At 45.6% G+C, this 115,343-nt stretch carries 110 protein-coding genes and 1 tRNA gene (1 of these 111 running past the window's edge); 70 read left to right on the plus strand and 41 right to left on the minus strand.

The window, feature by feature from the left end; all coding sequences use genetic code 11:
• Positions 1–957, plus strand: a 957-nt coding sequence (locus VX941_01655) for an MFS transporter (protein MEE2932110.1), incomplete at its 5' end; no start/stop codon positions are given.
• Positions 958–977: 20 nt separating this feature from the next.
• Here VX941_01655 and fetB read toward each other — a convergent pair.
• Positions 978–1,787: an iron export ABC transporter permease subunit FetB gene (gene fetB, locus VX941_01660; protein ID MEE2932111.1), complete on the minus strand. Its 810-nt coding sequence runs from the start codon at positions 1,785–1,787 to the stop codon at positions 978–980.
• The gene (locus VX941_01665) at positions 1,784–2,389 is read right to left on the minus strand and encodes an ABC transporter ATP-binding protein (GenBank protein ID MEE2932112.1); all 606 of its coding nucleotides are present in this window, start codon (positions 2,387–2,389) and stop codon (positions 1,784–1,786) included. Before VX941_01665 ends, fetB begins: the two co-directional genes overlap by 4 nt.
• Before the next feature lie 49 nt (positions 2,390–2,438).
• Here VX941_01665 and VX941_01670 point away from each other — a divergent pair, with 49 nt between their 5' ends.
• Entirely contained in the window at positions 2,439–2,930 is a 492-nt protein-coding gene (locus VX941_01670; protein MEE2932113.1) for a DUF2937 family protein, read from the plus strand.
• A gap of 37 nt (positions 2,931–2,967) precedes the next feature.
• Here VX941_01670 and cobT read toward each other — a convergent pair whose 3' ends face one another.
• Genes cobT through VX941_01685 form a run of 3 tightly spaced genes read right to left on the minus strand, consistent with a single transcriptional unit; the run spans position 2,968 to position 6,485 of the window.
• Positions 2,968–4,842, minus strand: a complete 1,875-nt coding sequence (gene cobT, locus VX941_01675; GenBank protein MEE2932114.1) for a cobaltochelatase subunit CobT — start codon at positions 4,840–4,842, stop codon at positions 2,968–2,970.
• A gap of 19 nt (positions 4,843–4,861) precedes the next feature.
• On the minus strand, positions 4,862–5,866 hold the full coding sequence (gene cobS / locus VX941_01680; GenBank protein MEE2932115.1) for a cobaltochelatase subunit CobS: 1,005 nt from the start codon (positions 5,864–5,866) through the stop codon (positions 4,862–4,864).
• Positions 5,867–5,918: 52 nt separating this feature from the next.
• Positions 5,919–6,485, minus strand: coding sequence for a J domain-containing protein (locus tag VX941_01685; protein ID MEE2932116.1), 567 nt, complete (start codon positions 6,483–6,485; stop codon positions 5,919–5,921).
• Between the two features lie 79 nt (positions 6,486–6,564).
• On the opposite strand from VX941_01685, the gene VX941_01690 reads away from it, so the two are divergent.
• Positions 6,565–6,846: a BolA family protein gene (locus tag VX941_01690; GenBank protein ID MEE2932117.1), complete on the plus strand. Its 282-nt coding sequence runs from the start codon at positions 6,565–6,567 to the stop codon at positions 6,844–6,846.
• A 76-nt stretch (positions 6,847–6,922) separates the two neighbouring features.
• Here the strand turns inward: VX941_01690 and VX941_01695 are convergent, their stop codons facing one another.
• Genes VX941_01695 through VX941_01705 form a run of 3 tightly spaced genes read right to left on the minus strand, consistent with a single transcriptional unit; the run spans position 6,923 to position 9,911 of the window.
• Complete coding sequence (locus VX941_01695; protein ID MEE2932118.1) at positions 6,923–8,233, minus strand: HlyC/CorC family transporter; 1,311 nt, start codon at positions 8,231–8,233, stop codon at positions 6,923–6,925.
• Positions 8,230–9,342: a 3-dehydroquinate synthase gene (gene aroB, locus VX941_01700; protein MEE2932119.1), complete on the minus strand. Its 1,113-nt coding sequence runs from the start codon at positions 9,340–9,342 to the stop codon at positions 8,230–8,232. The genes VX941_01695 and aroB overlap by 4 nt, the downstream gene beginning before the upstream one ends.
• Positions 9,339–9,911 (minus strand): shikimate kinase, encoded by a 573-nt coding sequence (locus VX941_01705; protein ID MEE2932120.1) that lies wholly within the window; start codon positions 9,909–9,911, stop codon positions 9,339–9,341. Before VX941_01705 ends, aroB begins: the two co-directional genes overlap by 4 nt.
• Before the next feature lie 322 nt (positions 9,912–10,233).
• On the opposite strand from VX941_01705, the gene xerD reads away from it, so the two are divergent.
• From xerD to mutL, 5 genes are all read left to right on the plus strand, one after another.
• Positions 10,234–11,154 (plus strand): site-specific tyrosine recombinase XerD, encoded by a 921-nt coding sequence (gene xerD / locus VX941_01710; protein MEE2932121.1) that lies wholly within the window; start codon positions 10,234–10,236, stop codon positions 11,152–11,154.
• Positions 11,155–11,241: 87 nt separating this feature from the next.
• Entirely contained in the window at positions 11,242–12,198 is a 957-nt protein-coding gene (locus tag VX941_01715; protein MEE2932122.1) for an acetyl-CoA carboxylase carboxyltransferase subunit alpha, read from the plus strand.
• Positions 12,195–12,836, plus strand: coding sequence for a hypothetical protein (locus tag VX941_01720; GenBank protein MEE2932123.1), 642 nt, complete (start codon positions 12,195–12,197; stop codon positions 12,834–12,836). The genes VX941_01715 and VX941_01720 overlap by 4 nt, the downstream gene beginning before the upstream one ends.
• Before the next feature lie 136 nt (positions 12,837–12,972).
• Positions 12,973–14,247 carry a glucose-6-phosphate isomerase gene (locus VX941_01725; protein ID MEE2932124.1) on the plus strand — a complete coding sequence of 425 codons (1,275 nt, stop codon included), beginning with the start codon at positions 12,973–12,975 and terminating at the stop codon, positions 14,245–14,247.
• The gene (gene mutL / locus VX941_01730; protein MEE2932125.1) at positions 14,241–16,028 is read left to right on the plus strand and encodes a DNA mismatch repair endonuclease MutL; all 1,788 of its coding nucleotides are present in this window, start codon (positions 14,241–14,243) and stop codon (positions 16,026–16,028) included. The genes VX941_01725 and mutL overlap by 7 nt, the downstream gene beginning before the upstream one ends.
• On the opposite strand, the gene rsmD is transcribed toward mutL, so the two are convergent.
• Together rsmD and VX941_01740 are read right to left on the minus strand one after the other, a co-directional pair.
• The gene (gene rsmD, locus VX941_01735) at positions 16,025–16,591 is read right to left on the minus strand and encodes a 16S rRNA (guanine(966)-N(2))-methyltransferase RsmD (GenBank protein ID MEE2932126.1); all 567 of its coding nucleotides are present in this window, start codon (positions 16,589–16,591) and stop codon (positions 16,025–16,027) included. The two genes, mutL and rsmD, sit on opposite strands and share 4 nt — an antisense overlap.
• Positions 16,591–17,385: a pseudouridine synthase gene (locus tag VX941_01740; GenBank protein ID MEE2932127.1), complete on the minus strand. Its 795-nt coding sequence runs from the start codon at positions 17,383–17,385 to the stop codon at positions 16,591–16,593. Before VX941_01740 ends, rsmD begins: the two co-directional genes overlap by 1 nt.
• Before the next feature lie 99 nt (positions 17,386–17,484).
• On the opposite strand from VX941_01740, the gene VX941_01745 reads away from it, so the two are divergent.
• The gene (locus tag VX941_01745; GenBank protein MEE2932128.1) at positions 17,485–17,943 is read left to right on the plus strand and encodes a nucleoside deaminase; all 459 of its coding nucleotides are present in this window, start codon (positions 17,485–17,487) and stop codon (positions 17,941–17,943) included.
• Between the two features lies 1 nt (position 17,944).
• On the opposite strand, the gene purD is transcribed toward VX941_01745, so the two are convergent.
• A complete protein-coding gene (gene purD / locus VX941_01750; protein ID MEE2932129.1) occupies positions 17,945–19,234 on the minus strand; it encodes a phosphoribosylamine--glycine ligase in 1,290 nt (429 codons plus the stop codon).
• A gap of 83 nt (positions 19,235–19,317) precedes the next feature.
• Between purD and xseA the strand changes: the two genes are divergently transcribed.
• Positions 19,318–20,730, plus strand: coding sequence for an exodeoxyribonuclease VII large subunit (gene xseA, locus VX941_01755; GenBank protein ID MEE2932130.1), 1,413 nt, complete (start codon positions 19,318–19,320; stop codon positions 20,728–20,730).
• Positions 20,727–21,545, plus strand: coding sequence for a M23 family metallopeptidase (locus VX941_01760; protein ID MEE2932131.1), 819 nt, complete (start codon positions 20,727–20,729; stop codon positions 21,543–21,545). The genes xseA and VX941_01760 overlap by 4 nt, the downstream gene beginning before the upstream one ends.
• On the opposite strand, the gene lpxK is transcribed toward VX941_01760, so the two are convergent.
• The 4 genes from lpxK to VX941_01780 are packed head-to-tail and all read right to left on the minus strand — an operon-like array spanning position 21,542 to position 26,360.
• The gene (gene lpxK, locus VX941_01765; GenBank protein ID MEE2932132.1) at positions 21,542–22,492 is read right to left on the minus strand and encodes a tetraacyldisaccharide 4'-kinase; all 951 of its coding nucleotides are present in this window, start codon (positions 22,490–22,492) and stop codon (positions 21,542–21,544) included. The two genes, VX941_01760 and lpxK, sit on opposite strands and share 4 nt — an antisense overlap.
• Positions 22,479–23,774 carry a 3-deoxy-D-manno-octulosonic acid transferase gene (locus VX941_01770; protein MEE2932133.1) on the minus strand — a complete coding sequence of 432 codons (1,296 nt, stop codon included), beginning with the start codon at positions 23,772–23,774 and terminating at the stop codon, positions 22,479–22,481. Before VX941_01770 ends, lpxK begins: the two co-directional genes overlap by 14 nt.
• Positions 23,771–24,574 (minus strand): lysophospholipid acyltransferase family protein, encoded by an 804-nt coding sequence (locus VX941_01775; protein ID MEE2932134.1) that lies wholly within the window; start codon positions 24,572–24,574, stop codon positions 23,771–23,773. The genes VX941_01770 and VX941_01775 overlap by 4 nt, the downstream gene beginning before the upstream one ends.
• On the minus strand, positions 24,510–26,360 hold the full coding sequence (locus VX941_01780) for an ABC transporter ATP-binding protein (GenBank protein MEE2932135.1): 1,851 nt from the start codon (positions 26,358–26,360) through the stop codon (positions 24,510–24,512). The genes VX941_01775 and VX941_01780 overlap by 65 nt, the downstream gene beginning before the upstream one ends.
• 290 nt (positions 26,361–26,650) lie before the next feature.
• Between VX941_01780 and VX941_01785 the strand changes: the two genes are divergently transcribed.
• Entirely contained in the window at positions 26,651–27,133 is a 483-nt protein-coding gene (locus tag VX941_01785; GenBank protein MEE2932136.1) for a hypothetical protein, read from the plus strand.
• A gap of 303 nt (positions 27,134–27,436) precedes the next feature.
• Here VX941_01785 and VX941_01790 read toward each other — a convergent pair whose 3' ends face one another.
• Positions 27,437–28,447, minus strand: a complete 1,011-nt coding sequence (locus VX941_01790; GenBank protein ID MEE2932137.1) for a COX15/CtaA family protein — start codon at positions 28,445–28,447, stop codon at positions 27,437–27,439.
• 374 nt (positions 28,448–28,821) lie between these two features.
• Here VX941_01790 and VX941_01795 point away from each other — a divergent pair, with 374 nt between their 5' ends.
• Positions 28,822–29,268, plus strand: coding sequence for a MarR family transcriptional regulator (locus VX941_01795; protein ID MEE2932138.1), 447 nt, complete (start codon positions 28,822–28,824; stop codon positions 29,266–29,268).
• 8 nt (positions 29,269–29,276) lie between these two features.
• Here the strand turns inward: VX941_01795 and VX941_01800 are convergent, their stop codons facing one another.
• Positions 29,277–32,033 carry an ATP-dependent DNA helicase gene (locus VX941_01800; GenBank protein MEE2932139.1) on the minus strand — a complete coding sequence of 919 codons (2,757 nt, stop codon included), beginning with the start codon at positions 32,031–32,033 and terminating at the stop codon, positions 29,277–29,279.
• A 100-nt stretch (positions 32,034–32,133) separates the two neighbouring features.
• Between VX941_01800 and VX941_01805 the strand changes: the two genes are divergently transcribed.
• The gene (locus VX941_01805) at positions 32,134–33,714 is read left to right on the plus strand and encodes a lysine--tRNA ligase (protein MEE2932140.1); all 1,581 of its coding nucleotides are present in this window, start codon (positions 32,134–32,136) and stop codon (positions 33,712–33,714) included.
• A gap of 8 nt (positions 33,715–33,722) precedes the next feature.
• Here the strand turns inward: VX941_01805 and VX941_01810 are convergent, their stop codons facing one another.
• On the minus strand, positions 33,723–35,090 hold the full coding sequence (locus VX941_01810; GenBank protein MEE2932141.1) for an amidase: 1,368 nt from the start codon (positions 35,088–35,090) through the stop codon (positions 33,723–33,725).
• A 111-nt stretch (positions 35,091–35,201) separates the two neighbouring features.
• Between VX941_01810 and VX941_01815 the strand changes: the two genes are divergently transcribed.
• The 5 genes from VX941_01815 to scpA all read left to right on the plus strand — a co-directional run bounded on the left by VX941_01815 (position 35,202) and on the right by scpA (position 41,163).
• Complete coding sequence (locus VX941_01815) at positions 35,202–35,543, plus strand: DUF952 domain-containing protein (GenBank protein MEE2932142.1); 342 nt, start codon at positions 35,202–35,204, stop codon at positions 35,541–35,543.
• Between the two features lie 5 nt (positions 35,544–35,548).
• Positions 35,549–36,595, plus strand: a complete 1,047-nt coding sequence (locus VX941_01820; GenBank protein ID MEE2932143.1) for a quinone-dependent dihydroorotate dehydrogenase — start codon at positions 35,549–35,551, stop codon at positions 36,593–36,595.
• A gap of 85 nt (positions 36,596–36,680) precedes the next feature.
• Positions 36,681–37,958, plus strand: coding sequence for an EAL domain-containing protein (locus VX941_01825; GenBank protein MEE2932144.1), 1,278 nt, complete (start codon positions 36,681–36,683; stop codon positions 37,956–37,958).
• A 36-nt stretch (positions 37,959–37,994) separates the two neighbouring features.
• A complete protein-coding gene (locus VX941_01830; protein ID MEE2932145.1) occupies positions 37,995–38,858 on the plus strand; it encodes a TIGR01459 family HAD-type hydrolase in 864 nt (287 codons plus the stop codon).
• A 148-nt stretch (positions 38,859–39,006) separates the two neighbouring features.
• Entirely contained in the window at positions 39,007–41,163 is a 2,157-nt protein-coding gene (gene scpA / locus VX941_01835) for a methylmalonyl-CoA mutase (protein MEE2932146.1), read from the plus strand.
• Between the two features lie 10 nt (positions 41,164–41,173).
• Here scpA and tgt read toward each other — a convergent pair whose 3' ends face one another.
• From tgt to VX941_01860, 5 genes are all read right to left on the minus strand, one after another.
• Positions 41,174–42,388, minus strand: a complete 1,215-nt coding sequence (tgt, locus tag VX941_01840; protein ID MEE2932147.1) for a tRNA guanosine(34) transglycosylase Tgt — start codon at positions 42,386–42,388, stop codon at positions 41,174–41,176.
• 73 nt (positions 42,389–42,461) lie between these two features.
• Positions 42,462–42,758: a 50S ribosomal protein L28 gene (rpmB, locus tag VX941_01845; GenBank protein MEE2932148.1), complete on the minus strand. Its 297-nt coding sequence runs from the start codon at positions 42,756–42,758 to the stop codon at positions 42,462–42,464.
• 83 nt (positions 42,759–42,841) lie between these two features.
• Positions 42,842–43,813: a methylmalonyl Co-A mutase-associated GTPase MeaB gene (gene meaB / locus VX941_01850; protein MEE2932149.1), complete on the minus strand. Its 972-nt coding sequence runs from the start codon at positions 43,811–43,813 to the stop codon at positions 42,842–42,844.
• Positions 43,814–44,049: 236 nt separating this feature from the next.
• Complete coding sequence (locus VX941_01855) at positions 44,050–44,616, minus strand: GNAT family N-acetyltransferase (protein MEE2932150.1); 567 nt, start codon at positions 44,614–44,616, stop codon at positions 44,050–44,052.
• A gap of 6 nt (positions 44,617–44,622) precedes the next feature.
• Entirely contained in the window at positions 44,623–45,075 is a 453-nt protein-coding gene (locus tag VX941_01860) for an Lrp/AsnC family transcriptional regulator (GenBank protein ID MEE2932151.1), read from the minus strand.
• A 134-nt stretch (positions 45,076–45,209) separates the two neighbouring features.
• On the opposite strand from VX941_01860, the gene VX941_01865 reads away from it, so the two are divergent.
• On the plus strand, positions 45,210–45,839 hold the full coding sequence (locus tag VX941_01865; protein ID MEE2932152.1) for a LysE family transporter: 630 nt from the start codon (positions 45,210–45,212) through the stop codon (positions 45,837–45,839).
• Positions 45,840–45,893: 54 nt separating this feature from the next.
• Here VX941_01865 and VX941_01870 read toward each other — a convergent pair whose 3' ends face one another.
• On the minus strand, positions 45,894–49,103 hold the full coding sequence (locus VX941_01870; GenBank protein ID MEE2932153.1) for a hypothetical protein: 3,210 nt from the start codon (positions 49,101–49,103) through the stop codon (positions 45,894–45,896).
• Positions 49,104–49,310: 207 nt separating this feature from the next.
• Here VX941_01870 and VX941_01875 point away from each other — a divergent pair, with 207 nt between their 5' ends.
• Genes VX941_01875 through VX941_01910 form a run of 8 tightly spaced genes read left to right on the plus strand, consistent with a single transcriptional unit; the run spans position 49,311 to position 55,813 of the window.
• Positions 49,311–49,784, plus strand: coding sequence for an SUF system Fe-S cluster assembly regulator (locus tag VX941_01875; GenBank protein ID MEE2932154.1), 474 nt, complete (start codon positions 49,311–49,313; stop codon positions 49,782–49,784).
• A complete protein-coding gene (gene sufB, locus VX941_01880) occupies positions 49,775–51,229 on the plus strand; it encodes a Fe-S cluster assembly protein SufB (protein ID MEE2932155.1) in 1,455 nt (484 codons plus the stop codon). The genes VX941_01875 and sufB overlap by 10 nt, the downstream gene beginning before the upstream one ends.
• Before the next feature lie 32 nt (positions 51,230–51,261).
• A complete protein-coding gene (gene sufC, locus VX941_01885; GenBank protein MEE2932156.1) occupies positions 51,262–52,014 on the plus strand; it encodes a Fe-S cluster assembly ATPase SufC in 753 nt (250 codons plus the stop codon).
• 18 nt (positions 52,015–52,032) lie between these two features.
• Positions 52,033–53,343, plus strand: a complete 1,311-nt coding sequence (gene sufD, locus VX941_01890; GenBank protein ID MEE2932157.1) for a Fe-S cluster assembly protein SufD — start codon at positions 52,033–52,035, stop codon at positions 53,341–53,343.
• Positions 53,336–54,583, plus strand: coding sequence for a cysteine desulfurase (locus VX941_01895; GenBank protein MEE2932158.1), 1,248 nt, complete (start codon positions 53,336–53,338; stop codon positions 54,581–54,583). The genes sufD and VX941_01895 overlap by 8 nt, the downstream gene beginning before the upstream one ends.
• Positions 54,583–55,047 (plus strand): SUF system NifU family Fe-S cluster assembly protein, encoded by a 465-nt coding sequence (locus VX941_01900; protein ID MEE2932159.1) that lies wholly within the window; start codon positions 54,583–54,585, stop codon positions 55,045–55,047. Before VX941_01895 ends, VX941_01900 begins: the two co-directional genes overlap by 1 nt.
• 60 nt (positions 55,048–55,107) lie before the next feature.
• Positions 55,108–55,443, plus strand: a complete 336-nt coding sequence (locus VX941_01905; protein ID MEE2932160.1) for a DUF59 domain-containing protein — start codon at positions 55,108–55,110, stop codon at positions 55,441–55,443.
• 10 nt (positions 55,444–55,453) lie between these two features.
• Positions 55,454–55,813, plus strand: a complete 360-nt coding sequence (locus VX941_01910) for an iron-sulfur cluster assembly accessory protein (GenBank protein ID MEE2932161.1) — start codon at positions 55,454–55,456, stop codon at positions 55,811–55,813.
• A gap of 321 nt (positions 55,814–56,134) precedes the next feature.
• Here VX941_01910 and VX941_01915 read toward each other — a convergent pair.
• Positions 56,135–56,208: transfer RNA gene (locus tag VX941_01915), tRNA-Gly, on the minus strand.
• Positions 56,209–56,321: 113 nt separating this feature from the next.
• Between VX941_01915 and VX941_01920 the strand changes: the two genes are divergently transcribed.
• From VX941_01920 to VX941_01935, 4 genes are all read left to right on the plus strand, one after another.
• On the plus strand, positions 56,322–57,284 hold the full coding sequence (locus tag VX941_01920) for a radical SAM protein (GenBank protein MEE2932162.1): 963 nt from the start codon (positions 56,322–56,324) through the stop codon (positions 57,282–57,284).
• A 91-nt stretch (positions 57,285–57,375) separates the two neighbouring features.
• Positions 57,376–57,768, plus strand: a complete 393-nt coding sequence (gene apaG, locus VX941_01925; GenBank protein MEE2932163.1) for a Co2+/Mg2+ efflux protein ApaG — start codon at positions 57,376–57,378, stop codon at positions 57,766–57,768.
• 120 nt (positions 57,769–57,888) lie between these two features.
• Positions 57,889–58,512, plus strand: a complete 624-nt coding sequence (gene folE, locus VX941_01930) for a GTP cyclohydrolase I FolE (GenBank protein MEE2932164.1) — start codon at positions 57,889–57,891, stop codon at positions 58,510–58,512.
• Between the two features lie 98 nt (positions 58,513–58,610).
• Positions 58,611–60,062, plus strand: a complete 1,452-nt coding sequence (locus VX941_01935; GenBank protein MEE2932165.1) for a TrkH family potassium uptake protein — start codon at positions 58,611–58,613, stop codon at positions 60,060–60,062.
• Positions 60,063–60,066: 4 nt separating this feature from the next.
• On the opposite strand, the gene VX941_01940 is transcribed toward VX941_01935, so the two are convergent.
• The 5 genes from VX941_01940 to VX941_01960 form a co-directional block, all read right to left on the minus strand.
• Positions 60,067–60,666: a hypothetical protein gene (locus VX941_01940; protein ID MEE2932166.1), complete on the minus strand. Its 600-nt coding sequence runs from the start codon at positions 60,664–60,666 to the stop codon at positions 60,067–60,069.
• Positions 60,663–61,595, minus strand: coding sequence for an Hsp33 family molecular chaperone HslO (locus tag VX941_01945; GenBank protein ID MEE2932167.1), 933 nt, complete (start codon positions 61,593–61,595; stop codon positions 60,663–60,665). Before VX941_01945 ends, VX941_01940 begins: the two co-directional genes overlap by 4 nt.
• Positions 61,583–62,482 (minus strand): ornithine carbamoyltransferase, encoded by a 900-nt coding sequence (argF, locus tag VX941_01950; GenBank protein ID MEE2932168.1) that lies wholly within the window; start codon positions 62,480–62,482, stop codon positions 61,583–61,585. The genes VX941_01945 and argF overlap by 13 nt, the downstream gene beginning before the upstream one ends.
• A gap of 3 nt (positions 62,483–62,485) precedes the next feature.
• The gene (locus VX941_01955) at positions 62,486–63,700 is read right to left on the minus strand and encodes an aspartate aminotransferase family protein (GenBank protein ID MEE2932169.1); all 1,215 of its coding nucleotides are present in this window, start codon (positions 63,698–63,700) and stop codon (positions 62,486–62,488) included.
• Positions 63,701–63,816: 116 nt separating this feature from the next.
• Complete coding sequence (locus VX941_01960; GenBank protein ID MEE2932170.1) at positions 63,817–64,623, minus strand: ABC transporter permease; 807 nt, start codon at positions 64,621–64,623, stop codon at positions 63,817–63,819.
• A 424-nt stretch (positions 64,624–65,047) separates the two neighbouring features.
• Here VX941_01960 and VX941_01965 point away from each other — a divergent pair, with 424 nt between their 5' ends.
• A complete protein-coding gene (locus tag VX941_01965; protein ID MEE2932171.1) occupies positions 65,048–65,626 on the plus strand; it encodes a RecX family transcriptional regulator in 579 nt (192 codons plus the stop codon).
• A gap of 7 nt (positions 65,627–65,633) precedes the next feature.
• On the opposite strand, the gene VX941_01970 is transcribed toward VX941_01965, so the two are convergent.
• Positions 65,634–66,263 (minus strand): methyltransferase domain-containing protein, encoded by a 630-nt coding sequence (locus VX941_01970; protein MEE2932172.1) that lies wholly within the window; start codon positions 66,261–66,263, stop codon positions 65,634–65,636.
• A 195-nt stretch (positions 66,264–66,458) separates the two neighbouring features.
• Here VX941_01970 and VX941_01975 point away from each other — a divergent pair, with 195 nt between their 5' ends.
• Together VX941_01975 and VX941_01980 are read left to right on the plus strand one after the other, a co-directional pair.
• The gene (locus VX941_01975; protein MEE2932173.1) at positions 66,459–67,094 is read left to right on the plus strand and encodes a glutathione S-transferase N-terminal domain-containing protein; all 636 of its coding nucleotides are present in this window, start codon (positions 66,459–66,461) and stop codon (positions 67,092–67,094) included.
• Positions 67,091–67,693, plus strand: a complete 603-nt coding sequence (locus VX941_01980) for a glutathione S-transferase N-terminal domain-containing protein (GenBank protein ID MEE2932174.1) — start codon at positions 67,091–67,093, stop codon at positions 67,691–67,693. The genes VX941_01975 and VX941_01980 overlap by 4 nt, the downstream gene beginning before the upstream one ends.
• 1 nt (position 67,694) lies before the next feature.
• Here VX941_01980 and VX941_01985 read toward each other — a convergent pair whose 3' ends face one another.
• Positions 67,695–68,126, minus strand: coding sequence for an NUDIX hydrolase (locus VX941_01985; GenBank protein ID MEE2932175.1), 432 nt, complete (start codon positions 68,124–68,126; stop codon positions 67,695–67,697).
• 100 nt (positions 68,127–68,226) lie between these two features.
• Here VX941_01985 and VX941_01990 point away from each other — a divergent pair, with 100 nt between their 5' ends.
• On the plus strand, positions 68,227–69,249 hold the full coding sequence (locus VX941_01990; GenBank protein MEE2932176.1) for an aldo/keto reductase: 1,023 nt from the start codon (positions 68,227–68,229) through the stop codon (positions 69,247–69,249).
• Here the strand turns inward: VX941_01990 and phbB are convergent.
• The 3 genes from phbB to VX941_02005 form a co-directional block, all read right to left on the minus strand.
• Entirely contained in the window at positions 69,241–69,966 is a 726-nt protein-coding gene (gene phbB / locus VX941_01995) for an acetoacetyl-CoA reductase (protein ID MEE2932177.1), read from the minus strand. The two genes, VX941_01990 and phbB, sit on opposite strands and share 9 nt — an antisense overlap.
• Positions 69,967–70,084: 118 nt before the next feature.
• Positions 70,085–71,260 (minus strand): acetyl-CoA C-acetyltransferase, encoded by a 1,176-nt coding sequence (locus VX941_02000; GenBank protein MEE2932178.1) that lies wholly within the window; start codon positions 71,258–71,260, stop codon positions 70,085–70,087.
• A 189-nt stretch (positions 71,261–71,449) separates the two neighbouring features.
• Positions 71,450–71,680: a DUF1289 domain-containing protein gene (locus tag VX941_02005; protein MEE2932179.1), complete on the minus strand. Its 231-nt coding sequence runs from the start codon at positions 71,678–71,680 to the stop codon at positions 71,450–71,452.
• A gap of 354 nt (positions 71,681–72,034) precedes the next feature.
• Between VX941_02005 and VX941_02010 the strand changes: the two genes are divergently transcribed.
• Genes VX941_02010 through VX941_02020 form a run of 3 tightly spaced genes read left to right on the plus strand, consistent with a single transcriptional unit; the run spans position 72,035 to position 74,954 of the window.
• Positions 72,035–73,231 carry a CoA transferase gene (locus tag VX941_02010; GenBank protein ID MEE2932180.1) on the plus strand — a complete coding sequence of 399 codons (1,197 nt, stop codon included), beginning with the start codon at positions 72,035–72,037 and terminating at the stop codon, positions 73,229–73,231.
• Between the two features lie 20 nt (positions 73,232–73,251).
• Complete coding sequence (locus VX941_02015; GenBank protein MEE2932181.1) at positions 73,252–74,004, plus strand: enoyl-CoA hydratase-related protein; 753 nt, start codon at positions 73,252–73,254, stop codon at positions 74,002–74,004.
• 5 nt (positions 74,005–74,009) lie between these two features.
• The gene (locus VX941_02020) at positions 74,010–74,954 is read left to right on the plus strand and encodes an acetamidase/formamidase family protein (protein ID MEE2932182.1); all 945 of its coding nucleotides are present in this window, start codon (positions 74,010–74,012) and stop codon (positions 74,952–74,954) included.
• Positions 74,955–74,960: 6 nt separating this feature from the next.
• On the opposite strand, the gene VX941_02025 is transcribed toward VX941_02020, so the two are convergent.
• Both VX941_02025 and VX941_02030 read right to left on the minus strand, forming a co-directional pair.
• Entirely contained in the window at positions 74,961–76,064 is a 1,104-nt protein-coding gene (locus VX941_02025) for an alpha/beta fold hydrolase (GenBank protein ID MEE2932183.1), read from the minus strand.
• Entirely contained in the window at positions 75,991–76,431 is a 441-nt protein-coding gene (locus VX941_02030; GenBank protein ID MEE2932184.1) for a hypothetical protein, read from the minus strand. Before VX941_02030 ends, VX941_02025 begins: the two co-directional genes overlap by 74 nt.
• A gap of 155 nt (positions 76,432–76,586) precedes the next feature.
• On the opposite strand from VX941_02030, the gene phaR reads away from it, so the two are divergent.
• The 5 genes from phaR (at position 76,587) to cysC (ending at position 81,458) form a co-directional block, all read left to right on the plus strand.
• The gene (gene phaR / locus VX941_02035) at positions 76,587–77,168 is read left to right on the plus strand and encodes a polyhydroxyalkanoate synthesis repressor PhaR (protein MEE2932185.1); all 582 of its coding nucleotides are present in this window, start codon (positions 76,587–76,589) and stop codon (positions 77,166–77,168) included.
• Positions 77,169–77,320: 152 nt separating this feature from the next.
• Positions 77,321–78,838: an acyl--CoA ligase gene (locus VX941_02040; GenBank protein ID MEE2932186.1), complete on the plus strand. Its 1,518-nt coding sequence runs from the start codon at positions 77,321–77,323 to the stop codon at positions 78,836–78,838.
• Positions 78,835–79,809 (plus strand): 2-dehydropantoate 2-reductase, encoded by a 975-nt coding sequence (locus tag VX941_02045; protein MEE2932187.1) that lies wholly within the window; start codon positions 78,835–78,837, stop codon positions 79,807–79,809. The genes VX941_02040 and VX941_02045 overlap by 4 nt, the downstream gene beginning before the upstream one ends.
• A 19-nt stretch (positions 79,810–79,828) precedes the next feature.
• Positions 79,829–80,776, plus strand: coding sequence for a methyltransferase domain-containing protein (locus VX941_02050; protein MEE2932188.1), 948 nt, complete (start codon positions 79,829–79,831; stop codon positions 80,774–80,776).
• Positions 80,777–80,828: 52 nt separating this feature from the next.
• Complete coding sequence (cysC, locus tag VX941_02055; GenBank protein MEE2932189.1) at positions 80,829–81,458, plus strand: adenylyl-sulfate kinase; 630 nt, start codon at positions 80,829–80,831, stop codon at positions 81,456–81,458.
• Here the strand turns inward: cysC and VX941_02060 are convergent.
• The 3 genes from VX941_02060 to VX941_02070 are packed head-to-tail and all read right to left on the minus strand — an operon-like array spanning position 81,455 to position 84,894.
• Positions 81,455–82,651 (minus strand): alpha/beta hydrolase family protein, encoded by a 1,197-nt coding sequence (locus tag VX941_02060; GenBank protein ID MEE2932190.1) that lies wholly within the window; start codon positions 82,649–82,651, stop codon positions 81,455–81,457. The genes cysC and VX941_02060 overlap by 4 nt on opposite strands.
• Positions 82,652–82,669: 18 nt before the next feature.
• Positions 82,670–83,194, minus strand: a complete 525-nt coding sequence (locus tag VX941_02065; protein ID MEE2932191.1) for an adenylyl-sulfate kinase — start codon at positions 83,192–83,194, stop codon at positions 82,670–82,672.
• Between the two features lie 38 nt (positions 83,195–83,232).
• A complete protein-coding gene (locus VX941_02070) occupies positions 83,233–84,894 on the minus strand; it encodes a sulfatase-like hydrolase/transferase (GenBank protein ID MEE2932192.1) in 1,662 nt (553 codons plus the stop codon).
• Positions 84,895–85,253: 359 nt separating this feature from the next.
• Here VX941_02070 and VX941_02075 point away from each other — a divergent pair, with 359 nt between their 5' ends.
• From VX941_02075 to VX941_02090, 4 genes are read left to right on the plus strand one after another with little or no spacing between them, the layout of a single operon-like run.
• A complete protein-coding gene (locus tag VX941_02075; protein ID MEE2932193.1) occupies positions 85,254–86,009 on the plus strand; it encodes an SDR family oxidoreductase in 756 nt (251 codons plus the stop codon).
• A 35-nt stretch (positions 86,010–86,044) separates the two neighbouring features.
• The gene (locus VX941_02080; protein ID MEE2932194.1) at positions 86,045–87,244 is read left to right on the plus strand and encodes a DegT/DnrJ/EryC1/StrS family aminotransferase; all 1,200 of its coding nucleotides are present in this window, start codon (positions 86,045–86,047) and stop codon (positions 87,242–87,244) included.
• A gap of 36 nt (positions 87,245–87,280) precedes the next feature.
• A complete protein-coding gene (locus VX941_02085; protein ID MEE2932195.1) occupies positions 87,281–88,255 on the plus strand; it encodes a hypothetical protein in 975 nt (324 codons plus the stop codon).
• Between the two features lie 2 nt (positions 88,256–88,257).
• The gene (locus VX941_02090) at positions 88,258–89,211 is read left to right on the plus strand and encodes a hypothetical protein (protein MEE2932196.1); all 954 of its coding nucleotides are present in this window, start codon (positions 88,258–88,260) and stop codon (positions 89,209–89,211) included.
• An 8-nt stretch (positions 89,212–89,219) separates the two neighbouring features.
• On the opposite strand, the gene VX941_02095 is transcribed toward VX941_02090, so the two are convergent.
• Positions 89,220–90,233: an SDR family NAD(P)-dependent oxidoreductase gene (locus VX941_02095; GenBank protein ID MEE2932197.1), complete on the minus strand. Its 1,014-nt coding sequence runs from the start codon at positions 90,231–90,233 to the stop codon at positions 89,220–89,222.
• Positions 90,234–90,352: 119 nt separating this feature from the next.
• Between VX941_02095 and VX941_02100 the strand changes: the two genes are divergently transcribed.
• The 22 genes in view from VX941_02100 to VX941_02205 are tightly spaced (at most 39 nt apart) and all read left to right on the plus strand, a layout consistent with a single transcriptional unit that may run on beyond the window.
• A complete protein-coding gene (locus VX941_02100; GenBank protein ID MEE2932198.1) occupies positions 90,353–92,842 on the plus strand; it encodes an HAD-IIIC family phosphatase in 2,490 nt (829 codons plus the stop codon).
• Positions 92,839–93,276 (plus strand): MaoC/PaaZ C-terminal domain-containing protein, encoded by a 438-nt coding sequence (locus VX941_02105; protein MEE2932199.1) that lies wholly within the window; start codon positions 92,839–92,841, stop codon positions 93,274–93,276. The genes VX941_02100 and VX941_02105 overlap by 4 nt, the downstream gene beginning before the upstream one ends.
• Before the next feature lie 29 nt (positions 93,277–93,305).
• A complete protein-coding gene (locus tag VX941_02110; GenBank protein MEE2932200.1) occupies positions 93,306–95,450 on the plus strand; it encodes a B12-binding domain-containing radical SAM protein in 2,145 nt (714 codons plus the stop codon).
• Positions 95,451–95,489: 39 nt separating this feature from the next.
• Entirely contained in the window at positions 95,490–96,542 is a 1,053-nt protein-coding gene (locus VX941_02115) for an SDR family NAD(P)-dependent oxidoreductase (GenBank protein MEE2932201.1), read from the plus strand.
• Positions 96,543–96,548: 6 nt separating this feature from the next.
• Entirely contained in the window at positions 96,549–97,922 is a 1,374-nt protein-coding gene (locus VX941_02120; protein ID MEE2932202.1) for a DUF4910 domain-containing protein, read from the plus strand.
• Positions 97,915–98,919, plus strand: a complete 1,005-nt coding sequence (locus VX941_02125) for a (2Fe-2S)-binding protein (GenBank protein MEE2932203.1) — start codon at positions 97,915–97,917, stop codon at positions 98,917–98,919. The genes VX941_02120 and VX941_02125 overlap by 8 nt, the downstream gene beginning before the upstream one ends.
• Positions 98,920–98,935: 16 nt before the next feature.
• A complete protein-coding gene (locus VX941_02130) occupies positions 98,936–99,781 on the plus strand; it encodes a hypothetical protein (GenBank protein MEE2932204.1) in 846 nt (281 codons plus the stop codon).
• Between the two features lie 21 nt (positions 99,782–99,802).
• Positions 99,803–101,350, plus strand: a complete 1,548-nt coding sequence (locus VX941_02135) for a hypothetical protein (protein MEE2932205.1) — start codon at positions 99,803–99,805, stop codon at positions 101,348–101,350.
• A gap of 8 nt (positions 101,351–101,358) precedes the next feature.
• A complete protein-coding gene (locus tag VX941_02140) occupies positions 101,359–101,946 on the plus strand; it encodes a GNAT family protein (protein ID MEE2932206.1) in 588 nt (195 codons plus the stop codon).
• Entirely contained in the window at positions 101,943–102,773 is an 831-nt protein-coding gene (locus VX941_02145) for a hypothetical protein (protein ID MEE2932207.1), read from the plus strand. The genes VX941_02140 and VX941_02145 overlap by 4 nt, the downstream gene beginning before the upstream one ends.
• A 12-nt stretch (positions 102,774–102,785) precedes the next feature.
• On the plus strand, positions 102,786–104,009 hold the full coding sequence (locus VX941_02150; protein ID MEE2932208.1) for an N-acetyl sugar amidotransferase: 1,224 nt from the start codon (positions 102,786–102,788) through the stop codon (positions 104,007–104,009).
• A 4-nt stretch (positions 104,010–104,013) separates the two neighbouring features.
• Positions 104,014–104,673, plus strand: coding sequence for an imidazole glycerol phosphate synthase subunit HisH (gene hisH, locus VX941_02155; protein ID MEE2932209.1), 660 nt, complete (start codon positions 104,014–104,016; stop codon positions 104,671–104,673).
• Positions 104,674–104,678: 5 nt separating this feature from the next.
• On the plus strand, positions 104,679–105,434 hold the full coding sequence (locus tag VX941_02160) for an imidazole glycerol phosphate synthase cyclase subunit (GenBank protein MEE2932210.1): 756 nt from the start codon (positions 104,679–104,681) through the stop codon (positions 105,432–105,434).
• Positions 105,431–106,558 (plus strand): aminotransferase class I/II-fold pyridoxal phosphate-dependent enzyme, encoded by a 1,128-nt coding sequence (locus VX941_02165; GenBank protein ID MEE2932211.1) that lies wholly within the window; start codon positions 105,431–105,433, stop codon positions 106,556–106,558. Before VX941_02160 ends, VX941_02165 begins: the two co-directional genes overlap by 4 nt.
• The gene (locus VX941_02170; GenBank protein MEE2932212.1) at positions 106,555–107,121 is read left to right on the plus strand and encodes a hypothetical protein; all 567 of its coding nucleotides are present in this window, start codon (positions 106,555–106,557) and stop codon (positions 107,119–107,121) included. Before VX941_02165 ends, VX941_02170 begins: the two co-directional genes overlap by 4 nt.
• Before the next feature lie 26 nt (positions 107,122–107,147).
• The gene (locus VX941_02175) at positions 107,148–108,185 is read left to right on the plus strand and encodes an N-acetylneuraminate synthase family protein (GenBank protein MEE2932213.1); all 1,038 of its coding nucleotides are present in this window, start codon (positions 107,148–107,150) and stop codon (positions 108,183–108,185) included.
• A gap of 2 nt (positions 108,186–108,187) precedes the next feature.
• Positions 108,188–109,882 (plus strand): AAC(3) family N-acetyltransferase, encoded by a 1,695-nt coding sequence (locus tag VX941_02180; GenBank protein MEE2932214.1) that lies wholly within the window; start codon positions 108,188–108,190, stop codon positions 109,880–109,882.
• A 10-nt stretch (positions 109,883–109,892) separates the two neighbouring features.
• A complete protein-coding gene (locus VX941_02185) occupies positions 109,893–110,951 on the plus strand; it encodes a sugar phosphate nucleotidyltransferase (GenBank protein MEE2932215.1) in 1,059 nt (352 codons plus the stop codon).
• Positions 110,948–112,765, plus strand: a complete 1,818-nt coding sequence (locus VX941_02190; GenBank protein ID MEE2932216.1) for an ABC transporter ATP-binding protein — start codon at positions 110,948–110,950, stop codon at positions 112,763–112,765. Before VX941_02185 ends, VX941_02190 begins: the two co-directional genes overlap by 4 nt.
• A 31-nt stretch (positions 112,766–112,796) precedes the next feature.
• Entirely contained in the window at positions 112,797–113,840 is a 1,044-nt protein-coding gene (gene pseB, locus VX941_02195; protein ID MEE2932217.1) for a UDP-N-acetylglucosamine 4,6-dehydratase (inverting), read from the plus strand.
• Positions 113,837–115,030 (plus strand): UDP-4-amino-4,6-dideoxy-N-acetyl-beta-L-altrosamine transaminase, encoded by a 1,194-nt coding sequence (gene pseC, locus VX941_02200; protein ID MEE2932218.1) that lies wholly within the window; start codon positions 113,837–113,839, stop codon positions 115,028–115,030. The genes pseB and pseC overlap by 4 nt, the downstream gene beginning before the upstream one ends.
• A 5-nt stretch (positions 115,031–115,035) precedes the next feature.
• Positions 115,036–115,343, plus strand: partial view of a glycosyltransferase family protein gene (locus VX941_02205; GenBank protein MEE2932219.1) — the 5' portion only. Its footprint extends 445 nt past the window's final position; the window shows 308 of its 753 coding nt (coding positions 1–308); it begins with the start codon at positions 115,036–115,038; its stop codon lies beyond the right edge, outside the window.

Here is a 115,343-nt window from a genome sequence, read left to right on the forward strand (position 1 = left end):
GGCATGGGTCTGGCTTCAATGCTAGCTGCTCTTGCACAAACGCCCATTCAACTTGGTGGTGCGGTATTTCTTATCGGCGTTATGGGGGCTATATATCACCCCGTTGGGTTGGCGCTCGTGGTAGAAGGGAAGGTCAATACAGGTGTTCCTTTGGCGGTTAATGGCATATTTGGCAATCTTGGTGTTGCAGCTGCCCCTTTGGTAACCCTCTTTTTGATTGAATATTCCGGTTGGCGTGCCGCCTTCTTCATCCCGGGCGCTGCTTGTTTTACCGTTGGCATTGCGTATACCATATTTTTGCGCGCTGGGCCTGATCCGGGAGTAATTTCCGCAGAGAAAAAAGCTTCGGTAGACGCCTCTATTCTTAATTTGGATCGGAATCTTCTTTGCCGTGTCTTTGCAATAATTTTCTTCACAGCCGCAATAGGGAGTTTCATATTTCAAAGTACAACTTTCGCCCTTCCCAAAATATTTGATGAGCGCCTCACGGGTTTTGCTGCAAGTGGCCGAGAAATAGGCTGGTGGTCTTTTGCAGTATTTGCAATTGCCTCTTTTGCCCAACTGATCGTGGGATTTACTGTAGACCGTTACTCCGCACGTCTAGTTTTTGCGATAGTGGCTGCATTACAGGCAGTTTTTTTCGGATTAATGTTGAATCTTGAGGGTGTGCAAGCACTCATTGTAGCTGTATGTTTTATGCTTGTTGTCTTCGGTCAAATTCCGATAAATGATGTTTTAGTTGGCCGTGTTGCGAAAAGTGAATGGAGGTCGAGAGCATTCTCGGCGCGCTACATAGTAACCTTTGCGGTGATGGCGACAACCATACCAGCTTTATCCTATATCCACGCTAATTGGGGCTTCACCCGATTATTTGTTTTAATGGGGATCGGAGCATCAGCAATCTTTTGCGCTGTGCTTTTCCTTCCCAATACCAAGGCGGCTATTCAATCAAATTAACGAACTTTTTCATATTATGATCAGTCACTCTTGAATAACCGTAATCGGTCAAGCCGAAGTCGATGCCGGGAGTCACTCAAAAGTCTTGCGCCGCCTAATATCGCAAATAGAGAACCGAAAGCGGTGCCCCCCGCAACCATAAACATAATTAGCAGTTGGTATTTCACAGCCTCCTCCGGATCAACACCGGCGAGTATCTGTCCAGTCATCATGCCTGGCAAAAACACAATCCCCGCAGCCGCCATCGAATTTATAATTGGCAACATGGCGGTACGAAGTGCCTCCCGCACTATTGGACGAAGTGCCTCATCTCGTGATTGACCAAGACTGAGCCTCGTTTCGATTGCTAACTTTTCTCGGGCAGCACCATTTGTGAGATTATTAAGCCCAAGGCTAACTCCATTCATAGCATTACCTAAGATCAGTCCGAGTAGAGGAATAGCGTACTGAGGATGGTACCAAGGGTCTGGTCGTATCTGGGCTAAGGCGAAGATTGTCACTAACATTCCAGCTAAAGCCATTGAACTAATACCAATACCAAGGCTCCACCATCCAACAAAGCGCCTATCTTGTCGGGCAACAGACTCTCTGCCTGCGAATATTATCATTATTAAAGCCGCTAAACCGGTGAATAAAAGAGATACATTATCAAAAAGCCAAACAAGCACCAGACCAATTAAAGCAAACTGGGTAATCATACGGGCAGTGGCAATTAACAATCGTTTTTCAAGACCAAGGCCAAAACAGAGAGATAAAATGGCATTTACAAGCAGTAGCGATGCGGCGACAGCAAGCTCTGTATACGTTAGAAATATTGTTTCAGTATTCACAATTGCTCCGTCTTTGTCTTACCACTACAAAAGGTCAAGGCAACTGATGCCATCCGATGCATTTGGGCCCTATCGTGGGTCGCCATGAGAATGATCGAGCCACTATCCATTTGTTTTTGTAATTCCAGTTCAACTGCATTTGCATTTTTAGAGTCCAGAGCAGAAGTGGGCTCATCTAATAAAAGTAAGGGCGGTTTAGATGCCAACACCATTGCCAGTGAAAGGCGTTGTCGCTCACCAGTTGAAAGGCGACTGGTTGGCCAATTAAAAATTTCCTCTTGGAGCCCAAATGTTTCTGCTAGTGTCTTTGCTGCTGTTAATTGCATAAAATGCGCTTCAACTTTGTCATGCCACCATGCTGATTCTGGTTGCAAGTAGGCCGCTTTTTTTCGCCACTCGGGTGCTGACATCATCGCCCGCGATTCCCCATTAAGAGAAATTTTCCCATTATTAGGATCTAAGTCTGCTACGGCCCTCAAAAAAAGGCTCTTTCCGGAGCCAGATGGTCCGTGTATTGCAACACATTTTCCCTTGTCTACCTGAAGAGATGTCGGATGCAGACCGGGGCGGGTTAAATTTTCGATTACTAGGCCGTCTGACATTTAATAACTCTTTCGAGACGTGGAACGAAAGTCACGCTATACATTTAGCATGAAATTAATATTTACCATTACCACAACATTGCTGTTGGGCGCGCTTTTTTCGCAATTCCCTGAATTCTATCAGCAATACCTTCAACGGGTGGGCGGCCAGCTGGACGGTATTCGACTCGAAATAAGTGATTTGGATCAACGTGCAGCGTCAGTCCAGAACAATCGTTTTCAATACATTCGTCGCCTCTTAGAAAATGGGGATCCTATCGTACAGAATGAGGGTCATAGTCTTGCTCGCTTGTTAGGAAGACAAATCAAATTGCAACGGACCTTTGAAGACTTGAACACCTCTGACACATTATGGAGGTCGGTGCGGTTTGCTCAGCATGTCAGCAATGATATAGCTATCCCCACTTTATACTCCTTCAGGCCAGCTGTGCCAATTACAGTCGAGGGTGCATATTATTTTTCATTAGGGGCTTTTTTGGGATGGTTTGCCAGTTGGCTTTTGGGCAGGAGTTTTCGACGTCGGACAACACGGAACAATTAAATATCGAATGTTCTGCGCTGCACCATAGCTCCTGATTTCATCCACTGATTTTTCTTCGCGGACGTTTATTTTGTAATTCACGAGTGTCATCGTCAAACAAATCTGCTAACTGTTCCATCATGGTGCCTCCCAATTGATCAACATCTACGATTGTCACTGCACGTTTGTAATATCGGGTAACATCATGACCAATACCTATAGCAACAAGTTCAACGGGCGAACGCTGCTCTATAAACTCAATCATGTCACGTAAATGGCGTTCGAGGTAATTGCCAGGATTCACCGATAACGTAGAGTCATCGACTGGAGCCCCATCCGATATTACCATCAATATCCGCCGCTGCTCCGATCTTCCAAGAAGCCGTTCATGCGCCCACAGGAGTGCCTCTCCATCTATATTTTCTTTCAGCAAGCCTTCACGAAGCATCAATCCCAGATTTTTACGGGCCCGCCGCCACGGAGCATCAGCAGCTTTGTAAATGATGTGCCGAAGGTCATTAAGCCTGCCAGGGTTTGCCGTCTTACCATCGTGGATCCACTTCTCACGGCTTTGACCACCCTTCCAAGCACGAGTAGTGAAGCCTAAGATTTCAACCTTGACGCCGCAGCGCTCTAAGGTGCGGGCTAAAATATCAGCGCTCATCGCGGCAATTGTGATTGGACGACCACGCATCGAGCCAGAATTGTCTATCAACAACGTAACAACAGTGTCACGAAACTCCGTATCGTGCTCCATCTTGAATGACAACGGATATAGCGGGTTGGTTACCACACGATCAAGGCGGGCCGTGTCGAGAAGCCCCTCTTCGAGATCAAAATCCCATGACCTCATTTGTTTTGCCATTAATCTCCTTTGCAATCTGTTCGCAAGTTTACCAATGACACCTTGCAGATTTAACAATTGCTGATCAAGCATTTGCCTCAAACGGACTAGTTCATCGGGGTCACAGAGTTCATCTGCTGCTATAAGCTCATCATAACTTTCAGTGAAAGCCTTATAAAACGGTTCGCGAGGTACGTTTGAAAGATCATGCTGCGGTCTCCATGGGGTGCCGGGCTCGCCATCCTCATCCCCTCCATCCGCTGGCTGTGAGTCATCCTCAAAGTCGTCAGGCATCATGTCTGAGAAATCTTCTTCACCTCCCGTCTGCTCTGTAGCATCGGCCATAGCTTCTGCATTTTCATCAGCCTCACCCTCTGAATCTTGCCCCGGGTCAGAATCCTTGTCACTCTCTTGCTCGTCTTCTGCAGGGTCAGGCTCCCCATCATCGGGGGCCTCCGCTTCAATATCAATTTCAAGGTCCTTTATTAACTGGCACACCGTTTTACCATAGCTCGTTTGATCGTTTATACGATCTTCAAGCTCATTCATGATTTTGCCAATACGCTCACGAAGCCACGGTTCCCATAGTTCGCAGACCTTTTGGGCTGCCCTCGGTGGTGGTGCACCCGTAAGATGCTCCCGCACCATCATTCTAAGCGCTTCAGGCATGGTTGCTTCGGTGCGGTCATTTATTCGATGAAGACCCAAACGTCGGTAACGCTCTTCTAACATTGCCGACAGATTATCTCCAAGCCCCGGCATTTTGCGGGCACCAAGAGCTTCACATCGCGCTTCCTCTAACGCTTCGTAAAGCATGGGAGCAACATCCCCCCGAGGCATATTTTTCGCATGTGTCTCAGGATTATGATGGCGTAACTTAAGCGCCATTGAATCTGCTTCCCCACGCACATGGGCAACCTCATCAGGCGGCAGGTCACGGCTTGGAAAAGGCAATCTCGCTCGTTCACCAATTAAGCCCGATGGTTCATTTGAATAGGTGACCTCTATATCCTCTTTTTCGGCAATTGCCCGCAAGGCTGCACCGGTCGCATACTTAAACTGCTCTACTGGAGAATCACTATCAGCCATAGCGCGTCCTACGCCAAATTTACGATATAGTTGCCGATACAGTGCTTTCTGGTAATTCTGTACCAAAACAGCGCTGATAATACTCAGCCACCATAGGCCGTTCAGTCTCATCACACTTGTTAAGAAATGTCATCCGGAAACCAAGTGCAATATCAGAAAATATTTCTGCGTTCTCAGCCCAGGTAATCACAGTCCGCGGTGACATCACAGTTGAAATATCGCCATTCATAAAACCCGAGCGGGTCAGCTCAGCGCAAGCGACCATTGCCCCAATCTTTTCCTTGCCAACTTTATTATTGTAGCTGGGCGACTTCGCCAAAACAATATCAACCTCCTGTTCATGCGGCAGGTAGTTTAACGTTGTTACAATATTCCAACGATCCATTTGCCCTTGGTTTATTTGTTGGGTGCCGTGATAAAGCCCAGTTGTATCACCTAGCCCAACGGTATTCGCTGTTGCAAAAAGTCGAAAATATTTGTTAGGTCTCACAACTTTACTTTGATCAAGAAGGGTTAGCTTTCCATCAACCTCGAGCACTCTTTGAATCACAAACATAACATCGGGTCGGCCAGCATCGTATTCGTCAAAGCAAATTGCACATGGGTTCTGGAGACACCATGGCAGTATACCTTCGCGAAATTCTGTTACTTGCTTACCGCTCCTTACTACAATCGCGTCTTTCCCTATTAGATCAATTCTGCTGATATGGCTGTCCAAATTTACCCGAATACAGGGCCAATTGAGCCGTGCAGCTACCTGCTCTATATGTGTTGATTTACCTGTGCCATGGTAACCTTGTATCATGACCCGCCTATTGTGCGAGAAACCTGCGAGAATTGCCATTGTAGTCTCGTAATCAAAAACATATGCTTCATCAATGTCGGGAACATATTCAGACCCAACAGAAAAAGCGGGTACTTTCATTGGAGTGTCGAGGCCAAAGGTTTTTTTTACCGAGATCTCTTTATCCGGTACATCCAATTCATGCGCTCGTGCGCGGTCTTCTAAATTTGAAACAGCCATTTTGATATTCGCTTTCTGATTATCAAGCCACAGATTTTTCTGAAAAACAATCCTAAGAGAGGACCACTTTTTTCAATTTTGCGTATGCTTGGTTAATATCCTTCAGCCTCTCCTCGGCAGCAGGATCACCGCCATTAACATCCGGATGTAACTTCTTCACGAGTTCCTTATAGCGGGATTTCAATTGGGTCAAGGTTGTCGGTGGCCTAATTTCCATTACGCTGAAGCTACGACGTGATTCGGCATCATATTTCGTATATTCAGGCGAAGAGCCGGCCCCAGTCCGGTATTCCCGAAAAATACCGAATGAGTCGTCAAATTTAGGCTGCTGTGAACGGTTGCGAGCAGCTCTAACGTTAGTACCCATGGGCCATGTTGGCCTCCGCCAAACAGTATCGTTGCGAATTTCAGCCTCAATTTCGGGCTCCCGCATATCCTTGTAATAATTCCATTTTAAATTGTAAGCCCGCACGTGCTCAAGGCAGAACCAATAAAAATCACCGAGCCTGTTAGGTGACTTAGGTGCTCGATACTCACCTAACCTAATGCAATCTGGATGATCACAGATCCGCCCAGAGACTTCGTCGTCAATTTCTATCCTTTTATTTTTCCACTTCATAAGACTAATATGTACAGTCAAACTAAATGTGACAAGCGACAAACCTGTAGTTTTCGAAATACAGAGTAGGATAAGGAAAATGTCAGTAGCAGCGTTAATTGAAAAGAAACTAGAGGCCGCACTTGAACCAGTCAGGCTTGAAATAGTCGACGAATCGCACCTTCACGCAGGCCACACAAATGCACCAGAGGGTGGAGAAAGCCATTTTCACGTTACTGTTGCAGCGGCTGCCTTTGAAGGCCAAAACCTGGTATCTCGTCAACGGAAAGTCTACGAGATCCTTGCAGATGAACTAGCTGGTCCGGTCCATGCGTTATCACTCTCAACATTGACCCCAGACGAAGTAGAGCAACATACATAGCTCGCTTTACATGGATTAACTAACAAACACTTGGTTTTAATCAAATCGCTGGACGAAATACATCTGTTATAACATTCTAATCCCTGTTAGGGGCAGCGTTTGGTTGCGATTGCGGCGGAGTTACCCGCAATAATGTTATTTGATGTCGTTGACGTCTCAAAACCTCAAAGCGGAAACCATGGAATTGAAATACCTGCCCGGCTTTTGGGATAGACCGTGCTTCATAAAGCACCAACCCGGCGATAGTTGCAGCTTGTTCATCTGGCAATCTCCAATCAAAATCACGTGACAAATCACGAAGTGTTACCGATCCACTCACAATGAAAGTTCCGTCTGATTGAGGCTTAACTCCATGGAAAGCGCGATCATGCTCGTCCTCAATCTCACCAACAATCTCCTCTAGGATATCTTCGAGAGTTACTATCCCAAGAAAAGCACCGTATTCGTCAACAACAAGCGCAAAGTGCTCGCGTCGTTCCCGAAATGCCTGGAGCTGTTCAAGCAACGTCGTAGTATTCGGAATAAACCACGGATCACCAGCTATTTCTGTAATCTTGAGTTCAGAAAACCCCGAACCGCTAGAGTGCTTGGCGCGAAGAAGTGCTTTTTCATGCACAACACCGACTATATTCTCCGGCTCGCCTTTAAACAACGGAAGTCTCGTATAGTGGCTTTCAAGAACAGCCTCAATCAAGCTTTCATTAGAGAGTTCTGAGTCAAGCATTTCCACGTTGCGTCTATGTGTGATTACTTCATCTACTTCCACTTCATCGAGATCGAGAATACCCCGCAGCATCTGCTGCTCCTGTCGCAAATCTGGTTCCCCAGTATGAAGGGCAATCGCCCCTCGCAGTTCTTCCTCGCGCTCTTGCTCAACCTGGGCATTTGAGAGTTGTACCCCGAGAATTTTAAGCGAGTGTCTAACCAGAAAATTAATGCTTGCAGCAAAAGGTCTCAATAAATTCACTATTAATTGCATCGTTGGCGCAACGGCTAGAGCCATCCGGTCAGCATGGCTCAAGGCGTAAGTTTTCGGTAAAACTTCGGCGAATATAACGACAACTAAAGTCATGGCACCAGTGGCATATAGAATTCCTGCCTCTCCAAACGCGTCCAGAAACAAGCTAGTTGCCAACGCCGAAGCAAATATATTCACAAGATTATTGCCTAATAAAATTGATCCGATAAGGCGTTCTTTTCGCTGTAAAAGGGCAAGCACAACCTCGGCACGCCGACTCTGGTTCCGAACGAGTTCATGCATTCGTGGGTTGGAAGCCGCTGTAAGTGCGGTCTCTGATCCTGAGAAAAAGCCGGAGACTACAATCAACAGTGTTATGAACCCAATAATCACCATGTGCTCAGTGACCAGAAAATACCCCGCACTCATAGTTCACCTCCGCTCTTCAAAACTTCAATTAAAACCTCGCGCTCTACATCACGGCTCAGAAAAGCCTGCCCGATGCCACGGGCCAATACAAATGTCATCATGCCATCCGTGACCTTTTTATCTTTCGCCATGTGATTGAGAAGAGCTTCTGTATCCCAATTCACGGACGGCCTGTCAGCCGTAGAGACGGGCAGCCCAACGTTGCGAAGATGGTTACGGGCAGCAACTTGTGTGTTTGATTTGCAATGACCGAGCTTGGTCGAAAGCGTGAGCGCCATTACCATACCTATTGAAACAGCTTCACCGTGCAATAACAAATCACTAAAACCTGCTTCCGCTTCCAATGCATGCCCAAATGTGTGACCAAAGTTAAGCAATGCTCTACGGCCTGCTTCTTGCTCATCTTCCACCACGATTTTAGCCTTGGCTTTGCAGCTCATAACTACGGCGCGTTGTCGCTTTATTTTGTCACCCGCACAGACCTTCGACCCGTTGTGCTCAAGCCAGTTGAAAAACTTTTCATCTCCTATCAGCCCATATTTTACAACTTCCGCATATCCCGCCTTCAGCTCGCGTTCCGGGAGCGTATCTAAAACACCAACATCACAGAGGACCAACCGTGGCTGATGGAAAGCACCCACAAGATTCTTCCCATGAACGGTATTGATTCCGGTTTTTCCTCCGACCGAACTATCAACTTGAGCCAGCAATGACGTTGGTATCTGGACAAAATCTATACCGCGAAGTATTGACGCCGCTACGTATCCAACTAAATCCCCAATTACGCCTCCACCGAGCGCCACAAGGCATGTGCCACGCTCAATACCTAATGCTAAAATGCAGTCCACGAGTTCCACAAAATATTTAAAACTTTTTGTGCTTTCTCCGGCTGGGAGCACAAGACTTTCGTGGCTTATACCCTCTGATTCGAGAGATTCGGCCAATATGTCATTATAGATTGGTGCCACATTTGAATCGCTTACAACTACGACTCTCGGTTGGCGCAGTAGAGGCGCAATAATATTTCCACTATTTTGTATTAGGTTTTCGCCGACCACAATGTCGTAACTTCGTTCACCGAGCTCAACCGAAACAGTTTCATTATTCATTGTCCATATCTTCTTTCATCCAAAATTGCTGCAACACTTGCAATGACGTCATCAACCGTCGATTCTAAAGAGCCATCTTTGCTAATAACTGTAATATCTGCTTCCGCATACACTGGATATCGTTTGACTAGCAGCTGAGACAGAGTTTGCCGTGGGCATGAAGTTTTCAACAATGGTCTTGTCTCCCTCCGGCAGACTCGTTTCCACAAAGTCTCAAAGTCAGCTTTAAGCCAAATCGAAATACCCTGTCCCAGTATTTCAGTCCGAGCACCTGCGTCCATAAATGCACCTCCGCCAGTCGCTAGAATACCCGCTCCTTCACCTAACAACCGAGAGAGCACCCGGCGTTCACCATGACGAAACTCTGCTTCTCCATATTTTTCAAAAAAATCAGCCACCGAACATCCTGCAGCCATCTCTATTTCCTGATCTACATCCGTAAAAGGTAAGTTTAGACGCAACGCCAAACGCTTCCCAATCGCTGTTTTCCCAGCCCCCATCAAGCCAACAAGAACCAATGGTTTTGAAAGCTCAAGCAAGACAGATCGGATCAATTCAATCTTTTCCATTTCTCTTAGTTTATAGACAGAAGTACACGCATGCTGAACAATATTTCTTTAGATTGATTGCATTGATTAAAATAATTAGTGTACGTAGCGGGCCAAGTTTGTTAAGGCCATTAGGTTTTGACGTTAAAACAACTGCAAGATATTAGACAAGATGGTTCGTTTAACAAAATTTATAGTAATTCTGCTTATTTTATCCGTTGTTGGAGGGGCAGTCTTTCTTGCAACAGGAGAGTTCCCACCACCCTCTAAATCTGTAGAACAAGTAATCGATAATAACCGCTTCAAGAAGTAAAAAGGGTTCATCTCTTTTCAAAATGACCCAATGACAAAAGCTTTTAAGTCCTGCCACGTTGAAACGTTCCTCGAGATGCTAGTTGCCGAACGGGGGCTCGCTCCAAACACTATTGAAGCATACGAACGCGATTTGACTGAGTTTGCTACATTCTGTGAATGTCGGGGAACAGAGCCAGTGAGTGCTTCAGCCCAGGATTTGAGTCTCTACATGGGTAAGTTGTGTGCCGACGATATATCTGCCTCTACGCAAGCCCGACGGCTGTCGGCACTAAAACAGTATTACAAGTTCTTACAAGCAGAATCTATACGAAGAGATAATCCAAGCACCATTGTGCAAGGTCCAAAAAAAAGGCAGCACTTGCCAAAGATACTGTCCGAAGCACAGGTTACACTTTTACTTGAAACTGCTGCTGTGGATGAAAGCCCAAAAGGGTTGCGGCTGACTGCTTTACTTGAAGTGCTGTATGCTACTGGTCTCAGGGTGAGTGAATTGATCTCACTTCCTTTGAGCTCCGTCATGGACGATAGAGACGTTCTAATAGTTCAAGGAAAAGGGAATAAAGAGCGTATGGTGCCAATTGGACAACCAGCAAAGCAGGCAGTTAAAGCCTACAAAAAAGTACGCAGCAGATTCCTAAGAGGATTGAATAAATCCTCATGGTTGTTTCCCTCAAATTCAAAAGCCGGGCATCTAACCCGGCAGCGTTTGGGGCAACAGTTGAAAGAATTGGCACTCAAAGCTAAAATTGATCCTACAAAAGTAAGTCCGCACGTGCTGCGCCATGCATTTGCCAGCCACTTGCTCGCAAACGGTGCTGATCTAAGAGCTGTTCAGCAAATGCTCGGACACTCAGATCTAACGACTACACAAATATATACCCATGTATTAGACGAACGCCTCAGAAAAGTTGTTGGAGACTTTCACCCTCTGGCGCACACAAATTTCTAAAACTATCTTTGGGAATGAAGCGGCTCGCTAGTTGTTTTAGTGAGCCTGTGCTAGGACATTAATAACAGCAAAAACGAAATTACTAATATGAAGACATTCTTGGATTTTGAACAGCCGATAGCCGACTTAGAGGGCAAGATTGAAGAATTACGCCATTTGTCCAACAATGATGACATCAACATCACGGAGGAGGTGGGACGATTAAAAGAAAAATCACAGAGGCTTTTATTTCACACGTACGACAATCTCTCACCGTGGCAGAAGGTTCAAGTTGCAAGGCACCCAGAACGCCCACACTGTGTCGACTACATAACCGAACTGATAAAGGATTTTACACCGCTTGCTGGCGACCGACAGTTTGGTGATGACAAAGCAATAACAGGCGGTTTAGGGAAGTTCCGGGACCAGAGTTGTATGGTAATCGGCCAAGAGAAGGGTGCAAATACAAGTGAAAGGGTGGAGTACAACTTTGGCATGCCCCTGCCGGAAGGATACCGAAAAGCAAATAGACTTATGCGTATGGCAGATCGATTCAGACTGCCAATCATAAGTTTTGTGGACACTCCAGGCGCATACCCCGGTGTCGGCGCTGAAGAGCGGGGGCAGGCGGAGGCTATTGCAAAGTGTATCGAAACCTGTCTGTCCGTAAAGGTCCCATTGATTAGCATAATAATAGGGGAAGGAGGTTCTGGAGGTGCAATAGCAATCGCAGCTGGAGATCAAGTTCTGATGTTAGAACACAGCGTCTACTCCGTTATTTCACCCGAAGGCTGCGCTTCGATATTATGGCGAGACACAGGCGCCACGCAAACAGCAGCTGAGGCGCTGCGCCTGACAGCCGCAGACTTAAAAAAACATGGGCTAATAGATCTAGTCGTAAATGAGCCTTTAGGAGGGGCACACCGAGACAAGCTCGGCACCATCAATGCCGTGGGAAATGCAATCGAAACAGCCCTAGAAAATTTAAAATCACAAAATAGCAACGAGATCTGTGCCCAACGCCGTAATAGGTATCTCAAACTTGGGGAGGAGATTACCGCATGAAATTAGTACCCCTAGCATTCTTTATTTTATGTTTGCTATCTGGTTGCCTTACCAATCCCAAGTCGATATTCCGACCCGACTTCGCTAACAAGTCCAAAAGTGGATACCCTATTCCGCCGGCCGATAAGCGGCAATCAGCGATGCAAAATACCACGCAATCAATCTCAAATCCAACAACCACAGATTCAAGCCATCAAAACGAATTTAACTCAGTTAACCACGAACGTCCTGCAAGAATATCTAGCGAATTGAATTCAAGAATTCCTGGAAAAACTCCAATGCTGGTTGACCAATATTACCGCCAACAGCTCAGTTTGCAAAAAGGAGACACCAACCCGGGCAGTGCCCCCCCTCCCGTTACAAAAAAGGATGACTCGTGGTGGTATCGATTATTTGGCGCGAGCAAAACACTTCCACCATCGACATCAAATGACTGCTATGAAGGAATACTGACAAAAGAGGGCGTCACCTGCCAAGCCATGCGCACAGATGACGGGCGCTTACTAACGCTGGGGGGAGCATTGCGAGGTTTCGGCCCGGGTGACCGCGTATGCGTTTGCGGCCCACCCTCTGTTACCTCATTTTGTCAACAGGGAACGACGATTTACATAGCTCTTATTGATAAAAGTTGCCTTTAGCAGCGAACAAGATAAGTGCGATTCGCCAACTTTCCTGCAATAATATCGTTTCTCATGGCCGCTTAATCGCTGCCAGTCCAGATTCAAAGACCTTGTTGCACACAATCTCCGGCTCAGGGCACTATAGGTGATGATAATGTTATATGATCAAGATGTCTCAAATTGCTACACATTTAAGGGGTTAAAGAACCCCCTAACCGAGAAATATAATATGCTTCTTGAGGAGAGCATTGCTCGGATATGTGGAGACGGAGGGTTAGAAATCCCGTCCGCTTTGAGAATTGTCGAGTGTAAAGATGACCTTCCGAAATTAAGGGAAATAGCTCATTTGTTCCAAAATGAGTTCGCCGACGTTGTCATTCTCGGCACAGGTGGATCAAGTTTAGGGGGGAAATGTATATGTGCGCTTGCAAAGAGCAATAAGCCTAAACTCCATTTCGTAGATAATATTGACCCTGCTACATTTGCCGAGCTATTTGCTGTTATAAATCCCGCCTCCACAGGTGTTCTTGTAATATCAAAGTCAGGTGATACTTCAGAAACCCTTGCCCAATTCAACGTGTTTGTACAATGGTTTGAGACGCGCTTGACCCCAAGCGAAGTTTCTGGCCGGGTGAAAATCATCACGCAACAACGTAGCAGTGCTTTGAGGGAAATAGGAAACAAAAAAAACTTCGATATTCTAAATCATGATCCGAATATCGGTGGCCGCTTTTCAGCATTTTCGTTGGTTGGAATTCTGCCAGCGTTAATTGCGGGTGTAGACATTAGTTCGTTCCGTAAAGGCGCCGCCACCACACTTATTCATGCACGAAAAAAACGTCACAAAAGCGCACCAGCCCAAGGCGCCGCACTTAAGTTAGCCGCTTCGAGGCACGCAACATTGGGTACAGACATTCTGATGTTGTACAGCGATAAATTGTTTTGGTTTGGTCAATGGTATAGGCAACTGTGGGCTGAGAGTATCGGCAAGGACGGATACGGCGCGACCCCAGTACCTTTTTTAGGCACAGTTGACCAGCATAGCCAACTACAACTGTATCTCGATGGTCCATCAGACAAATTATTCACTGCAATAATGCATGGTTATGAGGATATAGGAATTTTTGTTAACCCTTCTGCAACTGGTAACGTTAGCCTCGGCGCGCTGGAACAAAGGACACTGGGGGATTTAATTAATGCCAGCCAGCATGGAACTATAGACGCACTGGTGGCTGCACACCGTCCGGTTCGAACGATAGCCACAGGTGAACTAAATGCGGCTGCATTAGGTGCCTTAATGATGCATTTTATGCTGGAAACGATAATTACTGCCGACTTGCTGGGGATTGATCCGTTCAACCAGCCTGCAGTCGAGGAAGGTAAAACGCGAACAAAACAATACCTAAAAAATTTCACAGACAAATGTTAATCAAGCGCCTACCCGAACAAACTATCAATCGCATCGCTGCCGGTGAAGTGATTGAGAGACCCGCCTCCGCGGCAAAGGAATTAGTCGAAAACAGTATTGATGCAGGTGCGAGTGATATCGAAATAACCGTTCGAGACGGGGGAAAGTCAATGTTGTCAGTCGTTGACAATGGTGTCGGAATGACCCGTGATGACCTCGAACTTGCGATAGAACGTCATGCAACTTCGAAACTTCCAAATAATAATTTACAAGCAATCACAACGCTTGGGTTCCGGGGAGAAGCACTGCCGTCTATTGGTGCTGTAAGCCGTTTTTCTTTGCAATCCCGCACTGGCAAAGCAGATACGGCTTGGATGATCAATGTAGAGGGCGGTGTTGCAAAAAGCCCAGCTCCTACATCTCATCCATGCGGCACAACAGCGATGGTACGTGACTTATTTTATGCGACCCCTGCGCGTCTAAAATTTCTTCGCACTGAAAGAACCGAGTCTCAGCGAATTGTCGAAGCTGTAAAACGCATTGCTATGTCGCACCCGGAAGTGGGTTTCCGTCTCACGGTCGATGGTCGGCCTAGATTACGATATGTAGCTGAGAAAGGTAATCCAGTAATTATACGCTTAGCACGGCTGAAAGCAGTTATGGGCGCTGAATTTGCTGAAAATGCCCTATCAATTGATGCCCAAAGGAATGGACTGCAAGTAACTGGCTTCGCTGGGGTACCAACCTTAAATCGTGCCAATGCAGCAATGCAGTATCTCTTTGTTAATAATCGGCCTGTCACTGACCGACTTTTAGTTGGAGCAGTGCGCGGATCCTACGCAGATTTCCTGGCCCGAAACCGTCACCCACTGGTCGCCTTATATCTTCAAATTGACCCACACCTTGTAGACATAAACGTACACCCCGCAAAATCCGAGGTTCGTTTTCAGGATCCAAAATCAGTGCGCAGTTTGGTTGTTGGAGCGTTGAAGCGCGCACTTTTAGAAGCTGGACATCAGGCATCTACCTCCAATAGCTATGCGGCAGTCGATACTTTTCTCTCTCCAAAATCTTCTAACCGCAGCCAACCCAACTATCTCACATTATCAGCCCAATCTTTTAATAGGGATACTTTTCATCCTCAAACCGATCTCGGAGAGAGAAGAGATTTACACCCTGCCGCAAGAACACCAGAACCAGACACATCATCCATGGCTTTACCCTTCCCATTGGGAGCGGCGCGCGCTCAGTTCCATCGAACCTATGTTTTTGCTGAAACACATGACGGAATTGTGATAGTCGATCAGCATGCTGCACACGAGAGATTAGTTTATGAGAGGTTAAAAAAAGACTTGGCGGTTAGTGGCGTGGCGCGGCAGGGCCTTTTAATTCCCGAGGTTGTCGAACTCACTTCAACAGAAGTTGTTCTTCTTACAAATCGTTCATCAGAGTTGGCAGAGTTTGGTCTGACACTGGAAGCATTTGGCGAGGGCGCAGTTCTCGTTCGTGAAGTTCCAGAGCTATTGGGGCATATGAACATAAAAGAATTAGTCAAGGACCTCGCCGATGAACTTAGTGAATTTGGCGAATCATTCACCCTTAAGGAAAAACTCGAACAGGTATGCAGTACAATGGCTTGCCATGGCAGCGTTCGTGCGGGTCGTATTCTAAATGCTTCAGAGATGAATGCGCTTTTGCGGGAGATGGAAGTTACACCTCACTCGGCTCAGTGTAATCATGGTCGCCCAACTCATATAAAACTCCAATTATCAGATATTGAGAAGTTATTCGGGAGACGCTAGCTCGCAACCTTTAAAATTAATATGCGAGTTCCGCCATATTGACGCTCCAGAAGTAACTCCATGTTGGATGGGATGCTATATTCATCATATGCGTCAAGTTCTGCGCAACAAACTGTGTCCACTCCAACCCAATTTGCCGCCAAGAGACCTGTAAGTGCCGACAATAATAACATCTCTTTATATGGAGGATCGAGAAATAGCAAATCTACCGGTTCCGTGTTAGTAGGTGGATTTGTCGCGTCAGTTTGCAGCACACGAACACGAGAGGATTCGCCCAATTCGAAAGAATTTTTTTTTATCGCTTCTAAAGCGATCTCAGCTTTTTCCATGAAGATACATTTGGAAGCTCCCCTACTTAGAGCCTCAAAACCCAAAGCCCCACTGCCGGCGAAGGCATCTAGTACGCTTGCGTTTTCTAACACTGACTGCTTTCCGGCACGGTACCCGCCATGAGCTAGTATATTAAAAAGAGATTCCCGCACTTTATCGCTAGTGGGGCGCACTCCAAGGCCCGCAGGTGCGACTAAAGCTCTTCCTTTATGTTTCCCTGCCACGAGGCGCATTAAATTCGCCTACCTTTTTTATCGTTTGGACTAGCTCTGTTCTCGACTTTCTGCATGCGCGAAATAATTTTTGGTCCAACGTACTCTGCTAACTTCCCAAAATGCACTTCATCTACTTCGCCACGTTTCAGGTTACCTAACTCAAACGGTCCGTAACCTATCCTGATTAAGCGATTAACCCGCCACCCAAAAGACTCACAAACCTTTCGGATTTCGCGATTTTTGCCCTCCCTTAAAGTCATTCTAAGCCATCCATTTGCGCCAGACTGTTTCTCTAATTTTACATCTATGGGAGCATAACGGACACCTGCCACGGACATACCATTCGCTAACGCTCTCAATGAATCCCTTTGTGGTCGACCAAATACTCGCACTCGGTAGTGCCTTTCCCAACCCATAGAAGGCAACTCAAATTGACGCGATAATTCTCCATCATTCGTAAGCAATAGCAAACCTTCAGAATTCAAATCGAGCCGGCCAACTGATATGACCCTAGGCAAGCTAGATGGCAAAGAACCAAATATTGTTTTCCGTTTTTCCGGGTCTCTTTCCGTTGTCAGCAGACCAACTGGCTTATGGTAACGCCAAACGCGCACGGGCTCTTTAACGGGCAATGCAAGCCCATCAACTTTCACCCCAACGACAGTGTCAATATTGGTTGCTGGATCTTTGCATATTCTGCCGTTAATCGCGACACGCCCAGCCTTAATCCAGCGCTCAGCTTCCCGACGCGAACACAACCCAGACCTAGCGATAACTTTTGCGATGCGCGCAGGCTGGCCGTTCCACTTCATCATTTTTCCCATGTATCAACAAGACTATGGCGTTATTTGCGTAGATGCAATGAATAAGCTTGCTTGACCACATACTCGTAATGAAGTCAAATTCTAGCAATGAATAGACTTTATTCTTTGAATATGAAGATTGCACTTTGCGAGGCTGAGAACGCATTGTCTCGCGATGAGGTGCCGGTTGGGGCAGTCATTGTCGAAGGAACTACAGGTAAAATCATCGCGAGGGCCGGCAATGGTGTCGAACGGCTGCATGATCCAACGGCACACGCTGAAATTCTAGCGATTCGCGAGGCTTGTGCAGCATTAGGTCAAAAACGGTTAGACGGTTACGATATATACGTGACACTTGAACCGTGCACGATGTGCGCCGGCGCAATTTCACATGCACGCCTTCGACGACTTTATTTTGGTGCTATGGATGTAAAGGGTGGCGCAGTAGAAAATGGGATTAAATTTTTTGAACGTTCCACCTGCCACCATGTGCCCGAAATCTACGGGGGAATACAAGAAATCGAATCACAAAAATTACTAACAACATTTTTTCAAAATAAACGGTAATCTAAATTTTTTTTGTTTCACGTTCCACTGCGCGCCACCCAATATCATGCCTATAAAACCCATTAGGCCAATTAATAGCATTGACTCCTTTATATGCTTTTTGTTGTGCTTCAGTGACTGTTTTGCCTACAGCAGTGACATTCAAGACTCTACCACCGACTGCCTGCAGTTTTCCTCTTGAGTCGAGGGCTGTGCCGGCATGGAATAACTTAACGTCCTTCATCATTGAAATACTTTTGAGATTGCCAATCTCTGTTGGCTGCTTAAACATATTTGGATAACCCTTAGAAGCTAGTACAACCGTCAGCGCTACTTGTTGATGCCAGCGAAGATCAAAATCCTTAAGTTCGCCATCAGCTGCCGCAATAAGCGCTGGTAGCAAGTCTGACTTCAAACGCATCATGAGCACTTGGCACTCTGGGTCTCCAAAGCGAACATTAAATTCAATAAGTTTTGGTCCTTTCTCAGTGATCATTATTCCAGCAAACAGAACACCTGTGTAAGGTATTCCCTCTGATCTCATTGCAGAGACCGTACGGGAAATAATTTTATCCTCTATTTCTGCCTGAAGTGCATCTGTCATGATAGGTGCCGGACTATATGCCCCCATCCCACCAGTGTTGGGGCCAGTGTCTCCATCTCCAACAGCCTTATGATCTTGCGCAGAAGCGAGCATCAAGGCGTTATCCCCGTCGCACAGGGCGAAAATACTGACTTCTTCTCCGGAAAGATATTCTTCAACTACAATGGATGCGCCAGCATTTCCGAAACGATCCCCAACAAGAGCATCCTCTGCTGCAGCCAGTGCTTCTCGAACATTCATAGCCACGGTCACACCCTTGCCGGCAGCTAAGCCATCAGCCTTGACAACTATAGGTGCGCCCTTCTCCTTGATGTACGAACGAGCATCTGCGATTTTGCTAAAGTGACGGTAAGACCCTGTTGGAATGTTGTACTTCGCGCAAAGCGATTTTGTAAAACTCTTCGAGCCTTCTAACTGAGCTGCAGACCCAGTTGGTCCAAAACATTTTACTCCAATATTTTTCAGGCGGTCTACCAATCCATTCACCAACGGCGCTTCCGGGCCAACTATCACAAAGTCAATATGATTTGTCTTCGTGAAATTAACCAATGAGTCAACGTCATCTTGATCTATGTCAACACATTCAGCCACTTCTGCTATCCCAGCGTTACCGGGAGCACAATATATCACTTCGCTTAACGGCGAGCCCGACAACGCCCAACACAGTGAATGTTCACGCCCTCCTGAACCTACAACTAAAAGCTTCATTTTAATGTTCTGCCTTTGCAAAAAACCTACATTCTACATATCATATAGGCTTTAACTATGGATTACTTTTCCCGATATTGAATATGAACGGTAACATTGTTTCAAACAAAGCGGAATATTCGGTCTCGGAACTTTCTGCCGCGCTCAAACGCACTGTCGAAAGTTCGTACGGATATGTGCGTGTGCGAGGAGAAATATCAGGTTTAAAACGTGCAGCCTCTGGCCACATGTACATGACTTTGAAAGATGACAACGCCGTAATAAGTGGCGTCTGTTGGCGCGGTGTGGTTAGTCGCCTAAATGCTAAACCTGAAGACGGGCTCGAAGTGATAGCGACAGGAAAAATTACCACCTACGCTCAGCAGTCAAAATATCAGATAGTCCTAGAGCAAATAGAGATTGCAGGCGAGGGTGCCCTCCTCAAGCTGCTAGAGAACCGTCGAAAAAAGCTTGCTTACGAAGGTCTGTTTGATGAAGAAAAAAAACAACCCTTACCTTTTTTACCTACGCGGATTGGCGTAGTTACTTCTCCAACAGGAGCAGTTATCCGAGATATATTGCATAGAATAGATGATCGCTTCCCGCGCGACATTCTGCTTTGGCCAGTACTCGTGCAGGGAGAAAAGGCCGCGCAGCAAATAGCCGATGCTATCAATGGTTTCAATGCTTTTAATCGCGACAATCAGTTTCCGCCTCTAGATCTATTGATTGTAGCACGGGGAGGAGGCAGCCTAGAAGACATGTGGCCCTTCAACGAAGAAATCGTAGTTCGAGCAGTTTCAGATTCTAGGATACCGCTGATTTCTGCTGTAGGTCACGAAACTGATACGACGCTTATAGATTATGCCGCAGATCAACGAGCGCCGACGCCAACTGCAGCAGCGGAGATAGCCGTACCTGTGCGGAACGAGCTTAAAGTAGCGGTCATAAGTTTGGGCCGTCGCCATCTCTCAGCTATAGTTCGAAGGACTGAAGAAAATCGTATCCGGCTTGAAGGAATCTGCCGCGGTCTTCCAGACCTAAAAATGTTACTAGCAGGCCATAATCAAAGGCTAGATATCGCCATTGAGCGCCTTGACCAAGGGGGTATCCGACTTCTAAAAGCACTCGAGGCGTCTTTATCGGCATTAGGTCGACATAATAAGCCGCCGCATCAAATCATTAATAATAACGCCAAAATATTATCGCGAGAAACTGAAACACTGCGCCGGGCAGGACAACACTTAATACAACGACGGGTGCAACAGCTTAAAGCATTCAGCGAACTTCTTGAGAGTGTCTCCTTCAGGCGAATCATTGATCGCGGCTATACAGTGATATGGGACAAAAATGGCAGCCCAATAACCTCAGCCGCTGCAGCCACTGCTGGGACTCAGGTCGTTGTGGAGTTCACCGACGGGAAAAAAAATGCAGTTATTAATGATGACCTCCAGAAAAAAGGAAAAAAATCCCGTGTCGCATCTAATCCCAACGGGCACCAAGGAGAGCTGCTTTGAAACATATTATCTGTTGGATATGTTCCATCTTATTTTTTTCTTGTGCGGCAGAGGCTCTCACACTCAATGGCAACTTTACCCAAGGTGGTCTTGTAATCGGTCGTACCACAGCAGAGACGATAGTTATCTTCAACGAAAGAAAAATACGTGTCTCACCAGAAGGGATTTTCGTTATAGGATTCAACCGGGATGCAAAACCAATCGCACACCTCAAACTTATATATAAAAATGGTCAAGTCCATCATAGGATTTTATCAATCATCGAGCGGAAATACAAAATAGAAAAGATAGTAGGTTTACCCTCTGCTAAAGTGTCGCCTCCCGGGAAGGTGCTAGCTAGGATAGAATTTGAGGCCAAGCTAGTATCCAAGGCGCGCGAGATAGATACGCCAGCTATCCATTTCCTTCAAAATTGGATGTGGCCCGCCGAAGGAAGAATAAGTGGTGTATATGGTAGTCAACGTGTTCTCAACGGTTTACCTAAAAGACCTCATTACGGTATTGACATAGCTGCACCGACAGGCACAAAGGTTGTAAGCCCCAACTCGGGCATAATACGAATGGTACACAAGGATATGTATTTGTCCGGCGGCACTGTGATAATAGACCATGGCCACGGTGTTTCGTCCACATTGTTACACCTAAAGTCTATAGCCGTGAAAGAGGGCCAACCTATCACACGGGGCGACGTAATCGGTACAATAGGATCCAGCGGCAGGGCTACGGGGCCACATTTAGATTGGCGCATTAACCTATTCAAACGACGGTTGGACCCTGAACTTTTGATGCATCCTGGCTCAAGGACTAGAAACTAAGCGACTTTACTAAGCAGTGCCTCAATTAATTCTTCATTCTCCCATTTTATTTCTACAGGGAGTGTGATGATCGATTTCAACGTAGTCAGTGGTAACCGAACCATGTCTTTCTCTGTTGTAATAATGAGGTCTTCATCGCATTCCTTTTTGGCTAAAATTGTTTCTATTTCGTGAATGCTGTAGGGGTGGTGATCAGGGAAAGAATGAGTCGATATTACCTCGGCTCCCAGTTTACGGAGGCTTTCGAAAAATTTTTCTGGTCTACCTATTCCGGCAAAAGCAATGACCTTTTTACCTACAATTTCGTCTCCAAAAACAGGCTGCATTTTGGCCCGTAGAATAGGTTTGTCTGTGTCTATTTCTAAAAACGGTGGCCCGATCGATATGATAGCATCTGCTCTCATAAGCCCATCTTTGATCGGTTCGCGCAAAGGGCCCGCCGGTATTACTCTGCAATTTCCAAATCCGTATCCTCCATCAACAACCACGAGTGAAAGCGCTTTCTGTATGTTTGGATTTTGGAAACCATCATCCATAACAACTACCTGCGCTCCGTTAGCAGCAGCGGCCCGAGCGCCAGCCGGTCGATCAGTGGATACAAAACAAGGCGAACGCCTGGCAAGAAGCAATGATTCATCACCAACATCCTTATAGGTGTGCAACTTCATATCTACCATTACAGGGCCCTTTAATTGGCCCTTATAACCGCGGGTCAGAAAATGACTGCGCACACCCCTCGCCTGTAGACGAGAACCTATATCAATTGAAACTGGGGTCTTTCCTGCCCCACCAACTGTAAGATTTCCGACACATATTAGAGGTACCGGGACAGGTTCCGGCAGCCCCATCTGCTGACGATACCTGCCTATCGAAGCAACAATCCAACTCGCCGGAATCAGACAGCTTGATACGATACCTTTTTCATTCCAAAAATTAGGCATCTGCATCAATTTCATTCCCAAGGGCTGATATGACTATTGGTTTGATTACATCGCAAACTCGATCAATCACGTCACTGTTGATCTTTGCAACCATCTCTGCTGCCCTAGTCCTTTCTGACCAAAGTTCGCGATCCTCAAACATTTGTCCTACAACTGAGGCCAAATGCTTCGCGTCGTGAACTGTCACTGCACCTCCGTCAGCCAGTAATGCGTCAGCTACGCCTTGAAAATTTACCATATCGGGCCCTTGTACAATGGCGCAGCCGAGCTGAGCTGCTTCAAGTGGATTGTGGCCGCCATGACGCCCCATACTTCCCCCAATAAAAGCTATTCTAGCGAGCCGATAAAAGAGACCGAGTTCGCCGAGGGTATCAGCAATATAAATCGTTGTATCAATTGTAATCTTTTCCCCCGTGGACCGCCGAACACACTGATGACCACGACGTGCTAATTCAGTCTCAATTTTGAGTGCCCTTCCCGGATGGCGTGGGACTATTATGGTCAACAAGTCCGGGACCTTAGAAAGCAATGCCGTGTGCGCATTTGATACCATCACCTCTTCACCAGCGTGAGTACTTGCAGCCACCCATACAGAACGCCCACCAATATCATTCTGTAAAGATTCTAATCGAGCGGCATCGAACCTCAGAGGTTCAGCCGAATACTTGAGGTTCCCAAGAGAAAGGACATTATTTGCGCCCAGCTTGCGAAGCCGCCCAGCTTGTTGCTCATTTTGGGCCAAACAAACTTCAAATCCTGAAACTAAGCGAAAAGCAACACCCCCTAACCGCTGCCAAGCACGAAATGCGCTTGCAGACATCCGCCCATTTACTAAGACCGCGGGTATATTACGCTGCACAGTTTCAGTGATTAAGTTAGGCCAAAACTCGGACTCTATCCAAAATGCAATGTCGGGGGTCCAGTGAGCAAGGAAACGGCTTACCCAATGCGGACAGTCGAGGGGTAAATATTGATGGAAAGCTCCTGAAGGTAATCGTTCCTCAAGGTATCCTGCAGATGTAACTGTTCCGGTAGTCACGAGAACCTGCAGGCCAGAATATCCTTCCAGTAAACGGTTAATTAGCACCAAAGCAGACTGGGCTTCTCCAACACTGGCAGCATGCAACCAGGCAAGAGGGCCGGGAGGCCTCGAAAACGCAGCAATCCCTTTGCGCTCTTTAAGACGGAGGAGGTCTTCTTTACCTTTTGCACAACGAAGCTTAAGCAACATACAAGCAAGCGGCGTTGCCAACAATGTGATGACACGATAAATAGCAAGAGTTCTCATATTGCCCTATCAGTTCTCCGTGACAATTCAATTTCATTTGCGTCATCTGGCGATGTTCTCGGATTGCCCAACATTCCATCTGCCAAGTCTGTAATTTCTTGGAGTTTATTCTCAAGTTCGAGGCGCAAACATTCTTTTAATCCAGCGTCGGCATCGCCGGGTATTTCCATTGGTGCACCCCACATCAAAACACCACGACAAAATGGAAGAGGTAAGTTGAATCTGTCCCAACTTTCAAAAACTTTACGCGGCCTGCAAGCATAGGTGAGAGGGATAATAGGCACACCACACATATGAGCTAGCGTTATAACCCCCTCTTTTACGCGCATCCGCGGTCCACTTGGTCCATCCGGAGTTACACCTACAACCTTCCCTTTCTTCAGTAGCCGCGCAATCCCTAATGCAGCGCTCGTCCCACCGTGCCTACGCGAACCTACTACGGTTCTGGTGCCAAAGTGACCAATTGTTCGACTAATAAGGCGACCATCACGATGTCCTGATATCAGAATATGAATCCTATCGGGATATCGCCATGCTAGGAACATCATCAATAATCGACCATGCCAAAAGGCCACGATGAAAGGCTTACCCTTCTCCACCCAATACTCAGGAACTTCTTGACCAATAATCTGCCACCGCCCGGTCCATGCCAGCAGTCTCATGTATGCAAACATTAACCAGCATATAATGCCCTGTACCAAAGACGACCGCGTGACTGATTTAATTAAACCCATCTTAAGCCTTGTTGGCACTAGTTGAGGTGGTTTGCTGGCGTGTAGCTCTATCACCTCCCAAAGCATTATTATCTTCAAACTGAATGCGGCACAATTGAGCATAAAGACCGTCTTCCGCAAGTAAGGACGAATGCGTTCCTTGTTCGACAATCCTGCCTTCATTGAGGACGTAGATTAAATCTGCATTGGTCACTGTGGACAAACGATGCGCTATGACAAGCGTGGTTCGGCCATCAATTAACCGCCCAAGAGCCTGTTGCACTTTTCGTTCGGAGGCTGAGTCAAGGGCTGAAGTAGCTTCATCCAGCAGCAGTATTGGTGTATTCCGTAGCATTGCGCGGGCAATTGAGATGCGTTGGCGTTGCCCACCTGAGAGCTTCACTCCCCGCTCACCGACCTCTGTATCGTACCCGTCAGCAAGCTCCGATATAAACTCATGCGCAGCAGCCGCTTTTGCCGCTTCAATTATTTCAGATTCTTTTGCACCTGGACAGCCATAGGCAATATTAGCGCGTACCGTATCATTGAAAAGAATTACCTCCTGACTGACAAGAGATATTTGTGCCCTCAACGAGTCGAGAGTTGCGTCGCACACATTGACACCATCAATGTTAATTTGCCCATGGTCTGCATCATAAAATCGCGGAATCAAATTGAGAATGGTTGACTTGCCCGCTCCAGAAGGGCCAACCAAAGCTACAGTTTGCCCCGCGGGTGCCAATAAATTGATAGAAGACAGAGCTTGTTTACCTTCCTCGTATGCAAAGCTGATGTTCTCGAAACACACCTCACCTTTTTTTACTTCGAGAGCAATGGCGTCAGGCCCGCTGACTATTTTCGGTTTGTAGTCAATCATAGAAAAAACCCGCTCAGCCGCCGCCATTCCTTGCTGAAGACTTGCATTCAGGTTTGCAAGCCCCCTTACCGGCTGATAGGCAACCACCATAGCAAGAAAAAAAGTTACAAACTGGCCAGCATTTATATCCATAACAATGTCATTATCCCCGGTAATGACTCTGTAACCAGCGTATCCAAGAATGCCTGAGCCGGCTATACCGATCATAATCTCCATAATCGGGTAGGTTCGTGATCTCGTTTTGCCGGCCTTGTAATGAAGATCAAAAACCGTCTCAAATTCTTCTGCCGCCCTACGACGCTCAAAACCCTCCATTCCATCCGCTTTGACCTGACGCATGCCCTTAAAAACCTCGTCAAGAAAACTGGTGATACCTCCAAGTCGTTGCTGGGTCCGATCAGCAATACTCCGCATTCTCTTGCCAATATAAACAATCGGCCAGATACTGGCTGGAAATACAAATATCACCATCAGTGCGAGTTGCCAGTTGGTATGTATCATCACTGCTACTAAAACCAATACTTTTATCAGATCGCGCCCTATACCAGTAAAAGCTTTAGTCACAGCATCTCGAAGGAAAAGTAAATCAATAGTAAAGCGCGAGATTAATTTACCAGTAGCCCCTTTGTTAATAAAAGCTAGATCAGCATCAACAATCCGATGAAACATCTGGTTTTGCATGGCCACGACCACCCTAAGGCCGGTCTTTTGCATCAAAATAGTCTGCCCATAACTAGCAAACCCTTTAACCACTGATATAACGAAGAATAAGACTGGAAGAGCCATTGCGAGGTCTCTATTTCCTTTTCCCAAAACCTCGTTGATGGCGGGTTCAAGCATTTTAACTTGCACACCTGTTGCAATAGCCACAATTAACATAAGAGATACTGCTAATGTAATCTTCCCTATGTGGGCACTTAAATAATTTTTGATCAATCTTTCTGCAAGTTCACGGGTAGATTTATCAAATTGAAATTTGTGGGATTTTTCTGGCACTAAATCACCCATTAAAGGACCGGAGGTTCTCTGAGTTGCGAGCCTCGAAAATTATTAATGAAGTCTGCAGCCTACAACTCCTCGTGCGCTTCCACAACTCATGGAAATTCTTGCAATCGAATACCAATATTTCTGCACATTTACCATTACTATTGATGGCAAAATACTATTCCAAACCGCAAAATTTTCGCCTGAATGATCAAAAATACTCTAAAATATGGGTTTCAAAGACGGGTGGCACAACTTCTGCATTCTAAAATCTCGAATTCTTTCTACTTTGGAGCTTCGATGTGAAAATAATAAAGTCCATCATTGTGGCCGGCACGATTACACTATACATTTCTGGCTGCCAAGTTCTCACCGATCGCGATAACAAAATTGCCGGGGCAACGATTGTTGGCTCAGGTGCAGGAGCATTACTCGCGGCCGAGCTCTACGGGGTGGGCACTGGCGGGGCACTTGCTATGTTTTTACTCGGTTCAGCGGGAGCAGCAGCAGGCTACTACCTGGCTCAGGAATTACTGCCAGAGGAAAAACAAGCTTTGAATGATGCAGCTTATCGAAGCTTAGAGAATGCAGACATAGGAGAGACAATAATCTGGCGTGACAACAAGACGGGCAATCACGGCAGTTTCGTGCCGACTCAAGAATTCGTAGATAAGCAAGGCCGAACCTGTCGTCATCTCCGAACACAGATCACGGTTCGAAACGAGACAATGACATCGACGGCATCAGCCTGCCGATTGCACGATAGCGCTTGGCAATCGGTCTAAAAAATCAGACATTTGATGCTAATAAACAAACGGCTTGAACAAGTGCAAACCTAACCTTTCTTGAGTAAAATATTTGGGCCAAATACAAAAATCACAGGTTGCTTCCACACGAATAACTTTTTTTAATTGTAATGCTGAACCATTCGCACCAACCCAGATCGATTTTAATACTGCCTACTTTGCAAAAAAATTAAGAGTGAAAAAGTTTCCCAAATTTTTTATGTTTTTGGCACACTAGCGCTGTCCTCAAACACAACAGTTATTAATATTTTTTGGTTGGACAATAATTTAAGTTGTTAGCGATTACAGATAAGCTAACCGCAGGCTCAGAACGGCAAGGCAAAATAGTGTGATGGCGCCCAACTGATGAATAACACCTAATCCGGTTGGCACTACAGACAACAAGGTCGCAATCCCAAGAATTAGTTGGAGAACAGCGACGGCTGCTACAACTTTTGATAATCTCAACCATTTTGGATCAATTTCTTGTCGATGGATAATCCAACAAAACCACAATGCAGCTGCGACACTGCAATACGCCAATAAACGATGGTGAAATTGGGCGGCGGCCGGGTTTTCAAATGCGTTTAGCCACCAAATACTTGATGTGTTGTAATCTGACGGCATAAACGTACCGCCCATGGATGGCCAATCGGAATATATCACCCCTGCATTAAGTCCGGCAACAAAACCGCCGGATATTATGGTTAAGAGAAAAATTGTGAAAATCACCCATACCGGCCATTTTCTACTGAGCTCCTCTTTTTGTTTACTATTAAGGTTAAGCCCCACAGCTAGCCAAATAAGGTAGGCCAAGATTAATAAGGCCACAGACAAGTGAGCTACAAGACGATACTGACTTACATCTTCCCGGTCGACGAAACCACTTTTTACCATCCACCAACCAACGAATCCCTGCATACCGCCGAGAAAAAGAAGCAAGATTAGGTGCGGGGTGAGGTGCCGTGGTAGCCGCCGTTTCGCTGCGAACCACAAAAGGGGCAAGACGAATACTAAGCCAATCAGTCGGCCCCAAACTCTATGTATATATTCCCACCAAAAGATGGTTTTAAAGGCTGGCAGCTCCATCCCATAGTGCTGGATACGATACTCAGAGGTTTGCCGATAAAGCTCAAAGATGCGATTCCACTCTGCCTCAGTCATTGGGGGCAACCATCCAAAAAGCGGGCGCCATTCTACCATTGAAAGTCCAGATTCTGTTAACCGTGTAGCCGCACCTATCAACATCATGGCAACCACCATTGCTGCGCAAACGTACAGCCAAGAAGCTATTGGTTTTACGCCTGTATCCATTAACTCCTCTCCATAAATGAATGCCCTGAAAATATCCAAGTCATTTTACAAGAAAACACGCTGTTGACATTACGTGCACACTTCTTTGACTCAAAAACTTATTCGATATGTCGACACATAGTTTTTATGCCGGAGCACGATTAATACTCAAGATATGGCATTCAAAAATACTCTTGCCAACTGCCTCTAATAATTTTTTTAAAATGCCAAGTTGCAAAATAACTCTGAAAAATTTTTGGTGCGGGACAAGAGAAGGACCTTGTGCGATTTTAATCAGCAATGGAATAAAAAAACCACATTTGGTGCTAGCCAAAAGCCATGCGCACTTATAAACTAGTAAAATGGAATATTTGCCTGCATCAAGTCATAAAAGTATGACAGCCGAAAATATCGGATTTCTAATCTGGCGAGTAGTAAACAAGTGGCAAAAAGAACAAAAATCTGTTCTAACAGCCCACAACATAACTCCGGTTCAGCTTCTACTTTTAGCGGGATTGGAGGAGATGTCGTCGGCTTCTGAATCAATTAAGCAATCCGAATTAGCCCATCATTGTGGAGCTGATTCTATGATGACGTCACAAGTTGTTCGGTCGTTAGAAAAACGCAAGCTTCTGAAACGCGACAAACATGAGAGAGATGGACGCGCGATCCAGTTAACCCTCACAAAACGGGGAAAAATTTTGGTACATGAGGTCATTCCCAAAATGCTTGCAACAGACCTTGGGTTCTTCACTGGACTCGGCGAAAGGACTGGTGAATTTGCTGACGCTCTCAAGATGCTCTTGGGAGAACGTCCACGTCGGAGAGTTCCGGCCGCCTAATTTGCGCGTCAAGCCTGTGCAGAAAGTTTTTTATTATTATTAAAAAACTTTCGTGTTTCAGCCACTGCTTCCGCTAATCCAACTGGCTGCACTTCAACGCCGGCTGGAAAAGCTCCTAACAATCGAGACGGCGTCATCGGATCAAGCATGACAAATACGCCACGATCGTCGGCCCTACGCACCAAACGGCCGTAGGCTTGCTTCAAACGGAATCGTGTAATCATATCGTCATATTGTTTCTTCCCGAAAAAGCTTCGCCGAGCGCGATGAAGTATTGTGGGGCGTGGCCAAGGCACCCGATCAAAAACAATCATCCGCAGGCTCTCTCCCGGCACGTCCACACCGTCACGCACCGCATCAGTACCAAGCAAACATGAATTTTTTTCTGCACGGAAAATATCCACTAATGTGGGAAGGTTCCACCGATCTATATGCTGAGAATACAAAGCTAGACCTTCAGCGTCGAGTGTTCCTATGATGCGTTTATAAACTGCTCGCAGCCGGCTAATAGCTGTGAATAAGCCAAGCCCTCCCCCCCCTGCGGCAATGAATAGTTCTCGATAAGCTGCCGCCACCTGATCAAGCTTATCCTTCCGAACATCTTTAATAATAAAAACTCGAGTCAATGCACCATAATCAAATGGGGAGGGAACCTCTGCTCTGATGGCCGCTTTGAGATTATGGCACGCACCGGTTCGCATCTCCGCAGTTTGCCAGTCGAAGTCCGCGTCGCCTGTGCCATCGCGAAGAGTTGCAGAGGTTACCAAGACTCCGTGTGCTGGCCCCACAACTTGTTCGGCGAAAGGTATTGTTGGGTCAATCCAATGGCGGTGCATACCAACATCAAAATCACGCCCATCTAATCGTTCAACACTTAGCCACTCGGCAAACCGCTCGCTAACATTTTCCAGCTCAGAGTTGAGGGATGCCAGCATGTCGCGCCACACGGATACAGGCTGTTCACCGCGGTAAAGGATCGATTGCACCAATCCTTCTATTCGATTGCGACTTTTTGTGTCCAGCTCACTTGCTTGATCATCGAGCTTTGACTCGAGACTTCGTCGAAGTTCTCTTAGTGGCCTCTCTAATAGGTAAAGATCGCCCTCGAGTTTTGACGCCGCTTCAAGGAAATCATCTGACAATTCTATTGTATCGCATTCGAGATTATACGGACTTTTAGAGTCCTGGCTACGACTGTAAACATAAGATCGTATTTGACATAAAAATGCTTCGGCAGGGCCAACCGGGCGCGCATCGACACAGCGTTGATGCCAACCCTCTCCCGGCAAAGACCGCGCAGCCTTCAATACCTTTTCAAGACACGACATTAAATTATCATCATCCGATATCAACCCCTCGATGCGTAGCTTTAGACCCCGCGCACGGCTCCGTGTCCCCAGCTCAGCACCCCGAAGCCATCGACGGAGCTCGGCTGTTTCGCGACCGCTTAAATATGCGGAAAACGCACTGTCAGCTGCATCAAAAATATGATGCCCTTCATCAAAGACCATCCGCGTTGGAGATCTAGCACCAGAGAAACGACCCCGGGTGGCATTGGCCATCACAAGCGCATGGTTGGCGATTACCAAAGTTGCCCGACGAGCTTCCCGAATATTTTTCTCAATGAAACATTTTCCATAATGGGCGCAACTTCCGTATACACACTCACCTCGCCGGTCGGCAAGGTCGAGAGTATGCTGGCGTCCTACAAGGTCTATAAGCCAAGCTGGGAAGTCTCCACCGGTCATACTCCCATCTCGGCTCACCAAAGCCCAGCGCGCTAATAATCCGAGGCCGATTGCATCTCTTTTACGAATGGTTACTTGTTTTACTGAATCCTCAAAGTTTAATAGGCAAAGATAGTTTTCTCGCCCCTTACGAACGACAACTTGCCGCGCCCTCTCCGAACTAATGGGAAAGAGCTTGCACAACTCTTGATCAATTTGGTGTTGGAGATTACGGCTATAAGTCGAGATCCAAACAGGGAATTCATTTTTTTCAGCCCAGAGGCTGGCCGGTGCCAAATAACCTAGGGTTTTTCCAACACCAGTTCCAGCCTCTGCCAATATCATAGTCGGAGCACCTCCGTTTACGCTGGGTTGAAACGCAGCAGATGTAGCGGAGGCATAGTCAGCTTGACTCGGTCGGTCTTCTGACTCAACCCCTACCAATTGCCTTAACCGCTCGCGCGCCTCAACAGGATCAACGCCTTTGTCACTAGGAGGAACCGTTGGCGCATATTCCGACCACTCGGGAAGCTGTGTCCAGATTTTTAGTCCGGCACCTGATTTTGTTGGGTTGTTATTAACTTTTAACGTTGCAAGTAGTGACTCCCCCCAAGACCAACCACCCATAGCCATTGTGTCAATTAGTTCGGCCAAATTGGAACTAGGCAACTCCGCAAATTGCCTAAACAAATTCAAAGTAACACTTCGCAAGATAGAGGCCTCTTCCGGTAGCGATTTAGGCAAAGGTAGTTTTAGTGTTCTGGCCAGGCCGGTTGGGGTCGGTATCGTAAATGTAGCCGGCAAAACGAATGCGAATAATTCGAGAACATCGAATGCTTCAAATAGATTGAGGCCTAACCGACCTGCCACAACAGGCATATGACACAAGATTGGTCTTTTACCTCGAATGATTCGTGATCTTGCATCCTTCAAAGACAGTTCCCGAATTTCGCCGTCTTTTGTCAGCCAAACTGCGGAAGCAACTCCAGCAACAAGAATTGGTGCTTCTTCTAGTCGGAAAGGTTTATTCGTAACCATTACTCTTATTATAACGACACTCCATGAAAAATTGAAAAACGAATCCACATTGACGCCAGCGCGTCTCCTTCATACTGTCCAGTAATTAGTGGAGTAAAACATGATTATTAATAGAGAAATTTCAGAAAAGGCCAAAGCATGGCCTTTCGACGAGGCACGCCGTCTCCTCAAGCGTATCAAGAAAAAAACGCCTGAAAAGGGCTACGTCCTTTTCGAAACTGGCTACGGGCCATCTGGCTTACCACACATTGGTACATTTGGAGAGGTGCAGCGCACGGCAATGGTACGGCAAGCTTTTCAACAAATTTCAGACATTCCAACGAAGCTGATTGCTTTCTCAGATGATATGGATGGATTTCGTAAGGTGCCGGAAAATCTTCCAAAAAAGGAAATGCTACAAGCACACCTACATAAATCGCTAACAAAAGTTCCAGATCCATTCGGCACGCATGAGAGTTTTGCCCACCATAATAACAATAAGCTAAGGGAATTTCTTGATCACTTTGGATTTGACTACGAATTCAAGAGTGCAACCGAGAGTTACTGCACGGGGGAGTTTGATGCCGCCCTATGCCGCATGCTGGAAGTCTATGACAAAGTAATGAGTATAATGCTGCCAACGCTTGGAGAGGAACGTAGAAAGACTTACAGCCCATTTCTGCCAATTTGCCCTGAAACCGATCACGTACTGCAAGTCCCTGTCCTCGAGACAGACCCCAGTGCAAACACAATCGTATATCTTCGAGCTGATGGAAAAAAGATCGAAACTGAGGTCACGGGTGGCAAATGCAAGCTGCAATGGAAACCAGACTGGGCAATGAGGTGGTATACATTTGAAGTTGACTATGAAATGTCAGGCAAAGACTTATTAAGCTCGGTTCAGCAATCGGGCCATATCACTAGGGAGTTAGGCGGCAAACCTCCCCAAAATCTTACCTATGAACTATTTCTTGATGAGCATGGAGAAAAAATCTCAAAATCACGTGGCAACGGCCTAACGATTGACGAATGGCTGAATTATGCTCCCCAGGAGTCTCTCTCTTTATTCATGTATCAGAAACCCAAATCCGCAAAGCGACTTCATTTCGATATCATCCCCCGCAACGTAGACGAATATTTAAATTGTCTGAATAAATTCTTCTCAGAAACACCAAGCCAACAATTTGAAAACCCTGCATGGCATATCCACGGAGGAGCTCCTCCAGAAAATGACTCCCCCTTAACCTTCACGATTTTATTAAACTTGGCGAGTGTGTGTAATACAGAAGACAAGGCTGTTTTGTGGGGTTTCATCACTCGTTATGCACCAAACGCTAACCCAGAGATGAATCCCACATTAGATGCGTTAGTGGAATATTCAATCCGCTACTACAAAGACTTTGTCAAACCTACCAAGAAATTCCGGAGTCCTACAGAACAAGAACGTAAGGCCTTACATAACCTTGCAAAGATGCTAGAGAGCGTGGGCCCTGATACATCCGCAAAAGACTTGCAGAATAAAGTGTTCCAAGCAGGTAAAGAAAGCGGTTTCGAAAATCTGCGGTATTGGTTTAAGGCTTGCTACGAGGTGCTTTTCGGACAAGAGGAGGGACCACGCATGGGTTCTTTCATAGAGCTGTACGGAGTTTCGGAGACAGTCAAATTAATTCGCGAAATACTAGCTGAGACAGATGAAACCTAAGGAATAAACTAATCTTTGACCAACGGCGCTTTCCCCATCAGTTCATCAGCTAGTCCAAGTATACGTTCAGCTGCTAATGCTACCGAAAGGAGCTTTTTGTCTTCTCCTTTACGGCCGATAAATTGAAGTCCTACGGGGAATCCTTTCGCGTCTAACCCTACAGGAATTGTAATCGCACATAAATCTAACAAGTTCACGATAGAAGTATTGCGAAGCGCCCTCATGTTCAATTTTCGATATAATTGTGGCTCCGTAACCTCACGAATTGTTGGCGGGCTTATTGGAACTGTGGGCCCGACCAAAACATCAACATCCACTAGGGTCTGATCAATTTCTTTTGCAAGTAGCATCAATCGTTGTAACCGTTTGTCGTAATCAGAGGCGGAGATATTCGCCATCTTCTCAAACCGGGACTTTACGTTTGGGTCTAACGTATCTTTCCAGTCAGGGAATTCCGTGTTGATTAGCGCCGCAAACTCTGATGCCGCAAGTCCGCCCCGAGAGAAGATCTCTCCCGCCTCAGAAATCGCACGAGGACTTATTTCTGATAAACTTGCTCCCCGCTTTTCAATAGCGCACGTCGCTCTAAGCGCCACTTCTCCTATGTTCGTGTCACAACTATCAAAGAACCAACTGCATATTCCCATCTTCAATCCCAATACGTCGTGTGAGCGCAGGTTCATCAAAAATTGATCAAATGGGATATTAGTCTCCGGGTCAATGACCGAAAACATCACTACTGCGTCAGAAACTGATCGAGTAATTACGCCAGGGGTATCTAAAGAATGACTGAGCGGAACGAGACCTTTAGTCGACCAACGGTTTTTTGTGGTCTTTAATCCCACGGTTCCGGTGAAACTAGCTGGTACTCGCACAGACCCAGCAGTGTCGCTTCCTAACGCGGCTAACGCAGAGCCCTCTTGTATGCTGACACCCGAGCCAGAGCTCGAACCACCTGATACATGAGGTTCATCAATACTCCATGGATTCACTGGTGTTGGCCAATGGGGGTTTGTACCCAAACCACCGAAGGCAAATTCGACCATATGTGTTTTGCCCATAAACACGGCGCCAGCATTTCTCAAACTAAGAATCACTTCCCCTTCAAAACACCATTTCTTAGGCAGCGGATGGGGCGTGCCGGCATATGTTTCAAAGCCATTCAAACCAAACAGGTCTTTGATTGAAATCGGAATCCCGCTTAAGATCCCTGGTTTTTGGTTGCTCGCTGGCGACCAATGACGGTAGGCACACAAAGTTTCTTCATGTTCTCGATACCGTGAGACTGCAGTTTCAATCACCCTATCTCTCATAGAGGGATCATTTGTTATTTTAGGGATAAGCATTTCTAAAGGTAAATCAAACAAACTAACCATCTATTTCTCTGTATTATTTTCGGTAAATAATTGTAATTTGCTCGTGCAATGTTACATCGAAGAAGAGATACGACCTAGGCTTTTGGGAAGAATTATTTTACTCGTATTCCTATGACAATAATTTATCACATCGCTCATGAGCCTGATTGGCGGGCTGCACAAGATTTAGGCTTTTACAAAGGAGGAGACACCTTCGACAAAGAAGGATTCATTCACTTTTCTATTGCCGAAGAGATAAAAATAAGTGCAAAATTACATTACCAGGGCATTGCAGATCTTCTGTTGATTGCGGTTTTTGACTACAAACTGGGCACAGCGTTGAAGTGGGAGACCACTCGTGGAGGGAAATTATTTCCCCATCTCTATGCGCATTTAGATCCATCGTATGTTGAATGGGTTGCACCACTGTGTTTGGGAAAAGACGGCTTGCACATATTCCCTAATTTGGAGTGATTAAAATGGATATGCCATCCACAATTATGCCATTTCTGCGCCAAATAAATCCGGAACGTGCTCACCACCTTACCCTTCTCGCCTTAAAACTGGGTTTTGGACCCTCCGATCCTTATTCAGATCAAAAGTCCCTCGCAATTAAAGTTGCCGGCCTCTCCTTTGAAAACCCAGTAGGCTTAGCAGCAGGCTTTGACAAGAACGCAGAAGTTATCAGTCCAATGCTAAAAGCAGGGTTTGGATTTGTCGAAACAGGTACAGTTACGCCAAAACCGCAGGAGGGTAACACTAAACCACGTGTTTTTCGGCTACCGGAAGACGAAGCAATCATCAATCGGCTTGGCTTCAATAATCAGGGACTTCCGGCTTTTACAAAACGTCTCCAAGCGCACAAAATAAATACCGGCGTTGTGGGTGCAAATATAGGACACAACAAGGCTTCCACGGACCCGATCTCCGATTATATAACCGGTGCCGAAGGGGTGTCTCAATTCTGTGATTATCTTACCATCAATGTTTCCTCCCCGAACACACCGGGCCTCAGATCATTGCAAAGTAAAGATACGTTACATTGCCTAATCGAGTCAGTGTTGAAGGCTATGAACAAAAAAAGGAAACCGGTCTTTGTGAAAATAGCACCTGATCTCACGGAAGAAGAACGAGCCGACATCGCAGATGTTGCTATTAACTCTGGCATTGCGGGATTAATTGTCTCCAACACGACCATAGAACGCAATGCCGGCTTAAAAAATCCTCTTAAAACAGAAACTGGAGGACTCAGTGGGAGACCATTATTGGCCCCCTCGACAGAGTTGCTCTCAGAGATGTATTTTCGTACGGAAGGTAAAATTGCCTTGATCGGCGTAGGCGGCATAGCGTCAGGCAGGGACGCGTATGAAAAGATTTGTGCTGGCGCATCACTTGTCCAGCTCTACACCGGGCTTATTTACCACGGTCCCAAATTAGTGCGCAGAATTAAAGATGAACTTGCGTCTATGCTGAAGCAGGATGACTTTAGTTGCGTAGCTGATGCAGTCGGTAGCCAAGCAAAATAAACTACAGCACTTGCCCCCGACCTAAACGCTGCGTAACCTCTAATTGATTCTGCAGTAATAACAACCAACCATGAAGCATCTACGCATGTCGATCCAAGTTCACGCTATTATCTTTAGTTGCTATTCCGCAGCGTCAGTTGCTGCAATGTTCGTTCTACCTAAATTTGTTACCGGGCTAAGTTATTCCACCACAATACTTTTCGGGTTGCTATTTATCTTAGCCGGAGGTCTTATTCAGGAAATATCATCTCGGACTGCTAATGAAAGGCAGGCTGTGAGACGCCTTATCGTGCTGCGAAAAGCGTACAACCAAAATCAAAAAGATTTAGAACGCAACAGAGACGAGCTAAGGCGTGTTTACGAAGCACTGGAAAATTTCAAATCAAGAGGTAAGACCACACAGACGCCGGGCGACATTGACGAAGTTGCATCCGAGGTTAAGGTTCTGCATGGACTCGTCGAGCAGCTCTATTCCTCTGGCAATACTGAAATCCGACCAATTACGGCGGCATCACTCGATGTTGACCCCACTACCGAGGAGGGATTTGGATCACCTAGCGTCGGGGCCCGAGATGTGAAAGATATAAGCCGCGATCTTTTAGTGGAAATTATGCGCGATGCCCTGCGGCATAATCGAGTAGACCTACATCTTCAGCCCATTGTTACTCTACCACAACGTAAGCGACGATTTTTCGAAAGTTTCATATATATCCGATCAGCCGACGGCGAAGTCATTTCTCCGCTACAGTATGAAGGAGCGGCCAAAGAGAAAAATCTTAGCCTTGCGATTGATAACATGCTTCTTTTTCGAAGCGTGCAGTTACTGCAGAACGCGCACAAACAAAATTACTCAACTGCATTTTTTTGTAATATTTCGGCTGACACGTTTAGTGATCAAAAATTTTTATCAGGGTTCATAGAGTATCTTGAGATTAATCGAAACATGGCACCGTGTGTGGTGTTTCAGCTTTCCCAAGCCGAGCTAGCCGCCCGAGCAGATGACACGGGCCAAGACCTTCAGCGATTGGTAAACGTTGGTTACAGACTGTGCATGAATGAGGTTACTGATTTAACTTTTGATCCTAATGGTTTGGCACGGCTTGGATTTCGATTTGTAAAGATCCATGTAAAAAATCTTTTGAAAAAAAATATAATGGCTACATCTGAGTCTATTCAAAATATGAAAACATCCCTTGATGAAGCAGGTATTGATCTAATCGTAGATGGCATAGAGACAGAACAAGAGCTTATTGATTTGCTCGATTTTAATATCGATTTAGGACAAGGTTATCTTTTCGGCGAACCCCGCATGAGTAAAAATCCAAGCGATAATTCCAAACCTCCGGAACTGCGCGTAGTTTAGAATGAACGAATTAAAACAATTGCATTTCACAATAAAATGACCCAACCCCGTTATATAAAAGTCGTGTCAGATCTGAGATGGAAATATGACCTATTTATTCTTGATCAGTGGGGTGTTTTGCATAATGGTGCTAATGCGCACCAAGGTGCAGTCAATGCAATGACCAGAATAAAATCGGCCGGAAAAAAAATCATTTTGGTATCTAATTCCTCAAGACGAGTTTCGGCTAGTGCAGATGGTTTAAAAAAATTTGGAATCACACCTGACCTATATGACCACATACTCACCTCGGGCGAACTAGCGTGGGAGGCCATTAAAAATCAGACCGATCCTTTTTATCAGCGACTGGGCACAAAGTGTTTTATAATCGGCGATGATCAGCGGGAGGACTTCCTTGATGGCCTTAGCCTCAATCCAGTTAATTGCGTAAAGTCGGCGGATTTTTTATTGGTTGGTGATTTACCAGTCGGACCTATCGAACAATTAACGCCAGTTCTTGTTGAGGCTAAAGCATGTAATTTAACAATGGTAATACTCAATCCGGATATGCTCAGCATAGACCCCAATGGAGAGCTAAGCCCGTGCCCTGGGCAGGTTGGAGATGCATACAGCAAATTAGGGGGAGCCGTTAAAATTCATGGAAAACCAAATCTAAGCGTTTATCAAAAATGCTTTGAACTTGAACCAAACGCCCAAAAAATAGTAGCGATCGGAGACTCACTTCATCACGATATAGCGGGAGCAAGCAATGCAGGTATAGACTCAGTTCTAATTACGAGTGGTATTCATGCTTTTGAGCTCAAAACAGTGCCCGGTTCGAAAGCTAAAGAGAGAGAAGTTCATAGTCTTTGCTCAAGAACTGGAATAACTCCCACGTTCTGGGGAACGCGATTTATATAATCACGAGTTTGTGGGAGGATAGAGGAATAGATAAGTAAATAAAGCTATGCAATCTTCAAATGTTTTGTGCAAAACTTCGCTTCAAATACCTCATTCCAAATTTTGCCTAATTTTGTTTACTCAGTAGTGCACTACTAAACAGCTAGATATGACCAAACCTAACGATATATTTAAGACTTGCACAAAAGACGATTGGGAAAGGCGCGCTCAAAAAGAATTGGGCGACGGTGCAACAGAATCATTGAACTGGTCGACCCCAGAGGGTGTGCCAATTAAATCTCTTTACACAGCTGCAGACCTAGATTCACTCGATCATCTAAATTCTATGCCTGGATTTCCACCATTCATACGGGGCCCTCGGGCGACCATGTATACAGGAAAACCTTGGACAATTCGACAGTATGCGGGCTTTTCCACGGCTGAGGAGTCAAATCAGTTTTATCGTAAGTGTCTTGCTGCAGGACAAATGGGTTTATCCATAGCATTTGATCTCGCTACCCACCGTGGCTATGACTCCGATCATCCGCGGGTGATTGGCGATGTAGGAAAAGCAGGTGTCGCAATTGACTCAGTCGAGGACATGAAGATTTTATTTGATGGTATACCATTAGAAAAAATGAGCGTTTCAATGACAATGAATGGCGCAGTGCTTCCCGTACTTGCTAATTTTATAGTTGCCGGAGAAGAGCAAGGTGTTGCGCCAGCACAGCTATCTGGAACCATTCAAAATGATATTTTGAAAGAGTTTATGGTCCGAAATACATACATCTATCCGCCAGCCCCATCGATGCAGATTGTTGCCGATATAATTGAATATACCTCAAGCAATATGCCGCGTTTCAATTCCGTTTCCATTTCTGGCTATCATATGCAAGAAGCGGGAGCAACGTGTGTGCAAGAATTAGCTTTTACAATCGCAGATGGGATAGAGTACGTGCGCGCGGCTGTCAAAAAAGGGCTGGACGTAGATAAATTTGCACCACGGCTTTCTTTCTTCTTTTGTCTTGGAATGAACTTTTTTATGGAAATTGCTAAACTCCGTGCAGCTCGATTACTCTGGGCAGAGCAAATGCAGAAACATTTCCAACCTAAAACCGAACAATCGTTGATGCTCCGTACTCATTGCCAAACATCCGGCGTAACCCTTACTGAACAGGATCCTTACAATAATATTATCCGCACAACTATTGAGGCCATGGCAGGCGCACTTGGCGGAACGCAATCTCTTCACACTAATAGCTTTGATGAAGCGATGGCATTGCCGAGTGAATTTTCATCGAGAATTGCGCGCAATACTCAACTAGTTTTGCAGGAGGAAACGGGAATAACTAAAGTAGTAGATCCATTGGCAGGGAGTTATTATGTCGAAGCATTAACTGCCAGTGTAGCCTCCCACGCACGGAAATTGATCGAAGAAGTTGAGGATTTGGGTGGAATGACAAGTGCGATTGAGGCTGGCATGCCCAAACTACGAATTGAAGAAGCAGCTGCAGCGCGACAAGCTCGGATTGATCGAGGTGAGGAGGTAATTGTTGGAGTCAACAAATACAAACCCGACCGAAAGGATCCCGTCGAGTTATTAGATATCGATGATACTTCAGTTCGAGACTCGCAAATAAAACGCTTGGAGCGTGTTCGTATCGATCGCGATAACAATCTCTGCCAGACCGCGCTCGAAAAACTTACACAAGTCGCAAAAAGCAAAAACGGTAATCTTCTGGCCTCAGCAATTGAAGCTGCACGTGCACGAGCTACGGTTGGTGAAATTTCTCAGGCCTGTGAAAAAGTGTTTTCTCGTCATCGTGCCGCCGTGCGCTCTATCTCCGGCGTTTACGGTTCTGCTTATGCTGGCGATGAGAACTTTGCAAAAATACAGTCTGAGATTGAATATTTTCAAACTAGTGAAGGACGTCGTCCTCGAATATTGATGATAAAAATGGGACAAGATGGGCATGACCGAGGAGCTAAAGTGATTGCTACGGCTTTCGCAGATATTGGTTTTGATGTAGATGTAGGTCCGCTTTTTCAAACTCCTGAGGAAGCTGCCCGTCAGGCAATCGAAAGTGATGTTCACATAATTGGTGTGTCTTCACAAGCTGCTGGCCACAAAACACTCGTACCTCAGCTGATAAAAATTCTTCGAGAAACGGGGGGAGACGACATTTTAGTGATTTGCGGTGGTGTCATCCCACCTCAAGATTATGAATTCTTATACAAGGCCGGAACCGCAGCGATTTTCGGGCCAGGCACGAATATTCCCGCCGCCGCAGCGGAAATTTTAAGACTAATTAAAAGCAGGAATTAAATATCGGGCGTCAATTCCGAAGCCATTCCTTTTTAACCTCTAAAAACATTCCCTGCGATATTGAAGTTCGAATTACCTCCATCAAACGGTTCATGAAAGCAATATTGTGCTGAGTGAGCAATTGTAGCCCAAGTATCTCATTGGCCTTAATGAGGTGGTGTATATATGAACGGGAAAAATTCATACAAGTGTAGCAGCTACAATCACTCTCCAGTGGTCGTTGGTCCTCACGAAACCTCGCATTACGGATATTAATCCGAAATCTCTCAGCCGTCTTCTTCAATGCCCACCCGTGCCGAGCTATTCTGGTAGGAGTCACACAGTCAAAAGTATCAATCCCCATGCCGACACCCTCCCAGATGTCTCGTACTCCGCCTATGCCCAGTAAATGTGTGGGACGTCCCCGAGCTGCAGCTGAGAGTGGCCCCATCGAATATTCAATGATTTCATACATAGATTCTTTGTGTTCCCCCAAACACCCTCCAACCGCTTGCCCAAAAAATGGTAGTGAAGCTATAAACTCTGCACCCTCACACCTTAAGTCTTTGTAGACTCCACCCTGCACAACACCGTAAAGGGCTTGCGTTCCATCATGACAACGATCAAATTCAACAAGGCTTCGCTTGGCCCATCTGTGTGTAAGATTTAACGATTTTTCAGTGTATTTGCGCTCAACATTGACAGGGGTGCATTCATCTAAAACGACAGCAATATCAGGACCTAATTTACGCTGGATGTTGATTACGGATTCTGGTGTTAATGTGTGTTGTGCTCCATCTTTAGGCGAACGGAATACGGCGCCCTCCTCATCGAGCTTTAAAAGAAGTTTATTCGTTCGGACATTCCCCGACCCACTTCTGTTATTTTTGATTTCTGAGCCACCGACACCGCTGCCAAGACTAAAAATCTGAAAACCACCGCTATCGGTTAAGAGAGGCCCGTTCCATCCCATAAATTGGTGAAGCCCACCTGCCTTGGCGACAAGGTCTGGGCCGGGCTGGACTAGAAGATGATAGGTGTTGGCGAGAATCATTTCGACATTGGCGGACTTGAGGTCACGCGGACTCGCGGCACGTATCGCAGCTTTCGTCGCACAAAAAATGAATGCAGGGGTCATTAACTGTCCGTGCGGCGTGGTTAAGCACCCCAATCTTGCACGAGTGCGTTTGTCCGTCGCTGTGACTTTGAAGCCGAATCCACTATAATCGATATTTTTGGGTGGCACTCTTCACCAATTTTATCTTGATGCAAAATTTTTTGCCGGCTCACGTCTGCTTTCCCAACTCGAGGAAAGCGGGTCAATCCCTAGCTTGTTTTGCAACAGCTCTTTCTAATCGTTTTTTCAGCCTTTTTGCCTCCGGCGTTAATTTACGATTGGGGGTGCCCAACAAAAAAGCATCTAGCCCGCCTTTATGCTCGATGGTGCGAATCGCTGCTGGTGTAACACGTAAGCGCACAGTTTCGCCAAGAATGTCGCTTAACACCGAACTATTTTGCAGATTTGGCAAGTACCGACGCCTCGTTTTGTTATGCGCATGGCTCACATTATTACCAGCCTGAACGCGTTTTCCCAGTATCATACAACGGCGTGACATCTCATCTTCACCATAAATTCAAAGGAATATGGGGACTTCTTTCGCTACTTCGGAAGCCGTTTTAGGGCAGTGAACCCAGCCAGTCAAGCTGGTTTTCCTCCACGAAATCGACGGATCAAGGCTAAGGCCGCATTAGGCGCCGTCATTTCCCCGTTGGCAACCTTGGAACCTAAAATATTCAGCTCATCACCGTTGTCCATATCGAGGCGAAATTCGCGTTCAAATCGTTCACGAATGGAATCCCAAAGCCAAACTCCCGCTTGTTTTTGTCGAACCCGCGCGAACGTGCCATCTGCCGTCATTACACTTCGCCATTTTTCGGCAACTTTCCATATCTCATCAATACCGGTGTTATTCAGAGCAGAACACGTAAGGACTGGCACCTCCCAATTATTTGCATTTGGCCGTAGCATCCTAATTGCACTCTGATAATTGGAAGCAGCAATGCATGCAGATTTTTTGAAATCTCCATCAGCCTTATTAACCAACACAATATCCGCAATTTCAACGATACCCTTTTTCATACCTTGCAATTCATCCCCTCCTGCTGGAGAGAGAAGTAGTAAAAAAAGATCGGTCATATCTGCAACAGCAGTCTCTGATTGGCCTACTCCTACCGTCTCTACGAAAATCACATCAAACCCAGCAGCCTCACAAGCTACCAAAGCCTCGCGGCTACGATTCCCAATTCCACCAAGTGCTCCTCCTGCTGGAGATGGCCGTATAAAAGCATTATCGTTTTTCGAAAGTTCCTCCATGCGTGTTTTGTCACCAAGAATAGAACCCCCGCTCCGTTTTGAAGTAGGGTCAACAGCTAATACTGCTAACTTATGTTCTCGCGCAAGCACGTGAAGTCCCAAACTTTCGATAAACGTTGATTTTCCGGCCCCAGGCGCTCCCGATATGCCAACTCGCATAGACTTACCGGAGTGGGGTGTTAGCTTGGCCAACAGCTCGGATGCCGCTGTTTCGTGATCGGGATTAGTAGATTCTAATAATGTGATCGCTTGGGCCAATGCCCGCCTATTGCCTGAAATCACTCCTTCATAAAGCATTCATTCACCTCTCTTATGACAGTTAATTTCTTCAGACCGCGGACTTATAAATCTATGAAGACTAGCGTTGCAACTTTCAAATACGGCGGATTGACTCATTCTTCAAGAATACGAAAGCCACTAATTTTCAATGAATGATCATAGAGAGAAAATCAAAATACAACCGCAAAGCATACGAGATTTGCTCATTTTTTGTTATATGCAACAGTAATGAAGCCCATGCTAAACATATTGCTTTAAAGCTTGTCGCTGAGCAATTTCGACATAGAAAACTCGTCTACATAAGATCCATTTACATTTAGTGACTCCCTGCGCATGCCTTCAATTCGATATTGCATTTTTTCATAAAGACGCAAAGCTCGTGCGTTATGGCTCATAACTGTCAGCTCCAATCTATGGATGCCAGCATGATGCGCAAAATGTTCGAGACCCTCCATAAGCGTTCTTCCTAACTTCTTGCCCGTATGCTCCTGCAATACACCGACACCCACGGTAGCGGTATAACGATTACGCTGCAGTTCACCTCCCATTATAACAGCCTCGCCAACGGGAAAGTTTCCCTTCCACGCATTGAGAAGTAAGTGCCTCGGTAATTCTTGAAAACGATTGATGATCATCCGCATTTCGTCTATCGAGCCGGCTCGTTCCTCAGAACTACGCAAGAAAAAATCTGTCTCAGACAAGAGTGCGCGCCCGAAGTGAAACAAAGCTTCAGCATCATCGGCGGTCGCAACCCGGATTTTATAGTCGAAACGACCCTTAGCGTTACTCCGTGATGAATTCGGTTTAGCAGTAATAGCCATCCGTCCTTACTCCCATTCACCTTCCTGAACCCCAAATACCGGCTTTTGCTCTACTACTGACGATAATACAACTGAGCTATCGGCCTGCCCGTATTCCCGAAAGCGCTCAATCAAAGATTTGAGCTCCGCGATAGATGGAGCAGCGAGCTTTATGAGGAAGCACGCTTCACCAGTAATGTGATGGCATTCCAAAACCTGCGGCAATTCTAGTGCCAAACGCGTTACTGCCTGAAACTTTGCGCTTTTACAGCTCAACCGTACAAATGCGGTGATCGGCAAACCTACTGCATTACGCTCTAGCTTTGCATGATAGCCAAGCAGAACTCCAGTGTGTTCTAGGCGGCGAACCCGCTCTGCTACCGCCGGCGGTGATAAATCAACCCGTTTGGCTAAGGCATTAAAGGATAATCGAGCATTAGATACCAGTAGCTTTACAATATGAAATGTTTTTTCATCCATTTTTTACATTTATAAATTATTTGACTTATTTTATTAATTTTTTTTAAAAAAAAGCAAATTTTTTATTTCGATATTGAAACAAAAATTTGTGGTATTAGTCGGCCCAATGTCTTTCCGAAACAAGGAAGCCGAAATTGGATCTTATTCTTTTTTCAAAGGCCATAGGTATTGGGATTGCGATAGCAGCGCCCGTTGGACCTATTGCAGTAATGTGCGTTTACCGAAGTCTCAAACATGGATGGTGGCCGGGCTTCTTCACAGGGCTAGGCGCTGCCGCTGCCGATGCATTATTAGCAGCGATTTCTATTTTTAGCCTATCGGTCGCATTACCGAAGTTGCTTGATCAAACGAACTGGTTTCAACCAGCGTGTGGAATAATTTTAATCATATTGGGCGCATTGATTTATTTAGAAAAACCGATCAATGGTAATAATAAAACCACTGTTTTACAACTGCGTAACCTTGCCGGGAATTGGCTAAGTGCTTTCTTGGTTACAGTATTAAATCCCGCAACAATTTTTGCCTTCATAGCTGTTTTTGGAGGTTTCAAAATTGGAGATATCGCAGTGAACTCTATTCAAAAAATAACAGTCGTCGGTGGCGTTTTTGTAGGTGCGAGCATATGGTGGATCGGGCTCACGACTGCTGCGGCGCGGTTTCGCCGCGGGCTTAACCCAAAAACTATGTCGGCAGTAAATCGTTTGGGTGGAACGGTTGTTGTCGGGTTTGGTATTTTCACCATTATTGATTGGGGAGTTTTTTGAAATGCAAATCAAAGATGTCTGGTTTCAGAACATGATCTCAATATTCAAAGAAAACTATTTGTCATACATTACATCTCTGCCTAATGCCCTGCAAAGCAGTAGATAGAGTTTGCCAACATCGGCAGTCATAAATGTCGAGTGCAAGAGGTGTTCCGGATCAACATCTTCTGCTTCTCGTAATAATGTTTCAAAGTGATCAAAATAGCGCATTACATAACGGCGCATTTCCTCCTCACGTTGAACCTTCTGAGCTATCAATGAAACAGTTGCAGAAGGCTTTTCACCGAGTAATTTGCGGGTGAATATTCCTCGATCACCCTTCACATAGCGCTTCCAATCGGCGTCCGGCACCTCTGTCCGCAGAATTCTAATGAGGTCAACAGCCGTTGAATGCAAGTCTTCAATAATGAATCGAGCCGTTTTTAAAAAAAGATTCCTTCGACCTGAGAGATCTAGCTCTTTCAATTTTTCAGCTTGATCGGCAGCGGCCGCAGCGGCTTCGGTAAGAATTGCAGCATGTTGATCAAAATGTGTGCTTGCTTCAGATGTTTTCAAAACTACAGCATCGGTAGTCTCCAAAAGATTGCTTCGATGATTATCAACTCTCTCAGTTAAAGCGTCTATCTCAAGGCGTGCATCACCTGTCGCCTGCACCAAAGATTGAGTTTGACTTCCCAACATTTCGCCAACCTCTCGCACGCGGACGCTCGCTTCGTCGCCGGCTTCACTTATGCCGCGAGCCTGTTGTCGCAACCCCTCCGTTAAAGTCGCCATACGGGAAGATAATTGATCGGTTGAACCATATAAATTGGTTATTTGCTCCGTGAAAACTTCGCCCACAAGTTGCATCCGTTCTGCCGCTTCTTTAGACGCCCGCATGATCTCTTTGGTTTCATTTTGGAGGGCCTCATTATTATCATTAATCTGCATGCCAGCTTGCAATGATGCTGAGGTGAGCCGCTCAGCTTGAGCATTGAAATGTTCTCCTGCGTCATTCATCAACCTCAATCCCTCCATAAGGGCCGTATTCACTGATGCGGTTTCTTTGTCGAAATTCTGACCTGCCGCACCTAAGGTTTCGGCTACAGTACCCGCTGCCTCCAGCAAACGGGCAACCTGACGCTGCAATACATCGGATATTTCATCGGCTTGTTGTGAAGCTTGCAATGATGACTGCTTTAAAGTCTCAGTATGATGCTGGATTTGCGTATCAATCTGCTGAGACCTTTCATGCAGAAAATTAGCTAGATCCGACAAATATCGACTATCGTTGGCCAGTGCAGCCTTCACCTCACTGGCACGCTCGCCAACATTGGTGGCCGCTTGATTCAGATCATTCGTATTTTCATTTAGCGCTTCCCGAATTTCTTTAACCTTTCCGGTTACATGGTCGGATGCTTGATTTAGTTCAATTCCTCTTTGGCGCATCAGTTCAGCTATTGAGCTAGCTTGGGCTGCAGACCTATCTGCCGCGTCGCGCAAAGTCGCTGCCTGTTGTGTCAAAGTTGCGGCCATCATTTGCGCTTCTGTTACAGACGGCCCAAGAGCTTGGCCGATTTCACCGACACTATCTTTAACAGCAACTGTAATCTCTGAAGCCTTTGCCTGCAAAAGAGCTTCTATCTCTCTGGCTTGTGACGCCGCATGATCGGATGCTCCCCGCAGATCTTGTGCTTGACGATCGAGTGCAGACCGCAGAGCATCTGCGCGATCTACGGCAAGATCGGTTGCCTGACCTAGTGATAGAGTTTGTTCTTGGAACATAGCACTTAGAGCTTGAATTCGTTCGGCAGTTTGATCAGACGCTTTGGTAAGCTGCTCAGATTGCTGATTTACCGTGTCTTGCACTACCTGTGTTTGCTTAGCTATGTGCTCCGCTGTTCCTGACAGATTAATAGCCTGCGTTTTTAGGGCGCCAATCATGTTTTCAGTTTCAACGCTCGACTTTTCCGTAACATTTGCAAGGTTCTGGGACTGTTCGTTGATAACGAAAGTAAGCCGACCAATCTGTTCTTTTGCTTTATCAACTGTTACACCAATCTGCCCAGCATTGTGATTTATTGATTCTCTTAGCCCGTGGCTAAGCAGAGTCACTTGCTGATCTACTTGGTTTTTTAGTTCATCCATTCGATGTTCAGCTGTAGTCAAAACATGATCAACAGCCTTAAACTGTTTTTCGAGCGCAACCTCGAGATGACCGGTAGCATCCGTTGCTTGCCGCGCTAATCCCACCGCCATGCGCTCAATCCGCTCGCCAGTACGGTCAGTCATCGTACCAACGGCAGCCGATTGTTCCTCAAGGGAAGATCTCAATTTCTCGGTCATATGCCCAATTTCCTCATGGAGCTCCTCTGCTATAGAGGCGGCACGTGTCCCAACCTTCTCCGCAACAAGCTTGAGGTCCTCCGCACTTTCCGACAGGTATTTTTCCGCCTCGGCTGCTTGCTGCTCTGCATTGCGGCTAGCTTCCTGCAGATCTTCAGAGTATTGCTCGAACAATACACCAAGACTTTTTGCTTGTTCAGCTGCCCTATCCGATACACCACTCAAATCAGCTGCCTGAATTCTTAAAGCGGCGTTTATATGATCAGAATGCTCAAGAGCTGCTTGGGTAACGCGACCAAGGGCTTCGGCTTGGCCAGACACGGTAGACTCAACTTCGCCTCGCTGTTGGTCAATTTTCTTAACCAAATCTTGCAGTGTTTCAACATCAACCATTAATCTATCACGTATTAGGTGCACTTCCGCTGCAGCCTTATCGCTGGCCTGACCCAACCCAATTGTTTGAGTTTCCATCGCCTCTACTAATTTCGACATGTGTTGCGTCGCGTATTCACTAACTTGTGTTAACTCTTCAGCCTGTTTTTTAAGAAGATCGGAAACTGTTCTGACACGCCCTTCGTGTTCTTCAGCAGGATAACCCAAAAGATCAAGGTGACGGCGTAACATTTCAGTATGAAAGCGAACATCATGAGACCTACGAAAAGATGAAATCCCGGCCCAAAGCATGGCTACCGGCAAAGCAAACCCGGCAAACAGCATGCCCATCTCATGGGGCAAAAGCTGCACAGCAAAGTCCCACCCCAAATGCTCGTGCACATAAAACAAGCAAGTTAAAGCCCAGATCACACTGAGCCCGACTCCAAATCGAAGTATCAATTTCGCTTTGCGTTCTGTTTTTTGTGCCTCGTGTCGCAAATTGGTGAGACTAGGGCCAGATTCGATTTCATTTGCCCGGCGAAGTTTGGTCACATTATCAGCCATGTTTAAATCCTACGCTAAACTGGCAACGCGGGAAAGTAGGTGATTTATTTTTCAAATTATGGGCGGATAAATTTCGACTTCTGACCGTATTTTAACTCCGTTTTTTGTAGTGCCGCGAAAGTGCTTGCAGGGAGCGCTTGAAAACGGTACTGAAACGGTCCAATTTAATTAGAAAGCATGTGTTTTTTTCTACCGAAGAAGTTTTTTATGATTAAGCTGAACCGAATGACTGATTATGCCGTAATGATAATAGTGCACGTCAGTAGAAGCGCAGACATCATCACTACTGCACCAAGTCTGTCCCTAACAACCGGTTTGCCATTACCTACAGTAAGAAAGATTTTGAAAAAGCTTGCTAAAAAACAATTAATAAAGTCTCACCGAGGGGTGAATGGTGGCTACTCGCAACAGCGTCCGCTCAGTCAAATCTCTGTGGCGGAAATGATAGAAGCACTGGATGGTCCAGTTGTTTTAACCGCTTGCGCGGAAGGGGCCGAAGATTCATGCAACGTTGAGTCGCTCTGCCCCGTGCGCGGGGGTTGGGATCGTGTAAACAGGGCAATACGAAATACTTTGGAAGAAATTTCGCTGGAAGAACTGTGTATGCCATCAAAACTGCCTGAAATAGTTAAACCCGCAGATCGGGAAGAGATTAGTGGAGACTTTATCCAATGTCAGTAACCCTAGAAACAGCTGAGGCAGTAAAGAAAATAGGCGACAAGTATGAATTTGGGTTTGTCACCGATATCGAACTTGAAACTGCTCCAAAAGGCCTCAACGAAGACGTTGTGCGTTTTATCTCTGCAAAGAAGAATGAGCCTGAATGGCTTTTGGATTGGCGGTTAAAAGCCTATGCTCACTGGTTGAAAATGCCGGAGCCTAACTGGGCGAAGGTGAATTTTCCCCCGGTCGATTATCAAGATGCCTACTATTATGCGGCCCCGAAAAAAGATGTCGACAAGCCGAATAGTTTAGACGAGGTCGATCCGAAACTTCTCGAGACCTATGAAAAACTTGGCATTCCCCTCAAGGAGCAAGAAATGCTTGCTGGTGTCGCGGTGGACGCTGTCTTTGACAGCGTTTCCGTTGCGACTACCTACAAGGGGAAATTGGAAGAAGAAGGTGTAATTTTTTGCTCCATATCGGAAGCAGTGCAGAAACACCCCGAATTGGTAAAGAAATACCTTGGCTCGGTGATACCTTATGGAGACAACAAACATGCGTGTTTAAATTCAGCAGTGTTTACGGATGGCTCATTCGTATATATACCAAAAGGTGTGCGCTGTCCGATGGAACTCTCTACGTATTTCAGAATAAATGCTGAGAATACTGGTCAGTTCGAACGGACCTTAATTATAGCCGATGAAAGCTCATATGTAAGTTACCTTGAGGGTTGTACGGCCCCAATGCGTGACGAGAACCAACTTCACGCTGCAGTAGTTGAACTTGTAACACTAGATGATGCAGAAATTAAGTATTCTACCGTACAAAATTGGTACCCTGGTGATGAAAATGGGATTGGCGGCATTTATAATTTTGTAACCAAACGTGGGGCCTGCCGCGGTCGTAACTCTAAAATTTCATGGACCCAAGTCGAGACAGGCTCAGCAATAACTTGGAAATACCCGAGCTGCATTCTTGAGGGAGATAATTCTGTTGGCGAATTTTATTCCGTGGCAATAACAAATAATTATCAGCAGGCAGACACGGGCACAAAAATGATCCATCTTGGTAAAAACACCCGGTCTACCATAATAGCGAAAGGCATTGCTGCAGGTAAATCTGATTCCACATACAGAGGGCAAGTCAAAATTATGCCCGGCGGAGATGGGGCCCGCAACTTCACACAGTGCGACAGCCTTCTAATCGGTGATGAATGCGGCGCTCACACAGTTCCCTATATCGAGTCACGTAATCCGGCAGCTCAAATAGAGCATGAGGCCACTACCGCTAAAATTAGCGAAGATCAACTTTTTTATTGCCGTCAACGGGGACTGTCTGATGAGGAAGCTGTAGCGCTCATTATAAATGGGTTTTGTAAAGAAGTGCTCCAGCAGCTGCCGATGGAGTTTGCTGTTGAAGCCCAAAAGCTCGTTGGCATTAGCCTCGAAGGCAGCGTTGGCTAAACTTTGATGCGTAGGACAGGTAGATAACAATCATGCTCGAAATTAAGAACCTTCACGTGTCCATCGACGGCAACGAAATATTGAGGGGCATCAACCTAAAAATAGAGGCTGGCAAAACATACGCAATAATGGGTCCCAACGGATCCGGAAAGAGTACGCTCTCATACGTATTGGCTGGCAGTGATAAATACAAAATCACCAACGGGACCGTATCTTTTAATGGGAAAGATCTTCTTGAAATGGATCCGGAGCAACGCGCTGGGGAAGGCCTATTCCTTGGGTTCCAATATCCAGTTGAGATTCCGGGTGTAGCTACTTCGACTTTTCTTAAAACAGCGCTGAATGCGGTAAGAAAATATCGCGGCGAAGACGAACTAGATGCGATGCAATTTTTGAAACTCGTTCGTAAGAAAGCAGAAGAAATTGCGATGTCTGATGAAATGCTTAAGCGGCCCGTCAACGTTGGATTTTCCGGTGGCGAAAAAAAACGCAACGAAGTGTTACAACTTGCTATGCTTGAGCCAAAGCTAGCGGTGCTAGACGAAACAGATTCGGGGCTCGACATAGATGCCCTAAGAACAGTCGCAGACGGGGTAAATAGGCTGCGAAACCCCAAACGTTCGATGCTGGTAATTACGCATTATCAGAGGCTATTAAATTATATCGTGCCTGATGTGATCCATGTTTTAGTGAACGGAAGGATTGTTGCCACAGGTGCGAAGGATCTGGCAATTGAACTAGAAAAATCAGGCTACAGCATGTTCACCGATAACCAAGCTGCATAACTCATAAGCGCTTTTCAAATGGTAGTGAAACAAAACACAGCCCGCGATCTCGCAAAGCAATATGGTGAGATACACAGGCAACTTCCGGGAAGCCATCTGAATTGGCTAAAGGCACTACGCGAACACAGCCTCAACGTTTTTGACGAATTAGGTCTGCCGACGGTTCGAGATGAGCGCTGGAAATATACCAACCTAAACAAAATCCGGCAGGAAAATTTTGTGCCAGCTTCTTATGTCTCTTCCAATGAAAAAATTACTCTATCATTGCAAAAATTTTCCCAGATCGACGCCTACAAGTTTGTTTTAATAAACGGGTCATTGATTAAATCGTTATCGGATATTGATGACTTGCCAAAAGGGTTAGAGTTGAAATCCATTGATGAAATTGGCGAAGATAAGCTGTCCAGACTTATAGATTTTGAACGCACCCCAATGGCTGCATTGAACACTGCAGCATTTACAGACGCATTATGTTTAAACATTTGTGAGAGCGCACGTATAGACAAACCTATTCATTTGATTTCGTTAACTGAACCGTCAGCTAAGCCTGTAGTCTTCCACCCTCGCTTTATGATAAACGCCGGTCAAAATAGCAAAGTAACCTTATTTGAAAGTCATTTTGGCGCTCAAAATAATAACTATTTTAGTAATTGCGTAGCAGAAATCGAACTTAGCTCAAATGCAACCGTGCATCATTACAAAATACAGAATGACCATAAAGAGGCCATTCATATTGCTGCTACGGAAGTAAGGCTTGCAGATGGCTCTAATTACGAAAATTTTATTGTTACCATTGGGGCGAAGCTTTCGCGTAATGAAGTTAACGCAAAAATCATTGGCAGTAATGCTGATTGTCGTTTGTTGGGCATATATCTATTAAATGGCAACCAACATGGAGATCACACAACATCCATAGACCATGCTGCACCAAATAGCACGTCCCACGAAATATACAAGGGAGTTCTCGATGATAAAGCCCGCGGTGTCTTTCAGGGCAAAATTTTGGTTCGTAAAGAAAGCCAGAGAACTAGCGGTTACCAGCTTAATCAAGCACTTCTTCTGTCGAAAGGCACGGAAGTGGACTCTAAACCAGAACTAGAAATTTATGCCGATGATGTCAAATGCTCACACGGTGCCACCGCCGGCGAACTCGATGAGGACGCATTATTTTACTTGCGGGCGCGCGGCATTAATGAAGTGGTTGCCCGAAACCTTCTTATCGAGGCTTTCATCAAATCTGCAATAGATGAAATCTCTAATCCCTTAATCCAAAAAACTTTGAGTGAGACAATTTCTACTTGGCTGTCCACAGGAAAATGTAATGACTGATATTTCTAATCGTCCGTCAAAGACTTACGACGTAGAAAAAATCCGTTCGGACTTCCCGATTCTGGGAACGGAGGTGCACGGACAACCGTTTGCATTTCTTGATAGCGCCGCCTCAGCACAGAAACCCCGCCAAGTGATAGATGCCATAAGTGCCGTATATGACTCTGGGTACGCTAATGTTCACAGGGGAGCCTATCAGCTCAGTGAGGTTGTTACCGACAATTACGAGGGTGCTCGGGACAAGGTGCAGGAATTTCTCAATGCTGAGTATCGCGGTGAAATTATTTTCACACGAAATGCAACCGAAGCAATAAACCTAGTTGCCAGTAGTTATGCACGAAGCAGACTGAATTGTGGAGACGAGATAATAATTACTGAGATGGAGCACCATTCCAACATCGTGCCTTGGCAATTGTTGAAAGCAGAAAAAGACTTAGTACTGAAAGTGGTACCGATAACAGATTCCGGAGAGTTGCGAATGGATGTTTTCGAGAAACTTTTAAGTGAACGCACGAAGCTAGTATCATTTCCCCATATATCAAACGTGTTGGGCACAGTACTTCCAGTGAAACGCATTACAGAGCTCGCCCATTCCGCTGGCGCAGCCGTATTAATCGACGGGTGTCAGGCGGTGATGCATGAGTCTGTCGATGTTCAAAATTTGGATTGCGACTTTTATGCTTTCTCGGGACACAAGCTCTATGGGCCATCTGGTATTGGAGTGCTGTATGGTAAAAAAGAACTTCTAGATGCCATGCCCCCATATATGGGCGGCGGAGACATGATTAACACCGTTACTTTTGAAGAAAGCACATGGGCCGATCTTCCAGCAAAATTTGAAGCTGGGACGCCAGCTATTGCGCAGGCGATTGGCCTGGGCGCTGCGATCGACTATATAAATAATATCGGCCTTGTAGCGATTGCCAGGCATGAAAATGATCTTCTTAATTATACAACTTCTAGGCTAAATGCTATCGACGGACTTAGAATCATTGGGACTGCATCAAATAAGGTTAGCGTAATCTCAATGATCCTTGATTGTGCGCACCCCCATGACATGGCCACAATTTTAGATAGGTCAGGAGTTGCTATTCGCGCTGGCCACCATTGTGCCCAACCGTTGATGGATCGTCTAGGGCTTCCAGCAACTGCACGCGCCTCTTTTGGTCTTTACAATAATCAAAATGATGCTGACCAGCTATGCCAGGCATTAGAAACGGTACAGGAGATTTTTAGCTGATGCTAGACGAGCTTCGCGAACTCTATCAGGAAGTAATTTTAGACCATGGGAAAAACCCCCGTAACTTCCGTCGCCCCGAAAAGCCCGAGCGCGAGGCTGCTGGTAAAAATCCCCTCTGTGGTGATCAAGTCGTTGTCTACGTTGACGTTGATAAAAACGAATGTATCGTTGATGTAAGTTTCCTTGGTAAAGGATGTGCAATATCAATCGCATCTGCCTCAATGATGACGGAGATAGTTAAGGGCAAATCAATTACTGAGGCGAAAACCTTATTCGATGATTTCAGGAAGATGTGCACAACTGACGATTTTAATCTTGAAAGTGAAGATGGCGATGAGGAGATTGAGCGTCTACAGGTTCTTTCTGGAGTTCGACAGTTTCCTGTTCGTGTTAAATGTGCCACACTGGCGTGGCATGCTCTAGATGCGGCAGTTCACGGAGTAGAAGAAATATCCACGGAGTAGGATATGGACAATCATAAAGAATTATCAGATTTTCTGCCTGGAGGATCCGATTTTAAAGCTATGTCTGGATCGCCAGTAGAGGCGGGAGTGCCTTTAGCCTCGGAAGCAGATCTGGTCGCAGCACTAAAGACCGTATTTGATCCTGAAATACCGGTTGATATATTTGAGTTGGGCTTAATATATAGCTATGACATTAATCAAGATGGATCGGTTGAGGTCATGATGAGTTTAACAGCCCCGGGTTGTCCTGTTGCTGGGGAAATGCCTAAGATGGTAGCCGATGCAGTTGCAAGCGTTAAAGGATTTGGAGAAGTAACGGTCCAACTTGTCTGGGACCCACCATGGACCAAAGAACGAATGACAGAAGCAGCGAAATTAGCTTTGGATATGTGGTAGATAGAATAAAATGACGGAAGTAGGTGAAGACATGCCAACATCACAATTAATGACACTAACTGAAACTGCGGCAGAGCGTGTAAAAATTTTGATTGCACAAGCTGACAAACCTATAAAAGGACTTCGTGTTGGTATTAAGACACAGGGCTGTTCCGGCATGTCATATTTCGTCGAGTATGCCGAAGAACAGAAAAAGTTTGAGGAAATCGTCCAAGATAAAGGTGTTACGATATTCATTGACCCAGCTGCAACTATGTTTCTTATTGGGTCAGAAATGGATTATCAGGAGGACAAATTCACTTCCGGTTTTGTGTTCAGTAATCCCAACGAGAAGGGTCGTTGCGGTTGTGGGGAATCTTTTCACGTCTAATACAACGGGCCTTTTAGCAGCATTGTTGCTCGATACTATTTTCTCGGCTGCTCGCAGCGCTGAGCCGCTTGGCTAAAAGATTTTTAGTTGGAAGTGTACTACTGTAACCCCTTCGCCTCATATCTGAAAACATTATCTGGATTGACGGGAAGTCTCTTTTAGCCCAATAGCAGAAAATTTTCTGAAAGGCTTTGATCACAAACGCTTAGATATAGTTTTGTACCGCAACAAACGGTCTAACTACAGAGCGGTTATTATTAATATACTTATTCTATAACTTATTTGGGCCTATCAATAACAAAATAAAAAATGATAAATTTTTGGAGCGGATAGTGGGAATCGAACCCACTCGTTCAGCTTGGGAAGCTGACAGGCTACCATTACATCATACCCGCAATTAGTTTAGTTTATACGGTACAGAAAAAATGGTTGCAATCGCGCCGCTTGCGTGAAAACTCCTAATTTGTAATTGGTCACTTTAAAATGTGGGTTTATAAGAGCAATAATTATGAGCAGTGTCACCATAGGATTAGGTCCGAAGCTTGACCCGAACAAATTTCGCGACCCAGACTACACGGCTCGGGGAGAAGCTCGTGCGGAGGTTTCTCTTAGTAAACTAGAGACTATTTGGTTCAATACCGGAACACTTTGCAACCTTGCGTGCGAAAATTGCTACATTGAATCTAGTCCTAAAAATGACAAACTCGTTTACCTAAGCGCCTCAGAAGTTGATGAGTTTCTTCACGAGACTACCTATCATCAACTTGGTACCAACGAAATAGGGTTTACCGGCGGTGAGCCTTTTATGAATCCCGATCTAATAGTTATGCTGGAAAATGTGCTTGCACGAGGCTTTGAAGCATTGGTACTCACAAACGGTATGCGCCCACTAATGAAGTGCGCCGATGCCGTTCTCTCACTTCATCCTCGAGAAAAATGCAAATTCCGAGTTTCATTAGACCATTTCACACAAGGAGGCCACGAAAAGATACGTGGAGAAAATACATGGGAACCCGCTCTACAAGGACTAAAATGGCTGTGTGAAAACGGTTTCCCAGTTTCAGTTGCTAGCCGAACTTGTTGGTTACAAAGCGAAGACATCATACGCAAGGGCTTCGATGCACTATTCTTTAATGAAAAAATTACTATCGATGCGTCAAATCCTACTAGTTTAGTTCTTTTTCCTGAATTGGATGACCAAATCGACGTGCCAGAAATAACTGAAAGTTGCTGGAATGTGCTGGATATTTCCCCACGTGAGTTGATGTGCTCTCATTCTCGGGTTGTATTAAAACGCAAGGGAGATTCCTCTCCAGTTGTTTCACCGTGCACCCTTTTGCCATATGAAGAAGCATTTGATTTTGGATCAACACTAGCCAGCGCTCAGCACCCAGTGAAGTTAAAACATCCTCATTGCAGCAAATTCTGCGTCCTCGGCAGGGCCTCATGTAGCACCGGTTCCAATGTATAATTAAAAAATTTAGAGGTTTTGCTTTGACAAACTAACTAAACAGGGGCTTAAACTATAAATCGAATACTGCTGTGGTCTACAGGAATAGGAAATGTATCAGAAACGTACCCGCGACATCAAAGTAACGGTTAAGCCATTCTACCTTGAAGATCAATCTGCACCAGACGAGAATCATTTTGTGTGGGCTTATCACGTGAAAATAGAGAATAACGGGGTTCAAACTGTACAATTGCGAACACGTTACTGGCAAATAACTGATGCAGATGGCAGGGTTCAGGAGGTGCGCGGACCTGGAGTTGTGGGCGAACAACCTGTGTTAGGTCCGGGCGATGATTTTGAGTATACCAGTGGAACACCTTTGCAAACACCGTCTGGCATAATGGTGGGCACTTATCAAATGGAAGCACCAAATGGAGAATGTTTCGATGTGCGAATCCCTGCGTTCTCACTTGATAGCCCGCATCAGCCAATGCAGTTGAATTGATGGGATAAAACTGTAGTAGTTTAAGTTCGAAATATCCGGTAAATAACCTACATTAGACTCTGGATAGAAAACACTATCCAATCAATACAGAATTGTTAGGCTGAAAGAGGTTTGAAACTAATGACGGCACAACCAACGGCAAAAGGCGCAGACGATCCGGGGCCCAGCCGTGAACAAGCTGAGAAGGCTGTACGGACGCTCATCCAATGGGCTGGCGACAATCCCGAACGTGAAGGTCTCGTAGATACTCCGGCTCGTTTTGTGAGGGCTTGGGAGGAGTATTTCTCGGGCTACAACGAAGATCCCGTCGAGGTTCTCGAGCGAACTTTCCAAGAAACGGGTGGTTATGATGAAATGGTGGTCCTCAGAGACATCGAGTTCTTTTCGCACTGCGAACACCACGTAGTGCCAATAATTGGAAAGGTACATGTCGCTTACCTTCCATCCAACAGAGTAATTGGCATAAGCAAATTGGCGCGTGTTGTAGAAATTTTTGCTCGACGTCTACAAATACAAGAAAAGTTGACGGCTCAAATAGCTCAGACTATAGACGAAGTATTAGAACCCAAGGGTGTCGGTGTCGTAGTTCAAGCTCAACATCAATGTATGACAACACGTGGGGTTAAAAAATCTGGTGTATCGATGATCACTAGCCACATGTTGGGCGCATTCCGTGATGACTCAAAGACTCGGCGTGAGTTTCTCTCATTTATAGAGGGTGCTAGCCCAAGCTTCTCAACCTAACTCTGCCTAAAGTTATTTAGTGAACCAGTCTTCGCAAAACCGTGATGGTATACTAGTATATTTTACACAGAAAACTGAACCTGAGTGGGCCTCTTGCCATGCTCGACTTTCGCCCAGTGCTTTTCATTCTTGGTGTGTTGTTATCAACACTAGCTGGCGCTATGTGTTTACCTGCTATCGCGGACTTAGTAAGCGGTAATAAAGATTGGCAGGTGTTCGCAGTCTCCGCAGGGTTTACCGGCTTTATCGGGGGACTTTTTGTTTTTTCGAGTGCGCGGCGGGTTAAAAAAGGCATCAATGTTCGTCAAGCTTTTCTCTTAACATCCCTTGCATGGATCATTATTCCCGCTTTTGGCGCTTTGCCAATGATCTTTGCTGACCTGAACTTGACTTACACTGACGCTTTCTTCGAAGCGATGTCTGGGATTACCACTACTGGGTCCACAGTGATAGTTGGCTTAGACAATGTCCAGCCAGGTATTCTTCTCTGGAGAGCCCTCCTCCAGTGGCTAGGAGGGATTGGGATAATAGGAATGGCAATTGCTATTATGCCACTTCTTCAAGTGGGCGGTATGCAGTTATTCCGTATGGAATCCTCCGACAAGTCAGAAAAAATTATGCCCCGCGCAGCACAGTTAATCGCCTACATTGGCTTTATCTATCTCTCCTTCACAGCGGTTTGTGCACTTCTCTACTGGATCACTGGCATGACTGGATTTGATGCCATTGCACACGCAATGACCACTATTGCGACAGGAGGCTTCTCAACTCATGATCTTTCAATAGGTTACTTTGAAGATATAAGGGTAGAACTTATTACTATTGTTTTCATGCTGATTGGAAGCTTACCATTTGTACTCTATTTGAAAGTATTGCGTGGCAATTTTAGGGCTCTTTGGCGTGACAGCCAAGTGCAGTGGTTTTTTACCATCGTGATCACAGCCGTGGGTGCGCTTGCAATATATTTGTGGCAAACAAAAGGGAAGGATCCCGTTACCGCCATTTCGAATAGCGCCTTCAACGTGGTCTCAGTGATCACCGGCACCGGCTATTCCACCACAGATTTTAGTGCATGGGGTCCGTTTGCCCTCGCCTCATTTCTATTTCTTATGTTCATTGGAGGTTGTGCAGGCTCGACAACCTGCGGGATCAAAGTCTTCCGCTTCCAAGTGCTCTATGCAACCGCCCTAACTCAAATTCGAAAGTTACACGAGCCCCATGGCGTGTTCCTCTCGTACTATAATAGAAAACCGATTGACGAGACAGTTGGGAGCTCAGTAATGGGATTTTTCTTCCTATATGCCCTCTCCTTTGCTGTCTTGGCCACAGGTCTTGGGCTGATGGGACTTGATTTCCTTACGGCAATATCAGGGGCTGCCACAGCAATTTCTAATGTGGGGCCGGGTTTGGGCTCCACGATAGGCCCTGCCGGAACCTTCATTACGCTACCCGACTCCGCAAAATGGCTTTTATCTTTTGGAATGTTAATTGGCAGGCTCGAATTATTTACTATTTTCGTGCTGCTAGCACCTTCATTCTGGCGCGAGTAGGACTTTATCTCAAAAAAGCACTCAAGTGCTTACGTAAGCGTGCCTCAAAAGCTTTATTGAATTCACCCATAACATCATTATTCATCTGTTCCCACAATCGTTCCCGTTCCGCAATTGTTGCATTTTCAGAGATGGTTCGGCTAGCTCTAACAGTCGTTCTTGCTGCGGCTTGCCCTCCGTTTGCCGCCTTGAGCACTTCTATGCCGACTGACAGAACGACATCGTAACGCTCACCTTGATTATTTGTAAAAGCGCCACGAATGCCGCCAACTTTTTCTAACTTCACTTCAACCACGCTCGCCTGATCAATAGTCAAACTCGCCACCCCATATTTTCCTACCGCACGCAAACGATCCTTGGCCCATCTTTCAGCAGCATCTAATAATTGGTTCGGCATTTCGTGTTCTATGTAAGGAGATTTCAATGGAGCTTTGTAAATGCGTTTAACGTCAATTTTTGCCACATCAAGATTGATTTTTGAAAGTTTAGAAAATGAGGTCGGACCAGTTAATGGTCTCTCCCGTGGAGCCTCACAGGCCACCACAACAATTAAGGACGAAAAAAAAACTAAAAAGCGCCAAAAATAAGCAATATTGCTCGTCATTCCAATCTTCCTCTATCGCGCAATTCAGTTAAATCACTCTCACGAAAAATAGTCTGCAGATTACAAAACTCACATGTAACAACTACCTTTCCGTTCACCTTCAAGCTTTCTATTTCCTCATTCGGCAGAGCAGCGAGGACCAACTCAACCCGTTCTTTAGAGCAACTACATTTTGCACACAGATTTTTAGCCTCGTACACACGAATTTTATCACCATTGAATAGCTCGAAAAGTACCGAAAATGGTGAAATACAATTTTGATATAGGGTGATTGGTTTTATTTTCTGTACTAAATCTCGGTGTTGCTTCCATACCTCATCGATCTTTCCGTTAGGGACCATTGATTCTTTTCTAGGCAAACGCTGAAGCATAACTCCACCCGTCCGCCAAGTTTTGTCTCTGTCACGAGAGACTCCTATTTTCAATACTGCGTCAAATTGAACAGATTGCTGGAAATAATGATGGGCGCATTGTTCAAGTGTTCTACCGCCTAATTCGACTATACCTTGGTAACGCTCTTTCTCCGGTCCACGTTCAACTGTAAAAGCAAGATAGCCCTCTCCCACTAGTTGAACCGTGTTGCTTTTTTTATTGCAAAAGGTGGGCAAACAGGTGCGATCAAACTTGGCATAACCTCTCAGTTGGCCGCCATCCGTTGCATCACAAACAAGTAAACGGACCGGGCCATCTCCTTTTATTTGTAAGTTTAGCACGCCTTTGTACTTGAAAATCGAGGCTAACATTGCAGTTAACGTTAACGCTTCTGCCAATAAATGAGCTACCGGTGCAGGATAGTCATGGGCAAGAATAATTTCATCAACGACGGAACCCAATCGAACTAGCCGTCCATGAAGCTCAAGCCCATCCAACAAAAAAGGAAGAACGAAATTATTTTTGGGGGCGACCGCCCCATCAGCTACGACATACACCAAGCTAACACGCCTTTTTGTGCATGAAGTCGATTTTCGGCCTCATCCCAAACTACCGATTGCGGACCATCAATAACATCAGCAGTGACTTCCTCACCACGGTGAGCTGGCAGGCAATGCATGAAAATCGCATTATCCTCCGCTAACGACATTATTCGCTGATTTACCTGATAAGGCTGTAATAACTCGTGCCTGCGTTTTGGATCGCGATCGCCCATCGAAACCCACACATCTGTAACTATACAATCGGCTCCACTTACCGCCTCGTCGGGGTCCTCGGTTAAGAGAACATTCCCACCTTCACTTATTGCCCACTCAATCAATGTCGACTCGGGGCCAAGTCCCCGAGGACAACCTAGACGCAGCGGGAACCCCAGTTTCACTGAAGCTTGAATCCAGCTCGCAGCTACGTTGTTCCCGTCACCTAGCCAAGCAACACACCTGCCCGTAATTGGGCCCTTACGTTCTTCAAAGGTCATAATATCAGCCAGAATTTGGCAGGGATGCGTCAGATCTGTGAGACCATTTATTACAGGAACAGTTGAATGCTGTGCCAATTCTTCCAAATTTTCGGCCGATTTTGTTCGTAACATTATGCCATCTACATACCGTGATAGCACACGAGCGGTGTCTGCAACCGTCTCACCACGGCCCAGCTGACTTTCCGATTCGCTTAGCAGCACAACATCACCACCCAACTGCCGCATGCCTACCTCAAAACTTACCCGTGTTCGGGTGGAGGGTTGTTCGAAAACCATAGCCAAAGTCTTCCCGCTCAGCGGAAGTTGGCTACAGCTATCATCCCTCTTGAACTCACCACCGAGACAAAGCAACCGCCGCAGTGTGTGCTCATCAAACCGATCCAGATCAAGAAAATGTCGTGGCACCCTTTAATCCTTTTTCTTAACTTTTTTCTTCTCTAACTGCTTTGCCACCGTAGAGAGCATACTTACTGCCTCGGCAACATGGTGCTCATCGATAATCAAAGGAGGAACTAACCGCAAAATGTTGTCACCAGCCCCCACAGTCAACAAACCTTCATCTCTGAGGAGCTTAACTAACTCGCTATTTGGCGGCCCACATTTGATGCCGAGCATAAGGCCCTTGCCCCTCACACCCTTGTAAACTGTTGGATGCATCTCACACTGTTTCGTAATTTCATGGCGCAACAGCTTACCTACCTTTTGCACTTTCTCGAGAAACTTCCTTTCCGATACGATTTCAAGAACTTTTCTAGCCACGGCACCAGCGAGGTAGTTGCCGCCAAACGTTGAACCATGTGTGCCAGCAACCATCCCCTTTGCAGCCTCTGACGTTGCCATTACAGCGCCTATAGGAAATCCTCCTCCGAGACCCTTAGCAACAGCCATCACGTCCGGCTCGACACCAGACCACTCATGGGCCCACAGTTTCCCCGTACGCCCAATGCCACATTGGACCTCGTCAAAAAACACTAGCAGCCCGAATTCATCGGCAATCGAGCGCACCTCCCTCAAGAAGTCGTTCTCCGCAGGCCTGATCCCGCCCTCGCCTTGGATTGGCTCTACTAATATAGCAGCTGTCTCCTCCGTAACCGCCGCCCTTAGTTCATTAGTGTTACCGAATGGTAAAATGTCAAAGCCTTCAGTCTCAGGTCCAAACCCCTCAAGATGACCGGCATTTTTAGATGCAGACAGGGTTGCCAAAGTCCGACCATGAAATGAGCCATCAAAGCTCAATATTCTGTAACGCTCTGGCTCACCATTTGCGCTATGATACTTTCGACATAACTTTATCCCGCCCTCCACCGCTTCTGCTCCCGAATTGCAGAAAAAGGCAAAGTCCGCAAAAGATGTTGCCACCAACTGATTTGCCAACATCTCTTGGTCAGGAATACGGAAGAGATTAGAAGTATGCCAGACTTTCTTGGCCTGCTCACTTAATACTCGTACTAAACGTGGATCACTATGTCCTAGTGCATTGACTGCTATTCCCGCACAAAAATCAAGGTAGCGAGTCCCATCTGTTGATACCAAGTATGCACCATCACCTCTGTCGAAAGAGATATCAGCCCGAGCATATGTTGGCATTACAGCTGTTGGTTTATTTTTATGTGAGTCAGACATTTATACCAGTTCAAGTAAATTTTCGGCAAACCAGGATAATCTGATTTCGCGGCTTAGCTGTCAACTTTATGAAACTACTAAGCAGCAGCCAATCGCCATATCAGATTTTTATAAACTCAAGCCTTCAATTTATAACCTTTGTCCAGAAGGCGCGCAGTCAACCACCAAAGAAATATATTTACTCCCATTAAAACAGTTACTCCAAGCCAGAAAGGGGCATCAGCCTGCTTTATAAACCCATACCGAAACCCATCTATCATGTAAAAAAGAGGGTTTAACATAGCTACTTTTTGAAAAATCTCGGGCAGTAACTCGATTGAATAAAATGTCCCAGAAAGAAAAGAAAGTGGGGTAACTACAAAGTTCGTAACCGCTGCCATATGGTCGAATTTTTCTGCCCATAAGCCCGCTATAATACCTAGCATCGACATCATAAATGAAGCAGAAAAAGCAAAAAAAACAATGGCCCCAACATTGTAGATGGTAAGTGATACAAAACATGACATAGCCGCCCATGTTGCGATACCAACCAATATGCCTCGTGTAACACCTGAGAATACATAGGCAAACATAAGCTCTGACGCCCCGATTGGCGGCATCAGGAAATCAACAATATTCCCTTGGATTTTTGCTATCAAAATAGACGATGAAGTATTCGCAAAACCGTTCTGCGCTATCATCATCATGATAAGGCCAGGCGTCAAAAATTCTATGAATTTTACTTCTCCAACCATTGCGGCAGCACGGCCCAGCGCTAGGTCGAATATAGCTAAAAACAACAGTGATGTAATTACCGGGGCAATAATGGTTTGTGTCCAAACCTTAAGAAACCGCCGGATCTCCTTGACATAAAGGGTCCATAATCCACGCCAATTTACAGCGCCGAAAGTTCGCGGCTCTCGATATTTTTTAAATTCAGTCATAGATTCTTTTTTCATAAAACGAGGCGAACATGAACAATTTGCATAACGATACACTGTAAAAAACTATGCCGATTGATAAAGATTCCAATAATCTCGATCTTAGGGCATTAAAACAAAATATTAGCGCGAGCTTAACCAAGGAACCACTGCTATTCAAATTTTATGAAATGTGATTACTTTCACCTGCAATGACAGTTTACTCAAACAAGCAAAAATTTGTAAAATTGATGTCTGAATGCATGGCTAAAAAGAAAAACGGCGGCAATTCTATGCCGCCGTTTTGGAACCCTAACCAATGCCATTAGGAAGGGGCAGGGTAGGCTTAAGGCCAAGACTCCACTCCTAACTATCGGCATCCTTAGAAAAGTATGCAGTGATGGCCATCACATCAACTTGAATGTAGGTTAAAGTATTAATTTTCGATATGACTAAAAATGCACACCGTAGAGAGAAGCTTCCCCGCAAAGTTACTTTAAAATCGCTCGAGAACGCCGCTCTCTTTTATTTACAGCGTTACGCTACTTCTACCGAGAACTTGCGACGCGTGTTAATGCGCCGAGTTGATCGCTCTGCTCGGGCTCACGGTACAGACCGCGAGGAAGGTAGTTGTTTCGTCGACCAAATTTTAAAGCGATATTGCACCGCAAAATTACTTGATGATGCTGCATACGCGGCAGCGCGTGCCGCAAGTATGAGGCAGAAAGGCGCTTCCGGAAGAGCGATCAGATCTAACTTGCTGGCAAAGGGTGTAAAAAGCGAGACCATCAACTTGGTGCTTGATGAACAACTTAAAGACTCTCCAGCAACAGAAATTAAAGCGGCCTTTACCTATTGCCGGCGCCGTCGCCTTGGTCCGTGGCGCACAGTTGAACGAGAGGAATGGCGCGAAAAAGATATAGCCTCTCTTGCGCGTCAGGGCTACTCAGTTGATGTTGCGCTTCGCGTAATCGATGCAGTTAGCATTGAAGAATTAGAAATAGAAATGACATCGCAATGTTTTTGACAAACACCTAGCCGCGCGAAGCAGCGTTACTGTTGCGCACTTTTACAAAGTTTTTTCCCGAACTAACCGCCTGTTTCTTGTCTGTGGAGCCTGCATAAATTTGTTTTGATGCTTCGATGATCAAAACGCCGGCCAAGGTCCTAAACAAATAATTCCCGATTTTCTCGATTGCCCATGCGCGTCGTACAACTAAGTCCAATCGCGTTGGTGGAAAATAAAGCGCATTTTCCACCCTTAACGGTACAAATAATCCATCTTGTAATAGTTTCCATATTTGCCCCGAATTAAAAGGGCGGCTATGCCCGAATGGCGATCTTTTTTCAAATTTTGCCCACAGTCCTCGACGATTTGGAACAACGGCTATAAGGCGCCCCTCATCTTTAACGACTCTCCATAATTCGCGCAGAATGGCTGGGAAATCCTCAATATCCTCAAGGCCGTGCACAACGAGTAATCGATCAATCGAGCGATCAGGAAATGGTAACTCATGAAAAGCCGATAACGTAACCAATCCGGAAGATTTTTTTGGCCAATGTGTAACCCCTTGAGGTGCTGGCATGGCTGCAAGTGCTAATTCAGATCCATTACGGAAGGGCATCAAATAAGGAATTGCATATCCGATCCCAAGGACAGTCATTCCGGTCGTGCTTGGCCAAAGCCGGCGCAGTTTGGATCCTATCAGCCGTTGGCTGATAATACCAATGCGGCTTTTGTAAAAATGTTTTAAGTAAATTACGTCATTATACACAATAAAGTAACAGTACCACATTCTGTAGTTAATGAAAAAAGCCTCATTTCGTGCTACCATGATTTTAAGAAAAGGTAGGAAAAAATGTTAAAACTTCGGGTTACACCGCGCTCACCATTTGCGCGCAAATGTATGGTGGTAGCACTTGAGAAAGGCATGTTCGGGAAGCTTGAACTCAGTGCTACGGACCTTTACGGAGAGAATCAAGACATTGATGAAGATAATCCCTTGAGAAAGGTACCCGCCCTAAGATTAGAAGATGGCACAACTCTTTTTGATTCTCCTGTCATATGTGAATATCTTGATTGGTCGGATAGGGATCCCATATTTCACCCTCAGGAGGGTGAAATGCGTTTCAAAGCGCTAAAACTTCAAGCATTGGGCGATGGGCTGACCGAGGCACCTCAGTCCCATTACAAAGAATTAGCTCGCCCAGAAAAATTTCGGTCGGAAGAAATGGTCATGAAACATGCAAATGCTATTGATCGCATTATAACTTGGACAGAAAAAAACTTTGATCTCGTCGAAGGACCAATGACAATCGGGGGAATCGCTTTGGCTTGCGGCCTTGCTTACGTCAATGAGCGGCAACCAGATACTGATTGGCACCATAAAAATCCGAAGCTAGGGGCTTGGTACTGTGAGATCAGTAACCGCGAATCATTTCAAAAAACCACTAAGCAAGCTAACGCCAAACGGCTTGGAGTGTCTAATAAATGAAGCTATTCTTTTCTCCATTATCCCCCTTTGCTCGCAAAGTGCGCATTGTTGCTCTTGAAAAAACTCTTGCCAAGAAATTAGAGCTTTTTAAAAGTGAAAGACACAACCGTCCCACTGAATTGGGACCAATCAATCCGCTTCTGAAAGTCCCGACACTAATTGATAATAACGGTAATTCTCTATTCGACTCTCCGGTTATTTGCGAATACCTGGATTCTTTAACATCCGAACCCGTCTTATTCCCCAAAGAAGGAATGAGCCGCTGGGCCGCACTGCGGCAGCAAGCGCTGGGAGATGGTGGTATGGATGATGCCGTTAAACTCGCTTATGAAGCGGGTCGGCCTGGCGGTAGCCGCTCGCCATACTGGCTCGGACGCTGGCGTCAGGCGGTGGAGAGTACACTCAACGAGCTTGAAAGCGAGGCAACCTCTCTCGCTGGTGAACTTACAATAGGCCCAATCGCCATAGGCTGTTTTTTAGGATTTCTAGATCAGTCCCGTGTTGTCGGCGACTGGCGTGGTTATCGTGAAAACTTAGCGGTGTGGTTTGAAGAGTTCCGTCAACGCCCCTCAATGCGAGAAACGGAATATAAGGAATAGATCAAACTGTTAGAAAAGCCCGGCTGGCCAAAATAATATTGCGTGTCCTCTCCCATTGAATGACCTTCATTGCTTCGGCAAGGCCAAACCAGCGACAATCAGAGGCATCATCGCCAGCCCGTAAATCACCCGATGTCCAAATGGCTGCAAAGTCGATTAGTGAATAATGATATTTTATCCTGCCCTTTTTATCATGCCTGATGGTGTCTACAACATCGACTAAACCTAAAATGCGGATTTCTATGCCTGTTTCCTCGCATACCTCACGACAAACTGCTTCACGCAAGGTTTCACCCAATTCCTGGGCACCTCCTGGAATGCTCCAATGCCCACGTCGGGGTGATTTTGCTCGCTGGGCCAATAGAACTTTCCCGTTGCGCCAGACCACAGCGCCAACACCAACGAAGGGACGTTTGGGATACTCCCGCGTCATCACCAGTACTCCTTATCCTACTTAAAATCGCACTCCCAGTTGACGAGAGCAAGCGCTGCGGTAGATTAGTGAATGAAGTTCACATGCACAAAGGATAGCTATGGAATACGTATTACTCGGCAATAGCGGCCTGAAAGTTTCCCGGCTATGTCTGGGGACAATGACATTCGGCGATACAACGCGGGATGAAGAGGCGCAAAATATTGTTGGGTCAGCGCGCGATTTTGGCGTTAATTTCATCGATACAGCAGATGGCTATGCAGCAGGCGCTTCTGAAGAAATAGTTGGGAAATTGACCAAACATGATCGCAACGAATGGATAGTTGCGAGCAAAGTAGGATCAGCAGCAGGAACAGCGCCTCGGAAAAAGGCACTTTCCCGAAAATGGTTATTTGAGGCAATTGACGCCAGCCTCACACGATTACAGACGAGTTTCTTAGACATATGGTATCTCCACCACGTCGATTGGGAAACGCCAATTGAAGAGACTGTTCGTGCAGTTGGGGAAATTATCGCTGCCGGAAAAGTTCGCTACTGGGGTTTTTCAAATCATCGTGGATGGCAGATAGGCGAGCTCGTTCACACGGCCGCACAACTAGGTGTGCCTAAGCCGATTGTTGCCCAGCCTTATTATAATGCTTTTAATAGGATGCCAGAAACCGATATTCTGCCAGCTTGTGCGCATTACGACATTGGCGTAGTACCTTATTCACCTCTGGCTAGGGGCGTCTTGGCGGGGATTTATGAGCCCGGTAAAGATCCAGGACCCGAAACACGGGCAGGAATACAAGACCGTCGTCTAATGCAGACTGAGTGGCGCACCGAAAGTCTTGATGCTGCCCAAAAAATAAAACAGCATTGTAAAAAACGTAAAATGCAACCAGTAACATTTGCTATCCAGTGGTTACTGAACAATAAAATTATTTCTGGGGTGCTCGGCGGCCCAAGAACCATGGTCCATTGGCAGGGCTATGTAGAAGCAATGAATGGCACATGGACAGAGCAAGACGAGGAATTGATCAACCAATTATGCCCGCCTGGACAGGCTACCACACACGGCTATTGCGACCCACGCTATCCAGTGCGCGGGCGAGTTTCGCTAATCAACGCGGCGTCAGGTTAAATACTGACCACCATTAACGGTTAGAGTAGAACCATTAATGAAAGCAGCCTCGTCTGAAGCCAAGAAAAGCACACAGCGAGCGACTTCAATTGGTTCGCCCAGACGGCCAGCGGGGATCTGGGGTAAGATGTGCTCATTTATTATCTCTTCAGGAATCGCCCGCACCATGTCAGTGCCTATATATCCGGGAGCTACTGCATTTACGGTAACACCCTTTGATGCATTTTCTAACGCAAGCGCCTTGGTAAACCCTATCATGCCTGCCTTAGCCGCAGCATAATTAGTTTGCCCAAATTGCCCCTTCTGTCCATTAATCGACGAAACATTAATTATCCGACCAAAATGGCGTTCACGCATGCCGTTAATGACCGCGCTGCTGAGGTTAAAGCAACTATCAAGGTTTGTCCGCAAGACCTCGCTCCACTGAACCATTTCCATTTTATGAAGAGGGGCATCACGCGTTATTCCAGCGTTATTGACCAAGACATCAACTGGGCCCACCTTAATTTTTACTTCTTCAACAGCATCGCACGAACCTTGGTAATTACCTGCATCAAATTTGAACACTGGTATTCCATTTTCTTCCTCAAACTTTCGAGCTTCCTCATCATTACTTGCATAATTTGCAGCTACGGAATAGCCAGCATCCTTAAATGCTATTGCAATAGAGGCACCTATGCCTCGTGTGCCTCCGGTAACTAGGACAGTTCTGACCAATTTTTCACCCTTTCAGCTAATGAAATTAAACACTAACTATAAAAATTTTCGGCGCTAATTGTGAAATTGATTTGAGACCGCATACAGCCACAGCCTCCACGGCGAGTTTGCACCCCGTTCAATCGCGCTCGACACACATGGCTATACCCATCCCGCCTCCGATACACAAAGTGGCAAGACCCTTTTTAGCTTCCCGGCGTATCATTTCGAATATTAGCGTGGTTAGCACTCTCGTTCCCGAAGCACCAACAGGATGGCCTAGTGCGATCGCGCCACCATTGACATTCACCTTCTCTGGATCCCAGGCCATTTCTTTATTAACGGCACATGCTTGTGCTGCAAAGGCCTCGTTCGCCTCGATTAAATCTAAATCGTTAACACTCCAACCTGCTTTTATTAGTGCCTTTTGACTAGCTGGAATAGGACCTGACCCCATTATCGCAGGGTCAACACCTGCGGTAGCCCATGATGCAATACGTGCAAGTGGGACTATGCCACGCGTTTCAGCTTCACTGGATTTCATCAGCACCGTTGCTGCGGCCCCGTCATTTATTCCGGAAGCACTACCAGCGGTGACGGTGCCATCTTTGGCAAAGGCTGGACGGAGCCCGTTCAAATCCTCTAGCGTTGTATCTGGTTTCGGGTGTTCGTCACTATCAACAACAACGCTCCCATCACGTGTCGCGACCTCCACTGGCACAATCTCATCTTTGAAACGATCGGCGTCGACTGCTAGCTTTGTTTTCTGCTGACTTCTATAAGCAAATTCATCTTGCTGTTCACGGGATATTTGCCATTTCTCAGCAACGTTTTCTGCAGTTATTCCCATGTGGTAACCATTAAAATGATCCCAGAGGCCATCTTTGAGCATTGTATCAACAAATTCAATGCTTCCCATTTTCTGTCCATTGCGCATTTGCGCGCAATGGGGTGCAAGACTCATATTTTCCTGCCCACCAGCGACAATAATTTTTGCATCACCCAAAGTTATTGACTGCATGCCCATTGCAACACTTCTCAACCCAGAACCACAAAGCTGATTGATCTGCAGCGCCGTTTTTTCAAAAGGGATTTCTGCCTTAACTGCTGCTTGCCGAGCGGGATTTTGCCCTTGCCCAGCAGTTAAAATTTGCCCCATGATAAGTTCATCCACTTCACTGGGTGCAACTTTCGCTCTACTCAACGCCTCTATAACTGCTACTGCCCCCAGATGTGCGGCGGGTGTTTTACTCAAACTTCCTAAAAAAGCACCCACAGGCGTTCTGGCAGCCCCAGCTATCACTACATCAGTCATAATGATTAATCCCTACCCAAAACTCTGTTATAATTTTCAATTGTGCCATGACTACGCGCAACCTTTCAATGACTCCTAGATCTTATAATCACAATTCGTTTACGGCCATTCCTATATCAATCAACCACGATAATCCTGCAAACAATTTAAACCTCATATGAAAAACCATTCAAATGTAGTTCTCTTTTTTCACACTTTTACATTATCATCTGCTGGGAATTCTCTGTCTGGATTCATTAATCGCCACTGTTTTGGGTTGCGATGTGGAAGAGCTTTGAGAACCTGATTCCGTTGATCATCTGTCATGTGGAACCATTCTTCAACCTCTTTTGGATAACGCAGACATCCGCAACACATCCACACTCCATCAAACTTACGAGTATGACAAATGCCTTTACAGGGGGAGTTAAGATAAGCCATGTTTTTCGCCCTCTATTTCTCAGTTTGCTCAGACAAGCGCTCATATAATCAATATTTATTCCAAATATGTCTGTTTTCAAAACAGATAGGAGGTCGAATAAATTATCTAAACGTTCAGCCTGTGATCGTTTGCCTAAAAATCACACTTGCAACGAGGAACAATTTTTACCTAAATCTCCATAAACTTTTACCTTTTTATCCATGTGACCTGAGCCTGAAGTGTAACCGTTAGATTGTCGATAGAAAAAATATTTCTCTTTTAAAACGTCATAAAGTTGTTTCTATCTTTAATTCCTGAACATACTATTCGTCCAAGGGTACTGTTGTGAAATAATCAAAAAATTGGGGAGTTTTATGAGCGACAACCAACCTCTACGCGGAATTAAGGTTTGTGATTTTGCTGCTGGTATTGCTGGACCCTATGCCAGCATGATGCTGGCACAGTACGGCGCAGACGTTGTAAAAGTAGAAGCGGTTGATGGCGACTGGATACGCAACACAGGCGGTCGTTTAAAAGGAGACCACGGAGCCCAATCCTTAGTCACAGCGCGCGGCAAAAGATCTCTGGCAATAAACTTGAAACATCCCAAAGGGCATGAGATAGCGCTCAAGCTTGCGGCTGGTGCGGACATAGTTACCGAGAGCTTTAGGCCTGGCGTGATCAAGCGTCTTGGTCTTGATTATCCAACGGTGAAGAAGGTAAACCCGAAGGTCATATATCTTTCCGTGTCAGGTTTTGGTCAGTCTGGGCCGCATGCCCAGCGCGCGGCTATGGATCTAATATTGCAAGCTTTTTCAGGGCTGATGTCAGTAACGATAGACACAAGTAATCAACCCATACGGGTCGGTATCTCGATAGTTGATTACTTAACCGGTCTTTACGCCCTACAAGCAACAATGGCCGCCCTAATTGGACGATCGGTAGGGTCTTCAGGCGAACACCTTGATATCAGCCTTATGCAAGCAGCTTTAGCACCACAAGCTGCTCAGTTAATACGGCAACACGTTAGCGGACATCAACCTCATGCCTTTGGTATGCCGGTAGGTACATTTCGTGCAAAAGACGGATACGTTACAATTTCGGGAGCAAAACCTGAACATTTTATCCAAACTTGCGATCTATTGGATCGGGAAGATATCAAAAATCACCCGCAGTTTGCCTCACACCAAGACCGTATTGCCAATGCAAAGAAAATTAATTCGATGATGCAGGAAACTATAATAGGGCAAACCTGTGAGTACTGGGTAGACGCTTTCAACAAAACAGGCCTTATGTGTGCAAAAGTAAATAATTATGATGACGTGTTAAATGACGAACATTGCCAACTAATAAATAGCTTCACATGGATTGAACAGGCCGGGGTTGGCAAAATCCCCGTCGTCAATCCACCGGGACCAGCAATTCTGAAGACAAATGACAGCCGAGGGCACGCGCCTAATATCGGTGAACATTCAAGTGCTGTGCTCGAGGAACTTGGTTACAGCCAAACTGAAATTAAAGTTTTTTCCGAAGCCGGGGTGGTTAATCTCGGTTTAAAATCTATGAATTAAGGCTCAGAAAGGAGAGATTTGTGACAGAACCTGTCGTTCTTTATGAAATAACTGATCGTGTCGCCACAATTACGATTAACAGACCCGAAAAATTGAATGCGTTGAATGACGAGGTCATTACTGGCCTCCGTAATGCAATGCATCGCTTCAAAGAGGGTGACGAGGCTGTAGCCATAGTGACAGGTGCCGGCACTCGCTCATTCTCTGCCGGCGCTGATGTTAACGGACCGCCGCGCAACCCGCCAACCTGGACTGCAATTCCTGGGGTCGGCCTCGATCTGGACAAACCAGTGATTGCTGCCGTCTCCGGCTACTGTATTGGGGCAGCTATAGTATTGGTACAATTTGCTGATCTCGCTGTTGCCGCTGAAAATGCAGTCTTTCACTACCCAGAAACCCAATTAGGTGTTTCAGGAGGCATGATTGCAAGTATGGCAGCTCGCATACCTCATAAGGTTGCTATGGAATTATTAATTGCAGGCACAAAATTTTCGGCTCAACGAGCTTATGAGGTTGGAATGGTTAATAAGGTAGTACCAGATGGACAGCACATAGATGCAGCGATGGAATACGCAGTAAAACTTCGCAACAGTGCGCCATTAGTAATGAGCATGTTAAAACGCTTTGTCCGCGATGACATACTACCCAAAGGCCCAGTGGAGCGTGCCGGAATTGCACTTCGCGAAACACAAAAGATTGACCAAAGTGAGGACAAACGGGAGGGTCTCGGTGCATTTAAGGAAAAACGCAAACCCAACTTCAATGGACGATAATTAGAATGGCGCAATGCCACAAATTCCTTCCTTCCCCGGGCACCGTTCATTGGGGCTATTTTGATGGAACGCTGCCCTCAATTGGTGAGATTGCCTCTGGGGATACCCTGATAATCGAAACAATCTCCGGTGGGCCAAGTGATTTGCCCGATGATCAAAGCCTCGAAGTCTTGCCTGTCCACCGTGACATACATGCAAAATGTCAGAGGGACGGTGGGGGGCATATTTTAACGGGTCCAATATCAATTAAAAATGCAAAACCGGGCGATATGCTTGAAGTGAAAATTAAGGATATCGAACTGAACTTTAATTGGGGGTTTAATCGGATACGCCCGTTATCAGGCACGTTACCCGAAGATTTTCCTTGTTACCAACTGACTACGATACCACTCGACACTGAAAAAATGACGGCGACTTTGCCCTGGGGCACCGAGCTCCAACTTAATCCGTTCTTTGGTGTCATGGGGACAGCACCTCCTCAAGAATGGGGACGTCAACCATCAACCATACCACGCGCATTCGGAGGAAACCTCGACATTAAATCACTCACAAAAGGAGCAAAACTTTTTCTGCCGGTTTTCGTTGAAGGAGGATTATTTTCTGTTGGAGACGGCCATGGCTGCCAAGGGGACGGTGAGGCAAATGGCACCGCTATCGAAACAGGTCTTAGAGGAACCTTTGAAATTTGCCTACACAAAAATATAAATTTATCTATGCCGAGGGCAGAAACTGAAACACATTTTATTTCTATCGGCATTGATCCCTCTTTGGATAATGCGGCCAAGCAAGCTTTGCGCGAAATGATTCAATTTATTTGTGACAATTCAAACTTGTCGAGGAAAGAAGCTTACACATTATGTAGTCTCGCCGCGGACATGCGTGTTAGCCAAACCGTGAACATACACAAGGGTATTCATCTTATGATACCAAAGTCCGCAGTACGGGGCTAAAACCAATCAGGGTGTGGAAAGCCATTTGGCCACTGGCGTCCATAATGTCTTCTTAGCAGATCGGCCAACGACCATCCCTACGTGCCCAGCAGCGGGTTCGAGAAACGTTACCTGTGGCAGAGTTTTCCCTAGTGCAATAGCGGAACCTCGCGGCACAATGCGATCATTCTCTGGCACAACTACAAGAACGGGTTTGTCAAAAAAAGCGGGCTTTACAACGTGACCATCAACTTTCCATTCGCCTTTCGCCGGGCTATTGCTTCCATACCAATCACAAAAACATTCCCGCGCCACCGATGCGACCAATGGCACTCCATCATTTACCCAATCTTCGATAGCAACAAATGCATGAGCGTCCGGTGTTTCAGGATCTTTTTCAGAGAACGAAACGAACTTTCGCTCAATTAAAAGGGGATCAAGTGCACTGAAACAAATTTGAAGAACATCAGACGGCAGTTCTTCGACTAATTTGATCGAAGGTTCTAAAACTGAATAAAGGGTTGCTAGGGCATTGGCATAGGGAACCCCTTTGTTGTGGAAATTCCAGGGTGTGGCCAATAAAACAAGGTTGTTTATTTTCGCTACGTTGCGGAGTGACATTCCCATCGCGAGCATCCCACCCATACAATAACCTATCACTGAAACAGATGGATAATCCGTTGCATTTCCGACCCAGTCTAGGACATGATCCAAGCGCTTCACATAATCACCAACTGCAAATGACCGTTCGATTTGGCTTGGCGTGCCCCAGTCTACCACGAAAGGATGAAATCCCTCTCCTGCTAACCAACGAACAAAACTACGCTCCTCACTTAAATCTAAAATATAGTGTCGATTAATTAGTGATGGAATTATGATGACAGGCTTAGTTCTCCGTTCATCACCATAGTCCAGAAGCCGCGTAGACCCCTCAGTCCAAACTACCGGCGGATCCTCTAACTTTCGCCGATAAGAGTGATCACGGTAAACCTGAACGCCCTTCATAAAGGCCGACAACCTGTCCCGACTTAGCCTTTCAACCCGAGCCGCAAAATTGTCAGGCCTCTGACTTCGAAGTGCTTCGAGAATCTGTGCTCCGGCTCTTGCTAGAGTTGGACTCCAATTTAGCAATCCGTTCCTCAAGAGCGGTAACGCGGCATTCGAGCTCGTGTAAAGATTTAGAGCCATCATCAGATGAAGAGGAAGTGGCCTTGGTCCGAGGCGCGGGGTTTGCATGGGGGGATTGGCCGGCAAATGCGCGGAGTATTGCATCAAAATCGGGAACTCCTTCGGTTTTCGCCTCTGGTGAGGAATCTGAAGCCGGGGAAACGAAGAGCCACGGGAACATTGCAGCCAAATTCATCTCAGGTGTTTTTTCCTCGAACGCAGCAAATGCCCGACTTATTGTATCTACAGTTTGCGGATCAGTTGCTATCGCTGAAATGTGCTCCCGCCACAAATCAAGATAACGTTTCGCTAAATCATCGCCGTCTGACATCTGAACATTATATCCGCTCGATCGATTTAGAGCTAGCCGAGAAATCTAACGGCAAACATCCCACCACTTAGGGCTTTCAGAAGTATGCGGCTCAGTATAGGTTAACAAAATTATATTTGTTCAAAGGGGAACCGAAATTATCGGGACGTGGAGCCATGTCGGCAAAAAAAGATAGAGATGAGACTATTATCATTAAAAAGTATGCAAACCGCAGGCTATACAATACTTCTACTAGTAGCTACGTGACACTAGATCACCTATGCCAAATGGTGAAAGACGGAATCGACTTCACAGTTCATGATGCTAAGACAGGTGAAGATATAACGCGGTCCGTTCTGACACAAATAATTGTTGAAGAGGAGGCAAAGGGAGAACACTTGCTTCCCATTGGATTTCTACGCCAGATCATCGGCTTTTACGGAGATAACATGAAGGGAATGATGATTCCTCAATACCTCGAGCATTCCATGAAGACCTTTGCCGAAAACCAAGATCAGCTGCAATCCTATTTTCAAGAAACCATGGGGAAAATATTTCCATTTGGTTCACTCGATGAAATAGGCAAACAAAATCTCGCCATGCTTCAGCAAACGCTGAAAATGTTTTCAACTACTGATAAGAAAACCGCGTCAGAAGAGTATAAAAACCGAGGAAAAAATTCAGAAAATGAAGAAGTTTATGAACTGCGTAAAAGACTTGATGAAATGCAACGTCAAATTAACAAGATGACTGAATAGCCCCAAATCTTTTTATTGAATCCCAAGGCCTCGTAAGCGACAAATATTTGTAAGAATTAAGCAACTTATTTGTTGCATCATTATTAAAACAGTAGAGCAAGAAAAACGTTCGAAAGTTAGTTTTATGTTTTCTTTGCTCAGGAACGTAATTTATGACCAATACAATCGTATCATGCCTCGAAAAAGGCCTTTGCAACGAAGTAGCCATTGGTGCACCCGGTCGCACAGGCTTAACTTTTCAAGAGCTCCGCGACCATATTAAAAATACAGCAAACGCACTCAACTCGCGTGGCATAGGAAGAAATGATAGGGTGGCGATTGTCCTACCAAATGGCCCAGAAATGGCATCGGCTTTTCTAGCAGTTGGTGCGTGCGCTACTACCGCCCCGCTAAATCCCTCTTACAGAGCCGATGAATACGATTTTTATCTCTCTGATCTTGGCGCCAAAGCACTGTTAGTTGAAAAAAATAGCAGTTCCCCTGCTATAGAGGTCGCCAAATCGCGCAATATAACCGTAATCGAGATTGCTTGGTCCGAAACCGATCCTGCAGGGTCCTTCACATTAATTAACGGGCAAACTGATGATTCCGTCCATGAAGGTATGGCCGAGCCTGAGGATATCGCCTTAGTGTTACATACCTCTGGTACCACCTCGCGGCCAAAAATAGTACCGCTGTCACACGCCAATATTACTGCCTCAGCAAGACACATCGGAGCCGCCTTGTCACTCTCGAACTCCGATAGATGTATGAATATAATGCCGTTATTCCACATCCACGGATTAATCGCAGCTGTGTTATCCTCAGTAGCAGCCGGAGGCTCTGTGTTTTGCTGTCCCTCTTTTAATGCTTTGAAAGTATTCAGCTGGTTCGATGCGTCTGCCCCTAACTGGTACACGGCAGTGCCAACGATGCATCAAGCAATTCTATCTAGAGCAGTGCGCAATGCAGAAATTATAGCCAAGTTATCGCTACGCTTCATTCGCTCTTCATCTTCATCGTTACCTCCTCCAATTATGCTGGAATTAGAAAAAACTTTTGGTGCACCCGTGATCGAATCTTACGGGATGACAGAGGCGGCTCATCAAATGACAAGTAATCAGTTGCCGCCGGGGCAGCGCAAACCAGGTTGCGTTGGCGTTGCCGCTGGACCACAAGTTGAGATAATGGGAGAGGATGGCCAAATACTGCCGAGAGGCGACACAGGAGAAATAGTAATTCGCGGTCCAAATGTAACTAGTGGCTATGAGAGTAACCCAACTGCAAATAAGGATAATTTTAGAGAAGGGTGGTTTTGCACCGGAGACCAAGGGCTGCTGGATCCGGATGGGTTTCTCAAGATCACGGGACGGTTGAAGGAAATAATAAACCGTGGAGGTGAAAAAATAGCTCCTTTAGAAGTCGATAACGTAATTCAAGCCCACTCGGCGGTAGCACAAGTAGTCACATTTGCCATGCCTCACTCAAAACTCGGGGAGGACGTCGCGGCTGCAATAGTATTAGTCGAAGGAGGAAGTGCAAGCGAACGTGAAATTAAGGACTTTGCTGCGGCGAAGCTAGCTGACTTCAAAGTTCCTCGGCAAATCATTTTTGTTGATGAAATTCCGAAAGGCGCTACTGGTAAGATGCAACGCATTGGTCTTGCAGAGAAACTTGGACTGAATAAATGAAAATCTGCATTTTTGGAGCTGGTGCCATTGGTGGATTCATAGGGGCTGAGCTTGCCGCTAGCGAACACGAGGTATCCTTGATTGCACGCGGTCCTCATTTGTCCGCTATCCAAGAGAACGGCCTAAAACTTATCCGAGCTGGATCCGAGAGAGTCACCCATCCCGTAGCCACTGACAATCCCTCAGTACTCGGATCACAGGACTTTGTATTCATCACATTAAAAGCACATTCAGTACCTGGGGTAGTTGAACACATGCAACCTCTTTTGGGCCCAAACACCACCGTGGTCACCGCAGTTAATGGTTTGCCTTGGTGGTACTTCTATCAAACCGAAGGCATACATTCGAATAAACAACTTTCTGCTGTGGACCCTGGAAACAAACAATGGAATGGCATTAGGCCTGAAAGAGTAATCGGTTGTGTTGTCTATCCTGCTGCTGAGATTTATAAACCGGGTGTCATCCAACATATAGAGGGAGATCGCTTTACTCTAGGAGAGCCCGATGGCAGCCGATCAGAGCGCGTAAAATGTATATCCCGAGCACTCATTAAGAGCGGTTTCAAAGCACCCGTTAGAACGCGCATACGTGATGAGATTTGGATAAAACTCTGGGGTAATCTAAGTTTTAATCCAATAAGCGCCCTCACTGGGGCAACACTTGTGGAGATCTGCAATGATGACGGAGCAATATCAGTAGTCCGCAAAATGATGCTAGAGGCGGCAGAGATCGCTACTGCACTTGGTGTAAACCTGTCCGTTGATATCGAAAAACGGATTGCAGGGGCCAAAGCCGTAGGTGCCCACAAAACTTCTATGCTCCAAGATCTAGAGCGTGGAAGGCCAATGGAAATAGATGCACTAATCGGTGCCGTGCAAGAACTGGGTATCCTAACTAAAAAACCAACACCAACCATCGATACTGTACTAGCGCTTATCAAGCAACGTGCCCGTCTCGCTGGTTGTTATTAGGGAATGTGAGATGAACGCTATGAGCGTTAGGGAACTTGCAAAGAAGAGTATTGGTATTAGCTGCCTGTATTATCTTTTCGATGACTGGCGCACGGGGAGACAAATTGCTCGTGGCAATATTGAAGCCGAGAGCGGGGCCCGCCACAATCAACTTTCGACTAGGGAGTCTACTTCCTACATCAGAAAGGTTTATAACGACTACCTAGCGTATGGTCGTGTCAAAAAATTTAAAGGGCGTATCGCAGAGATAGGCCCTGGAGACAACTTCGGGGTGGCCCTATTGCTGCTCACCCATGGTGCGCAAGAAGTCGACGCTATCGATCGTTTTTATTCAAGGAGGGATCACGATGCGCAATGGAAAATATACAGTGCATTATGCTCAGAGGAAGGTATAGAAAACCCTTTCCTCGGCGATCCTGGCGAGATTACGCTCCACGGACTAGGGTATCATCCAGGAGTGGCCGCTGAGGAATTTTTCACCTCACGTAAAGAATACTATGATGTAATACTCTCAAGAGCAGTATTAGAACATTTATTTGATCCTATAGGGGCCCTCCGTGATATGGCAGAGTCACTTAAACCAGGCGGTAGCCTCATCCACCGAATCGATTTGAGAGATCATGGGATGTTTCCAAACCACCACCCCCTAACTTTTCTGACAATAAATGAAATAATTTATCGCCGTATGACAAGTGAGTCGGGCCGCCCAAATCGTATACTCATTCATCGCTACAGAGAATGGCTCGAAAAAAGTAACCTAGACGGCGAAATTTGGATCACGCGCCTCGCAGGAATAAAAAGCGAATTCAAGCCTGTTTGCTGGGATGACATTCCAATCAGAAGTCGCAATAAAGCTTTGACTGCTGTGCAACAGGTCCGCCCCAGGCTTGCCCGAAGCTTACGTAACGTGTCAGACGAGGATTTAGCCGTCACGGGAATAGTGCTCACTGCAAAATCCCGAGCTTGATATGTATGCGTGCGTATTTATAAATCGTTAAATGTCACAAAGGTCTTATAAAATGGGAAGCAAAGAAGAGAACGGACCGAAATCAAATCAAAACCTAGTTGAAGTCCAAAGTAGTGTGAGCGATGAAGAAAAGGCATTGCGTAACGGTCATAAAGGCGGGGTCCTCTGGTTTACTGGCCTCCCAGGATCTGGCAAATCAACCTTGGCGGTAGAACTTGAACGCTGTTTATTTGACTCCGGCTATAATGCGTTTGTGCTTGATGGTGACAACGTGCGCAGTGGGCTCAATGCTGATTTGGGATTTTCGCCCGAAGATAGGACCGAAAATATTAGACGCGTCGGCGAGGTAGCGGCATTAATGGCTAATGCGGGCCTAATAACTATTGCGGCATTCATTTCGCCATATAAAAGTGACCGAAGGCAAGCGCGCACAGCGTCCGGTATGTGTTTTCATGAAATAGCGATTGTAGCTGATCTTTCAACATGTGAGGCGCGGGACCCAAAAGGTCACTATAAAAAAGCTCGGTTAGGTGAGATACCAGATTTTACTGGTGTGTCGGCTCCCTACGAATACCCTGAGACGCCTGACCTTGTTGTTGATACAGACTCTAACACCATTACACGTTGCGTTGACCTACTTGTAGAATATGTGCAGGAAAATTTTATACTGAAGGACGGTTAAAAGCTCGCAGCTTTTCTGAGAGCCTTTGGCAATTCATGATTAGCTGTGATCAAAAGTCTTGCGAAAGCTGGCCAAGTCAAGTTTGGATAAAAACCGTGCCCTCCCTCTGCCCTTATTGCAACTAGTCGGTCATCAGCGCCAAACGATGCGTATACGTTTCGAGCTGATTCAACCACTTTTTGAGCACCACCGAATGGCCATATGTGATCACGATCACCGGAAACCGTAATAAATGGACGCGGCGCGACTAACGCTACTACCGCATCAAGCTCAAACCATCGTAAAATACCTGGAACCACATTTTGCCCCTCAGGATCACCCCGTGTAAGAAGCGTTTTCCTAATGAAACCTATACATCCCGACGCTATAACTCCCGCGATACGTTCATCCATAGCACTAGCATATAAAGCCGTGGTGCCACCGGATGACGATCCTACTATATAAATTCGTTCGGGGTCGATGGCCATGCCAGGTGCTCCCTCGACTAACCAATTAATTAACGAGGAAACATCACTTGCACGTTCGCCCACTAAAGACCGTCCGAGTAATAGAGCATGATTTGCAGCATCGATGCAGACAGCGGCTGACGGGCTGAATAGAGAGCGCTCTCGCCGTTCCCCAAAACAAGACTGCTCCAAACAAATTGCCAAGAAACCATGCGCAGCTGCCTGGCGTGCAATGTCTGCTCCATAATGAATTTTAATAGGATCGGCTGGCATTCGTTCTTCACCCCAAGACAAATGCATGCCTGAATTTGTGCCTTGAAGACAGATCATGACAGGTGTTTTACGATCAGAATCAAAGCTTGGGTCCCAAACCATCCTCACTGGCAAATCCAGCCCGTCTCTAACTTTTAAATAAAGGCTACGGTGCTTAAATCCGTCTCGGTTAGCACAGTCTTTTAGATGATTTACTCGCGGTGGACCACCAAATCGACCATACCCAGAAAGCTCGATTAGTTTAGCTCGCACTTGATTTTGCCACTCTTTGGCATCAGCGATTTTTGTACGCTCCCAATCTAGAACCATTTCGGCACCCACGCCGCTTCCTCGATGACAGTCCGAGGGGCTTAGTGCAACACAGCTTGGAGCCACTGGATATGGGTTATATTCAAAGCCTAGCACGCGTAACATGCGGCGATATAGGGAAATCCTGCGTGCCCTAAGCTCTACTTTAAACCGAGCTCTATTCATATAATTTGTTTATATCCACTATACTTTAATCTTTCTGGCTAATATTGGAATATTCCGTATTAACTGTTCAGCCATTTTGTAAGGTTTCTCGCGCAAATCTGCATTAAAAATAAGGTCTGGACTTACTGGAATATGCCACTCAATATCCACTCCAACAACGTTGCTTTCTTTGCCTTTTTTAGCAGCAGCGTAGAGGCCTTTAACATCCTGCTCGATAATAAAATTCATGGAAGCATCAAGGTATACTTCAAAATAATCATCGAAGTTTTCGCGATTCCACAACAATAGTTCTGGATTATTGTAGAGTACGCCGACAACTACAATACAACCTTGTTGTGACAAAAGCTGCGCCATACTTTGGAGCCTTTTAACTTGAAGAATTCGATCTTCCTCTTTGTATGACAAATTATGTCCAAAAGCCTCGCGCACCTCATCACCGTCTAAAAGCACTAGCGCCGGCAAATGGGGCTTTGCCAAGTCCCAAAATGCTTTACATAAGGTAGTCTTACCTGCGCCGGATAACCCTGTGACCCAAATCACCATATCAAATTTCCAAAAAATTGCATTAATTCAACACTTTGTCATCTAGCAGACGCAAACTTATTTGAATAAGCTTGTTCTGGCTGGGAATAATCCCGCATCGCTAGAATATCGGCTCTCTCTTTTTCCAAATATGATCTTAACTGGGATATTACCTCTGCATACTTTGGATCTTTTGACAAATCTAACAACTCGTCTGGATCAGACCGTTTATCAAATAGACCTAATATTTTAAGCTGCGATCCTATAAGAACTAACATCATGCGATAGCAGTGCGTAGTAACTGTAAAATACAGATCACGGTTTTCTAGATCGGCATTCCCTGAACCTGCACTTTCTGTGATTACAGCTTCACATCCACCATCAAAGGCCGATATCCCCTTAAAACTTTCATGAGCAGTTATGCCAAGGGCATCTAAGTACGTAGCGGTTATTCCCATACTATCCACTAACCCAATGTTTTTTGGAAGCGCCCCGCACCCAGACATAATAAGAGGAATATCTATATCTTCAAAATGCGTTCGAAGTGCTACGTTACCTCTCTTGCGCGGGCTACCTGCGTAAAAGTTTCCGTGGTCACCGGTAATCACTATTACGGTGTCATCAAAGCGTTCTACGCTACGCAAAGCATCAATTAATCTGCCAATTTCACGATCAATCAACATAAGTGCAGTGTCATAACTAGCTCGTCGTTTCGTTTTCCCTTTCATCCTCAGCCAAACCCATCTAGGCCATGTGATTAAACGCTTTAAAATATGGGACGGGCGAGACAAGGAACGGCAATCATGCAGATCCATTAGGTGGAGGTGGACTGACCAAGGTCCGTCGTTTCTCGTAATAAAATCAGACAATGGACCCATCACTTCATCAGCTTTGGTTTCGAACTGCGCCAAAAATAACAATGGAAAATTATATTTGGCAAAAAACCTCTCTGATCGCCATCGAACAGCCTCTAACACCCTCCAAAATCGGTAACCGAAACCTGGCTTCTCCAGTCCCAGATACCGCCAATATAATACAGGGGGAATGGTCATCATCTTTTCAATAACTGTGTCAGCCGAATGCTCAAAAAGGTTTATTTCTGCTCGACATCCGGCAGCTACCCTTTCATTTATCTTTCTCAGTCTTGATGACCACGTAATGCCTCGGCCACCTTCCGAAATACTGGCCACCCTCCGCAATAAAAATACAAACTCATTTTGAAGCAGGCTAACTATCTCGCGTTTCGATAGATCGCCATTTTTCCATCTCTTCAATTCATACTGAAGGTTCCTACCGATCAGATGCGCAAGTATAACGCGCGAATCCATAGCCGTGTGCATATCGGAAAATCCACGATCATAACCATGTGTTATGCCAAGAACGTTGCATGACGCCATCATCTGAGTTGAATAACCTGCATCACTTAACTGCTCAGCATAGCTACGTGGACGGTACCTAATTCCGTTATTATAACCACCGTGATCGAGTGGGTAGGTCAAACTAAATAGTGCAGGCAGTACAAACTGTGTTGCCTGAGCGTTCGCTACAGCCCAACTAACATTTCCTTGCTCTGCAAGGTAAGCAAGATTGGGAGTGACTTTTCGGGCATGTTCTAAATCTGATATAACATCATAACGCAATCCATCTATGACAAGGAATATGCCGTTTTTTTGTTTTGCCTGTCTTTTGGCACGATTATATCCCGTAACAGATTTTTTCATAAGGTCTGCCGCGCATGGTAATAATAACAAGTGCTCATTGTTTTGAACAAAAGCAACACAAAGGCCATACAATGAACGCACTTATTTGACTATAAAATTCTAAAATTATTCTCTTACCCACAGCTGGACCTTTGCTTTTCAGAAAACCAATCCTTGACCTTTTTGTGCCCGCAACGTTAGATAAAGGTGTTCGCGGGATGAACGTGCTAACAGTCCCCCGATATGGCTGCGAATTTTAGTGAAATGCGTAGCGTTTTAGATCGTCATCTTACGCTGGTGAGAATAATCTGAAAAGTTATTCACCCGGTCTGCGGTAGCAGTGTGTTGCACCGGTTATTCATGTTATTTGGAGAGGTTATTTGACCTCAACCCTATTTAGTCTGAGTGATAGAACTGCCTATGTTACAGGCGGCTTAGGTACTATTGGCGCTGCCATTTGCCATGCGTTGAGCTCGTGTGGTGCATCTGCAATTGCTTTGGATATAGATTTGCCTGAGCCGCAGCCAGAAAATTCAGTGTATTTTGATATTACCGAACTTAATAATCTCGGCACTCGGCTAGACTGCTTAGAATCACATTCGGGCATTGCCGACATTTGGGTTAACGCCGCTTATCCGCGAACAAGCGATTGGGCCAAACAATCACAGAAAACCCTTACTCAAGAAAGTTGGGCACAGAATGTAAGCCTCCAAATGAATAGTTATTGTCTTTTATCGTCTGCCATAGCAGAGCGAATGGCAGGTCGGGGCGGAGGGTCTATCATTAATCTAGGATCTATCTACGGATTGGTTGGTCCTGATTTCAATATTTATGAAGCTACTGACATGACACTACCGCCGACCTATGCAGCAATCAAAGCTGCTATCGTTAATCATAGTCGTTATTTGGCCAGCTATTATGGATCCCAAAACGTCCGCGTTAATACCGTATGCCCGGGCGGGGTTTTTAATGAACAACCAAAACGCTTCATAGAAAACTACTCACGCCGAACTCCTATGGGGCGGCTCGCCACTGCAGAAGAAATAGGAGGGCCGGTCGCATTCCTCGCTTCTCCTGCTGCATCTTATATTACTGGCTCTGTACTTACAGTAGATGGCGGCTGGACGGCAATTTAGTAAGAATTCAGAAAATATTATCAGCGAGAAAACACGTGAAAAATACTTGGCGATTTGGTCCTAATGAACTCAATTATATTCGGGAAGTCCTAGACTCAGGTTTTGGATCCTCAACTTCAGGTAGTATGAACAATCGCTTCGAGCAGGCTTTAGCTAAAAAAGTAGGAGCACGCTATGCTGTCACTTTTAACTCCGGCACTTCTACACTTCATGCTGCGCTTGACGCGGTAGGAGTCGGTTATGGTGATGAGGTTATTACTACTCCTCTGACGGTCATTTCCAATCTTGACGTAATTCTGGCGCAAAACGCAGTGCCCGTTTTTGCTGATATTAATCCAGACACCTTCAATATCGACCCACAAGAGGTGGAAGCAAAAATCACGGATAGAACTAAAGCTATCATGCCAGTTTCTCTTTACGGCCTTAGCTGCGAAATTGGCCCACTGATGGAAATAGGAAAAAAACACCACATTTGTGTTATAAATGATGCAGCAGAAGCTTATGGTAGCCTTTACAACAACCTGCCGATAGCTAGCGTTGCTGATATTACAAGTTACTCAACGGAAAATTCAAAGCATATCACTACAGGCGATGGAGGCATTGTAGTGACAAACGACGCAGCTCTAGCAGAAAAAATGCGCAAATTTGGTAGTCTTGGCTATGCCGCCCTCAATGCTTCAGATGGACGAATCCGCTCGAATAAAGATATTTTCCAAAATCCTAAATATAAACGCCATGACGCGTTCGGTTACAATTATCGCATGCCAGAAGTTGCAGCAGCAATGGGGCTTGCACAAACTGAACGGCTGGACCACTTTTTGAAACTCCGGAAAGATATTGCGGCGCTCTATATCGACGCGGTTTCAGATTGTGATTATCTCACTCCACAAAAAGTGCCGACAGGTTGCAATAATACTTATTGGACAGTGGCAATGCGCTACGAACGAGTTGACGTCTCGTGGCAAGAATTTCGCGAGAAATTTATCGATTTTGGTGGCGATGGAATTTATGCAGCATGGGCATTACTTTATCATGAAACACTCTTCGCTTCTGGGACGTGGAAGCGCCGATGCCCACCGCTCTATGATAAAATTAACTACCCAATAAAAGGGCACTGCCCGAATGCGGAGAAAGTGCAACCTAAAATCATGCAGTTTGTAAATAATTACGGCACGATTGGTGAGGCTGAACCGTTCGTCGAAGCTCTCAAAAAAACTATCAAGTATTTCGCATAATTGAAGCTTTGCCAAATGGCCACCATAGAACTCTCCATGCTGAAACTTAATGAATTGCCCCAGGCTAAAGAAGTGACAATTTTTGACGCTTCCGAACGCCTGAATATAAATCCGATTGTAGAGTGCATTCATCAACGCGGGTTTTGCATCATCCGAGGACTATTCTCTGAGAAAAAATTAAATTCTGTTTTGACATTAGCGAAAAAGTATTTTTCTACTCCTGCTATCGCCGGCGCTCCCGGCTATTGGAAGGTTGATCATCCCAAAAAATTGATCCACCCATTCACTCTGGGGGGAGAAGCACTCGACCTAGTTCTTGATGAGCGCGTTATTGATATTGTTGAGGCCCTTATGGGGGAAGAATGCATCCTCGCCGAAACGATGTTGAAGTTCGATAAAAAAAGCAGATACGCATATTTCCCTCTTCACAGCGATTTTGCAGTTGGTTGGTCGAAATCGGGAGACCATCAATCAACACTCGACATAAAGGCACTTAAAAAGGTTGTCGGGATTGGCGGTGCATTATACCTTCATGACACTGTTGAGGGTGCTTTTAGGTATTGCGACAGCACCCATCATATACTTTCGCCCCGAGGACAAAAATTTCACTCATACCCGAAAGAAGAACAAGACGCGATGTTAGCGCGCAGCGTCTGTTGCGAGGGGTTAAGGGGTGATTTGGTCTTATTCGACGATCGTGGATTTCATGGGCCGTCTCAGCCGGCACAAGAAAACCGTACTGTAATTCTCTTAGATTATTTTAATGTCAATATCCTAGGGCGGACGCAAGTAGCACCCATGCCGATTTGGTCGACTGATATAGCTTCTTTAACGGACAAGCAGCTTCGGGTAGCCGGAGTGGGTGCCAACTTCATGGTGTCTCCCATGAATTACGCTCACACAAGATTCCAACATAATAAATTGCATAAGCCCCTAGCTTGGGTGATCGATCATGCATACATAACACAGCATTTCAAAAATCTTGTTAAGCATTTTTTGAAGAGGACCTAGGAATGGCAACGATAGCGCACAATCTCTCACGCATACTTCCGCGCTCACTCCGTAGTTGGGCTAAACCAAAGTGGCATTTGCTTCGTGAACTTTGGGAGCTCTATATCAGCCAGGGTGGGTCAATTGGACGGGATTTAGAATTATCTTGCTGGGTAATTTATAAACCCCTGGGGCAAAAAAAAGTTTGTGTTCCCGCTCGGTCATTTAGAGAATTTAGGCGCATTGTTCGTTTCGGAACCAACCCAAAGGACCTTGTTTTTCATTGGATAAACATGATTGATGATTGTGAGGTGTTATACGATATCGGATGCGCAAATGGACATGAAGCACTTTGTGCCCATGGCTTACACGGGTGTCACACGGTATTTATTGAAATGTTTACGCCAAGCATCGAATCGATTTTAAAGGGCGTCGTTTTAGCTACCCGTGGTAGCAGCATATCTTCAAATTTTGATGTGGTAGCGGCTGCTTGCGACCGTGAAGATCGCTACGCCAAGGTTCACCTGCATAATCCCCCAGTGGCGGGTGGCACGAACAACTCTTTCGACAACTTAGACGCTTACTGCCGCGGCGGAAGACAGGATGAGAAAATTTGGGCATCCCAATGGAGCCGCTCAGTATCGATTGATAGCCTGCACCAATTACACGGACTGCCAAAACCAACACACATAAAAATGGACATTGATGGGTTTGAGGACCGTGCTATTGACGGAGCAACAGCGACGTTGAAATCGAGACACGTTCATAGCTGGATAATAGAGATCAGCCCAGGCCGTGAGAGTGCGGTTCACAAGGCCATGGAAGCTGCCGGATACTGCGATATCGCCCATTTCGTTCATTATGAAGAAATCGATGATTGCGAAGATCATTTATTTGTACGAAATGATCTTGCGGAAAACTATAAAAAGAGATTGAAGGACGTACGCCTCAAACTTTATGGTGATCTTCCAAAATGAATTATTTGTTAAACCAAATAATCTCGATCGCGACGAATATCAGTCTGCTTAATCCGGTTGCGCCACCATTCAATAGTGCGCTCGAGACCCTCTTCCAGACCAATCACAGGCGACCAACCAGACTGTTTCTCAAAATTCTCCGCGCTTGCGATCAATTCAAACACCTCGGAATTAGCTGGCCTCAGTCGCTCCGATTCGAGCTCGACAGGTTTGTTCACCCCGGAAAGAGATTGTATCATTTCTACAACTTCACCTATGGAAACAGCATGCCCGCTCCCTGCATTATAAGCAACTCCCGGATCCAAATCAGCTGCAGAGCCCGCACTCATGAATGCTTTAGCTGTATCAGAAACAAAGTTGAAGTCCCGCTTTGGGGTCAAATCACCGAGCCGAATTACGTCGCATGCTGGATCCAGTGCCTGACGTATAATTGTTGGAATTACTGCCCGCTCGCTTTGGCGGGGACCATAGGTATTAAATGGCCGGAGAATAAAAACCTGAAGGCCAAAAGAACGTGCATATGCTTCTGACATCATATCTGCAGCCACTTTACTTGCTGCATAGGGTGATTGGGCATGCAACGGATGGGCTTCAGTAATAGGGGTGCATTGGGCAGTACCGTAGACCTCGGAGGTAGAGGTATGTATGATTCGCGTTACATTTGAGCATCGCGCGGCCTCTAATACATTCAACGTGCCCGTAAGGTTTACATCCACATAAGTCTGTGGGGCCTGATATGAGAAAGGAATTGCAATTAAAGCAGCCAAATGAAAAATTATTTCTTGGTCATTCACCAAGCCCTTAACGAAATTGGGGTCGCGTATATCTCCGCGACATAGTTTAATACGGGCCCTTAAATCTTCAGAGATGTCATCTAACCAGCCATTACTACCGAAAGAATTATATTCAGCCAGCGCAGTGACGTGTGCCCCCACTGCAACTAGGCATTCTGTTAAATGTGAGCCTATGAAACCATCGGCACCAGTAACTAAGACTTTTTTATTCTTGAAAGCTGCAGACACTTTTACGGTAACACCTTTTTTGATTGACCCTACACCACAATCCTGATTTCGAAACACTCTAATCAACAGCAGTACCACCAACAAAGACTTAAGCCAATCTGCTTATCATAATACATGCCATGAAAAACACCGCATTGAAGATTAGTACCCCTGCACCGACGCATGAAAACATGGTCACTGCGTTTCAAAAGGTATTACGCCCCACAGCGAGCCTTGTGGTAGTTCACAGCCAAATCGGTGCTTTCGGCAGCATTGAGGATCCAGCGGCTACAATCTTAGAGGCATTGATTGAAGCAGCTCCAAAAGAAGCCACAATAGCGATGCCGACATTCACGTTTAATTTTTTATCTTCCGGTCGGTACGATCGAAAAAATGATCCATCCGAAACAGGATTACTTACCGAATATTTCCGGTGCAAAGAAACAGTCCGGCGTTCTAGGCACCCGATTTACTCCTATGCGTTTATGGGACCAGAGGCAACCGCATTGTCAGAAATAGGAGGCTCAAGCTGCTGGGGTGAGGATACTGTTTTTTCTGTAATGGAAGAAGAAGACGCAGATATAATGATGCTCGGCAGTAGCTGGGAAAAATGCACGTTCTTCCACTACATCGAACAAATAGCCAATGTTCCATATAGATATCCCAAAAGGTTTGCCGGCATTGCTGATTTCGGGGCCGGCGAGACACCAGTTGAAACGCAGATGCAAGTAAGAAGACTAGACATGGCTGCGGACAATTTATTTGATCCTATTGTCAAAGCCCTAAAAAACATGAAACTAATACGAACGACGAACCTCGGGCGGGGAGTCATTTCTGCTGCAAGTGCTCGTAATATATTCAATGTTGGTTCAGATCTGCTTAAAAAGGACCCGCTAGCCTTAATTGCAGATAGAAAAGCATATATAAATGCTAGAGATGCCACCCGAATTGCACTTCTCTCATCAGCCAACTTAGATACCTTTGCCGATCATTTTGAATCAGCCGCATCAGAGTGGTTAAATGGAGATGCACGTATTTTTGTTCCGCCATTCGGGCAATATCGGCAGAATATTTATGAAAAAGATAGTAAATTATTCAGCTTCAATCCCGAATGGTTATTTTTTCTCGAACGCGCGGAAGATATCTTAGGACCTGTATTATTTGAGCCCTACGAATACAAAGACATTGGCTTCTGGAAAGATGACATCGAAAATCGAGTTCAGTCTTACACCAAGACTATTCGTGTGGCTCGAGAGAGATCGGGTGCAAAAATAATAGTCTTGAACTTTGCGACGCCAGCTAATTCCTATCTTGGTCTATCAGACAGTAGTCAGGAAATGGGCCACAAGGAAGCAATCAAGCATGCAAACCGGGTTCTTAGTAAGAAGCTTAAAAAGGACGATGTTTTTATCCTGGATTTCGAGGTGATAACTTCATCTTTTGGTAGCCACAATTTGTCTGATGATAAATTTTGGTATCTTGGCCGCATACCTTTCAGCCGCGATTTTGGTAATTTTCTTTCGCGACGCCTCTTGGGTACTATGCTCGCGCTAACTCAAAAAACAGCCCGACTAATCGTGACTGACTTAGATAATACACTTTGGCATGGAGTAATAGGAGAAGATGGCGTAGAGAATATCGGCATAGGAACAGACTTCCCAGGAAATGCCTATCGTGATTTCCAGAAAACGCTGAAAGCGTTGGCGAAGCGAGGCATTGCACTCGCAATCTGCAGTAAAAACACAGAAGCAAACGCGCTCGCTGCCTTTTCCAAACGACCAGAGATGGTTTTGAATGAAGATGATTTCGCAGCAAGCCGTATCAATTGGACCAATAAAGCTAATAATATCCGAAGTATAGCTGAAGAAATGTCATTAGGGCTCGGCTCGATATGCTTTCTAGACGATGATCCTCATGAACGTGCTTTAGTGCGGCAACAGTTGCCTGAAGTTTTTGTCCCTGAGCTACCTTACGACCCAGTTAAGCGTCCCCGCGCACTGCTAGAATTACCTTGTTTAGAATCACTAGAAGTGACACCAGAGGACCTTCGTCGTTCCCAACAATACAAATCGCGTGCTGCCATAGAGAGTATTCGTCAAACTGCAGATTCCCTAGAAGATTTTTATTATGATTTGAAGATGTCGTTGTCTTTCGAGCCACTCAATAAAGCCAACCAAAGCCGCGTTCTGCAACTCATCGCAAAAACAAATCAATTCAATACAACCACTCGAAGGTATCAATCTTCTGACTTAAAAAAGCTCGGTGCTGCTGGTGCGGAGATCCTAGCTATTGGGCTGCAAGATAAATTTAGTGAAGAGGAAATTATTGGAGTAATTATTGTAAAATGGCAGTCTAAATCTGCAATTATTGATTTGTTTTTACTGAGCTGTCGAGTTCTTGGCCGTACTGTAGAGTGCGCCATACTAGGGTGGATAGCGGACCGAGCGCGAAAGAAAAGTATCGAGTTTTTAGTCGGCGAGATAATTGAGACGGAACGTAATCAGCCTGTTAGAAACGTATTTACAGATAATGGTTTTTGGAAGGACACTAACGAGAAATACAGTCTCGAACTAGGCAAATCATCGCTCACCATACCAGCTTGGTTCACTGTCAAAGGGATAATGATTTGAGCAATAATGACAAGCTTGCAGTCCGCGATTTAAGCATTGAGGAATTGTCGCCTGGGATGTTTGCCTCCTTCGATACCCTGCTGGGGCGCTCAAAGGTTGATGGGTTTGCCTCTCTCACTGGCGATATATCACCTATTCATGTTGACCCCGCCTACGGCGAGGGCCTGCCTTATGGCGGAAACATCGTTCATGGAATGCTGACTGCGGGATATTTTTCAACCTTGGTAGGTGTGCTACTTCCGGGTCGTCGAGCCTTATTATCAAGTCTTTCGGTCGACTTTCGGGAACCAATCCCTGTCGGTTCCATGGTCACAATTACTTGTCGTATAGTTAGTATTAATGTAAGTGCCTCTACCTTGAAACTGAATCTTATAGCTTTACATGAAGGACAGATTTGCGCCCGTGGGCAGGCTATCGTAAAAGTACGTCCATAAAGTGGGCCTTGAACGCGCCGGAGAGATTAATGAAACGTAAGCTCTTTTTTGCTGATCTCAATTATGTCAATCCTGAAAAGGAATGGACCATAATTCCGTTCCCTCTTAATATAGGGTTCATTGCGGCTTATACACAGAAAATGCTGCCAGATCTGTTTGAGATAAAAATTTTCAAGGATCCGAGCTGTTTCCTTAAAGCCATACAAACGCAAAAACCCGATGTCGTTGCATTTTCAAATTATATTTGGAATAAAAATCTGACTATTGGGTTTGCAAAAGAGTTAAAGCGTTTACATCCGAACTGCGCAACGGTGATGGGGGGGCCAAACTATAATTTCACCGAATTAGAGTGGCTTGATTCGTTTATCCGAGAGGTGCCCGAGATCGATTTCCACATTGAGGGAGAAGGCGAAGTAAAGTTCTATAACCTTATGGCCTGTTTATCTGCTCATGATTTCGATCTGGCTGCAGCGAAAGTAGCATCGCCGGCTGGCACGGCTTTCTTATGCGACAACACCAATAAATTGATTGCTAATGTTACCCTTGATCAAGATGGCACATGGTCTCGTTTTGAGAATATTGATGTGGACTTGAAACGAGGGCGCCTCCTAGATTTAAATGATGTCCCGTCACCATATTTAACCGGTTTATTAGATGAATTTTTAGCGGACACCTCATACTGTCCTATCATTGAAACCAATCGCGGCTGTCCTTACACTTGTTCATTCTGTAATTGGGGCGCGATGGGAAAGTCAAAATCAGCAATGTTTAGCCAAGACAGGGTTGTAGAAGAATTGCACTACATTGCTGATCACAATAAATCTATTACGCCTTACTTGTATGTTGGGGACGCCAATTTCGGCCTTTTCCCCCGGGACGTTGAGATTGCGCAGGTACTTCGCGATTTAAAGGACACTAAAGGATTTCCGCAAAACGTTTATTTGTATTTTGCCAAAAACAGCTCTGAAAAAGTCGTACGCATAGCTGAAATACTCAAAGATATGACGCCCATATCACTTTCACGTCAAACGCAAAATAAAGCCGTCTTAGACAACATAAAGCGCTCAAACATCTCAATCGATACATTTAATAGCCTCGCTGAACTGGCCAAAAAGCTTGGTATAGATAGCAACGTTGAACTTATATTTGGTTTGCCTGGCGAATCAAAACAGAGTTTTCTCGATGGAGTCGAACAGATTGTACATCAGAAAGTTGATGGGCTACACATTTTCCCTGCAATGTTATTAAATGGCTCTGATATGGGAACGAATGCAAGCCGAAAACGTTTTGGCTTAAAGGGTGAGTGGCGTTTGATTGATGGTTGTGCGGGTGAATACGGTCCCGTCCGCGCCATGGAATTCGAAGAAATTATAACTGAGTCGGCCGCCATATCGCGTGACGAGTATTTTGAATTGCGACTATTCCATTTTTTACAAACACTCTTCCTAGACACAAAAATTTATAAAGATGTGGATGTGCTTTTAGGTAGTCACAGCATTGTCGACTTGATAGTGGAAATTATCGATAAGTACCCGCAGGCACCTGAGCCCTTCAGACAACTCATGGAAGACTTTATCCAACAGGCAAAGGGTGAATTCTATACTACGCCACCAGAAATTTTCAGTTCAGAAATGATCAAGGCTGCGCAGCAGCAATCAGTTAAACTAAACCCATTATACATAGCTAGATTATTACACAGTGATGGAGTCCGTCCAGCATTCCATAGTTTTCTCACTGATCTGATTTTAGCGCTAGGCGATTCTAGTCACGACGAAATAGCTGGTGTGCTTGAATTTATTGATGCGTCAATTTATCCGTTTGACGACCAAATGATTCGAGACGTGACAATGCATTTTGATGCGGCAGCTTTTGCACAAAGACCTCACTATGAAAAAACCAACGTGAGCAAATACCTTCTTAAGTATCCCAAGCAATATCGTTATGTGAAACCATTCACGTATGAAAAGTTCACTTCGCTCTATAGTGGCCGCCAACATTCAGATAAAGTTTACGAGATCCTTGTCCACCATACCCATGAAACGTTTCGCCACACGCTATTGAGCCGCTTACAAGGCGAATCCACAGATCTGCCGAAATGGGTCCCCGACCCAGCCATGACCAAACCACAGAATAGCGAACGCGTAATTCGCCTTGAGGGCGGCTGGCTCTATTAGCTTCAAAGGGCCTTCAATGACGCCAACTTTGTATTAGAAATGGATTCTTTTACTGCTACAAATATTCGGACTGGCACCGCGGCCGAGTTGAAAACCGCACTCGTGACTGGTGCAACTGGCTTGCTCGGGCATGCAGTATGTCGTGCACTTTGTGATGACGGATGGCGAATAGCTCTAAGTGGCCGCAAGGTAGATGTATTAAAAAAACTTGCCCGTACTCTTGGAAGCGATGCAATTCCGCTACCCTGTGATCTGTCCCTTCCCGACGCTGGTGCCAGATTAGCTCGCGATGCAAGTGAGGCATTAGGCGCGCCCCACCTTTTTATACATTTGGCCTCACTTCCGGTGAAACCTGTTACTCTATTAGAGACTGCCTTAGACCTAGACCAACAAATTGCTGTCAATGCAAAAGCATTTCTTCAAATTTCGGCAGCGTTACTACCTGAGATGTTACGAACCCAGACGGGAATTATTGTAAGTATGCTAAGTAAAGCTATGCTGCCACCTACTCCCCCTGGTTGGCAGGCCTATACAATGGCAAAGGCAGCGCAGGCGCAAGCTGCAGCAGAAATTACAGCACGATATGGCGAGGCTGGAATTCGTGTGTTTGGTATTATCCCTGATATAATCGCCAGTGAAACAGATTTACCAGGGGCTGCCCCCATATCAAATATCGAAAAATTAGAGGCGCCTATTCCAGCCGTTCGCGTAGCAAACACAATAATAGACGCAATCAATAATACTACAAATCCAATTGATACAGCCATCTCGATAAATGAAAATACTGAGACAAAAGGTTCTTTGGGTTTTTCATTCACTAAAAAGGCAGCTTCCGAATTGGTAATGCCCCAGAGCGATACGTTAGGCATCAGATTAGCTAAAATAATTCAAACGGTTTTGAAATTACCCAAAGAAACAGAGGTAAGTGATGCAGAGCTCGGTGTATTATCTGGCTGGGACTCACTTGGCCATATTAAGCTGATAATGGAGATCGAGTCGCAATTTGACGTTGCATTTAATGCTGAAGAGTCCACAAATCTTACCTCTTTTTCAAGTATACGGGACGCGTTGGCACGCCGCGGTATCACATAGGGAAATATGAAAGACACCACCCAAAAATCAAATTTCCTAAGCCCGGAAGACTTGCAAACGTTGCTCTGCACAAACCTTAATCAAGAAAATCTTGCAAAAGAAATAGCAAAATTTTTTGACCGTTTATTTCCAATTATGCGAAGTATCACGGGGGATGGCGTTCGTGAAACGATCAAAATTCTATCTGAATTGCAACAACTAGAGTGCTTGGAAACTGCTTCGGGCACGCAGGTTTTTGACTGGATAGTGCCGAAAGAATGGGTCTTCAGGGAAGCATATATAAAGGGGCCTAGTGGCAAAAAGCTGCTTGATGTCAACGATCATACTTTACACCTACTAAACTATTCCGCTCCATTTCAAGGAACCTTAAGCCGGAGTGATTTGGACAAACATTTGTATAGTTTGCCCGAGCAGCCTGACGCCATTCCATACGTCACTAGTTACTACGATGAAAGATGGGGTTTTTGTCTGCCCCACAAACTGCGTATGGCGATGCCAGATGGCGACTACCAAGTTCTCATAGACACTGAGTTTGTTGACGGTGCGCTAACAATTGGTGAATGTGTGTTACCCGGCGAGAGTAACGATGAAGTTTTGATTTCTACAAATATCTGTCACCCCTCTCTTGCTAATAATGAACTTTCTGGCCCACTCGTTACAGCATTTTTGGCACGATTAGTCGCAAGTTGGCCTAACCGCAGACTTACTTACAGATTTGTGTTTTTACCCGAGACCATCGGCAGTCTAGTTTACTTGGCGCATTTTGGAGAACACCTAAAATCACACGTAATTGCAGGATATCAAATTGTCTGTGTTGGTACCGACCATCCCTACCTTTTAAAAACGTCGCGCCAAGAGCAAACCCTTGCCGACCGGGCGGCCAAAACAGCACTCAAACACCTACTTGATGGAGATTTTGAAATGCGAGACTTCAGAGCAGATTGGGGGAGCGATGAACGACAATATTGCTCACCTGGCTTTAATCTGCCTGTAGCTTCCATATTGCGATCAATTTATGATGAATATCCAGAATATCACACCTCGCTGGATGATCGTTCTTTCATATCATTTTCATCAATGGCAGAAACAATTCAAACATGCGCCTTCATATTGCAGCACATTGAAAATAACAGAACGTATTTAAGCCAAGTTCCACACGGTGAAGTCCAACTCGGTCGGCGTGGCCTATATCCAACCCTCGGAAATTATCAAGAAAATCTTGATCAAGTTTCTGCAATGCTGTGGCTAATGAATTTATCTGATGGAGACAACGACCTTATTTCAGTGGCTGAACGAAGCGGCTGTGACATTCGACTACTCCACCATTTTGCAAAAGTATTCTGTGAGATCGGCCTGCTGAAAGAAAAAACTGATGGTTAAAAAATCCATCCCGGTGCCTGATGCAATGCCCGATGATCTAATCTGTGCCTGCAAAGGCTTAAGGGTCAAAGATTATCATAAGGAACTGCAAGAGAATCCTGAGGTCTCGTTTGAAGACGTACTTAATAAAACTGGGGCCGGCAGCAGCTGCACCGCGTGTCTTCTTGACTTAGAATACTTCTACGTCAGTTTGCCGCGTGAAAAAAATTCGTCCGACAAACCTGCTAAAGCAAGCATGGCGGGCGAGCGTTCATTAAAGCGAAAAATATTTGATTTTATAGATAAAATATCTCCGTCTGTTCCTTACAGGCTAGCCAACCGATTTCCTATAATATCAGGCGCCGGAATAGACCAACACATTTGGGTGTCGAATCGCAGTTTGCTTTTTGAGGGTGACCGTTGTGGCCCCTCCTTTGACGTAGATTTTACCGCTCGTGACGCTGCCGGTAATATATGCCACCGGCAGCGGTTAAGCGTTAAACCGGAAGCCGCTCTTGATTTAGTGGTTTCAAAATTTATCGAACCACCACAAGGCAATAGTGAGCTCGCCATCGGTTCGGTTGAAGTCATACGCCGCGGTAGAAAACAAGGTTTCCGTGGCACAACACGGCCCCAAACTGAGATATTAGCTCGTGATGGAACTTGCTCGGTACATGGGCAAAGTTACAAATATCCAGGAGAAAGGTGGTTCTCTCTTACCCACATCCCAAACGATCAAAGGGTATTTCTATCATTCATAAACTTTGCTGCAACCGAGAATAAAGTGGCAATCGAGTACCCAATGAATGTGGAAGATCTTCAGTTGAGAAAAAGACGGTTTGTTACCAAAATACCGGGCAACGGTGCCCACATTCATGAAATACAAGTAACGAACTCAGAAGCAACAGCCTTGGCTGGTCGGCACTTGGCCATAAAGTGGTCTGCAAGTGCTGAATATAATTGTCACATATTCTGTGCAAGCCCTGACTTGGGCCGACTTTCTATAGACCATTCTTAGCAACAGGTTTCCTACCATGGCTACTAACTATTTCGTCCCCCGAATTTATTTGTTGCCGCCAGGCTATCACATGCACTTAGAACCCCCTTACCCTGCCTATGGAAAAGCACTGGCGAATGGCTCTGCAGAATTAACATGTATTACCCGGGTCGTGCACGAGGGGAAAGTTGTAACAGAGACTTCAGTATCTCTTTTGTATGAGGGTGGACAATTAGTTTCAGAAACACCAAAGCCTATAATTTGGCATGATCATGGTGCGGATTGGGGAGAACATCCAGGATTTCTAGAGCTCGATATTCAAACAAAAAATGGCGAAACCTCAATACAAGATTACATAGGCCCCGTTGCCTACGCCACTTACTATGCCCCCGGACGTAAGGCTGTTTTTGCTGATGCACCACTGAAATATGCCTCACCGCCAACTATCGCACAAATTGCAGAATATGGGCGTTTTGTTGAAGGGCAAGCAATCGCTCGCATACATCGATCGCGCGATTATGGAGAGTCTATAGCACTTATCAATCCTTACAGACGCCCCATACTGGCAACATTAGCAGGTCACGATGGCCACAAGTTGCCTCGTCTTAAAGTTCCTCCTTACGCCTGCCGTATTTTGCGAATTAATGATATGCTGAGCCCCGAAGAAGCTGAATGGGTAGGACATGTCCAGATCACCGCTAACAATCGTGTTGTTCTGTATGACATTAAGCATTCTCTCGCTGACCCGACACTTTTTAGCCATTTTGAACATCTTGACCCCTTTCGGGCCGATCCAACTCATTTGCCGGCATTCAAGTGGCTCCGGATTAGTATTGGTAAATTCTTGGCAAAACGTGGCATTTATTTTCGCCCTTCTTACTAAATTGGTGAAGTTGTCTCTCTGATGGTTCAGCAAAGGTATATTTGGATTTTTCCTACTCTTTTGCATCGCTGGTTATGGAAAGATCTTGCGAGAGAATTGGAGAAAAAACTGGGACTACGACCTTTATTCATAATTGCTGATGAGCAAGACAGACAATTTTGGGAGCGGCAGTTTGACGAACCATTGGATGCTGAGATTGCTGTTCACTTTGACTACCTGAGCTACGCCTTGGATGCCAGTGAAAAAAGTGTAACTGACCATGAAGTAATTTGCCGCGCCGCTAACTTTGAAAAAACCCATGGGATCACACTGATGCGAGACATGGTGCTTGGCTGCCGACATATTGGTCGCGCTTTTATACTCGGAGGAGAGGGCCACCCCGCATCCAACGTGTCAAAAATGATAACCCGCCAAGGCGCGGTACACACTTGCATGGCTATAACTGATGATTTTGAGAAAATGGCTGAGAACTATCCTCCTGGCTTGATGCTAGTTGGGGGAGGTGGTGGTGGTGTTTATATGAAGTCAGCATGCCTGATCGCTCGACAAAACCGAGTTCCATTCCGATCCCTGGTGCATTCGAGGTTTGCCGACTATTACCTGTGGGCTGACAGTGAATTCGAAGAATCTGAGTGCTTCCGACAATTTCACACTTCACAGCCCGCCCCGCGAAAAGTCGATATTGAATATGTACATAAACACCTCACACCGACGGGCTTATCTGTTGTAGGGTTTGCACAAATGCAAGAAGGGTCTGATTGGCTCAAGATAATGAGACGAATTGTCATTATCCTCCTGCGAAATATTTATGGTAGGTTACGCGGTTATCGAAAGAGCCGTGTAGGACCCTCCTCTTTAGAGACAGCACGCATGATAATTCGCCAGCGTTTTGATCGAAAAAAACTAAAAAAACTAGCTACTATCAGAATTGAAGACATACCGGCCGCAGAAAAGGTTATCTATTTTCCTTTACAAACCGAACCCGAACATTCACTTAACGTTCTATCTCCAGAACATAGCAATCAACTCGCAACAGCGGTTGAGTTAGCTCTCAGTTTGCCGGCCGATGCCATCTTAGCAGTAAAAGAACACCCATACCAAATTGGCCGGCGAACGAAAGGCACTTATGAGACTCTGGCGGCTCTCCCCAATGTTGCATTCATAGATATTGATGAAAGCAGTGTTGACATCATTAAGCGCGCAGACCTTGTCGCGGTTATTAGTAGTTCAGCAGGCTATGAGGCAGCCGCATTAGGAAAACCAGTATTGCATTTTGGTCGACATGGACAGGCGCTCGATCTTCCACATGTTTATGGAATTAAGGGATTTTCTGATCTGACTCATATCCCGGAAATTATTGCAAATAATACTGAAGAAGCAAAAAAAATCCAACGTCGCGATGGGGCTCGCTACTACCTTGCAATTGAAAAATACTGTCTGGACATGTCTTCTTTTGATGCTCATGGGCGCACAGCACGACCGACTCCTGAAGAAATATCTGAGATAAGCGGGTCTCTTTTAAAAACTCTCTCCTCTACATTATTCGATATTTCTGAAACGAGAACCTAGATGAAAAAATGATCCTATCAGAATTAGAGAAAATAAATATTGATCTTTCTGGTGAGAAGTGTCGATTGCGGCTATTTGAGGCGAAGCATTTAGAAGATCCTTCATATCTTGCTTGGCTTCGCGACCCAGAAGTAGTCAAAAATCTTAATTTACCGCATTATCTAGAAACTAACGTTTCCTTCAGTCAGATTTCTGCTTATTGTCATTCTATTTGGAGCTCGCCAGATGATATTTTTTATGCATTGCACCTTGCCAGCGACGATACTTTCATTGGAACTGTCAAGGCCGGTCATATCAACTGGTATGCAGGAACAGCAGACCTTGGTATATTAATAGGTTTGAGAAAGATGTGGGGCAAGGGCATAGCCAGCGAAGCCCTATCACTGCTCGCATCCCATCTATTCGAAAAGGCTAAACTGCGCCGCCTCACTGCTGGTGTAATGGATACGAACCCCGCAATGATTAGAGTTTTCGAAAAACTTGGTTTCCAGCGTGAGGGGACTTTCCGCCAGCAAGACCGGCTAGGCGACGCGTATATTGACCATATACACTTAGGCTGCCTAAAACATGAATTTGTGGAAAAGCAAACCCGATGACTACCACGAACAACAAAGTAGGAGCGCTCATTCCAGTTCGTCTTGATTCCGAACGTCTCCCCGGAAAAGCATTGATGGAAATTTGTGGGCGCCCGATAATCTATCACCTCCTAGACAGGGTGACTGCATGCAAACATATCATAACAGAAAATATTGTCGTTTGTACAACTGAAGAGCCTTCAGACGATCCGTTAGTAGGGGTAGTTGAGGCTTATGGTGCGAGCATATTTCGAGGCTCCACCGATGATATCATCGAGCGTTTTCATGCAGCGATTTCCCACTTCAATTTCGATGCGGTGATCCAAGTTGACGGCGATGACCCATTATCTGCCACAGAATATATGAACCTGACTATGGACCGTTTGTTAGGCGACACCAATCTTGATATCGTTACCTGCCGGGGATTGCCTCTGGGAACCGCTGTGAAGAGCTTTTCCAAGGACGCGATGGAATTAGTATTTGACCGCTACCGTTCGACCCAAAATGACACCGGCTTCATATATTACTTTACTAAAACTGGTATTTGTAGGCAGGCAGAAGTTAGCCCTTTGTCGCCCGACCATATACATGATGAGGCAAGGCTCACACTTGATTACAGACAAGACTTCGAAATGTTTAAAGTAGTATTCGAAGAATTATATACGCCGAGCCACCTACCCGGACTCTCCGAAGTTGTAAGGTACCTTCGCTCGCATCCCGGAGTTGTCGCACTTAATACCAACTTAAATGAAGAATATTGGAAGCGCACTCAAGAAAAAGTTGCGCTGAAGTTTGAGGATGAAAGCGGCAAACTTCACAGTATCCCCATGAGCATACCATCAATATGAAAAGGTGAAGCAATGCTTTTCTGTACCAATTGCGTAATGCCTGACTCCCGCCCAGATCTCGATTTTGATGAAAACGGGGTCTGCGATGCCTGCCGCGCAAGTCAGCGCAAGTATGGCAAACACGTCGAATCTATTGACTGGGATGACCGGCGAGAACAATTTGAAGAATTGATAGAGAGCTGCCGCAGCAACGATCCTATGAAGTATGACTGCCTGATTGGCGTTTCTGGCGGAAAGGACTCAACGTACCAAGTCTATGTTGCAAAGGAAGTATTTGGTCTCAACCCATTATGCCTATGCATAGAACCCACCCTGCCCACACCGATCGGCCGAGAAAATCTATCAAATATTAGCCGCATGGGGGTTGATCTTATACACTTTAAGCAGAACCCAGTAGTCTATGAAAAACTTATCCTTGAGGGCTTTCGTAGGGTTGGTGATCCAGAGTGGGCCAATCATATGGCAATTTGGTCGCTACCCTTCCGGATGGCTGTTGCCCATGACGTGCCACTTATCCTTTGGGGCGAATCACCACAGATGGAATATGGTGGCTTTCACAGGGTCCAAGAGAAGAATATGCGCGAGATGGACGAAGATTGGCTTAACGACTTCGGCTGCCTCAACGGCCTTCGGCCAGAAGACATGGTGGGCGAAGAACTTGGCATAACACTCGAGGATATGAAGCCCTATCGCATGCCATCCAAGGAGCGGTTACGTGAGGTAGGTGGAAACAGAGGCTGTGTAGCCGCATTTATCGGATATTTTTTAGAGTGGAACGTACCTAAGAATCTTGAGATCATTGAGGCACGTGGATGGCAGAGGAGGATTGGACGTAACGAGATCACCTACACGGACTATGAGGGCCTTGACTGTTATTCAATGCAAATCCACGACTATCTAAAATTTTGCAAATTTGGTTATGGCCGTGCCACTGACGATGCCTGCCGTGATATTCGCGATGGGATCGCTACCCGCGAGCAAGGCGTGCGCCTCGCGGCCCGCTACGACGGAGGGTACCCGAAGGAACTAATTGAACGATTTTGCAATCACTTTCATTTACCACAGCAGGAGTTTGACGAAATTTGCGACAGTTTCACTAATCCGGCAATATTCGAAATGAAAGATGGCAATTTTCTAAGGGATATAGATGGCAGTCTTGTTATGCGACAAGAAATCCATGCAGCTCGCGATAACCCTTGGGTAGGGTGGGGAATGGCGGGACCAAGATCCGAATAAACTCATGATTAGATTTTCTATAATAGATTGTGGCATTGGCAACCTAAGGTCCGTGCAGAAAATATTTGAACGGCTTGACACCGAAGCCATAATAACGAACGAGCCTCACAAAGTCGCAGCATGTGATGGAATTGTACTACCCGGTGTTGGCGCTTTTGGTGATGCTATGGCGAAGCTTGAAGATGACGGTACCGCCGCGGTAATTCGTCAGCTATCGGGCAAATTCGGCAAGCCTTTGTTAGGCATTTGTCTTGGAATGCAGTTACTGGGACGTACTAGCACTGAAAGTCCCGGAGTAAAGGGGCTTGGCCTTGTCCCTGGCGAAACTGTTTCTATTGACATTCAAAATGAACGTGACTGGATGGAGCGTAAACTTACGTTACCGCATATCGGATGGAACACCGTAAGTGCAAAAAACCGATCACAGCTATTTGACGGCCTAGAAAATGAAACAGATTTTTACTTCGTTCATAGTTTACAGTTTAAGCTAAAAGATCCGACATGGATTGGAGCAACAGTTAGATATGGCAGTGAAATAGTTTGTGCAATTGATCATGGTAATATTTGCGCAACTCAATTTCATCCGGAAAAGAGCCAAAGGCAGGGGCAGAGATTAATCAAAAATTTTATCACCCGCACCTTACAAGCAAACGTGAGAAATTAATTCCGATGGTTAAGACCCGTGTCATACCACTGTTGCTTCTTAAAGATGGATTGCTAAAAAAACCGATCAAATTTATTAACCCACGTACTGTAGCAAACCCCATATCTATTGTGCGAGTCTTCGAAGCTAGGCAGGTAGACGAGCTTATTTTGCTCGATATTGGCTCAAGTGCAATGCACAAGAATGTAAATCCTGATATCGTCCGCATGATCACCGAAGAGTTGACACTACCATTTGCGTGTGGAGGTGGAATTAATACAATGGAGCAAGTAGCGGAATTAATTGCCGCTGGGGCTGAAAAGATTGTTTTAAATACCGCCGCTGTAGAAACACCGGAACTTATTAAAGATGTGGCGACACGTTACGGACGCCAAAGCGTTGTCGTTTCCATTGATGCACTTAAAACTGAAACTGGATACAAAGTTTTTGTTCGCAATGGATCAAAACCAACAAACCTTAACCCCGTAAATTGGGCACAAGAGGTAGAGAAAATAGGTGCTGGCGAAATTCTCATAAACTCGATCGATCATGATGGCACCATGGAAGGCTTTGATTGTCAACTAATTCGGTCAGTCGCAGATGCGGTAGCTATCCCCATCATTGCTGCCGGTGGCGCGGGCAAACCGGAGGATTTTCCCCCTGCAATCCTCCAAGGGCACGCCAGCGCCGTGGCAGCAGGCAGCATTTATCACTATACAAAAACAACTCCAGACATGGTTAAGCACGCGTTGCACTCCGAAGGTATTCCGGTTCGATTATGAGCATGCCCACACACATCCCACTGGCAACGCCTGATCTAGACGGGTGTGAAGCAGACTATCTTGCACGTTGTGTTGATGACAATTGGGTTTCCTCCGCAGGCCCATTTGTGGTCGAGTTCGAAAATCAGCTAGCAGCTTTAACAAATCGTCGTCACGCCATTGCTACAGTAAATGGTACAGCAGCTATTCATCTTGCTCTGCTGGCCGCTGGTGTAATGCCAGGCGACCGTGTCATCTTGCCGGACTGGACATTCGCAGCCACTGCAAATGCAATTTGCCATGCAGGTGCAGTTCCCTTTTTCGTTGATATTACACATGACAATTGGAGCTTGGATGCCAACTTGGTGGCTGAAGTGCTCGATAAGAATGATCATGGCGTCACAGCAGTGATCGTTGTTCATCCATTAGGACAGACAGCGGACATGGACACGCTTCGCGTTGCTGCAAAACAGTTGCCGCTAATAGAAGATGCCGCTGGAGCGATTGGTGCTGAATATAAGGGTCAGCCTGCTGGAGCGTTTGGTGACTTTGCCGCCTTTAGTTTCAATGGAAATAAGACTGTTACTGCTGGCGGGGGAGGGATGGTCGTATGTAATTGCGATGCTCGTGCGAAAAGAATTCGTCACCTCTCAACTCAAGCTAGAGTTGGTAAGCAGTATGTCCACGATACAATTGGTTTCAATTACCGAATGACTAATCTCAATGCAGCAGTTGGACTGGCACAGATCGAACGACTAGGGACAATGCTAGAGGCAAAGAAGAAAATTGCTACTTGTTATGATGCAGCCATCGCTGGTCGCAGGGATCTCATGCCAATGCCACGCCCCAAGTGGGCAAATAATAGTTGCTGGCTTTACTCTGTTCTCACAGCAACACCGGAAGACGGTTCCTGTTTGATTCACGCCATGGCAGAGGCTGGGATTGAGGCTAGGGAATTTTGGCGCTCGCTATCTGCCCAAGCACCTTATTCTGAGATGCCCAACCTACTGCGCGGAGTTTCAGCTTCTCTGACCGGACGCGTGATCTCACTTCCCAGCTCAAGCCACCTCGACGAAGGTGCGCAGGGGCGAGTAATCGAAGCACTCGGCTCATGGTGCGGAAGTACTTTTGAGTTTACAGCATGAGATCGCACATATTATTGGGTGCTGGCGGCCACGCTAAATCCCTTGTCGAAGCTATCACCGCTGGTGGGGGTAAAATATGCGCATATGTAGATCCAAAGGTGTGCAGCTGGATAAATTGCCGGCATGTGCGTGATGAAAGTCAAGTTGAGCCGGAAGATGGTGTTTTAGCAATCGGACTTGGGGGAATAAGCCCAGCAAAACTTGCAGCTCGACTAGAATTACTCAGTATTATGTTAGCGCGTGGTTTTGAAGCACCGCCGGTTGTCCACCCAGCTTCTTACGTCAGTGCAAATGCCTCACTTGCACCAGGTACGGTGATATTAGCGGGTGCCGTTGTACAACCGGGTGTCAAATTGGGTACAGGAGTAATTATTAACAGCGGTGCCATTGTGGAGCATGATAGTAATATAGGAGCTGGTTCCCATGTTGCCCCTGGTGCGATCATCCTTGGTAATTGCAAAATCGGAACACATTGTTTTGTAGGCGCAGGCACTGTTATCGTTCAAGAAAAGATTGTCACTAACAACAGTTTAATTCCCGCACTACACAAATTCAGTGGTTAACTCAATAAATGTAAAGGGACTAATTTATGCGATTCCAAAATGGGCAAAAGACCTATGTGATTGCCGAAATTGGGGCTAATCACAACGGTGATATGAAGTTAGCACGCAAAATGATTAAGAAGGCTCAAAAAATTGGCTGCGATTGTGTGAAATTTCAATCGTGGGACACTAGTATTTTTTCAAAACAGGTCTATGAGAATAATTTCTTCCTCAATGATGATTATCGAGCACGAAATGATTACAGTCTTGAAGAAATTGTCAAAGAATTCTCGGTCACACCTAGCGAACTAATTGAACTGAAGTCTTACTGTGACTCCCAAGGTATTGATTTTTCTTCAACACCATTTGAACACAGTCAAGTCGATAACCTAATTTCACTCGATGTGCCATTTATTAAAATTGCATCAATGGACCTCAATAATGATTATCTTCTGCGCTACGCAGCGAATACTGGAAAAACGGTATTACTTTCTACAGGCTTCGCAACTCTAGAAGAAATTGGTCACGCGGTAAGCACTATTGAGAATACGGGAAATCGTAACATCGTCATTCTTCACTGCGTATCTATTTATCCGCCGAACGACAATCAAGTAAATTTGAATAATATGGACATGCTCCGGCATGCATTCGGTTACCCTGTCGGTTTTTCGGACCACACACTTGGTATTGAGATTAGTCTAGCCGCAATAGCAAAAGGTGCCGTAATATTAGAAAAGCACTACACACTTGATAAAGATATGTTTGGTTGGGACCACAAGATTTCTGCTGAGCCCGATGAGATGGCTACGCTTGTGCGAGGAGCAGAACGAATTTTTAATGCGCTAGGATCAACTCAGCGCTTGCCGCCTGAAGATCCAAGCCGCAAATCAGAATATCGTCGCAGCATTGTAAGCGCACGCGATATAAAAAAGGGAGAAGTTATTGGTCAGACCGATATTACTTACCGACGACCTGGAACAGGGTTAGCCCCTAACGCCGACACCCTGCTTATTGGATCTACAGCCCGAAATAATATCAAGGCAGATACCATTTTGAACCTTTCTGAATTCGAGCTCAGCAATTAATAATGCGGTTTGCTATCTGCACATCAGTCTATGAGGAGGCCCGGACCTACTTTAGTGACTGGATTTCGTGTGCGATCTCAGCCAGTAATGGTTACGATACTGAAGTTATTATTGCATTAGACGGCGTAAACGACACCGATGATGCATTGCAAAATTTAGCATGCTCATTGCCGGTTAGTTACGCAATCCCTGCAACCGGTGCAAATATTGCGCAAGTGCGCGAAGCAATGCTACTTCGTGCAATAAGGAGCCAAGCAGATATCCTTATATTTTGCGATATTGATGATCGATTGAAGGCTAATGCCTTTTCTTTACACGCCGCCGCTCTGAAGGATGCGGATTTTAGTTATGGCGATATGCAACCAATAGACCAAAATGGTTCTGTTTTAGATTCTAGTTTTTTTTCTGATGCAGCAGTGCCTAAGAGAATTAGTCGCACTGAGAGTATTATTGACCGGAACTGGCTGGGTTTCTCGAATTCTGCGATCTGGCGAAAAAAAATACCTTCCTTGATTGATAACGTCCCACAAACAATCGCCGCTGTAGACTGGTGGTTTTTTACCGTTTTACTCAAGAGCGGACTTAAAGGACAACGAGCCGATGGTATCGTTTCAGACTATAGAGACCACGAAAATAATCAGCTCGGCTTCAGACCTACTGCGACAATTGAATCTGCCAAAAAACGATTGCACATCATGAAGAAGCATTACGAAGAATTTCCCTTGGACATTATTGCTCAGCAACGATTATTTCGAATAATTCATTTGATCTCCAAATTAGATAAAAACCCAACTGAGATGCAAAAATTAATAGAGCCCGCTTGTGTTAATGCTCGGCTTTGGTATGAAGACATAGCTAATTTAGCAACTGGCCCCGCCTCGGCCAATGTTACGGCTGTTCAATTGCCTGATTATACTGAACCAAATAAATTTACGACCCGCCCGCAGCTGGCCCTAGCTCTAGCAAAGATTGGAGTAAAAAAGGGCGATATTCTTATGGTTCATGTTTCTACTAAAAGTCTTGGTTTTATAATTGGGGGGCTGAGAACGATCTTAGATGCGCTCTACGATGCGATCGGCAACGGAACTTTGATGATGCCCGCCTTTACCGGTGATTTAACAGACCCTGCAACTTGGTTTAAGCCTCCGGTAAACGAGAAATATTGGAAAACTATTCGGGAATCTCTACCAGCCTTTGATGCAAAGCTCACTCCGACCAAAGACATTGGTGCTTTAGCGGAACTTTTTCGCAATGAGCCGGGCACCGAACGTAGTAACCACCCTGTCTCATCCTTTGCTGCCCGCGGACCCGCGGCAAAACAATTGCTTAAAACACACGATATAAATAGTCGTTTTGGGGAAAAGTCACCACTGCAAGCTTTGTGTAACTTTGGGGGTAAGGTTCTCCTGATTGGTGCACCATACGAGAGCATGACGTTATTGCATTTAAGCAGTGACAAAATAGATGACGGTTCGCTCGTTAACCAATCTTCACCTATGCTAATTAATGGTAAAAAACGGTGGGTTGACTATCACGACCGAAGTCTTTCGTGGCAATGGTTCCCCGGTGCAGTTGAAAATTTAGTAGAAAAAAAAATTGCGCACCTTGGAACTATTTGTGACGCAAGGACGATCATCGTCGACGCAGCTGAGGCAATAAATGCAACTTGTTCCTGGCGTAAGAAAAATAAGTGCTAAGCTTTTTAAAATGGCAAACTTTCTCAGATTAAGTGACTTAACATCCGTGACATGCTCACCGGAAACCCCCACGCATGAGGTACTGCGACGCCTAAACGAGTCGGACTATTTATTCTTTATCGTTATCGATTGTAAGGGAAAACCGATAGGAACAATCACTGATGGTGATGTGAGGCGCGCAATTTTAGATGGGGCCACTCTAAACGATCCCTCAAGCAGATGTATGTTCCATCAATCACGCTTCGGTCAGCTCGGAAATGACACAGAAAATATCAAAATACTACAAAAAGTACCATTTCTTCCTCTTGTGAATAGCGACGGCACTTTAGTGGAAGTGTTGATCCCAAGTGGGAACACCCCTAGACTTAAAACAGCATTGGTAATGGCGGGGGGAAGAGGAATTCGCCTTGGTGAACGAACAAGAAATACACCAAAACCTCTATTATCCGTTGGGGATCAACCTATTTTGGAGCGCATCATTTCCAATCTGGAAGAAGCAGGTGTCGAGAATATTTTTGTTTCAGTCCATTACCTCGCTAACCAAATTAGGTCCTTTTTAGAAACACGCAGTAGCACAGCCTCTTTTCAAGTTATCGAAGAAAGCGAAATGTTAGGCACAGCTGGAGCAATTGGCCTTCTCCCCGCCGGCCTTTCCCAGCCAGTATTAGTAATAAACGGCGATCTAGTAACTCAAACCAATTTTCTTGCTCTTAATCATTTTCATTGGCGCCATAGCTACGATGCCTCAGTCGCTGTTGCTCAACATGATACACAAGTACCGTTCGGTGTCGTCCAAAAGGACAAGGATGGACTATTTCTTAGCATCGAAGAAAAGCCGGTAATTCGTAACTTTGTTGCGGCGGGCATATACTTTTTATCACCAGAATTTTGTGCGCTTGTTCCCAAAAATGTGCCATTCGACATGCCTGATTTATTAAATCGAGGCCGTGGAATAGGCCTAAAGGTCGGCCTTTTTCCTATACATGAACCTTGGATCGATGTGGGCCGTCCAGATGATCTAAAGCGAGCTGATGAGAGCTACAATTCAAGAGAAAAAAAACAAAAATGAGAGCGGTACGCTCATATTTCGATGCTGGACGTCGTTTCGGCCTTAAAAAAAGCAAAGAATTTGTCTTGCTCGCATTGTTATTATCTGCAACTCTTTTCGAAGGCATCGGACTAGCTATGTTGCTGCCGATTGTGGATGCTGTCCAAGCGGGTGGGAATTTAGACGGATTAAGCCAGCAATCCCTTTTTTGGTCCTATTTAGCTTCTTTCTACAGCGACATTGGTATCCCGATAACATTAGCAACTCTGATAATTACCAGCTTTAGTTGCATTTGTATTCGCCAGATTTTCTCTTACGCTAGACAAATATACTTTCAAAGCTTGTTACACGGTCTTATTCGTAACATCAGAAATATGATGTTCGGGGCCTACCTTGAAGCAAATTCAGAATATCATGACCAAGAGAAAACAGGGGCAGTAATTAATAGCATGACTACAGAGCTCACTCTTGGAGTGCAGACACTTCTTGCGCCGGTTCAGGTGTTTACTTATGTCCTTATGATTTTGGTTTACCTTGTTATACTTCTTTTTATAACCGGACCGGTTGCGATTGCTGCAATAGCCGTTCTAGGAATGAGCGCACTGGTTTTAAGAAATATTATTAGCCGGACGCAAACGACGGGCAGTGAACTTGCCAATGCAAATGAACGCATGGCAGCTTTTTTAATTCAACGCCTAGGATCAGTTCGACTGGTTCGCTTAAGCCACGCTGAGGGTCTTGAGCGCAGAGAAATGCGCTATCTTACTGATCAGCAGCGCAAACGCTACATAACGATCAACACATATCTTGCTCGCGTAAACGTATTAATGGAGCCCATCGCACTTGCTCTTGGTTTTGCAGTGCTTTATTTCGGCGTCGGACTTTTAAATTTGAAGTTAAGTGAAATCGCAGTATTTGCAATAATCTCTTTAATGCGTCTCCTGCCAGCAGTAAAAGAACTTATATCAGTTGGGCAATCGGCCCTTGGGACACAAGGAAGCTTGGAAAAACTCTGTGAACGCCATGCAGCAATGAATGCCGCAAAAGAAGTTTCTGAGGGAGGCCTTAAATTTGAAAAATTAAAGTCGGGTATAGAATTCCGGTCACTCCATTTCGCTTATCCAAAGGATAGAGACACAAGAGCTCTCAGGGCTGTATCCCTCACAATTCCAGCTGGCAAAATGACCGCAATAGTTGGCAGATCAGGTGCCGGGAAAACAACTTTGATCGACTTAATTCCACGTTTGCGTGAACCATGTTCTGGCGACATATTTTTTGACAGTACACCGTACCGAGATTTTGACCTGCAAAGCCTGCGCCATGGAATTTCTTACGTACCGCAAAACCCAATTGTGTTTAATGTATCGGTCAAAGAGCAAATATCATACGGAAGCGCTGAATCAATTACAGGGGATATAGAATCCGCAGCAAAAGCAGCTGGGGCCCATGACTTCATCTCTCGACTGCCGAACGGTTATGATACCCTCATAGGTGAACGCGGAGTATTGTTATCCGGCGGCCAACTTCAGCGTTTAGATTTAGCTCGCGCGCTATACCGGGAAACACCGATATTGATTTTAGATGAACCAACCAGCAATCTAGACGCAGAGGCAGAAACTGCCTTTCGGCATACGTTGCAAAGTCTGCGTGATCAAAGAAAAATAACCATAATCGTCGTTGCCCATCGTCTCGCAACAATTTCTGATGCAGATCAAATCGTAGTGCTCAATAATGGAAATGTTGAAAATATTGGAACACATCAAGACATATTACAGCATAATAAATGGTATCGAGATGCTTATGAAAAGCAACAACCTTTGACAGCTAAAGCATAAATACAAGAAAAAATCGTTAACAAGAATTTCAATGAAAGGCTTCCTTGTGTTGGAAAATTTCGATTTTAGTGATCTCTCGCTCAACAACCAATCTGTACTAATTACAGGCGGGACCGGTTCATTTGGACAGGCGTGTGTTACCAGTATATTGAAACATTTCAAACCTTCTCGGCTCATAATCTATTCACGTGATGAGTCTAAGCAGTACGAAATGGGCCATAGATTTAACGTGCAATCTGACAAAGAATCACCCCTGCGGTTTTTTATAGGCGACGTACGCGATTTAACACGCTTAAAGCTTGCGATGGAAGATGTCGATATTGTTATCCATGCTGCTGCTCTAAAACACGTGCCTATCGCAGAATACAATCCTATGGAGTGTATTCGAACAAACGTGAATGGCGCGGAAAACGTAATGATGGCGGCTTTAGCATGTGGTGTTAGAAAGGTTCTTGCACTTTCGACTGACAAAGCTGCCAACCCAGTCAATCTTTATGGAGCAAGCAAACTAGCGGCTGATAAGATCTTTGTGGCAGGCAATAATCTTGCGGGCAAGCGTTCCACAAGGTTCTCAGTGGTGCGATATGGGAATGTACTCGGGTCTCGCGGGTCTGTGCTGCCATTCTTTCGTAATCTGATTGAAAATGGTGCTACGTCTCTACCAATAACGGATGAGAGAATGACACGCTTTTGGATTACCCTTAATCAGGGGGTCAGCTTTGTACTTTCCTCTCTCCAAGTGATGAAAGGTGGCGAAATCTTCGTTCCCAAAATACCGAGCATGAAAGTCACTGATCTTGCTAATGCTTTGGCTCCCAAGTTACCGAATGACATAATTGGCATAAGGCCCGGCGAGAAACTGCATGAAATACTTGTTACTGAAGATGAAGCAAGGAGCACAGTTGAGTTGAAAGATCGTTACGTAATCGAACCATCTTTAGGTTTCTGGTCGCGAGATACATACACACAGACCGAAGGTGAGCCCGTGCCAGAGGGCTTCGAATACAAAAGCGATGTCAATAAAGACTGGTTAACACCTGATATCCTAACTGCATTATTAGGTAAATCGTTTTGAAAAATTTCTTGCCTTATTCTCGCCAGAACATCGATGATGATGACATAGCAGCGGTAACAGACGTGCTACGGAGCGACTTCTTGACTACCGGTCCGAAAGTCATCGAATTTGAGACCGCATTTAGTGAGCTGGTGAATGCTAAGCATACTTTGGCCTGCAGCAGTGGTACTGCTGGATTACATATCGCAACTAGCGCATTGGGGCTTAGTTCAGGTGAAGCAGCTATAGTACCCGCGATCACATTTCTTTCTACAGCTAATTCAGTCCGTTTCACTGGTGCAGAAGTTGTGTTTGCTGATGTGGATCCGAACACCGGTTTAATGACACCAGAAACAGCTGATGCCGCTTTGACACGCTCCAAAAATGCACGAGCCATACTTCCAGTCCACCTCAATGGGCAGTGCTGCGATATGGCTACTTTGAAGCCATGGGCGGATCAAAAAAACTTGGTTGTGATTGAGGATGCATGCCATGCCTTAGGCGGTCGCTATGAAGATGGAAGTTTAGTTGGAGGAGGCTCTGATAGAATTACTGTTTTTTCTGCTCACCCCGTAAAAACTATTGCCATGGGGGAGGGTGGTATAATCACTACTGATAATAGCGATACGGCCAAAATACTGATGCGATTTCGCAACCATGGTATGGTGCGTGATCCAAAAGAGTTTACTGCTTCCGACCAAGCATTTGCTTCCGATGGAAATGCCAACCCATGGTATTATGAAATGAGTTTGCTTGGTTTCAATTACCGTGCCAGCGATATTCATTGTGCATTGGGACTAAGTCAACTGCGCAAGCTCGAAAATTTCGTGCAAATTCAAAACAAATTAGTTGAGTCTTATGCTGAAAAGCTCGCGCCATTAGCACCTATAGTGCGACCTGTCGCCCGAATGGGCGCGGGGATGCCGGCTTGGCACGTAGCAACAGTGCTGATTGATTTTGATCAAGCTAATACAGACCGAGCAACAGTAATGAGGGAGCTGGGCAAACGTGATGTAGGAAGTCAGGTTCTTTATATGCCACTTACGCGCCAGCCGTATTACGAACAAAGATACGGAAAACAAAACCTTCCTGGCGCTGAAGCTTATTATTCTAAAGCACTTTGCTTGCCTCTTTTCGCAAGTATGACCGATAGTGACATTGACCGAGTGGTAGAGGCCCTTTCCGCGGCATTAGAAGTAAAGGCCGCGTAATCCATATGAAGGATAAGACAGTTGCTATAATTCAAGCGCGAATGACATCGCGCCGCTTACCCGGAAAAGTCCTGAAACCTTTATGTGGCGCTCCGTTGTTGGAGCGGATGCTCGAACGCTTGAAGCACGTGCGAGGGCTTGATGCGATCTGCTTAGCCGTGCCAGAAGGAGCCGAGCATGATCCTATCGTAGCTGCAGCACCAAGTTTTGTTAGCATTTTCCGGGGAGATGAAAATAATGTTCTTGAACGCACTTACCAAGCTGCTCGATATATGGATGCCAAAATCATAATGCGCATTACTTCAGACTGCCC

Source organism: Pseudomonadota bacterium, assembly GCA_036339585.1.
In the GTDB taxonomy this organism is placed as follows: domain Bacteria; phylum Pseudomonadota; class Alphaproteobacteria; order UBA8366; family UBA8366; genus UBA8366.

What these genes read in the sequence shown, in the direction of transcription:
- VX941_01665 (MEE2932112.1), bottom strand. Translation starts at nt 2,389, where the DNA reads ATGTCAGACGGCCTAGTAATCGAAAATTTAACCCGCCCCGGTCTGCAT.
- VX941_01670 (MEE2932113.1), top strand. Translation starts at nt 2,439, where the DNA reads ATGAAATTAATATTTACCATTACCACAACATTGCTGTTGGGCGCGCTT.
- cobT (MEE2932114.1), bottom strand. Translation starts at nt 4,842, where the DNA reads ATGGCTGATAGTGATTCTCCAGTAGAGCAGTTTAAGTATGCGACCGGT.
- cobS (MEE2932115.1), bottom strand. Translation starts at nt 5,866, where the DNA reads ATGGCTGTTTCAAATTTAGAAGACCGCGCACGAGCGCATGAATTGGAT.
- VX941_01685 (MEE2932116.1), bottom strand. Translation starts at nt 6,485, where the DNA reads ATGAAGTGGAAAAATAAAAGGATAGAAATTGACGACGAAGTCTCTGGG.
- VX941_01690 (MEE2932117.1), top strand. Translation starts at nt 6,565, where the DNA reads ATGTCAGTAGCAGCGTTAATTGAAAAGAAACTAGAGGCCGCACTTGAA.
- VX941_01695 (MEE2932118.1), bottom strand. Translation starts at nt 8,233, where the DNA reads ATGAGTGCGGGGTATTTTCTGGTCACTGAGCACATGGTGATTATTGGG.
- aroB (MEE2932119.1), bottom strand. Translation starts at nt 9,342, where the DNA reads ATGAATAATGAAACTGTTTCGGTTGAGCTCGGTGAACGAAGTTACGAC.
- VX941_01705 (MEE2932120.1), bottom strand. Translation starts at nt 9,911, where the DNA reads ATGGAAAAGATTGAATTGATCCGATCTGTCTTGCTTGAGCTTTCAAAA.
- xerD (MEE2932121.1), top strand. Translation starts at nt 10,234, where the DNA reads ATGACAAAAGCTTTTAAGTCCTGCCACGTTGAAACGTTCCTCGAGATG.
- VX941_01715 (MEE2932122.1), top strand. Translation starts at nt 11,242, where the DNA reads ATGAAGACATTCTTGGATTTTGAACAGCCGATAGCCGACTTAGAGGGC.
- VX941_01720 (MEE2932123.1), top strand. Translation starts at nt 12,195, where the DNA reads ATGAAATTAGTACCCCTAGCATTCTTTATTTTATGTTTGCTATCTGGT.
- VX941_01725 (MEE2932124.1), top strand. Translation starts at nt 12,973, where the DNA reads ATGTTATATGATCAAGATGTCTCAAATTGCTACACATTTAAGGGGTTA.
- mutL (MEE2932125.1), top strand. Translation starts at nt 14,241, where the DNA reads ATGTTAATCAAGCGCCTACCCGAACAAACTATCAATCGCATCGCTGCC.
- rsmD (MEE2932126.1), bottom strand. Translation starts at nt 16,591, where the DNA reads ATGCGCCTCGTGGCAGGGAAACATAAAGGAAGAGCTTTAGTCGCACCT.
- VX941_01740 (MEE2932127.1), bottom strand. Translation starts at nt 17,385, where the DNA reads ATGAAGTGGAACGGCCAGCCTGCGCGCATCGCAAAAGTTATCGCTAGG.
- VX941_01745 (MEE2932128.1), top strand. Translation starts at nt 17,485, where the DNA reads ATGAATAGACTTTATTCTTTGAATATGAAGATTGCACTTTGCGAGGCT.
- purD (MEE2932129.1), bottom strand. Translation starts at nt 19,234, where the DNA reads ATGAAGCTTTTAGTTGTAGGTTCAGGAGGGCGTGAACATTCACTGTGT.
- xseA (MEE2932130.1), top strand. Translation starts at nt 19,318, where the DNA reads ATGAACGGTAACATTGTTTCAAACAAAGCGGAATATTCGGTCTCGGAA.
- lpxK (MEE2932132.1), bottom strand. Translation starts at nt 22,492, where the DNA reads ATGCAGATGCCTAATTTTTGGAATGAAAAAGGTATCGTATCAAGCTGT.
- VX941_01770 (MEE2932133.1), bottom strand. Translation starts at nt 23,774, where the DNA reads ATGAGAACTCTTGCTATTTATCGTGTCATCACATTGTTGGCAACGCCG.
- VX941_01775 (MEE2932134.1), bottom strand. Translation starts at nt 24,574, where the DNA reads ATGCTTTGGGAGGTGATAGAGCTACACGCCAGCAAACCACCTCAACTA.
- VX941_01790 (MEE2932137.1), bottom strand. Translation starts at nt 28,447, where the DNA reads ATGGATACAGGCGTAAAACCAATAGCTTCTTGGCTGTACGTTTGCGCA.
- VX941_01795 (MEE2932138.1), top strand. Translation starts at nt 28,822, where the DNA reads ATGACAGCCGAAAATATCGGATTTCTAATCTGGCGAGTAGTAAACAAG.
- VX941_01800 (MEE2932139.1), bottom strand. Translation starts at nt 32,033, where the DNA reads ATGGTTACGAATAAACCTTTCCGACTAGAAGAAGCACCAATTCTTGTT.
- VX941_01805 (MEE2932140.1), top strand. Translation starts at nt 32,134, where the DNA reads ATGATTATTAATAGAGAAATTTCAGAAAAGGCCAAAGCATGGCCTTTC.
- VX941_01810 (MEE2932141.1), bottom strand. Translation starts at nt 35,090, where the DNA reads ATGGTTAGTTTGTTTGATTTACCTTTAGAAATGCTTATCCCTAAAATA.
- VX941_01815 (MEE2932142.1), top strand. Translation starts at nt 35,202, where the DNA reads ATGACAATAATTTATCACATCGCTCATGAGCCTGATTGGCGGGCTGCA.
- VX941_01820 (MEE2932143.1), top strand. Translation starts at nt 35,549, where the DNA reads ATGGATATGCCATCCACAATTATGCCATTTCTGCGCCAAATAAATCCG.
- VX941_01825 (MEE2932144.1), top strand. Translation starts at nt 36,681, where the DNA reads ATGTCGATCCAAGTTCACGCTATTATCTTTAGTTGCTATTCCGCAGCG.
- VX941_01830 (MEE2932145.1), top strand. Translation starts at nt 37,995, where the DNA reads ATGACCCAACCCCGTTATATAAAAGTCGTGTCAGATCTGAGATGGAAA.
- scpA (MEE2932146.1), top strand. Translation starts at nt 39,007, where the DNA reads ATGACCAAACCTAACGATATATTTAAGACTTGCACAAAAGACGATTGG.
- rpmB (MEE2932148.1), bottom strand. Translation starts at nt 42,758, where the DNA reads ATGTCACGCCGTTGTATGATACTGGGAAAACGCGTTCAGGCTGGTAAT.
- meaB (MEE2932149.1), bottom strand. Translation starts at nt 43,813, where the DNA reads ATGCTTTATGAAGGAGTGATTTCAGGCAATAGGCGGGCATTGGCCCAA.
- VX941_01855 (MEE2932150.1), bottom strand. Translation starts at nt 44,616, where the DNA reads ATGGCTATTACTGCTAAACCGAATTCATCACGGAGTAACGCTAAGGGT.
- VX941_01860 (MEE2932151.1), bottom strand. Translation starts at nt 45,075, where the DNA reads ATGGATGAAAAAACATTTCATATTGTAAAGCTACTGGTATCTAATGCT.
- VX941_01870 (MEE2932153.1), bottom strand. Translation starts at nt 49,103, where the DNA reads ATGGCTGATAATGTGACCAAACTTCGCCGGGCAAATGAAATCGAATCT.
- VX941_01875 (MEE2932154.1), top strand. Translation starts at nt 49,311, where the DNA reads ATGATTAAGCTGAACCGAATGACTGATTATGCCGTAATGATAATAGTG.
- sufB (MEE2932155.1), top strand. Translation starts at nt 49,775, where the DNA reads ATGTCAGTAACCCTAGAAACAGCTGAGGCAGTAAAGAAAATAGGCGAC.
- sufC (MEE2932156.1), top strand. Translation starts at nt 51,262, where the DNA reads ATGCTCGAAATTAAGAACCTTCACGTGTCCATCGACGGCAACGAAATA.
- sufD (MEE2932157.1), top strand. Translation starts at nt 52,033, where the DNA reads ATGGTAGTGAAACAAAACACAGCCCGCGATCTCGCAAAGCAATATGGT.
- VX941_01895 (MEE2932158.1), top strand. Translation starts at nt 53,336, where the DNA reads ATGACTGATATTTCTAATCGTCCGTCAAAGACTTACGACGTAGAAAAA.
- VX941_01900 (MEE2932159.1), top strand. Translation starts at nt 54,583, where the DNA reads ATGCTAGACGAGCTTCGCGAACTCTATCAGGAAGTAATTTTAGACCAT.
- VX941_01905 (MEE2932160.1), top strand. Translation starts at nt 55,108, where the DNA reads ATGTCTGGATCGCCAGTAGAGGCGGGAGTGCCTTTAGCCTCGGAAGCA.
- VX941_01910 (MEE2932161.1), top strand. Translation starts at nt 55,454, where the DNA reads ATGACGGAAGTAGGTGAAGACATGCCAACATCACAATTAATGACACTA.
- VX941_01920 (MEE2932162.1), top strand. Translation starts at nt 56,322, where the DNA reads ATGAGCAGTGTCACCATAGGATTAGGTCCGAAGCTTGACCCGAACAAA.
- apaG (MEE2932163.1), top strand. Translation starts at nt 57,376, where the DNA reads ATGTATCAGAAACGTACCCGCGACATCAAAGTAACGGTTAAGCCATTC.
- folE (MEE2932164.1), top strand. Translation starts at nt 57,889, where the DNA reads ATGACGGCACAACCAACGGCAAAAGGCGCAGACGATCCGGGGCCCAGC.
- VX941_01935 (MEE2932165.1), top strand. Translation starts at nt 58,611, where the DNA reads ATGCTCGACTTTCGCCCAGTGCTTTTCATTCTTGGTGTGTTGTTATCA.
- VX941_01940 (MEE2932166.1), bottom strand. Translation starts at nt 60,666, where the DNA reads ATGACGAGCAATATTGCTTATTTTTGGCGCTTTTTAGTTTTTTTTTCG.
- VX941_01955 (MEE2932169.1), bottom strand. Translation starts at nt 63,700, where the DNA reads ATGTCTGACTCACATAAAAATAAACCAACAGCTGTAATGCCAACATAT.
- VX941_01960 (MEE2932170.1), bottom strand. Translation starts at nt 64,623, where the DNA reads ATGACTGAATTTAAAAAATATCGAGAGCCGCGAACTTTCGGCGCTGTA.
- VX941_01965 (MEE2932171.1), top strand. Translation starts at nt 65,048, where the DNA reads ATGACTAAAAATGCACACCGTAGAGAGAAGCTTCCCCGCAAAGTTACT.
- VX941_01970 (MEE2932172.1), bottom strand. Translation starts at nt 66,263, where the DNA reads ATGACTGTCCTTGGGATCGGATATGCAATTCCTTATTTGATGCCCTTC.
- VX941_01975 (MEE2932173.1), top strand. Translation starts at nt 66,459, where the DNA reads ATGTTAAAACTTCGGGTTACACCGCGCTCACCATTTGCGCGCAAATGT.
- VX941_01980 (MEE2932174.1), top strand. Translation starts at nt 67,091, where the DNA reads ATGAAGCTATTCTTTTCTCCATTATCCCCCTTTGCTCGCAAAGTGCGC.
- VX941_01985 (MEE2932175.1), bottom strand. Translation starts at nt 68,126, where the DNA reads ATGACGCGGGAGTATCCCAAACGTCCCTTCGTTGGTGTTGGCGCTGTG.
- VX941_01990 (MEE2932176.1), top strand. Translation starts at nt 68,227, where the DNA reads ATGGAATACGTATTACTCGGCAATAGCGGCCTGAAAGTTTCCCGGCTA.
- VX941_02000 (MEE2932178.1), bottom strand. Translation starts at nt 71,260, where the DNA reads ATGACTGATGTAGTGATAGCTGGGGCTGCCAGAACGCCTGTGGGTGCT.
- VX941_02005 (MEE2932179.1), bottom strand. Translation starts at nt 71,680, where the DNA reads ATGGCTTATCTTAACTCCCCCTGTAAAGGCATTTGTCATACTCGTAAG.
- VX941_02010 (MEE2932180.1), top strand. Translation starts at nt 72,035, where the DNA reads ATGAGCGACAACCAACCTCTACGCGGAATTAAGGTTTGTGATTTTGCT.
- VX941_02020 (MEE2932182.1), top strand. Translation starts at nt 74,010, where the DNA reads ATGGCGCAATGCCACAAATTCCTTCCTTCCCCGGGCACCGTTCATTGG.
- VX941_02030 (MEE2932184.1), bottom strand. Translation starts at nt 76,431, where the DNA reads ATGTCAGACGGCGATGATTTAGCGAAACGTTATCTTGATTTGTGGCGG.
- phaR (MEE2932185.1), top strand. Translation starts at nt 76,587, where the DNA reads ATGTCGGCAAAAAAAGATAGAGATGAGACTATTATCATTAAAAAGTAT.
- VX941_02040 (MEE2932186.1), top strand. Translation starts at nt 77,321, where the DNA reads ATGACCAATACAATCGTATCATGCCTCGAAAAAGGCCTTTGCAACGAA.
- VX941_02045 (MEE2932187.1), top strand. Translation starts at nt 78,835, where the DNA reads ATGAAAATCTGCATTTTTGGAGCTGGTGCCATTGGTGGATTCATAGGG.
- VX941_02050 (MEE2932188.1), top strand. Translation starts at nt 79,829, where the DNA reads ATGAGCGTTAGGGAACTTGCAAAGAAGAGTATTGGTATTAGCTGCCTG.
- cysC (MEE2932189.1), top strand. Translation starts at nt 80,829, where the DNA reads ATGGGAAGCAAAGAAGAGAACGGACCGAAATCAAATCAAAACCTAGTT.
- VX941_02060 (MEE2932190.1), bottom strand. Translation starts at nt 82,651, where the DNA reads ATGAATAGAGCTCGGTTTAAAGTAGAGCTTAGGGCACGCAGGATTTCC.
- VX941_02065 (MEE2932191.1), bottom strand. Translation starts at nt 83,194, where the DNA reads ATGGTGATTTGGGTCACAGGGTTATCCGGCGCAGGTAAGACTACCTTA.
- VX941_02070 (MEE2932192.1), bottom strand. Translation starts at nt 84,894, where the DNA reads ATGAAAAAATCTGTTACGGGATATAATCGTGCCAAAAGACAGGCAAAA.
- VX941_02085 (MEE2932195.1), top strand. Translation starts at nt 87,281, where the DNA reads ATGCTGAAACTTAATGAATTGCCCCAGGCTAAAGAAGTGACAATTTTT.
- VX941_02090 (MEE2932196.1), top strand. Translation starts at nt 88,258, where the DNA reads ATGGCAACGATAGCGCACAATCTCTCACGCATACTTCCGCGCTCACTC.
- VX941_02100 (MEE2932198.1), top strand. Translation starts at nt 90,353, where the DNA reads ATGAAAAACACCGCATTGAAGATTAGTACCCCTGCACCGACGCATGAA.
- VX941_02110 (MEE2932200.1), top strand. Translation starts at nt 93,306, where the DNA reads ATGAAACGTAAGCTCTTTTTTGCTGATCTCAATTATGTCAATCCTGAA.
- VX941_02115 (MEE2932201.1), top strand. Translation starts at nt 95,490, where the DNA reads ATGGATTCTTTTACTGCTACAAATATTCGGACTGGCACCGCGGCCGAG.
- VX941_02120 (MEE2932202.1), top strand. Translation starts at nt 96,549, where the DNA reads ATGAAAGACACCACCCAAAAATCAAATTTCCTAAGCCCGGAAGACTTG.
- VX941_02125 (MEE2932203.1), top strand. Translation starts at nt 97,915, where the DNA reads ATGGTTAAAAAATCCATCCCGGTGCCTGATGCAATGCCCGATGATCTA.
- VX941_02130 (MEE2932204.1), top strand. Translation starts at nt 98,936, where the DNA reads ATGGCTACTAACTATTTCGTCCCCCGAATTTATTTGTTGCCGCCAGGC.
- VX941_02135 (MEE2932205.1), top strand. Translation starts at nt 99,803, where the DNA reads ATGGTTCAGCAAAGGTATATTTGGATTTTTCCTACTCTTTTGCATCGC.
- VX941_02140 (MEE2932206.1), top strand. Translation starts at nt 101,359, where the DNA reads ATGATCCTATCAGAATTAGAGAAAATAAATATTGATCTTTCTGGTGAG.
- VX941_02145 (MEE2932207.1), top strand. Translation starts at nt 101,943, where the DNA reads ATGACTACCACGAACAACAAAGTAGGAGCGCTCATTCCAGTTCGTCTT.
- VX941_02150 (MEE2932208.1), top strand. Translation starts at nt 102,786, where the DNA reads ATGCTTTTCTGTACCAATTGCGTAATGCCTGACTCCCGCCCAGATCTC.
- hisH (MEE2932209.1), top strand. Translation starts at nt 104,014, where the DNA reads ATGATTAGATTTTCTATAATAGATTGTGGCATTGGCAACCTAAGGTCC.
- VX941_02160 (MEE2932210.1), top strand. Translation starts at nt 104,679, where the DNA reads ATGGTTAAGACCCGTGTCATACCACTGTTGCTTCTTAAAGATGGATTG.
- VX941_02165 (MEE2932211.1), top strand. Translation starts at nt 105,431, where the DNA reads ATGAGCATGCCCACACACATCCCACTGGCAACGCCTGATCTAGACGGG.
- VX941_02170 (MEE2932212.1), top strand. Translation starts at nt 106,555, where the DNA reads ATGAGATCGCACATATTATTGGGTGCTGGCGGCCACGCTAAATCCCTT.
- VX941_02175 (MEE2932213.1), top strand. Translation starts at nt 107,148, where the DNA reads ATGCGATTCCAAAATGGGCAAAAGACCTATGTGATTGCCGAAATTGGG.
- VX941_02180 (MEE2932214.1), top strand. Translation starts at nt 108,188, where the DNA reads ATGCGGTTTGCTATCTGCACATCAGTCTATGAGGAGGCCCGGACCTAC.
- VX941_02185 (MEE2932215.1), top strand. Translation starts at nt 109,893, where the DNA reads ATGGCAAACTTTCTCAGATTAAGTGACTTAACATCCGTGACATGCTCA.
- VX941_02190 (MEE2932216.1), top strand. Translation starts at nt 110,948, where the DNA reads ATGAGAGCGGTACGCTCATATTTCGATGCTGGACGTCGTTTCGGCCTT.
- pseB (MEE2932217.1), top strand. Translation starts at nt 112,797, where the DNA reads ATGAAAGGCTTCCTTGTGTTGGAAAATTTCGATTTTAGTGATCTCTCG.